Origin of the sequence: Parvibaculum sp., from assembly GCF_030694575.1 — a bacterium.
Lineage (GTDB): Bacteria > Pseudomonadota > Alphaproteobacteria > Parvibaculales > Parvibaculaceae > Parvibaculum.
The window spans coordinates 1-112,104 of the sequence record NZ_JAUYUS010000094.1 but is presented as its reverse complement, the minus strand read 5'-3'; the positions used below and the strand labels follow the sequence as shown (position 1 = coordinate 112,104).

The 112,104-nt window shown below is 64.2% G+C and carries 112 protein-coding genes (1 of these 112 only partly in view); 57 read left to right on the top strand and 55 right to left on the bottom strand.

The annotated features are described in order from the left end of the window. Positions 1-625 carry the 5' portion of a HesA/MoeB/ThiF family protein gene (locus tag Q8S60_RS13330; protein WP_305275488.1) on the bottom strand. It extends 179 nt beyond the left edge of the window, so only the first 625 of its 804 coding nucleotides appear in the window; the start codon lies at positions 623-625; the stop codon falls past the left edge of the window. 192 nt (positions 626-817) lie between these two features. On the opposite strand from Q8S60_RS13330, the gene Q8S60_RS13325 reads away from it, so the two are divergent. Next, entirely contained in the window at positions 818-1,135 is a 318-nt protein-coding gene (locus tag Q8S60_RS13325; protein ID WP_305275489.1) for a phasin family protein, read from the top strand. Positions 1,136-1,151: 16 nt separating this feature from the next. Here the strand turns inward: Q8S60_RS13325 and Q8S60_RS13320 are convergent, their stop codons facing one another. The 3 genes from Q8S60_RS13320 to Q8S60_RS13310 form a co-directional block, all read right to left on the bottom strand. Then, positions 1,152-1,949: a thioesterase family protein gene (locus Q8S60_RS13320; RefSeq protein WP_305275490.1), complete on the bottom strand. Its 798-nt coding sequence runs from the start codon at positions 1,947-1,949 to the stop codon at positions 1,152-1,154. 217 nt (positions 1,950-2,166) lie between these two features. Further along, a complete protein-coding gene (locus Q8S60_RS13315; RefSeq protein WP_305275491.1) occupies positions 2,167-2,769 on the bottom strand; it encodes a 2-hydroxychromene-2-carboxylate isomerase in 603 nt (200 codons plus the stop codon). A gap of 19 nt (positions 2,770-2,788) precedes the next feature. Further along, on the bottom strand, positions 2,789-3,517 hold the full coding sequence (locus Q8S60_RS13310; protein ID WP_305275492.1) for an SDR family oxidoreductase: 729 nt from the start codon (positions 3,515-3,517) through the stop codon (positions 2,789-2,791). Between the two features lie 175 nt (positions 3,518-3,692). Between Q8S60_RS13310 and Q8S60_RS13305 the strand changes: the two genes are divergently transcribed. Beyond that, positions 3,693-4,196, top strand: coding sequence for a winged helix-turn-helix transcriptional regulator (locus Q8S60_RS13305; RefSeq protein ID WP_305275493.1), 504 nt, complete (start codon positions 3,693-3,695; stop codon positions 4,194-4,196). Here Q8S60_RS13305 and cysK read toward each other — a convergent pair whose 3' ends face one another. The 6 genes from cysK to ubiE all read right to left on the bottom strand — a co-directional run bounded on the left by cysK (position 4,197) and on the right by ubiE (position 9,892). After that, positions 4,197-5,153, bottom strand: a complete 957-nt coding sequence (cysK, locus tag Q8S60_RS13300; RefSeq protein ID WP_305275494.1) for a cysteine synthase A — start codon at positions 5,151-5,153, stop codon at positions 4,197-4,199. Between the two features lie 66 nt (positions 5,154-5,219). Then, positions 5,220-5,669 carry an Rrf2 family transcriptional regulator gene (locus Q8S60_RS13295; RefSeq protein WP_305275495.1) on the bottom strand — a complete coding sequence of 150 codons (450 nt, stop codon included), beginning with the start codon at positions 5,667-5,669 and terminating at the stop codon, positions 5,220-5,222. Between the two features lie 7 nt (positions 5,670-5,676). Then, entirely contained in the window at positions 5,677-6,141 is a 465-nt protein-coding gene (dut, locus tag Q8S60_RS13290; protein WP_305275496.1) for a dUTP diphosphatase, read from the bottom strand. Beyond that, a complete protein-coding gene (gene coaBC, locus Q8S60_RS13285; RefSeq protein WP_305275497.1) occupies positions 6,138-7,382 on the bottom strand; it encodes a bifunctional phosphopantothenoylcysteine decarboxylase/phosphopantothenate--cysteine ligase CoaBC in 1,245 nt (414 codons plus the stop codon). The genes dut and coaBC overlap by 4 nt, the downstream gene beginning before the upstream one ends. A gap of 118 nt (positions 7,383-7,500) precedes the next feature. Next, the gene (gene ubiB, locus Q8S60_RS13280; protein ID WP_305275498.1) at positions 7,501-9,105 is read right to left on the bottom strand and encodes a 2-polyprenylphenol 6-hydroxylase; all 1,605 of its coding nucleotides are present in this window, start codon (positions 9,103-9,105) and stop codon (positions 7,501-7,503) included. Between the two features lies 1 nt (position 9,106). Further along, a complete protein-coding gene (gene ubiE / locus Q8S60_RS13275; RefSeq protein WP_305275499.1) occupies positions 9,107-9,892 on the bottom strand; it encodes a bifunctional demethylmenaquinone methyltransferase/2-methoxy-6-polyprenyl-1,4-benzoquinol methylase UbiE in 786 nt (261 codons plus the stop codon). 67 nt (positions 9,893-9,959) lie between these two features. Between ubiE and mutM the strand changes: the two genes are divergently transcribed. From mutM to gyrB, 10 genes are all read left to right on the top strand, one after another. After that, positions 9,960-10,844, top strand: coding sequence for a bifunctional DNA-formamidopyrimidine glycosylase/DNA-(apurinic or apyrimidinic site) lyase (gene mutM / locus Q8S60_RS13270; protein WP_305275500.1), 885 nt, complete (start codon positions 9,960-9,962; stop codon positions 10,842-10,844). Positions 10,845-10,864: 20 nt separating this feature from the next. Beyond that, a complete protein-coding gene (locus Q8S60_RS13265) occupies positions 10,865-11,254 on the top strand; it encodes a hypothetical protein (protein WP_305275501.1) in 390 nt (129 codons plus the stop codon). 76 nt (positions 11,255-11,330) lie between these two features. Further along, complete coding sequence (locus Q8S60_RS13260) at positions 11,331-12,107, top strand: enoyl-CoA hydratase (protein ID WP_305275502.1); 777 nt, start codon at positions 11,331-11,333, stop codon at positions 12,105-12,107. 212 nt (positions 12,108-12,319) lie between these two features. Next, positions 12,320-12,583 (top strand): 30S ribosomal protein S20, encoded by a 264-nt coding sequence (rpsT, locus tag Q8S60_RS13255; protein ID WP_305275503.1) that lies wholly within the window; start codon positions 12,320-12,322, stop codon positions 12,581-12,583. 557 nt (positions 12,584-13,140) lie between these two features. Next, positions 13,141-13,617, top strand: a complete 477-nt coding sequence (locus tag Q8S60_RS13250) for a rhodanese-like domain-containing protein (RefSeq protein ID WP_305275504.1) — start codon at positions 13,141-13,143, stop codon at positions 13,615-13,617. A 226-nt stretch (positions 13,618-13,843) separates the two neighbouring features. Further along, positions 13,844-15,277, top strand: a complete 1,434-nt coding sequence (gene dnaA, locus Q8S60_RS13245; RefSeq protein ID WP_305276401.1) for a chromosomal replication initiator protein DnaA — start codon at positions 13,844-13,846, stop codon at positions 15,275-15,277. 412 nt (positions 15,278-15,689) lie between these two features. Then, positions 15,690-16,808 (top strand): DNA polymerase III subunit beta, encoded by a 1,119-nt coding sequence (gene dnaN, locus Q8S60_RS13240; protein WP_305275505.1) that lies wholly within the window; start codon positions 15,690-15,692, stop codon positions 16,806-16,808. A gap of 106 nt (positions 16,809-16,914) precedes the next feature. Beyond that, positions 16,915-18,063, top strand: coding sequence for a DNA replication/repair protein RecF (gene recF, locus Q8S60_RS13235; RefSeq protein WP_305275506.1), 1,149 nt, complete (start codon positions 16,915-16,917; stop codon positions 18,061-18,063). Between the two features lie 35 nt (positions 18,064-18,098). Then, complete coding sequence (locus tag Q8S60_RS13230; RefSeq protein WP_305275507.1) at positions 18,099-18,698, top strand: ATP-dependent Clp protease proteolytic subunit; 600 nt, start codon at positions 18,099-18,101, stop codon at positions 18,696-18,698. Between the two features lie 21 nt (positions 18,699-18,719). Next, a complete protein-coding gene (gyrB, locus tag Q8S60_RS13225; RefSeq protein WP_305668619.1) occupies positions 18,720-21,164 on the top strand; it encodes a DNA topoisomerase (ATP-hydrolyzing) subunit B in 2,445 nt (814 codons plus the stop codon). 5 nt (positions 21,165-21,169) lie between these two features. On the opposite strand, the gene Q8S60_RS13220 is transcribed toward gyrB, so the two are convergent. Then, positions 21,170-21,769 carry a TetR/AcrR family transcriptional regulator gene (locus tag Q8S60_RS13220; RefSeq protein ID WP_305275509.1) on the bottom strand — a complete coding sequence of 200 codons (600 nt, stop codon included), beginning with the start codon at positions 21,767-21,769 and terminating at the stop codon, positions 21,170-21,172. Positions 21,770-21,918: 149 nt separating this feature from the next. On the opposite strand from Q8S60_RS13220, the gene Q8S60_RS13215 reads away from it, so the two are divergent. After that, on the top strand, positions 21,919-22,620 hold the full coding sequence (locus Q8S60_RS13215; protein ID WP_305275510.1) for an EF-hand domain-containing protein: 702 nt from the start codon (positions 21,919-21,921) through the stop codon (positions 22,618-22,620). 180 nt (positions 22,621-22,800) lie between these two features. After that, positions 22,801-25,149, top strand: a complete 2,349-nt coding sequence (locus Q8S60_RS13210; protein ID WP_305275511.1) for a transglycosylase domain-containing protein — start codon at positions 22,801-22,803, stop codon at positions 25,147-25,149. Positions 25,150-25,269: 120 nt separating this feature from the next. On the opposite strand, the gene Q8S60_RS13205 is transcribed toward Q8S60_RS13210, so the two are convergent. Further along, complete coding sequence (locus tag Q8S60_RS13205; protein ID WP_305275512.1) at positions 25,270-26,454, bottom strand: multidrug effflux MFS transporter; 1,185 nt, start codon at positions 26,452-26,454, stop codon at positions 25,270-25,272. Beyond that, complete coding sequence (locus tag Q8S60_RS13200) at positions 26,451-27,263, bottom strand: M48 family metallopeptidase (protein ID WP_305668618.1); 813 nt, start codon at positions 27,261-27,263, stop codon at positions 26,451-26,453. The genes Q8S60_RS13205 and Q8S60_RS13200 overlap by 4 nt, the downstream gene beginning before the upstream one ends. A gap of 99 nt (positions 27,264-27,362) precedes the next feature. Here Q8S60_RS13200 and Q8S60_RS13195 point away from each other — a divergent pair, with 99 nt between their 5' ends. Continuing rightward, positions 27,363-27,806, top strand: a complete 444-nt coding sequence (locus Q8S60_RS13195) for a VOC family protein (RefSeq protein WP_305275514.1) — start codon at positions 27,363-27,365, stop codon at positions 27,804-27,806. Position 27,807: 1 nt separating this feature from the next. On the opposite strand, the gene Q8S60_RS13190 is transcribed toward Q8S60_RS13195, so the two are convergent. Then, positions 27,808-29,046 (bottom strand): polyhydroxyalkanoate depolymerase, encoded by a 1,239-nt coding sequence (locus tag Q8S60_RS13190; RefSeq protein WP_305275515.1) that lies wholly within the window; start codon positions 29,044-29,046, stop codon positions 27,808-27,810. A 226-nt stretch (positions 29,047-29,272) separates the two neighbouring features. Further along, a complete protein-coding gene (gene leuA, locus Q8S60_RS13185) occupies positions 29,273-30,964 on the bottom strand; it encodes a 2-isopropylmalate synthase (RefSeq protein ID WP_305275516.1) in 1,692 nt (563 codons plus the stop codon). Between leuA and Q8S60_RS13180 the strand changes: the two genes are divergently transcribed. Further along, positions 30,963-31,211 (top strand): hypothetical protein, encoded by a 249-nt coding sequence (locus tag Q8S60_RS13180; RefSeq protein WP_305275517.1) that lies wholly within the window; start codon positions 30,963-30,965, stop codon positions 31,209-31,211. The two genes, leuA and Q8S60_RS13180, sit on opposite strands and share 2 nt — an antisense overlap. A 34-nt stretch (positions 31,212-31,245) precedes the next feature. On the opposite strand, the gene Q8S60_RS13175 is transcribed toward Q8S60_RS13180, so the two are convergent. Then, positions 31,246-31,860 (bottom strand): SCO family protein, encoded by a 615-nt coding sequence (locus Q8S60_RS13175; RefSeq protein ID WP_305275518.1) that lies wholly within the window; start codon positions 31,858-31,860, stop codon positions 31,246-31,248. Between the two features lie 169 nt (positions 31,861-32,029). Between Q8S60_RS13175 and Q8S60_RS13170 the strand changes: the two genes are divergently transcribed. The 5 genes from Q8S60_RS13170 to Q8S60_RS13150 all read left to right on the top strand — a co-directional run bounded on the left by Q8S60_RS13170 (position 32,030) and on the right by Q8S60_RS13150 (position 36,522). Further along, positions 32,030-32,608 (top strand): ankyrin repeat domain-containing protein, encoded by a 579-nt coding sequence (locus tag Q8S60_RS13170; RefSeq protein ID WP_305275519.1) that lies wholly within the window; start codon positions 32,030-32,032, stop codon positions 32,606-32,608. A 111-nt stretch (positions 32,609-32,719) separates the two neighbouring features. Continuing rightward, entirely contained in the window at positions 32,720-33,790 is a 1,071-nt protein-coding gene (locus Q8S60_RS13165) for an MBL fold metallo-hydrolase (RefSeq protein WP_305275520.1), read from the top strand. Positions 33,791-33,884: 94 nt separating this feature from the next. Then, positions 33,885-35,291 carry an ActS/PrrB/RegB family redox-sensitive histidine kinase gene (locus Q8S60_RS13160; RefSeq protein WP_305275521.1) on the top strand — a complete coding sequence of 469 codons (1,407 nt, stop codon included), beginning with the start codon at positions 33,885-33,887 and terminating at the stop codon, positions 35,289-35,291. Positions 35,292-35,370: 79 nt separating this feature from the next. Then, entirely contained in the window at positions 35,371-35,943 is a 573-nt protein-coding gene (locus Q8S60_RS13155; protein ID WP_305275522.1) for an ActR/PrrA/RegA family redox response regulator transcription factor, read from the top strand. 9 nt (positions 35,944-35,952) lie between these two features. Then, positions 35,953-36,522, top strand: coding sequence for a hypothetical protein (locus tag Q8S60_RS13150; protein WP_305275523.1), 570 nt, complete (start codon positions 35,953-35,955; stop codon positions 36,520-36,522). Between the two features lie 21 nt (positions 36,523-36,543). Here the strand turns inward: Q8S60_RS13150 and Q8S60_RS13145 are convergent, their stop codons facing one another. From Q8S60_RS13145 to Q8S60_RS13135, 3 genes are all read right to left on the bottom strand, one after another. Then, on the bottom strand, positions 36,544-37,032 hold the full coding sequence (locus Q8S60_RS13145) for an MmcB family DNA repair protein (RefSeq protein ID WP_305275524.1): 489 nt from the start codon (positions 37,030-37,032) through the stop codon (positions 36,544-36,546). Between the two features lie 49 nt (positions 37,033-37,081). Further along, positions 37,082-37,966, bottom strand: a complete 885-nt coding sequence (locus Q8S60_RS13140) for a phosphotransferase family protein (RefSeq protein ID WP_305275525.1) — start codon at positions 37,964-37,966, stop codon at positions 37,082-37,084. 145 nt (positions 37,967-38,111) lie between these two features. Then, positions 38,112-39,233: a ferritin-like domain-containing protein gene (locus Q8S60_RS13135; protein WP_305275526.1), complete on the bottom strand. Its 1,122-nt coding sequence runs from the start codon at positions 39,231-39,233 to the stop codon at positions 38,112-38,114. A gap of 261 nt (positions 39,234-39,494) precedes the next feature. Between Q8S60_RS13135 and Q8S60_RS13130 the strand changes: the two genes are divergently transcribed. Then, positions 39,495-40,817: an Hsp70 family protein gene (locus tag Q8S60_RS13130; protein WP_305275527.1), complete on the top strand. Its 1,323-nt coding sequence runs from the start codon at positions 39,495-39,497 to the stop codon at positions 40,815-40,817. Positions 40,818-41,008: 191 nt separating this feature from the next. Beyond that, complete coding sequence (locus tag Q8S60_RS13125) at positions 41,009-42,283, top strand: cytochrome P450 (RefSeq protein ID WP_305275528.1); 1,275 nt, start codon at positions 41,009-41,011, stop codon at positions 42,281-42,283. A 232-nt stretch (positions 42,284-42,515) separates the two neighbouring features. On the opposite strand, the gene Q8S60_RS13120 is transcribed toward Q8S60_RS13125, so the two are convergent. Continuing rightward, positions 42,516-43,649, bottom strand: a complete 1,134-nt coding sequence (locus Q8S60_RS13120; protein ID WP_305275529.1) for a diiron oxygenase — start codon at positions 43,647-43,649, stop codon at positions 42,516-42,518. 587 nt (positions 43,650-44,236) lie between these two features. On the opposite strand from Q8S60_RS13120, the gene Q8S60_RS13115 reads away from it, so the two are divergent. Beyond that, positions 44,237-46,591, top strand: coding sequence for an RND family transporter (locus tag Q8S60_RS13115; RefSeq protein WP_305275530.1), 2,355 nt, complete (start codon positions 44,237-44,239; stop codon positions 46,589-46,591). A 108-nt stretch (positions 46,592-46,699) separates the two neighbouring features. Beyond that, positions 46,700-47,548, top strand: a complete 849-nt coding sequence (locus Q8S60_RS13110) for a sterol desaturase family protein (protein WP_305275531.1) — start codon at positions 46,700-46,702, stop codon at positions 47,546-47,548. Between the two features lie 3 nt (positions 47,549-47,551). Here Q8S60_RS13110 and Q8S60_RS13105 read toward each other — a convergent pair whose 3' ends face one another. From Q8S60_RS13105 to Q8S60_RS13085, 5 genes are all read right to left on the bottom strand, one after another. Beyond that, positions 47,552-48,805 (bottom strand): cytochrome P450, encoded by a 1,254-nt coding sequence (locus tag Q8S60_RS13105; RefSeq protein ID WP_305275532.1) that lies wholly within the window; start codon positions 48,803-48,805, stop codon positions 47,552-47,554. Positions 48,806-48,873: 68 nt separating this feature from the next. Further along, complete coding sequence (locus Q8S60_RS13100; RefSeq protein WP_305275533.1) at positions 48,874-49,515, bottom strand: HAD-IA family hydrolase; 642 nt, start codon at positions 49,513-49,515, stop codon at positions 48,874-48,876. Between the two features lie 97 nt (positions 49,516-49,612). Then, the gene (locus tag Q8S60_RS13095; protein WP_305275534.1) at positions 49,613-50,398 is read right to left on the bottom strand and encodes an SPOR domain-containing protein; all 786 of its coding nucleotides are present in this window, start codon (positions 50,396-50,398) and stop codon (positions 49,613-49,615) included. 188 nt (positions 50,399-50,586) lie between these two features. Next, positions 50,587-51,291: a ParA family protein gene (locus tag Q8S60_RS13090; protein ID WP_305275535.1), complete on the bottom strand. Its 705-nt coding sequence runs from the start codon at positions 51,289-51,291 to the stop codon at positions 50,587-50,589. Positions 51,292-51,554: 263 nt separating this feature from the next. After that, complete coding sequence (locus Q8S60_RS13085; protein ID WP_305275536.1) at positions 51,555-52,856, bottom strand: adenosylmethionine--8-amino-7-oxononanoate transaminase; 1,302 nt, start codon at positions 52,854-52,856, stop codon at positions 51,555-51,557. Between the two features lie 255 nt (positions 52,857-53,111). Between Q8S60_RS13085 and Q8S60_RS13080 the strand changes: the two genes are divergently transcribed. Together Q8S60_RS13080 and Q8S60_RS13075 are read left to right on the top strand one after the other, a co-directional pair. Further along, positions 53,112-53,720, top strand: a complete 609-nt coding sequence (locus Q8S60_RS13080; protein ID WP_305275537.1) for a hypothetical protein — start codon at positions 53,112-53,114, stop codon at positions 53,718-53,720. 1 nt (position 53,721) lies between these two features. Continuing rightward, positions 53,722-54,066 carry a GIY-YIG nuclease family protein gene (locus tag Q8S60_RS13075; RefSeq protein ID WP_305275538.1) on the top strand — a complete coding sequence of 115 codons (345 nt, stop codon included), beginning with the start codon at positions 53,722-53,724 and terminating at the stop codon, positions 54,064-54,066. Positions 54,067-54,073: 7 nt separating this feature from the next. Here Q8S60_RS13075 and bioB read toward each other — a convergent pair whose 3' ends face one another. Beyond that, a complete protein-coding gene (bioB, locus tag Q8S60_RS13070) occupies positions 54,074-55,108 on the bottom strand; it encodes a biotin synthase BioB (protein WP_305275539.1) in 1,035 nt (344 codons plus the stop codon). 87 nt (positions 55,109-55,195) lie between these two features. Continuing rightward, complete coding sequence (locus Q8S60_RS13065; RefSeq protein WP_305275540.1) at positions 55,196-55,855, bottom strand: Fe2+-dependent dioxygenase; 660 nt, start codon at positions 55,853-55,855, stop codon at positions 55,196-55,198. Between the two features lie 97 nt (positions 55,856-55,952). Between Q8S60_RS13065 and Q8S60_RS13060 the strand changes: the two genes are divergently transcribed. The 3 genes from Q8S60_RS13060 (at position 55,953) to bioD (ending at position 58,738) form a co-directional block, all read left to right on the top strand. Next, on the top strand, positions 55,953-56,831 hold the full coding sequence (locus tag Q8S60_RS13060) for a hypothetical protein (RefSeq protein ID WP_305275541.1): 879 nt from the start codon (positions 55,953-55,955) through the stop codon (positions 56,829-56,831). A gap of 71 nt (positions 56,832-56,902) precedes the next feature. Next, entirely contained in the window at positions 56,903-58,090 is a 1,188-nt protein-coding gene (bioF, locus tag Q8S60_RS13055; protein ID WP_305275542.1) for an 8-amino-7-oxononanoate synthase, read from the top strand. Beyond that, positions 58,091-58,738: a dethiobiotin synthase gene (gene bioD / locus Q8S60_RS13050; RefSeq protein ID WP_305668617.1), complete on the top strand. Its 648-nt coding sequence runs from the start codon at positions 58,091-58,093 to the stop codon at positions 58,736-58,738. A gap of 16 nt (positions 58,739-58,754) precedes the next feature. Here the strand turns inward: bioD and Q8S60_RS13045 are convergent, their stop codons facing one another. The 4 genes from Q8S60_RS13045 to Q8S60_RS13030 all read right to left on the bottom strand — a co-directional run bounded on the left by Q8S60_RS13045 (position 58,755) and on the right by Q8S60_RS13030 (position 61,430). Then, positions 58,755-59,045 carry a DUF4282 domain-containing protein gene (locus Q8S60_RS13045; protein ID WP_305275544.1) on the bottom strand — a complete coding sequence of 97 codons (291 nt, stop codon included), beginning with the start codon at positions 59,043-59,045 and terminating at the stop codon, positions 58,755-58,757. Positions 59,046-59,120: 75 nt separating this feature from the next. Further along, positions 59,121-59,300 carry a PLD nuclease N-terminal domain-containing protein gene (locus Q8S60_RS13040; RefSeq protein ID WP_305275545.1) on the bottom strand — a complete coding sequence of 60 codons (180 nt, stop codon included), beginning with the start codon at positions 59,298-59,300 and terminating at the stop codon, positions 59,121-59,123. Positions 59,301-59,426: 126 nt separating this feature from the next. After that, positions 59,427-59,942, bottom strand: a complete 516-nt coding sequence (locus Q8S60_RS13035; RefSeq protein WP_305275546.1) for a methylated-DNA--[protein]-cysteine S-methyltransferase — start codon at positions 59,940-59,942, stop codon at positions 59,427-59,429. 12 nt (positions 59,943-59,954) lie between these two features. Then, on the bottom strand, positions 59,955-61,430 hold the full coding sequence (locus Q8S60_RS13030) for a DNA-3-methyladenine glycosylase 2 (RefSeq protein WP_305275547.1): 1,476 nt from the start codon (positions 61,428-61,430) through the stop codon (positions 59,955-59,957). 247 nt (positions 61,431-61,677) lie between these two features. Here Q8S60_RS13030 and Q8S60_RS13025 point away from each other — a divergent pair, with 247 nt between their 5' ends. From Q8S60_RS13025 to Q8S60_RS13015, 3 genes are all read left to right on the top strand, one after another. Beyond that, positions 61,678-63,012, top strand: coding sequence for an MFS transporter (locus Q8S60_RS13025; RefSeq protein WP_305275548.1), 1,335 nt, complete (start codon positions 61,678-61,680; stop codon positions 63,010-63,012). A gap of 353 nt (positions 63,013-63,365) precedes the next feature. Next, entirely contained in the window at positions 63,366-64,352 is a 987-nt protein-coding gene (locus tag Q8S60_RS13020; RefSeq protein WP_370867262.1) for a zinc-dependent alcohol dehydrogenase family protein, read from the top strand. A 61-nt stretch (positions 64,353-64,413) separates the two neighbouring features. Beyond that, positions 64,414-65,235: a PstS family phosphate ABC transporter substrate-binding protein gene (locus Q8S60_RS13015; protein WP_305275550.1), complete on the top strand. Its 822-nt coding sequence runs from the start codon at positions 64,414-64,416 to the stop codon at positions 65,233-65,235. A gap of 268 nt (positions 65,236-65,503) precedes the next feature. Here Q8S60_RS13015 and Q8S60_RS13010 read toward each other — a convergent pair whose 3' ends face one another. From Q8S60_RS13010 to Q8S60_RS13000, 3 genes are all read right to left on the bottom strand, one after another. Continuing rightward, the gene (locus Q8S60_RS13010) at positions 65,504-66,883 is read right to left on the bottom strand and encodes a porin (protein ID WP_305275551.1); all 1,380 of its coding nucleotides are present in this window, start codon (positions 66,881-66,883) and stop codon (positions 65,504-65,506) included. Positions 66,884-67,251: 368 nt separating this feature from the next. After that, positions 67,252-69,522: a TonB-dependent receptor domain-containing protein gene (locus Q8S60_RS13005; protein ID WP_305275552.1), complete on the bottom strand. Its 2,271-nt coding sequence runs from the start codon at positions 69,520-69,522 to the stop codon at positions 67,252-67,254. 143 nt (positions 69,523-69,665) lie between these two features. Further along, on the bottom strand, positions 69,666-70,892 hold the full coding sequence (locus Q8S60_RS13000; protein WP_305275553.1) for a bifunctional alpha/beta hydrolase/OsmC family protein: 1,227 nt from the start codon (positions 70,890-70,892) through the stop codon (positions 69,666-69,668). A gap of 229 nt (positions 70,893-71,121) precedes the next feature. On the opposite strand from Q8S60_RS13000, the gene Q8S60_RS12995 reads away from it, so the two are divergent. Continuing rightward, entirely contained in the window at positions 71,122-71,961 is an 840-nt protein-coding gene (locus tag Q8S60_RS12995) for a PRC-barrel domain-containing protein (protein WP_305275554.1), read from the top strand. Between the two features lie 311 nt (positions 71,962-72,272). Here the strand turns inward: Q8S60_RS12995 and Q8S60_RS12990 are convergent, their stop codons facing one another. Beyond that, entirely contained in the window at positions 72,273-74,018 is a 1,746-nt protein-coding gene (locus Q8S60_RS12990) for a sensor histidine kinase (protein ID WP_305275555.1), read from the bottom strand. 48 nt (positions 74,019-74,066) lie between these two features. Then, a complete protein-coding gene (locus Q8S60_RS12985) occupies positions 74,067-74,276 on the bottom strand; it encodes a NepR family anti-sigma factor (protein ID WP_305275556.1) in 210 nt (69 codons plus the stop codon). Between the two features lie 206 nt (positions 74,277-74,482). Here Q8S60_RS12985 and Q8S60_RS12980 point away from each other — a divergent pair, with 206 nt between their 5' ends. After that, positions 74,483-75,277: a response regulator gene (locus Q8S60_RS12980; RefSeq protein ID WP_305275557.1), complete on the top strand. Its 795-nt coding sequence runs from the start codon at positions 74,483-74,485 to the stop codon at positions 75,275-75,277. Positions 75,278-75,341: 64 nt separating this feature from the next. Here the strand turns inward: Q8S60_RS12980 and Q8S60_RS12975 are convergent, their stop codons facing one another. The 7 genes from Q8S60_RS12975 to Q8S60_RS12945 all read right to left on the bottom strand — a co-directional run bounded on the left by Q8S60_RS12975 (position 75,342) and on the right by Q8S60_RS12945 (position 78,125). After that, positions 75,342-75,944 (bottom strand): sigma-70 family RNA polymerase sigma factor, encoded by a 603-nt coding sequence (locus tag Q8S60_RS12975; protein WP_305275558.1) that lies wholly within the window; start codon positions 75,942-75,944, stop codon positions 75,342-75,344. Between the two features lie 4 nt (positions 75,945-75,948). Further along, on the bottom strand, positions 75,949-76,254 hold the full coding sequence (locus Q8S60_RS12970; RefSeq protein WP_305275559.1) for a NepR family anti-sigma factor: 306 nt from the start codon (positions 76,252-76,254) through the stop codon (positions 75,949-75,951). A 190-nt stretch (positions 76,255-76,444) separates the two neighbouring features. Next, positions 76,445-76,642: a CsbD family protein gene (locus Q8S60_RS12965; RefSeq protein ID WP_305275560.1), complete on the bottom strand. Its 198-nt coding sequence runs from the start codon at positions 76,640-76,642 to the stop codon at positions 76,445-76,447. Between the two features lie 187 nt (positions 76,643-76,829). After that, positions 76,830-76,997: a DUF1328 domain-containing protein gene (locus tag Q8S60_RS12960; protein WP_305275561.1), complete on the bottom strand. Its 168-nt coding sequence runs from the start codon at positions 76,995-76,997 to the stop codon at positions 76,830-76,832. 59 nt (positions 76,998-77,056) lie between these two features. Next, positions 77,057-77,194: an entericidin A/B family lipoprotein gene (locus tag Q8S60_RS12955; protein WP_305275562.1), complete on the bottom strand. Its 138-nt coding sequence runs from the start codon at positions 77,192-77,194 to the stop codon at positions 77,057-77,059. Between the two features lie 106 nt (positions 77,195-77,300). Further along, the gene (locus Q8S60_RS12950) at positions 77,301-77,801 is read right to left on the bottom strand and encodes an MgtC/SapB family protein (protein ID WP_305275563.1); all 501 of its coding nucleotides are present in this window, start codon (positions 77,799-77,801) and stop codon (positions 77,301-77,303) included. Between the two features lie 48 nt (positions 77,802-77,849). Then, entirely contained in the window at positions 77,850-78,125 is a 276-nt protein-coding gene (locus tag Q8S60_RS12945; RefSeq protein ID WP_305275564.1) for a hypothetical protein, read from the bottom strand. Between the two features lie 244 nt (positions 78,126-78,369). Between Q8S60_RS12945 and Q8S60_RS12940 the strand changes: the two genes are divergently transcribed. Further along, positions 78,370-78,522 (top strand): DUF3309 family protein, encoded by a 153-nt coding sequence (locus tag Q8S60_RS12940; protein ID WP_041535765.1) that lies wholly within the window; start codon positions 78,370-78,372, stop codon positions 78,520-78,522. A 17-nt stretch (positions 78,523-78,539) separates the two neighbouring features. Here the strand turns inward: Q8S60_RS12940 and Q8S60_RS12935 are convergent, their stop codons facing one another. Further along, positions 78,540-79,079 carry an MOSC domain-containing protein gene (locus Q8S60_RS12935; protein ID WP_305275565.1) on the bottom strand — a complete coding sequence of 180 codons (540 nt, stop codon included), beginning with the start codon at positions 79,077-79,079 and terminating at the stop codon, positions 78,540-78,542. A 416-nt stretch (positions 79,080-79,495) separates the two neighbouring features. Here Q8S60_RS12935 and Q8S60_RS12930 point away from each other — a divergent pair, with 416 nt between their 5' ends. Beyond that, positions 79,496-79,996, top strand: a complete 501-nt coding sequence (locus Q8S60_RS12930; RefSeq protein ID WP_305275566.1) for a transposase — start codon at positions 79,496-79,498, stop codon at positions 79,994-79,996. A 15-nt stretch (positions 79,997-80,011) separates the two neighbouring features. On the opposite strand, the gene Q8S60_RS12925 is transcribed toward Q8S60_RS12930, so the two are convergent. The 4 genes from Q8S60_RS12925 to Q8S60_RS12910 all read right to left on the bottom strand — a co-directional run bounded on the left by Q8S60_RS12925 (position 80,012) and on the right by Q8S60_RS12910 (position 83,191). Further along, on the bottom strand, positions 80,012-80,464 hold the full coding sequence (locus Q8S60_RS12925; protein ID WP_305275567.1) for a DUF5330 domain-containing protein: 453 nt from the start codon (positions 80,462-80,464) through the stop codon (positions 80,012-80,014). A gap of 87 nt (positions 80,465-80,551) precedes the next feature. After that, positions 80,552-80,926, bottom strand: a complete 375-nt coding sequence (locus Q8S60_RS12920) for a response regulator (RefSeq protein WP_305275568.1) — start codon at positions 80,924-80,926, stop codon at positions 80,552-80,554. 148 nt (positions 80,927-81,074) lie between these two features. Further along, the gene (locus tag Q8S60_RS12915; RefSeq protein WP_305275569.1) at positions 81,075-81,452 is read right to left on the bottom strand and encodes a PleD family two-component system response regulator; all 378 of its coding nucleotides are present in this window, start codon (positions 81,450-81,452) and stop codon (positions 81,075-81,077) included. A gap of 92 nt (positions 81,453-81,544) precedes the next feature. After that, entirely contained in the window at positions 81,545-83,191 is a 1,647-nt protein-coding gene (locus Q8S60_RS12910; RefSeq protein ID WP_305275570.1) for a TadG family pilus assembly protein, read from the bottom strand. A 238-nt stretch (positions 83,192-83,429) separates the two neighbouring features. On the opposite strand from Q8S60_RS12910, the gene Q8S60_RS12905 reads away from it, so the two are divergent. Continuing rightward, entirely contained in the window at positions 83,430-84,470 is a 1,041-nt protein-coding gene (locus Q8S60_RS12905) for a hypothetical protein (protein WP_305275571.1), read from the top strand. 96 nt (positions 84,471-84,566) lie between these two features. Here the strand turns inward: Q8S60_RS12905 and Q8S60_RS12900 are convergent, their stop codons facing one another. Further along, entirely contained in the window at positions 84,567-86,243 is a 1,677-nt protein-coding gene (locus Q8S60_RS12900) for a ShlB/FhaC/HecB family hemolysin secretion/activation protein (RefSeq protein WP_305275572.1), read from the bottom strand. 585 nt (positions 86,244-86,828) lie between these two features. Between Q8S60_RS12900 and cpaB the strand changes: the two genes are divergently transcribed. The 11 genes from cpaB (at position 86,829) to Q8S60_RS12845 (ending at position 97,516) form a co-directional block, all read left to right on the top strand. Further along, a complete protein-coding gene (gene cpaB, locus Q8S60_RS12895; protein ID WP_305275573.1) occupies positions 86,829-87,731 on the top strand; it encodes a Flp pilus assembly protein CpaB in 903 nt (300 codons plus the stop codon). Between the two features lie 43 nt (positions 87,732-87,774). After that, entirely contained in the window at positions 87,775-89,139 is a 1,365-nt protein-coding gene (locus Q8S60_RS12890) for a type II and III secretion system protein family protein (RefSeq protein WP_305275574.1), read from the top strand. Between the two features lie 6 nt (positions 89,140-89,145). Next, positions 89,146-90,342, top strand: a complete 1,197-nt coding sequence (locus Q8S60_RS12885) for a response regulator (protein WP_305275575.1) — start codon at positions 89,146-89,148, stop codon at positions 90,340-90,342. Next, positions 90,339-91,565, top strand: coding sequence for a CpaF family protein (locus tag Q8S60_RS12880; protein ID WP_305275576.1), 1,227 nt, complete (start codon positions 90,339-90,341; stop codon positions 91,563-91,565). The genes Q8S60_RS12885 and Q8S60_RS12880 overlap by 4 nt, the downstream gene beginning before the upstream one ends. A 13-nt stretch (positions 91,566-91,578) precedes the next feature. Beyond that, entirely contained in the window at positions 91,579-92,502 is a 924-nt protein-coding gene (locus tag Q8S60_RS12875; RefSeq protein WP_305668616.1) for a type II secretion system F family protein, read from the top strand. A gap of 16 nt (positions 92,503-92,518) precedes the next feature. Beyond that, on the top strand, positions 92,519-93,460 hold the full coding sequence (locus tag Q8S60_RS12870; protein WP_305668615.1) for a type II secretion system F family protein: 942 nt from the start codon (positions 92,519-92,521) through the stop codon (positions 93,458-93,460). Continuing rightward, a complete protein-coding gene (locus Q8S60_RS12865) occupies positions 93,457-94,167 on the top strand; it encodes a tetratricopeptide repeat protein (protein WP_305668614.1) in 711 nt (236 codons plus the stop codon). Before Q8S60_RS12870 ends, Q8S60_RS12865 begins: the two co-directional genes overlap by 4 nt. Further along, on the top strand, positions 94,167-94,412 hold the full coding sequence (locus Q8S60_RS12860) for a hypothetical protein (RefSeq protein WP_305668613.1): 246 nt from the start codon (positions 94,167-94,169) through the stop codon (positions 94,410-94,412). The genes Q8S60_RS12865 and Q8S60_RS12860 overlap by 1 nt, the downstream gene beginning before the upstream one ends. 237 nt (positions 94,413-94,649) lie before the next feature. Further along, positions 94,650-94,865 (top strand): Flp family type IVb pilin, encoded by a 216-nt coding sequence (locus Q8S60_RS12855; protein WP_305668612.1) that lies wholly within the window; start codon positions 94,650-94,652, stop codon positions 94,863-94,865. A 120-nt stretch (positions 94,866-94,985) separates the two neighbouring features. Beyond that, a complete protein-coding gene (locus Q8S60_RS12850; protein WP_305668611.1) occupies positions 94,986-95,375 on the top strand; it encodes a TadE/TadG family type IV pilus assembly protein in 390 nt (129 codons plus the stop codon). A gap of 8 nt (positions 95,376-95,383) precedes the next feature. Continuing rightward, complete coding sequence (locus Q8S60_RS12845) at positions 95,384-97,516, top strand: ATP-binding protein (RefSeq protein ID WP_305668610.1); 2,133 nt, start codon at positions 95,384-95,386, stop codon at positions 97,514-97,516. A gap of 9 nt (positions 97,517-97,525) precedes the next feature. Here the strand turns inward: Q8S60_RS12845 and Q8S60_RS12840 are convergent, their stop codons facing one another. Further along, positions 97,526-98,299 carry a response regulator transcription factor gene (locus Q8S60_RS12840; protein ID WP_305668609.1) on the bottom strand — a complete coding sequence of 258 codons (774 nt, stop codon included), beginning with the start codon at positions 98,297-98,299 and terminating at the stop codon, positions 97,526-97,528. Between the two features lie 403 nt (positions 98,300-98,702). Between Q8S60_RS12840 and Q8S60_RS12835 the strand changes: the two genes are divergently transcribed. Continuing rightward, positions 98,703-98,876, top strand: coding sequence for a hypothetical protein (locus Q8S60_RS12835; RefSeq protein ID WP_305275585.1), 174 nt, complete (start codon positions 98,703-98,705; stop codon positions 98,874-98,876). 44 nt (positions 98,877-98,920) lie between these two features. Here Q8S60_RS12835 and Q8S60_RS12830 read toward each other — a convergent pair whose 3' ends face one another. The 3 genes from Q8S60_RS12830 to Q8S60_RS12820 form a co-directional block, all read right to left on the bottom strand. Then, positions 98,921-99,328 carry a Rap1a/Tai family immunity protein gene (locus Q8S60_RS12830; protein ID WP_305275586.1) on the bottom strand — a complete coding sequence of 136 codons (408 nt, stop codon included), beginning with the start codon at positions 99,326-99,328 and terminating at the stop codon, positions 98,921-98,923. 129 nt (positions 99,329-99,457) lie between these two features. After that, entirely contained in the window at positions 99,458-100,873 is a 1,416-nt protein-coding gene (locus tag Q8S60_RS12825; RefSeq protein WP_305275587.1) for a cytochrome P450, read from the bottom strand. A 30-nt stretch (positions 100,874-100,903) separates the two neighbouring features. Then, on the bottom strand, positions 100,904-101,752 hold the full coding sequence (locus tag Q8S60_RS12820; protein ID WP_305275588.1) for a metal-dependent hydrolase: 849 nt from the start codon (positions 101,750-101,752) through the stop codon (positions 100,904-100,906). Between the two features lie 122 nt (positions 101,753-101,874). Between Q8S60_RS12820 and Q8S60_RS12815 the strand changes: the two genes are divergently transcribed. Then, entirely contained in the window at positions 101,875-102,939 is a 1,065-nt protein-coding gene (locus Q8S60_RS12815; protein ID WP_305275589.1) for an AraC family transcriptional regulator, read from the top strand. Positions 102,940-102,983: 44 nt separating this feature from the next. Beyond that, complete coding sequence (locus tag Q8S60_RS12810) at positions 102,984-103,946, top strand: hypothetical protein (protein ID WP_305275590.1); 963 nt, start codon at positions 102,984-102,986, stop codon at positions 103,944-103,946. Positions 103,947-104,040: 94 nt separating this feature from the next. Here Q8S60_RS12810 and Q8S60_RS12805 read toward each other — a convergent pair whose 3' ends face one another. Further along, on the bottom strand, positions 104,041-104,682 hold the full coding sequence (locus Q8S60_RS12805; RefSeq protein ID WP_305275591.1) for a hypothetical protein: 642 nt from the start codon (positions 104,680-104,682) through the stop codon (positions 104,041-104,043). 486 nt (positions 104,683-105,168) lie between these two features. On the opposite strand from Q8S60_RS12805, the gene Q8S60_RS12800 reads away from it, so the two are divergent. Then, positions 105,169-106,032 carry a hypothetical protein gene (locus tag Q8S60_RS12800; RefSeq protein WP_305275592.1) on the top strand — a complete coding sequence of 288 codons (864 nt, stop codon included), beginning with the start codon at positions 105,169-105,171 and terminating at the stop codon, positions 106,030-106,032. Positions 106,033-106,086: 54 nt separating this feature from the next. Beyond that, positions 106,087-108,084: a DUF1302 domain-containing protein gene (locus Q8S60_RS12795; protein WP_305275593.1), complete on the top strand. Its 1,998-nt coding sequence runs from the start codon at positions 106,087-106,089 to the stop codon at positions 108,082-108,084. A gap of 106 nt (positions 108,085-108,190) precedes the next feature. Here Q8S60_RS12795 and Q8S60_RS12790 read toward each other — a convergent pair whose 3' ends face one another. Continuing rightward, the gene (locus Q8S60_RS12790; RefSeq protein ID WP_305275594.1) at positions 108,191-108,850 is read right to left on the bottom strand and encodes a TetR family transcriptional regulator; all 660 of its coding nucleotides are present in this window, start codon (positions 108,848-108,850) and stop codon (positions 108,191-108,193) included. A gap of 105 nt (positions 108,851-108,955) precedes the next feature. Between Q8S60_RS12790 and Q8S60_RS12785 the strand changes: the two genes are divergently transcribed. The 3 genes from Q8S60_RS12785 to Q8S60_RS12775 all read left to right on the top strand — a co-directional run. Next, positions 108,956-110,200, top strand: coding sequence for an acetyl-CoA C-acetyltransferase (locus Q8S60_RS12785; protein ID WP_305275595.1), 1,245 nt, complete (start codon positions 108,956-108,958; stop codon positions 110,198-110,200). A 71-nt stretch (positions 110,201-110,271) separates the two neighbouring features. Further along, positions 110,272-110,685 (top strand): MerR family DNA-binding transcriptional regulator, encoded by a 414-nt coding sequence (locus Q8S60_RS12780; RefSeq protein ID WP_305275596.1) that lies wholly within the window; start codon positions 110,272-110,274, stop codon positions 110,683-110,685. Between the two features lie 67 nt (positions 110,686-110,752). Continuing rightward, a partial coding sequence (locus Q8S60_RS12775) for an aldehyde dehydrogenase family protein (RefSeq protein ID WP_305668608.1) occupies positions 110,753-112,104 on the top strand: 1,352 nt, incomplete at its 3' end.

Genomic DNA, 112,104 nt, shown 5'->3' with positions numbered 1-112,104 from the left:
ATCCGACGACGCCCGTCAGCGCGCCGAGCACGCCCGCCTCCTCGCAGGTCGGCACCGAGCCCGGCGGCGGCGTCGCGCCCACGAAGTCGCGGTAATTCGGTTTCGGCCTGCCCTCCGCATCGCGCTCGAAGGCGCGGAAGGTCGCCACCTGCCCCTCGAACTGGCCGACGGCGGCCGAGACGAGCGGCACCTTCGCGAAATAGCACGCATCGTTCACCAGAAACCGTGTCGCGAAATTGTCGCAACCGTCGGCCACCAGGTCATATTGCGAAATGATCTCGATGGCGTTCGCCGCCGTCAGCCGCTCCCGGTGCTGCACCACCTTCACATCCGGGTTGATCCGCGCCGCCGCTTCCGCCGCGCTCTCCGTCTTCGCCCGGCCCACATCGCCCGTTCCATGCGCGATCTGCCGCTGCAGGTTGGAAAGCGAAACCGTGTCGTTGTCGATGATCCCGATCGTGCCGACGCCCGCCGCCGCCAGATACATCAGGCAGGGGCTCCCGAGCCCCCCCGCGCCGATAATGAGCACGCGCGCCGCCAGCAGCTTCTGCTGCCCCGGCCCGCCGATCTCCTTCAGCACGATATGCCGCGCATAACGTGTCAGTTGGTCGTCGCTGAGTTTCATGGCCGCAGTCTTACCACGTCCCCGCCCGCCTAAAAAATATGCGGGCCATCCGGCCGCCTGTCATATTGCTGCCCGCTTCATCGGGCATGATCCTTCCTGTCGCGCGGGGCCATGCCCCGCCGTCTCCGGAACCCGGAGGGCCGCCCGCAACAGCACCCTCCGTTTCATGCCCTTCATGAGTGAGGTGACGAGATGACCGACTACCCCCGCACCGTAATGGACGCCTTCGCCGCCTCGGCCGCTGCAGCTGCCGAGAAGGCCGCCATCATCAACAAGGAAATTCTGGACTTCGGCCAGCAGCGCTTCGAGGCCGATGCCGGCACCGCCGAGGCCATGCTCGCGGCCGAGAGCCTTTCCGACATGCTGGCCCTCCAGCGCGATTTCATGATGTCCACCTTCGAAAGCTACGCGAAGGAAACCGCCAGGCTTCGCGAACTGGCGATGGAGATGACCGACGAAATGGTCGGCCGCCTCTCGAAACCGATCGCCACGAAAGCGTCCGCCGCCTGAGCTGCAGCCGGCGCGCTCAAACCGGCAGCAGCACCACGCTCTGGCATGACCGCCCGATGCGGCCATAAACGTCGAAAATCTCGGACTCGGTCATGCCGCGCCCGTCGCCATGCCACGAGCCCCGCTGCGCCACGCCGATCCATTCGCCGAGCGGCACGCGCGACAGGTGAAGCGAGAGGTCGGCATTGGGCCAGCCGGCGGCGTTGGGCCGCTCGCCCGCATCCGTCACCGTGAAAAGCGTCGACACATCGGCCACCGCCATCGCATTCGAAAAGGGTGTCGGCACGTCGTGGAACGGATGCTTGAGCCGGAACCATTTCGCTCGCGTCCCGTCCGCATGTGTCGTGTCGCGAATATCGACGAGATCGAGAAAGCCGTGATCCTTGCCCGAATTGTTGAAACCCGGCGGCCGTTCCCACCGGGAAAAATTCTCCGGCTCGAACAGCACTTCGGTTGGCGCCCCCGGCAACCCGTCGATGCTTGCGGGCTTCTGGAAGCATGCGCTCGCCTTCGCCTGCAACTTCCCGCCCGCCCATAATTCATTCTCGAACACGGCGATCCGTCCGCCCTCGCGCACCGCGCTCACCTTGCTCGAAATCCCCTCGCGCGGCAGCGGCCTCAGCAGATAGAGATTGGCCGAGACAAGCGCGCCGAGTTCGCGTGTCCCCGCCATCGCTTCCATCTCGCCGACGGCAAGCGCCGCCACCGCGCCGCCATGCATGCCGCCAAACGGCCCCTGCGATTCCGGCCGCGCAGCCCACACCCCGCCATCGCGGCGGAAAACGGGATTCAACTCTGTCGTCGGTGCATTCATGGGCTTCGCAATACTCCATCTTCTCTTCCACCCTCCCCCTGCGGGAGGGTCAAACCGCCAAAGGCGGTTTGGGGAGGGGTCACTGAATCAACCTCGGATAAATCCGCAACTCATTCTCCATCGCCGTCATTGCGAGCGCAGCGAAGCAATCCAGGACCACGGGTGAAGGACTGGATTGCTTCCCCTGCATTCTCGCAATGACGATGGAATAAATCCTTCACCCCGCAATCGCTTCTTCCACGTCCCGCAACCGGTCCTTGCCGAAATAGATTTCGCCATCTACGAAGAAAGTCGGAATCCCGAAGGCGCCGCGATTGACCGCGTCCTCCGTATTGGCCACCAGCTTCGCCTTCACATCCGGCTCCTGAATGCGCGCGAGAATATGCGCGCCGTCGATGCCGCCCGCGTCGAGAACGGCCTTGATGACATCCGCATCGTCCATCTTCTTCGAGTCTTCCCACATCGCCGCCGCGACCACATCGAAATATTTCGGCAGCACGCCATCCATCTCGGCCGCCACCGCGCCGCGCATGATCTGCAGCGTGTTCACCGGGAAATGCGAGTTGAATTTGAATTTCGTCAGCCCGTGCTTCTTGATGAAGCGCTGGATTTCCAGCATCCCGTATTCGGGCTTGTTCTTGATGCCGGCTTCCGCGATCACCGGCGACACGTTCCCCGTCGCCTTGAAGATGCCGCCCAGCAGCACCGGCACATACTGAAACCGCGCGCCCGTGCGTTGCTCGATCGCCGGCAGCGCCTTGCTGGCGAGATAGGCATTCGGACTGCCGAAGTCGAAAAGGAATTCCACCTTCTTCGTCATGTTCGTTCCCTCTTTGTGTTCAGAAAGTTTCCATCCAGGGCCTGAGGTCGAGTTCATGCGTCCAGGCGTCGCGCGGCTGCATGTGGAGCTGCCAGTACATCTCGGCGATATGGTCGGGATTCAAGATCCCGTCCTCATCCTTCAACGTGTAGCGCGCGGGAAAATTGTCGCGGATGAAAGCCGTGTCGATGGCGCCGTCGATGATCGGATGCGCGACATGGATACCCTTCGGCCCCAGCTCCCGCGCCATGCTCTGGGCGAGCGCGCGCAACGCGAATTTCGCACCCGCAAAGGCGCTGAAGCCCGCGCCGCCGCGAAGGCTCGCCGTCGCACCGGTAAAGATGATCGTGCCCTTGCCCCTCGGCACCATCACGCGCGCCGCCTCGCGTCCGGTGAGGAAGCCGGAATAGGCCCCCATCTCCCAGACCTTGCGGTAGACGCGCTCGGTCATCTCGAGGATCGGGAAATTCACATTGGCGCCGATATTGAAGACCATCAACTCGACGGGCCCCACCTCGCGCTCCACCGTCGCGAAGAGTTCGACGACCTCCTCCTCCTTCCGCGCGTCCGATCCGAAGCCGCGCGCCTCGCCGCCGTCGGATCTGATCTGATCGAGGAGGGGGATAAGTTTTTCTTCCGAGCGCCTGGTCACGCAGGCGACATATCCCCCCTTCGCGAATCGTCTCGCGATGGCCCCGCCGGTCGCGTCGCCGGCTCCGATCACGATTGCCGCTTTCCGCTCGCCCATCCGCAGTCCTCCGCTCGGGGGTCCGGAACCGCTTTGACGCCATCCATGACATTTTCATGACAGTTCGATGACAGTCGGTATAGTTCCGTTTTTGAACTTATAGTGATAGAATGGGTTCCGAAACGGAACCTGTCAAGCTATGATGGGATGTTTTTGGGCCGGAAAAGGAGATTTCATGCGGTGGGAAGAGCTCGACCGGGAGCCATGTTCGCTCGCCCGAACGCTCTCCGTCGTTGGCGACAGATGGACGCTTCTCGTGCTGCGCGAATGTTTCCTGCGCGTCCGCCGCTTCGAGGAATTCGAGCAGCGCCTCGGCATCGCGCGCCATGTGCTGGCGGATCGCTTGAAGAAACTGAGCGATGCTGGCGTACTCGAAAAAGTTCCGTATCAGGAGCGTCCGCGCCGCGAGGAATACCGCCTCACCGAAAAAGGCCTCGCGCTTTACCCCGTCCTGCAGGCGTTGCTCGATTGGGGCGACGCTTACATGTCGGGCTCCGAAGGTCCGCCCATCATCCGCCGCCACAAATCTTGCGGCCATGCCATGCACGCGGTTCAGACCTGTTCGGAATGCGGCGAGCCCTTCGGCGCCCGCGACATCGTGGCCGAACTCGGCCCGGGCGCGCAGGGCGAAATGCTGCCCTCCGGCATTGCATCGCCGAAAGGCAGCACCGCGAAATAATCAAAGACCGTCGAACAGCGCCGTCGAGAGATAGCGTTCGGCAAAGGAAGGGATGATCGCGACGATCGTCTTGCCCTTCATCTCCGGCCGCGCGCCGACTTCCAGCGCAACGGCAATCGCCGCGCCCGAGGAGATGCCGCCGGCAATGCCTTCCATCCGCGCCGCCTTGCGCGAATATTCGAACGCCGTCTCGTTGCCGACGGTGATGATCTCGTCGATCAGCGACTTGTCGAGGTTGCCCGGCACGAAGCCGGCGCCGATCCCCTGGATCATGTGCGGCCCCGGCTGTCCGCCGGAAAGAATGGGGCTGTCTTCCGGTTCGATGGCAATCATCTTCAAGCTCGGCTTCTTCGCCTTCAGCACGGAGCCGACGCCGGTAAAGGTGCCCGCCGTGCCGATGCCGGAAATCACGACATCCACCTTGCCGTCCGTGTCGTTCCAGATTTCCTCCGCCGTCGTCTTGCGGTGAATTTCCGGATTCGCCGGATTGTCGAACTGTTGCGGCATCACCGAATTCGGATGCTGCGTCAGCAGCTCTTCCGCGCGCGCGATGGCGCCTTTCATGCCTTTTTCCCTCGGCGTCAGCTCAAGCTCCGCGCCGAGCAGCGCCAGCATCTTCCGCCGTTCGATCGACATGCTCTCCGGCATGCAGAGAATGAGACGATAGCCCTTCGCCGCGCACACGAAGGCAAGCGCGATCCCCGTGTTGCCGGATGTCGGCTCGATGATGACGGTGTTGTCGGTGATCTTGCCCTGCTTCTCCAGCGCCTCGATCATCGCGACGCCGATGCGGTCCTTCACGCTTGAAAGCGGATTGAAGAATTCGAGCTTCAGCAGGATGTCTGCGACGACGCCCGCTTCCTTCGCCATGCGGTTGAGCCGCACCAGCGGGGTGTCGCCGATCGTTTCCGTGATGCTGTTATAGATGCGTCCGCGTCCTGGCTTCTTCTCGGTCATGCTGGCCTCCCGGGCCTCTGGTGACGCTTCGCTTCCGAAGCGAAGCCTGTCCAAGTCAGATCCAAATCAGATAATGAAGTCCGCCGTCGGTTTCGAGGCGCCGACGCCCGCTTCTTCCGCTTTTCGGCACAGATCTTCGATGGTGATGTTGTCGAGCTTCTCCATCAATTCGCGCTGCACATCCTGCCACAGGGGCGCGATCACGCGCTCGCCCAGTTCCGAAGGTGCCGACGCCGTGGGCTCATCCGACGCTTCCATCGCGCCGACCACGCGCACCACTTCGCCGACAGGAATGCGCCTGCGCTCGCGTGCCAGCGTATAGCCGCCGCGCGGTCCGCGCACGCCTTTCAGAATGCCCGCATGCACGAGCTGCTGCATCACCTGTTCGAGATAGCGCTGCGGAATACCCTGCCGCTTGGTGATCTCTTTCGATTGCACGGGGTCCGGCCGCGCATTGATCGCCACATCGACCACCGCTTCCAGCGCCAGCCAGGTTTTTTTCGAAAGCCTCAGCATGCCCCCATTATCCCTTCGTTCCCGTCGACCCGAAGCCGCCGGCGCCGCGCGCTGTCTCGTCCAGCGTACCGACTTCCTCGAAACGCGCCTGCGTCACCGGCGCCACCACCATCTGCGCGATCCGCGTGCCGCGTTCGATGGTGAAGGCATCGGCCCCGTGATTGATGAGGATCACCTTCACCTCGCCGCGATAGTCGCAATCGATGGTGCCCGGCGAATTGAGAACGGTAACGCCGTTCTTTGCCGCGAGGCCGGAGCGCGGCCGCACCTGCGCCTCGAAGCCCTGCGGCAGCGCGACCGCAAGTCCCGTCGGCACCATCGCGCGCGCGCCGGGCGCCAGCACCATCGGCTCGCCGTCGGGCAGCGCCGCGATCAGATCCATGCCCGCCGCGCCGGATGTTTCATAGCGCGGCAACGGCAACCCGTCGGAATGCGGCAGTCGTTGTACGCGAACGTCGATAAGAGGGTTCATTTGGCGGCCTTTGCGGGAGAGAAATGATCGGCGATGCAGCGCACCAGACGTTCGGCCACGGCCTGTTTCGGCAGCAGCGGCCAGTCTTCCTTGCCGTTCGCGGTGATGAGATGCACGGTGTTGAGATCGCCGCCCATCACGCCGGTCGCGGGCGAGACGTCGTTCGCGACGATCCAGTCGCAGCCCTTGCGCTGCCGCTTCGTCGTCGCGTGCTCGATCACCTTTTCCGTTTCGGCGGCAAAGCCGATGACGAGGGCAGGGCGGTTCTTCTGCAAATGGGAAAGCGTCGCGAGAATGTCGGGGTTCTCGACCAGCATGATCGCGGGCGCCTGTTCGCCGGGCTGCTTCTTCAGCTTCTGTTCCGCGTCGCTCGCCACCCGCCAGTCGGCCACGGCCGCCGCGCAGATCGCGATGTCGGCGGGGAGCGATCCCTCGCAGGCGCTCAGCATTTCGCGCGCCGTCTCCACGCGCTTCATGGTCACGCCGGGCGGTGCGGGCAGGTTTGTCGGACCGGAAACAAGTATCACTTCCGCGCCGAGCCGCGCCGCCGCCTGCGCAATCGCATAGCCCTGCTTGCCGGAAGAGCGATTGGCGAGATAGCGCACCGGATCGATAGGCTCATGCGTCGGCCCGGATGTAACGAGAATGCGCTTGCCTTTCAGCGGCCCGCCGCTCGGAAAGGCAAGCTCCGCGAAATGCGCTTCGATGGCCGCAAGAATTTCCGCCGGCTCCGCCATGCGTCCGGGCCCGTATTCGCCGCAGGCCATGTCGCCCTCGTTCGGTCCGACGAAATCGACGCCGTCCGCCAGCAGCGTTTCGAAATTTCTTTGCGTCGCGCGGTGCGTCCACATCCGCACATTCATCGCGGGCGCGATCAGCACCTTCTTGTCGGTGGCGAGAAGCGCGGTGCTGGCAAGATCGTTGGCGATCCCGTTCGCCATCTTCGCCATCAGGTCGGCGGTTGCGGGCGCGACCACCAGCAGGTCCGCGTCGCGCGACAATTCGATGTGCCCCATCTCCGCTTCGTCGGTCAGGCTGAAGAGATCGGTATAGACCTTGTCGCCCGTGAGGCTCGACACCGAAAGCGGCGTCACGAATTCCTGCGCCGCCTGCGTCAGCACACCCCGCACGCTCGCGCCGCGCTCCTTGAGCCTGCGGATCAGCTCCAGGCATTTATAGGCCGCGATGCCGCCGCCGATAATCAGCAGCACGCGCTTGCCGCTCAGGATGCTCTCGCTCAAACCGCTCTCCCGAAGTTTTGCCGCTTGTCATGTGAATATATAAATATTCACGACGACGATTTGTAGATCAAATCGTTCGACGTATAAAGTCAGGAAATAAAATGAAAAAGCTCTTTATTCAGAAGAGCTTGGCAAGGAGCAGCGCACCCACGGCGCCGATAGCGGCCCAGAGCAGCGGCCGCGAATAGCCTTGCCGCTCCCGCGCGCGGGCAATGGCGTCGGCGGAGGAGGGATGAATCCGCACCCCCTCCTCGTCGACATTCTCGGCCAGCAGCCGCGCCGTCCGTTCGGCCCGGTCCAGCACGTCGGGCAGGTTGCTCATCATGCGGCCGAGCTGCATCGCGCCGGCCGCAGCTTCCTCGATCCGCGTTTCCGGCGCCATCCGCTCGATCATCCACGACTTCAGAACGGGTTCCGCGCTCTCCCAGATGTTGTGATCGGGATCGAAATGCCGCGCGACGCCTTCCACCACCACCATGGTCTTCTGCAGCAGCAGAAGTTCCGGCCGCGTCTTCATGTCGAATTGTTCGGTCACCTGGAAAAGCTGCGCCAGCAGTTTCCCCATCGACACGTCCCGCGCGGGCCGCCCGAAGATCGGCTCCGCGACCGCGCGCAGCGCCTGTGCGAAGGCATGGATGCTCTTCGTGCTGGGCACATAGCCCGCCTCGAAATGAATCTCGGCGACGCGCGTATAGTCGCGCGTGACGATGCCGTAGAGAATTTCGGCGAGAAAGCGCCGCTCGCTCGGACCGATCCGGCCCATGATGCCGAAATCGACCGCGACGAGCCGGCCATCCGCATCGACGAACAGGTTTCCCTGATGCATGTCCGCGTGGAAGAACCCGTCGCGCATGGCATGCATGAGGAACGACTGGATCACCAGCGTGCCGAGCCGGCCCATGTCGTGCCCGGCCGCCACCAGCGCCTCGCGATCCGACGCGGCGATGCCGTCGATCCATTCCATCGTCAGGACGCGCCGCGACGTCCGCTCCCAGTCGATCACCGGCACGCGAAAGCCGGGATCCTTCGCGGTGTTTTCCGCCATCTCCGACATCGCCGCCGCTTCGAGCCGGAGATCCATCTCCAGCTTCACGCTGTCGGCGAGCGTCTGCACGACCTCGATGGGCCGGAGCCGGCGCGCCGGCGCGTAGTTCCGCTCGATCCGCTCCGCCACCCAGAAGAAGCTTTCGAGGTCTTCCGCGAAACGAAGCTCCACATCCGGCCGCAACACTTTCACGGCGACGTCGCGCCCGTCCGGCCAGGCCGCTTCCGGTTGCGTGCGCGCGCGATGCACCTGCGCGATCGATGCCGCCGCGATGGGCTCGCTCAACGCGCTGAACAGCTCGTCGACGGGTTTGCCGAGCCCGTCCTCGATGATCCGCCGCGCTTCCGCCATCGGAAAGGGCGGCAGCTTGTCCTGCAGCGAACTGAGATCGGCGGCGAGCCGCGGCCCGATCAGGTCAGGCCGCGTCGCCAGAAATTGCCCGAGCTTGATATAGGCGGGACCGAGCGCCGCCAGCGCCGTCGCAAGCCGCTCCCCCGCATCCTCGCTCTTTTCCTCCAGCGCGGGCTCCCACGGCAGCCGGATTTTCGCCAGCGGCATCAGCGCCAGCAATATGCCCGGCATTTCCGCCCGCAGTTCCAGCGGCACCAGCGCGTCGTGCTTGCCGAGCACGCGCGCCGCCCGCGTCAGCCGCACAAGGGAACGAAAGGAGCGCAGCATGTTACAAACGCCAGCCGGAATGGAGCGCGGCCACGCCGCCGGTCAGGTTGCGGTAGCTCACATTGCCGAAACCCGCTTCTCCGATCATGCGCTTGAATGTTTCCTGGTCGGGAAAGCGGCGAATGCTTTCCACCAGATATTGATAAGGCGCGTCGTCGCCCGTCACCCATTTGCCCATGCGCGGGATGGCGGCGAATGAATAGGCCTCATAGATGTCGTCGATGCCCGGCACGGCGACGCGGCTGAATTCGAGGCAGAGAATGCGCCCGCCCGGTTTCAGTACCCGGTAAGCCTCGCGCAGCGCCTGGTCCACATGCGTCACGTTGCGAATGCCGAAAGCGATCGTATAGGCGTCGAAGGATTTGTCGGGGAAGGGCAGGCGCTCTGCGTCGCCGCAGGCGAACTCGACGCGCCCCTCGAATGCCTTCGCTTCCGCGCGTCCCTGTCCAACGCCCAGCATGTGTTCGTTGATGTCGCAGACCGTCACCTGCGAGGCCGCGCCCGCGCGCTCGAGAAACCGGAAGGCGATGTCGCCTGTCCCGCCCGCCACGTCGATCAGGTGGAAGGGGCGGGCGCCGCGCGGCGGGTTCAGCCAGTCGATCATCGACTGCTTCCACGCCCGGTGCAGTCCGCCCGACATGAGATCGTTCATCAGGTCGTAGCGGCTCGCCACCTGCTCGAACACAGAGTGAACGAGCTTCGCCTTCTCCTCCTCGCGGACGGTACGGAACCCGAAATGGGTCTCGCCGCCCGCGCCGGGCTCCTGTTTTTTCGCATCTGCGCTCATGCGCGGGACCATAGCGCGCCGCCGCTGGGGGCGCTACTTTCATCCCCCGTTCCGAAGCGAAAGCGCCATGCCCGAATTACCGGAAGTCGAAACCGTCCGCCGCGGCCTCGCCCCCGCGCTTGAAGGCCGCCGCATCGCGCATGTGACGCAGCGCCGCCCGGACCTGCGCTTCCCGCTGCCGGAACGTTTCGCCGAACGCCTCACCGGCCGCCGCGTCATCCGCCTGGAGCGGCGCGCGAAATACATCCTCGTCCACATGGAACCCGCCGCGCCCGGCGGCGAGGAGGAGGTGCTCATCATGCATCTCGGCATGTCGGGCCGCTTCACGGTCCACGGGCCCGATGGCAGTTCGGCCCCCGGCCTCTTCCATCTCGGCATGCCGGGCGGCGAGACGCACGACCACATCGTCTTCGACATGGAGGATGGAACCCGCATCGTCTATGCCGATCACCGCCGCTTCGGCTTCATGGATCTCGTGGGCTCGGACGCCCTTGCCGCCAGCCGCCACCTCGCCGCGCTGGGGCCCGAGCCTCTCGGCAATGAATTCTCCGCCGCCGCCCTCTCCGAACGGCTGAAAGGCCGCCGCACGCCCATCAAATCGGCATTGCTCGACCAGCGCACGGTGGCGGGCCTCGGCAATATCTATGTCTGCGAGGCGCTCTTCCGCGCCGGCCTCTCGCCCAACCGCCAGGCCGCATCCGTTGCGGGGGCGGTACGATCGGAGCGTCTCGCCGCCGCGATCCGCTCCGTCCTCACCGATGCGATCGCCGCCGGCGGCTCCACCCTGCGCGACTACGCGCATACGGATGGCGAACTCGGCTACTTCCAGCACACATTCGCCGTCTACGACCGCGAAGGCCAACCCTGTTCAAATCGGGACTGCGGCGGTACCGTGAAGCGCATCGTGCAGTCCGCGCGGTCCACGTTCTATTGTCCAGCCTGTCAGCGATAGGCATCGGGAGGAAAATCGGCATGGCAAGTCTCGCCCGCCTCGGCGCAGCAGCGCTGGTCGTCGCGCTGTCATTCGCGCCGCTGCACGCATCCTTCGCGTCGGGCTTCCTCGATGCGGTCGAGGACATGCCGCTGATGGACGGCCTTGCCGAGACGGGTGACGGTGGCATCGTTTTCGACAAGCCGACGGGCCGCATCGTGCGCAGCGTCGCGGAAGGCGATGTCCCGCCCTCCGCCGTGCGCGCCTTTTATGCCGAGACGCTGCCGCAACTCGGCTGGACGCGTGCCGAGGAAGCGGAACTCATCGGCGACCTTCTGTTGTTCAGGCGCGAAGGCGAGCGCCTGGAACTCCAGATCGTGCCGGTTTCGCAAACGCATACCGAGGTGCGCTTCTCGATCGAACCTGAATAATCGCGGCGCCTCAACGCTTTCTCGCGCGCAAGGGGCGCGCATCGCACAATCGCATACCCGCAAAAAGGAGACAGTCATGGCCTACCAGAACATTCTGGTCGAAAAGAAAGGCGCCGTCGGCATCGTCACGCTGAACCGCCCGGACGCGCTCAACGCGCTCAACAAGGCCCTGATGGACGAACTGACGCTCGCGCTCGACGAATACGAGGCGGATGACGATGTTCACTGCATCGTCATCACCGGCTCGCAGAAGGCTTTCGCCGCCGGCGCGGACATCAAGGAGATGCAGCCGAAATCCTACATGGACGTCTACAAGGAAGACTTCATCACCGCGAACTGGGAACGCGCCACGCGCTGCCGCAAGCCGGTCATCGCGGCGGTCGCGGGTTACGCGCTGGGCGGTGGCTGCGAGCTCGCCATGATGTGCGATTTCATCATCGCCGGCGACAATGCGAAATTCGGCCAGCCCGAGATCAAGCTCGGCGTCATGCCGGGCGCGGGCGGCACGCAGCGCCTCACCCGCTTCGTCGGCAAGTCGAAGGCGATGGAAATGTGCCTCACCGGCCGCATGATGGACGCGGAGGAGGCGGAGCGCTCCGGGCTCGTCAGCCGCGTGGTGCCTGCGGGCGAACTCATGGACGAAGTGCTGAAGGTCGCGCAGACGGTGGCGGGCATGTCGCTCCCCATCGCCATGATGACCAAGGAGAGCGTCAACCGCGCCTACGAAACCACCCTTTCGGAAGGGGTCCGCTTCGAGCGCCGCCTGTTCCATTCCATGTTCGCGACCGACGACCAGACGGAAGGCATGGCCGCCTTTGTGGAGAAGCGCAGTCCCCAGTTCCGCAACCGCTGATCGGGAGTACCGGAAAAGGGCGCCGGACGGCCCTTTTTGGCCCGGTTTTTCAGGCTTTTTCGCCGGTTGACGAAAGGGGGAGGGGCGCGTATAACGCCCGCTTTCGAGGGGTCGGCTCGCGTTTTCGCGCGGGCCGCCTTTTCTTACAACAGATTTCCGCCGGCACCTCTGGACTTGCTCCATGCGCCGCGCTGACAAAGGTCCGAAGATCGATGGCGAACACGAAGTCCGCAAAGAAGGCAATCCGCGTGATTGCAAAGAAGACGGCAGTCAACAAGGACCGCCGCAGCCGCATGCGCACTTTCTGCCGCAATGTCGAGGAAGCGATCGCGAGCGGCGACAAGTCCGCGGCGGAGACGGCGCTTCGTGCCGCCCAGCCGGAGATCATGCGTGCCGCGCAGAAGGGTGTGATCCACAAGAACACAGCCTCGCGCAAGGTGTCGCGTTTCACGCAGCGCGTTAAGTCGCTTGCGTAACAGGCACTTCTCGGCCGCTGCATGATTTTGTGCAGGCGCCGTTCCTGAATCGGCAAAACCGAAACCCGCGAACGCACTTCGCGGGTTTTTTCTTTTTCCATGTATGTTTCAACGCGAGACTGGTTGCGCCGCACGCATCCGCGCGCATCGCGGAAACGGAAAAGAGTCCGTTTGTGACGGCACTTGGCAGCAGCGATGTATATGTGCGTTGCGGTCACCACATCATGTTGCGCACCGGCGCACGCACGTCACACACGGCAAAATTTTTGTGACGAAAGCGATTCTTCCGCTTGCTTAGGCATGCCCCAGCCGGTATGTTTAACAACCTCGGAGGGGCCAATGAATACTGTGTTTTTTGAGTAAATATTTACTGAATACAGTATTGATTATCGCCTCCAAGGCAAAAACAAGTATCCAGACAGAATGCGAGTGACGAGCCGGGGTAATTCGATTATTACCCCTGTGGGCGAGGTATGCCCGAGAGCCTGCAGGGGTGCGGGCGACGATCGGAAGCGATCGGTCTGGGGTAAGGGTGATCGGGAGCGGCGGGGGCATTCATGTCGGACAAGGCGGAGGGTGACGCTGTGCCGGAAGTGATCGGGGCTCGTCCGGACAATTACGCGGGCGACGTGGCGCCTGAAGAGGCCTGGCGCGTTCTCCAGAGCAATCCCGAGGCGGCGCTGGTCGATGTGCGTACCCGCGCCGAATGGTCCTTTGTCGGGCTGCCGGATCTTTCCGGCGCGGGCAAGGAGCCGGTGTTGATGGAGTGGCAGCAGTTTCCGGCGATGGCGCTCAATCCCGGCTTCGCGGCGGACCTGGCGGGCGCGCTGGGCGCGGCGCGCAAGCAGGCGCCTGTTTTCTTTCTGTGCCGCTCGGGCGCGCGAAGCCGCGCCGCGGCCATCGCCATGACGGCGGCGGGTTTCGGTCAGTGTTTCAACATTGTTGGCGGATTTGAGGGCGACCTGGACGGCGGCCGGCATCGTGGCGGCCGCAACGGATGGAAAGCGGCGGCGCTTCCCTGGGTTCAGTCGTAGGGGCGGGCAAGCGCCCGGATACAAGACGGCGATACGGGCGGCGGCGCCCGCAGCGCATGGGCTGCCCGCGGTGCCTTTTCAGGGCCCGGGCAAATTGAGGCATGAAGTTTTGGACGAGGAAGACATGGCGCCATCTCCGGCTGAAAGGCGGTCGCAGGATATCGCGGAAGCTTCGCGGCTCTCGGACGAAGCCCATCTCGCAGGCGACCGGCGGCGGGGTACAGCGATGAGCCTTGCGGATCAGTGGCGTCGCGTGCGCGCGCGCCTTCAGGCGGAACTCGGAGAGGCCACGTTCAACAGCTGGTTCAAGCAGGTCGAGCTGAACGGCGTTGCCGATGGCCGCGTCATGCTCGCCGTGCCGACGCGCTTCATCCGCAACTGGATCGTGTCGCATTATGCCGATCGTCTTGCGAAGCTCTGGGCCGACGAAGACGCGGACTTCTGCCGCGTCGACGTTCTGGTGAGCGCTGAAGTCAGGCCGGAAGAAAATGCGGCCCCCGCGGCCGACAGCGCACCGGCGGAGGAAGCCGCGCCCGCGCCGTCTCCGGCTGCCGCCCGTCCCGATACGCTGGCCAATGCCGTGCCGCACGGTTTCGAGGATGCGGGCGTCGGCGCGCCTCTCGATCCGCGTTTCACCTTCGAGGCTTTCGTCGTCGGCAAATCGAACGAACTCGCCCATGCCGCCGCAAGGCGCGTGGCGGAAGCGACCGACGTCACTTTCAATCCGCTTTTCCTTTATGGCGGCGTCGGCCTCGGCAAGACGCATCTGATGCACGCCATCGCCTGGGAAATCCGCAAGCGCCATCCCGAGCGCAAGGTGCTCTATCTTTCCGCCGAAAAATTCATGTACCAGTTCGTGCGGGCCCTGCGCTTCAAGGACACGATGGCCTTCAAGCAGCAGTTCCGCTCCGTCGACGTGCTGATGATCGACGACGTGCAGTTCATCTCCGGCAAGGATTCGACGCAGGAAGAATTCTTCCACACCTTCAACGCGTTGATCGACCATAACCGTCAGGTCATCATCTCCGCCGACCGCTCGCCTTCCGATCTCGAAGGCATCGAGGAGCGCATCCGTTCGCGTCTCGGCTGGGGCCTCGCCGCCGACATCCACCCGACCGATTACGAATTGCGTCTCGGCATTCTTCAGGCGAAGGCCGAGGAAATGATGCTGAGGAACGGCCCCGTCGCCATTCCGCCGGGCGTGCTCGAATTTCTCGCCCACCGCATCGTCTCCAATGTGCGCGAGCTTGAGGGCGCCCTGAAGCGCGTCGTCGCCTATGCCTCGCTCGTCGGCCGTCCGATCACGCCGGAGATGACGCAGGAAGTGCTGCGCGACCTGCTGCGCTCCAACGACCGCAAGATCACGATCGAGGAAATCCAGCGCCGCGTCGCGGAGTACTACAACGTCCGCCTGGCGGACATGTTGTCCGCCCGCCGCGCCCGCGCCGTCGCGCGTCCGCGCCAGGTCGCCATGTATCTGTCGAAGCAGCTCACCACCCGCTCGCTGCCCGAGATCGGCCGCAAGTTCGGTGGCCGCGACCACACCACGGTCATCCATGCCGTCCGCAAGATCGACGAACTCCGGCAGGCCGATTCCGGCATCGAGGAGGACGTCGATCTGCTCCGGCGCATGCTGGAAGGCGGCCACGGGCCCAACTGAGCGGCCCGCCGGGCAGCGTTCGGAAAAGCCCTTGCGAATCATGGGGTTGATCGGCCGTGGACCGCGGCCGGATTCGGCCCGGATTCCTTGGAAAAACGTGCATCGTGCAAACGATCTGATATACTCCGGTCGCGAATTTCCGCGGAATTCCGGCATCTGCCGGAACGTGCCCGGCAAGGGGTTTGGACCGGACGGTTCAAGCGCCCGGTCGTGCAGCGATCCGATCCCCATTCGCAGTGGTATCAGAGGAAAACGGCGCGTCTGCCAAGGCCGCGCCACACCCCGGATACGCTGCATCGAAGCGTCTCGGGAAGGGGTCGGCACCGTTCGAAATCGCAGGAAAACCAAGGCGCGGTGCTGAACGTCCGCGCCATCGGAAGCCACGCCCAAACCGGGGGACTGAAGAGAGACCATGAAGATCACGATCGAAAGGGGCGCGCTGCTCAAGTCTCTCAACCATGTGCAGTCGGTCGTCGAGCGCCGGAACACCATTCCCATTCTCTCCAACGTCCTCATCAAGGCCGAGGACGGTCAGTTGAGCCTGACGGCAACCGATCTCGACATTGAGGTCGTGGAGGCGATCGACGCGGATGTGGCCCAGCCCGGCGCGACGACGGCATCCGCCCACACGCTCTACGACATCGTGCGCAAATTGCCCGAAGGCGCGCAGGTCGAGCTCTCCACCGGCGCCGATGAAGGCCGCCTGCAACTGACGGCGGGCCGCTCGCGCTTCGCGCTCCAGTCGCTGCCGCAGGAAGATTTTCCGGTCATGGCGGCGGGGTCGCTGCCGCATCGCTTCGAGCTGCCGGCGGAAGCCATGCGCCGCCTCATCGACAAGACCCGCTTCGCGATCTCCATGGAGGAGACGCGCTACTACCTGAACGGCATCTATTTCCACGCGGTGGAAGGCGGCAAGCAGAAATCCCTGCGCGCCGTCGCCACCGACGGTCACCGCCTCGCCCAGGTCGATCACGACCTGCCCGAAGGCGCGAGCGGAATGCCGGGCGTCATCGTGCCGCGCAAGACCGTGCTCGAATTGCAGAAGCTTCTCGAAGGCAACAGCGGCACGCTCTCGGTCGGTGTATCGGAAACGAAGATCCGTTTCGAATTCGGCGGCATCGTGCTCACCTCGAAGCTGATCGACGGCACCTTCCCCGATTACGGCCGCGTCATTCCCGTCGGCAACGACAAGACGCTGCAGGTGGACGGCAAGCGTTTCGCCGAGGCTGTGGATCGCGTCTCCACCATCTCCACCGAGAAATCGCGCGCGGTGAAGCTCAATATCGAGGAAGGCAAGCTCACGCTTTCCGTAACCAATCCGGATTCGGGCAGCGCCACGGAAGAGCTTTCGGTTTCCTATTCGAACTCTCCGATCGAAATCGGCTTCAATGCGCGCTACCTGCTCGATATCACCGGCCAGCTCGACGGCGCCGAGGCGACCTTCGCCTTCGCCGATTCCGGTTCGCCCACGCTCGTCCGCGACAGCGAGGACGGCCTGGCGATCTACGTGCTGATGCCGATGCGGGTGTAGGGCTCAAGGCCCTGTAACAGAAGACAGAGGATAGGGAGTGCCTCGAACGAGTGAGTTGCTCGCGCTCGAACGGTCTGCGGTTGAGCCGGATCTGTCCGGTGCCGTCATGACTGCGCCTCTTGCGCCGCCGCGCGCAAGCCTGAGCCGCCTTGTCGTCACCGATTTCCGGTCCTATGCCCGCGCCGAACTGGCGCTGGACGGGCGGCCGGTCGTCCTCACCGGCGAGAACGGTGCGGGCAAGACCAATCTGCTCGAGGCCGTGTCCTTGCTCTCGCCCGGTCGCGGCCTTCGCGGCGCGGCCTATGCGGAGATCGCGCGGGACAATGGCGAAGGCGGCTGGGCCGTCGCCGCCACGCTCGATGCGGAGCATGGCCCCGTGCGGATCGGAACCGGCGTCGAACCGGGCCTCGCTCTCTCGTCGCGCAGCCGCTCCGTCCGTATCGACGGCGAGCCGGCGGGCCCTTCCGCACTCGCGGAGCATATGCGGATCGTCTGGCTGACGCCGGCCATGGACCGCCTCTTCGTCGAAGGCGCGAGCGAACGCCGCCGCTTTCTCGACCGGCTGGTGATGGGGTTCGATCCGGCCCACGGCACGCGCGCCGCCGCTTACGACCGCGCCTTGCGCGAACGCGGCAAGCTGCTTGCCGACGATGTGTTCGACGATGCCTGGCTGTCGGGCCTCGAAAGCCAGATGGCCGAACATGGGGTGGCGCTCGCCGCCGCCCGCCTCGAAATCGTGGCGCGGCTTCGCGGTGCGCTCGAAGTGGCGCCCGACGGGCCTTTCCCCCGCGCGCTCGTCGCGCTGGAAGGCTCGCTCGAAAAGGCGCTCGCGGAAGCGGCCGCGGTCGATGTCGAGGACGGTTTCCGTGCGCGCCTCGCTGAAATGCGCGGCCGCGACGCGGCGGCGGGCCGTGCGCTCGACGGGCCGCACAGAAGCGATCTCCTCGTGCGCCACACCGCGAAGGACCGCGAGGCGCGGCAATGTTCGACGGGCGAGCAGAAGGCGCTGCTGATCGGCATCGTGCTGGCGAATGCGCGGCTTCTCGCCGCGATGGGCCGCCCGCCGCTGCTGCTGCTCGACGAGATCGCGGCGCATCTCGACGGCGACCGCCGCGCCGCGCTGTTCGATGAAATTGTGAGCCTCGATCTGCAGGCTTTCATGACGGGCACCGACCCGTCGCTGTTTGAAACGCTGGGCGAGCGGGCTCAAGGCCTGCGTGTCGAAAACGGCACCGTAAAAAGCGCCGCCTGGTAAGCCGAAAAAAATCAGACGCAAAGAGGAAGTGTGCGATGAGAAACGACGAAAAGCCGGAAGCGCCCGATATCGACGCCCTCAAGGGCCAGTTCATGCCGCTGGTCGAGCATGGGCTCTTCAAGTCGCGCACGGTGCTGATCACCGGCGAGATCAACGATCGCCAGGCGCGCACCGTCTCCGAGCGCCTGCTGGCGATGGCCGGCGAAAGCGACGACCCGATCACGGTCATCGTTTCCTCGCCTGGCGGCCATGTCGAATCCGGCGACATGATCCACGACATGATCAAATACATCAAACCGCGCGTGCGCGTGCTCGGCACCGGCTGGGTCGCATCGGCCGGCGCGCTCATCTATGTCGCCGCCGACCGCGAGGATCGCTACTGCCTGCCCAACACGCGCTTCCTGCTGCATGAACCGCGCGGCGGCATCGGCGGTTCCGCCACCGAAATCGACATCCAGGCCCGCGAGGTGCTGAAGATGCGCGAACGCCTCAACAAGATCTTCGCCGAGGCGACCGGCCAGCCGGTCGAAAAGATCGTCAAGGACACCAACCGCGATCATTGGATGAACGCGGAAGAAGCGAAGGAATACGGCGTCGTCGGAAAGATCATCCACTCCGCCGCCGAGATCGCCTGAGTCACTTAAGGAAGAAACAAGATGACCACCCCCGCCGACGAAATGCCCGAGGAATATGGTGCGGAATCGATCAAGGTCCTGAAGGGCCTCGACGCCGTGCGCAAACGGCCGGGCATGTATATCGGCGACACGGATGACGGCTCCGGCCTTCATCACATGGTCTACGAAGTCGTCGATAATTCGATCGACGAGGCGCTGGCCGGCTATTGCGACGCGGTGAACGTGCGTCTCAATGCCGACGGCTCCGTCACCGTCATGGACAATGGCCGCGGCATCCCGGTCGAAATCCACAAGGGCGAAGGCGTTTCCGCCGCCGAAGTCATCATGACGCAGCTCCATGCCGGCGGTAAGTTCGACCAGAATTCCTACAAGGTCTCGGGCGGCCTCCACGGCGTCGGCGTGTCGGTGGTGAACGCCTTGTCCGACTGGCTCGAAATGCGCATCTGGCGCGCCGGCAAGGAACATCGCATCCGTTTCCAGCACGGCGTGCCCGACGCGCCGCTCGAAGCCACCGGGCCCGCCCCCATCGGCGCCGACAGCAAGCCCGTCACCGGCACCGAGATCACCTTCCATCCGTCGAGCGGAACCTTCACGCAGACGGAATTCGATTTTGCGACGCTTGAACACCGCCTGCGCGAACTCGCCTTCCTGAATTCCGGCGTGAAGATCAATCTCACCGACCATCGCGGCGTCGAGCCGAAAGAGGTCAAGCTCATGTATGAGGGCGGCCTCGAAGCCTTCGTGCGCTTCCTCGACCGCACCAAGGCGCCGCTGATCCAGAAGCCCATCGCGATTTCCGCCGAGCGCGAAGGCATCACCGTCGAAGTCGCCATGTGGTGGAACGACAGCTATCACGAGAACGTGCTCTGCTTCACCAACAACATCCCGCAGCGCGACGGCGGCACCCATCTCGCGGGTTTCCGCGGCGCGCTCACCCGCGTCATCAACGCTTATGCGAATGAAAGCGGCATCGCGAAGAAGGAGAAGGTAAGCCTCACCGGCGACGACGCCCGCGAAGGCCTCACCTGCGTCCTCTCGGTGAAAGTGCCGGACCCGAAATTCTCCTCGCAGACGAAGGACAAGCTCGTCTCGTCGGAAGTGCGTCCCGTGGTCGAAGGCCTCGTCAACGATGCGCTCTCGACCTGGCTGGAGGAACATCCCGCCGAAGCGCGCCAGATCGTGAGCAAGGTGGTGGAAGCCGCCGCCGCCCGCGAAGCCGCCCGCAAGGCGCGCGAGCTGACGCGCCGCAAGGGCGCGCTCGACGTCTCGAGCCTGCCCGGCAAGCTCGCCGATTGTCAGGAGCGCGACCCCGCCAAATCCGAACTCTTCATCGTCGAGGGTGACTCGGCCGGCGGCTCCGCGAAACAGGCGCGCGACCGCTCCAACCAGGCCGTGCTGCCCCTTCGCGGCAAGATCCTCAATGTCGAGCGTGCGCGCTTCGACAAGATGCTGTCGTCCAATGAAATCGGCACGCTCATCACCGCGCTCGGCGCCGGCATCGGCCGCGACGATTTCAACATCGACAAGCTCCGCTACCACAAGATCATCATCATGACCGACGCCGACGTGGACGGCGCCCATATCCGCACGCTTCTTCTCACCTTCTTCTATCGCCAGATGCCTGAGGTGATCGAGCGCGGCCACCTCTACATTGCGCAGCCGCCGCTCTACAAGGTGCGCCGCGGCACCTCGGAAACCTATCTGAAGAACGAAAAGGCGCTCGGCGATTATCTGATCTCGACCGGTCTCGAGGACATGGTGCTGACGCTGCACGACGGTTCGCAGCGCGCCGGTCCCGACCTCGCCGAAATCGTCGTCAAGGCGCGCTCGGTCCGTTCCGTGCTGGAGGGCCTCCCAACCAAATATCCGCATTTCGTGGTCGAGCAGGCGGCGATCGCCGGCGCGCTCAATCCCAAGGCGCTGGCCGAGCCCGAGCACGCGAAGGAAGCCGCCGCCTATATCGCACGGCGCCTCGATCTTCTCTCCGAGGAAACCGAACGCGGCTGGATCGGCGAGACGACGCCGGATGGCGGGCTGCGTTTCGCCCGCGAAGTGCGCGGCGTGCGCGAGGAAGTGTCGATCGACGGCCCCCTCATCGCCAGCGCCGATGCCCGCCGTCTCGACAGCTATACGGAGCATCTGCAGGAGGTCTACGTCAAGGCCGCCACGCTCCGCCGCAAGGAAGACACGCACGTCATCCGTTCGCCCTCCCAGCTTCTCGACGCGGTCATGGCCGCCGGCACCAAGGGCAACACGGTGCAGCGCTACAAGGGCCTCGGCGAAATGAACCCCGGCCAGCTCTGGGAAACGACGCTCGACCGCGACGCCCGCTCGCTGCTCCAGGTCAAGATCCGCGAGCTCGACGACGCCGACGACCTCTTCGTGAAGCTGATGGGCGACGTGGTGGAGCCTCGCCGCGACTTCATCCGCGAAAACGCGCTGAACGTCGCCAATCTCGACATCTGACGCGCTCAACCCGGCGCGTTCGCGAGGCCTTTCAGGAAAAGGTCGCAAATGAGGTCCGGCAGGGCCGCGTCTTCCCCTTGCGTGGCGGGCCGCATCCTCTCGGGCAAGCCGCGAAAGATGAGGCATTGCCCGATAAGCGCCAGCGCCGCCGTGGCGAGCCTTGCCTCCGATGCGTCGCCGGCCAGGAGCGGCCGCACGATTTCCTTCGTCCTGTCGAGATAGCGCCGCGCCTCGATTTCCTCGATATGGTCGAGCGCGCTTGTCGGCGACAGCATCTCCCAGGCGAGCAGTCTCAGATGTTCGGAGAAGCCGTCCTCGTTTCCGCGCCCCGCGACGAGATGACGGATGAAGACGCGCAGTCTTTCCTCGTCCGCGGTCTCTTCGCTGCCCGCGATATCCGCGGTCTCCGGGTTCACGACGTCGCGGAACGAGCGGGAGAGCATCTCGCGGTAGAGTTCGTCCTTGCTGCGAAAATAATAATTGATCGAGGCGAGGTTCGTGCGTGCCTGCGCCGCGATCTCGCGCACCGTGGTGTTGTGATATCCGCGCTCCGCGAAAAGCGTGCGCGCCGCGCGCAGAACACGCTCTCTCGCATTCAGCCCCAAGCCGCCGCCCCCTCGAACACTTGTTTGAAACGCCTCTTTGAAACGGCCCTGTGCGCGGTTTGCACCGCGTACTCCGGATAAACGGCCGCGCGCCGTCAATCCGTCGCTCGCAGAGCGGCTTTTCTCCAACACGCGAAAAGGAAAAAGCGATGCAAATCTCCGGAGTATCAAGCAGTTACTACCTGCAGCAGATGCAGCAGTCGATGTTCAGCAAGGCCGATGCCGACGCCAGCGGGTCGATCACGGCCGAAGAGTTTGCGGCCGCCGGACCGGCCAAATCTTCCGGCGGGGCAAAATCTGCCGCGAAGGCCGAGGAACTTTTCTCCGCTCTCGACAAGAGCGGCGACGGCGAAATCAGCGCCGATGAGTTCAACGCGCTGTTCAGCCGTCTCGATGCCGGCACGGCCTCGTCCATGATGCAGTTCCAGCAGTCGAACCCCTTGGAGAAACTCTTCTCCACCGCCGACGAGGATGGTGATGGCAGCCTCACCCTCGAAGAGCTGACAGCCGCCGCGCCGGAAGGCATGTCGGACGATGAAGCCGCCGAGGTCGCCGCCCGCATGTTCGGGGAAATGGACACGGATGGCGATGGCTCGCTGACGCAGTCGGAAATGCAGGCCTTCGAGGGGGCCCGCCGCCCCGAGGGCGGTCGCATGCCGCCCCCGCCCATGACGTCGGGCACGGAAGAGGAATCCGGGACCTCCACGCTTGCGGACATTCTCGCCTCCGCTCTCGATGAGGAAGACGAAACCTCCGAAGACAGCGTCGTCAGCCAGCTTCAGGCCTATCTGAAGCAGATGCGGTCCGGCTCGGAAGAGGAAACCAGCCTCGCCGAGCGGATTTTTGCGTAAACGGCTGAAAACGGCCGGGCGGGGGCGCGTTCCGCCCCCGCCGGCACCTTCTTTCTCCAGGGCCCCCTATCGCCCTCCTTCGATAATCGTTAACAAGGCGTTAACTATCGCTGTCTAGCTTCGGAACGGCATTCCGTGCGCCTCGGGCGCGCAAGGGCAGAGCGTGAGGCTTCGGGTTCGATGTCATCCCGGAAGGGCAAATCCGGCCCTGACAAACGAGGCGGCGCGGAAGATGGCGCGGAAGAGGAAGACTGGACCATCGTCCGGATGGCCGGTCTGCGTCCGGTGCGCCTTGGCGTGAATGCCAATGCGGGCGTGGCGATCGACGGGGAAGGCGACGGCGACGATATGGGCTGGGACGACGACTGGGAAGGCCCCGGCATGCGCCGTACCGAACCGACTTTCACGCGCGGCAAGTCCCGCAAGCCCGCCGCCAAGCCGGCGAAGAAAACCAATGCCAAGAAACCGGCGAACAGGAAGCCGCCGGTGCTGCGCGCGCCCACGGCCGACGAACGGCCGGGCTCCCGCACGCCGCCGCGCAAATCCGCGCGCCGCGCCTCCTCGCGAAGCGCGCCCCGCAAGGGCGCGCCCACGCTTCTCGGCCGCCTCGCCTATGGCGGCGCCGTCTTCATGCTGTGGGGCGCCATCGCCTTTGGCGGCCTCCTCTTCTGGTACGGGTTGAACCTCCCCGACACCTCCGGTCTCTACAACGTCAAGCACACGCCGTCCGTCTCCATCGTCGCCGCCAATGGCGAGGTGCTGAGCCATCGCGGCGACCTGATGGGCGGCTATGCGTCGCTGCGCGACCTGCCGTCCTATGTGCCGGCCGCCGTCCTTGCGACGGAAGACCGGCGCTTCTACTGGCATTTCGGCGTCGATCCGGTCGGCCTCTCCCGCGCCATGATCACCAACATCCGCGCCGGCGCCTATGTGCAGGGCGGCTCCACGGTCACCCAGCAGCTCGCTAAGAACGTCTTCCTGCAGCCCGACCGCACCATCTCCCGCAAGATCGAGGAAATGGTGCTGGCCGTCTGGCTGGAACTCCGCTTCACCAAGGAAGAAATCCTCACGCTCTATCTGAACCGCGTCTATTTCGGCGGCGGCGCCTACGGGCTCGAGGCCGCATCGGAACGCTATTTCCGCAAGCCCGCCCGCGCGCTGACGCTGCCCGAAGCCGCCATGCTCGCGGGCCTGCTCAAGGCGCCGTCGCGCTATTCGCCGACCAACGACATCGATCTCGCGCGTGGCCGCGCCGCCATCGTGCTGCAGAACATGGTCGAGGCCGGCTACATCGCGCAGGAAGAAGCGCATGCCGCCAACGTGAACCCGGCTTCGCTCGAAGGCTATGCCGCGCGCGGCTCGATCAATTACTTCGTCGACTGGGTCGCCGAGGCGCTGCCCGATTATGCCGGCCGTCCCGACACCGACGTCAACGTCATCACCACCATCGACCCCGCGCTTCAGCGCGAGGCGGAAAATGTTGTCGCGGCGATGCTGGCGGGCGAGGGCGCGAAGGTGAATGCGGGCCAGGCCGCGCTTGTCGCCATGACGCCGGATGGGGCCGTCCGCGCCATGGTCGGCGGCCGCTCCTACGCGCAGAGCCAGTTCAACCGCGCCGTGCAGGCAAAGCGCCAGCCCGGCTCCGCCTTCAAGCCGATCGTCTATCTGACCGCGCTGGAGCGCGGCCTGACGCCCGACACGCTCCGCGTCGACCGCCCCGTCAATTACGGCGGCTGGGCGCCCTCGAATTATTCCGGCCGTTTCGAGGGCGAGATGACGCTCCGCACGGCGCTCGCGAAATCGGTCAACACGGTCGCCGTCCAGGTCGCCCGCGAGGTCGGCATCCGCAACGTGGTCGCCGCCGCGCGCCGCCTCGGCCTTCAGGAAGAGTTGCCGTCCAACCTCTCCCTCGCGCTCGGCTCCGGCAGCGTCAACCTGCTCGAACTCACCGCCGCCTACGCGACATTTGCCAATGGCGGTTACGGCGTCATTCCCCACGGCATCGAGCAAGTCCGCGCCGAAACGGGCGACGAGCTTTACCGCCGTCAGGGCTCCGGCATCGGCCGCGTCGTCGATGCGCATGTGGTCGGCCAGATGAACAACATGCTCAAGGCCGTCATGGCCTATGGCACCGGCCGCAACTCCGCACTGGGCGAGCGGCCGAGCGGCGGCAAGACGGGCACCAGCCAGGATTTCCGCGACGCCTGGTTCGTCGGCTACACCGCCGATCTCGTGGTCGGCGTCTGGGTCGGCAACGACAATGGCGCGCCGATGGAAAAGGTCACCGGCGGCACGCTGCCCGCGCATATCTGGCACGATTTCATGATGCGGACGCAGGCCGGCGTGCCGATCGCGCAATTGCCGGAAGAATTGCCGGTCGCGACGGCCTCCATCGGCATGGTCGCGCCCGCCGCGCATGCGGAAGTGCCGCCGGCCGAATATGAATGGGAGCAGCCGGGCTTCTTCGAGCGCCTCTTCGGCATCGGCGGCAACGAGAACTCCACGCTCCGCGCGGGCGGCCGCCGCTAGAGTTTCCTGCTGTCGCCACTTCTTCCCACCCTCCCCCTGCGGGAGGGTCAAAATTCGCACCGCGAATTTTGGGGAGGGGTACTCCGCCATCGGCAATCGACGCGCCCGCCTCTCGCCCCTTCAAGCCGTCTTCCGTCTCCCGCTCATCGCGATGACGAAACTCAGCACCCCGCCTGCCGCGATGATGCCCACCATCGGCAGCGCGCTCGCCTCCACGCCATGGCCGACATAGAGCCCGGCAAGCGCGCCCGCGAAGGATTGCAGAAAGCCGAGCAAAGACGATGCCGTTCCCGCGATGTCGGGAAAGGGCGTCAGCGCGCCCGCCATTGCCTGCGGCATGGTCGCGCCCATCGAGAAGCCGTAGAGGACGACCGGCAGCACGATGGCCATGGCCGAAGGCGTCAACAGCAATCCGCTCAGCATCAGCAGCCCGCCCAGCGCCGCGCAGAAGCCGCCGAAGCGCAGCGTGCCGTCGATGCCGATCCGCCGCACAAGCCGTCCGCCCGCCAGCGACCCGGCGACGAAGCCGCCGGCCATCGCACCGAAGCAGAGCCCGTAGGCGATGGGCGAATAGCCATAGAGGCCCTGCAGCACGAAGGAAGAACCGGAAACGAAAGCGAACAGCCCGCAAAAGGCGACGGTCGCGATGGCGAGATATTTGAGAAAGCGCCGGTCGGCGAGAAGCCGCCGGTAGGAGCGCAGGATCGCCAGCGGCGCCGCGCTCTGCCGCCGCGCATGTGGCAGCGTCTCGTCGAGGCTCATTGCCACCATCAGCGCCAGCACCCCGCCGAACGCACCCATCGCGATGAAGTTCGCCTTCCAGCCGTAGAGATCCTGCACCACGCCGCCGAGCATCGGCGCGAGCGCGGGCACAAGGCCCATGATCGCCGCCATCTTCGCGAGCATCTGGCCCGCCTCCGCGCCCTGGAAGAGATCGCGCACGATCGCGCGCGCCAGCACCACGGAGGCGCCGCCGCCCACCGCCTGCAGGATGCGGGCGAGGATCAGCTGGTCGATGCTGGTCACGAAGAGCGAGGCGAAGCAGCCCGCCATGAAAAGCAGGAAGCCGACAAGCAGCACCGGGCGCCGCCCATAGCGGTCGGAGAGGGGGCCGTAGAAGAGCTGCGACCCGGCAAAGGCGATCAGATGCGTGCTGAGCGTCAGTTGCACGGTGCCGGCATCGGCGCCGAAGTCCTGCCCGATGGCGGGCAGCGATGGCAGGTACATGTCCGTCGACAGGGGACCGACAGCCGTCAGCGCCGCAAGGAACACGGTGAAAGCCGCCGTGCCCGGCGAAAGCCTCATCTGCCCGATGGATTTCCGCGGTAGCCGCCCGCGAAAAGTCCTACCGGGTCCGCGCCGAAGCGATGCAGGCCCGGGCCGTTGATTTCGAGCCAGCGCTTGGCGGGCTCGAAATTGGGAATGGCGTCCGCCACCAGCCCCCAGAAGCGGGGCCCGTGGTTCATGTGCCTTATATGCGCCACTTCATGCGCGGCCACATAGTCGAGCACATAGGTCGGCGCGAGGATCAGCCGCCACGAAAACGACAGCGCCCGCGAGGGCGAGCACGAGCCCCACCGCGTCGTCGTGTCCCTGACCGTGATGCGCGAAGGCCGCACGTCGAAGAGGTCGGCATAGAAAAGCGCCCGTTCGTTCAGCTCTTCCCGTGCCTTCGCCCGCAGGTAATCCGTCACCCGGCGCTGCACGAAATCGGGGTGCCCCGTCACGCGGATTTCCGGCAGTCCGTCCGTATCGGCGGCGCGCACCCGCCACACCGGCCCCCGCGTCAGCGCATCCTCGCGCCTCGCGCCGACATAGCGGATGACATGTTCCTTGCCGCGATAGGGAATATGCGCCCCGTTCCTGAAGGGAACCGGCGGCGGCACCTGTTGCAGCCGCTCGGCAATCCATTCACGCTGCTCGCGCGCGAACAGCAGGGCCTTGTCGACGCCCCGGCGCGACGGCGCGGTCACCTGCACCGAGCCGGCGGCGAGGTCCACGCGCACGATCATCCGCTTGGCGCGCGGATTGTGCCTGACCGTGACGGGAACGGTTCGTCCCTCTATTTGCAGGTAGTCGAGATGAAGAGAAGCAGGCTTCACGGGTTTGTTCATAATGCGGTCGAGCCCAATGCTCCCCAACGGCAAGGCTGGCGGAGCGATGACGACGGTCGGGTTATTCCTGTCCGAAGGCAAAAGAGATAGGGTCGAATCATGTCAAGGATGCCACGATTTCATTTGGCTTTCGCGGTCGATGATCTGTCGGCCGCAAGAGAATTTTACGGCAGCGTGCTCGGCTGTCCCGAAGGCCGTTCCGCCGATAGCTGGATAGACTTCGATCTCTGCGGTCATCAGATTGTCGCGCATCTCGATGTCCGGCGCGAGCGCGGCGATGCCGCACGGCAGGAGGTGACGAACCCGGTCGATGGCGACGAAGTTCCGGTTCCCCATTTCGGCCTGATCCTCGGCTGGGACGAGTGGCATGTTCTGGCGAAAAGACTTCAGGCGGCGGGCATCCGGTTCGTGATCGAACCGCATATCCGTTTCCGGGGCGAACCCGGCGAGCAGGCGACGATGTTCTTCCGGGACCCCTCGGGCAACGCGCTCGAATTCAAGGCGTTCCAGGACGAGCGCCGCATCTTCGCCCGCGAGTTCTGATCTACCTCTTGGCGTGCGCGGCCATGAACTCCCGCACCCTGGGTGCGATCTCGCTCTTCCACCGCGTACCGTTGAAGACGCCGTAATGGCCGACGCCCGGCTGTTCCCAATGCGTCTTCATGCTGTCCGGCAGGTTCTTGCAGAGCTTGTGCGCCGCCTTGGTCTGGCCGACGCCGGAAATGTCGTCCTTCTCGCCCTCGACCGTCATCAGCGCCGTCCGCGTGATGGCGTCCGGCCGCACGGTCTTGCCGCGATGGCTGAACTCGCCCTTGGGCAGCGAGTGCTTCACGAACACCTCGTCGACGGTCTGGAGGTAGAACTCCGATGTCATGTCCATGACGGAGAGATACTCGTCGTAGAACTCGCGATGCTTCTCGGCCGAGTCGCCGTCGCCATCGACCATGTGGTCGAAATAGCTCCAATGCGCATCCATGTGGCGGTCGAGGTTCATCGCCATGAAACCCGAAAGCTGCACGAATCCCGGATAGACGCGGCGCAGGACGCCGGCATGCGGCCAGGGCACCGTGGTGATGACGTTGCGCTCGTACCATTCGGTGCCGCGCTCGGTGGCGAGCTTGTTCACTTCCGTCGGGCTCTCGCGCGTATCGATGGGTCCGCCCATCAGCGTCATGGAGAGCGGCACGAAGGGATCGTCATTGTCGTGCATCACGGCAACCGCCGCGAAGACCGGCACCGAGGGCTGGCAGACGGCGAGGAGATGCACGTCCGGCCCGAGCGCGTGGCACATGTCGATGATGTAGTCGATATAGTCGTCGAGATCGAAAGAGCCTTCTGCGAGCGGCACTTTCCGCGCGTCTTCCCAATCGGTGATGTAGACCTCGTTATAGGGAAGCATCGCTTCCACCGTGCCGCGCAACAGCGTCGCGTAGTGGCCGGACAGCGGTGCCACGATCAAAAGCTTCTGCTGCGGCGCCACCTTCTTCATCGCGGACGGCTCGCGCTCGAAATGGATGACCTTGCAGAACGGCTGTTCCCACACAATGCGTTCCGTGATCGGAACCGGGTTGCCGTCGATGACGGTTTCATGAAGTCCGAATTCCGGTTTCCCGTAGCGGCGCGTCGTCGACTCGAAAACGTCGAACGCGGCGGCGAGCGTCTTGCCGGCCACGGTCTCGGCGAACGGGTTGAGCGGATGCCGCAGCGCCCAGATGCTCATTTCCGCATAGGCGCGCAAAGGCGCCACCGCCGCATGGTTCAATTCGTAGATGTGATAGAGCACGCTACACCTCGCATCAGCCGTCTTGTCCCCCGCGCCTTATGTTGCGCCGCAACAATTAATGTAGGCTTCGAGTGCGGCCTGTCCAAGCGTATTTTTTTGGCATTACGGTGAATGGAATGGTCGCTGTCACACGACTGTCACAAAAACGTCATGGAGCGATTTTTCTCTCCATGACATTTTCATGACAGTTCAATGACAGAAGCCCGAAAAGCGGGGATAAATCCCCCTATCCGGCGCCGCCGCAGAGCCGCGCCCACTCGGTTTTAGGCCGTCGCGATGCCGCCCGGTTGGCGGCACTCACCATCGCCTTGAACGAGGCAGTGATGATGTTGGCATCGATGCCGACACCGAAAAGATCGCCCGGATGTTCGGGATCGGCGACTTCCATGAAGGCGACCGCCTTCGCGTCGGTGCCGGACCCGATCGAATGCTCTTCGTAATGACGAAGCTCGACGCCGAGCTTCAGCGCATCCATCGCCGCGTCGATCGGTCCGTTGCCGAAGCCGCTCAGTTCCTCGTCCCGGCCGAAGCGCCGTACACGGATTTTGACGCCCTGCCTGCCGCCCTCGTCGAACAGCGTGTGCGACACATATTCGAGGGGCTCCGCGCGCGTGAGATACTCGCGCTCGAAGATTTGCCAGATGTCGGCGGCACGGACTTCCTTGCCGGTGTCGTCCGTCACGCGCTGGACGGCGGAACTGAATTCGACCTGCAGCCTGCGCGGCAGTCGAAGGTCGTATTCCGCTTCCAGCAGATAGGAGACGCCCCCCTTGCCGGACTGGCTGTTGACGCGAATGATCGATTCATAGGTCCGCCCCAGATCCTTCGGATCGAGCGGCAGATAGGGCACCTGCCAGATGTCGCCCGCCTTGTAGGCGGCAAGCCCCTTCTTGATCGCATCCTGATGCGAGCCGGAAAAAGCCGTGAACACCAGATCGCCGACATAGGGGTGGCGCGGATGGATCGGCAACTGCGTGCAATATTCCGCCGTGCGCGCGATCTCGTTGATCTGCGAGAAATCCAGTCCCGGATCGATGCCCTGGCTGTAGAGATTGAGCGCGAGCGTGACGAGATCGACATTGCCCGTGCGCTCGCCATTGCCGAAGAGACAGCCTTCGACGCGGTCCGCGCCCGCCATCACCGCCAGCTCCGCTGCCGCCACCGCCGTGCCGCGATCGTTATGCGGGTGCACGGACAATATGATGCCGTCGCGCCGTTCGAGATTGCGGTGCATCCATTCGATCTGGTCGGCATAGATGTTCGGCGTCGCCATTTCCACCGTCGCCGGCAGGTTGATGACGACTTTCCGTTCCGGACCCGCTTCCCAGATCGCCGTCACGGCATCGACGACTTCCTTCGCGAAGTCGAGTTCGGTACCGGAAAAGACTTCCGGGCTGTACTGGAAGGTCCAGTTCGTTTCGGGCTGCGACGCCGCGATTTCCTTTATCTGATAGGCACTTTCCGTCGCAATGGCCTTCACGCCCTGCTTGCCCTGATTGAACACGACCTCGCGGAAATTCGGCGCGGTCGCGTTATAGACATGGACGATCGCGTTCTTCGCGCCGCGCAGGCTTTCCATCGTGCGCGCGATGAGTTCCGGCCGTGCCTGCGTCAGCACTTCCACATGCACGTCGTCCGGCACGCGGCCTTCTTCCACGAGCTTGCGGATGAAGCCGAAATCCGTGTCGGAGGCGGACGGGAAACCCGCCTCGATTTCCTTGAAGCCGATCTTCACCAGCATCTCGAACATGCGGAGCTTCCGTTCCGCGTTCATCGGCTCGAAAAGCGCCTGGTTGCCGTCGCGAAGATCGGTGCTCATCCAGATCGGCGGCTTGGTGATCGTCTTCGACGGCCATTGCCGGTCGGTGAGCGGCACCGGCGCGAAGGCGCGGTATTTGACGGAAGGGTTCTTCAACATGACGGTTCTCGCACATCAACGGAAAGGCGCGCGGCATGGGCTTGCGTTGCACTCACGCGGCGCAGGAGAATTCGGAAAATGTCTGAAGGTAAATGTTTTTCTGCGCTCAGGCGCAGAGGAGCGCGCCCCGGAGAAGGGCGAGTTCAAGGCCGAGCGTCTGGCCGAGGGCGATATGCCGGTTGCGTTCCATGAGCCGGACCATAAGGCGATCCCGGAAAACCGTCAAGACACTGACGAACGCCTGTGACGAAACTGCCGATTAGGACAGCACTCCTCACCTGCTACTCGATATAGGACGCGATCTCTTTGGCCATCTTGTCGGGAGACGTGGCCGGCGGGAAGAGCTTCAGATATTCGCCCTTCGGCCCCATCAGGAAGACGATGGAGGAATGATCCATCGTGTAGTCCTCCGGCGAGCTTTCGTCCTCCGCCTTGCGGTAGAAGACGTGATAGGCGTTGGCCACCTCGGCGATCCGTTCGGGCGAACCGGTGAGGCCGACGAGCCGCGGATGGAACAGCGGCACATAGCGCGCCATGATTTCCGGCTTATCGCGCTCCGGATCGATGGTGATGAAGACCGGCTGGACCTTCTCGCCGTCCTTGCCGAGCATTTCGATGGCGGTCGCCATGATGCTGAGTTCGGTCGGGCAGACATCGGGGCAGAAGGTGAATCCGAAATAGACCAGCATGTAGCGGCCCCGGAAATCCTCGTCCGTGACCGTCTTGCCGTTCTGATCGACCAGGGTGAAGGGGCCGCCCACACGGGCCTCGCCGGTCGACACCACCGGCTTGTCGCCCTCGTCCGCCATCTCGACGGCGATCTCCGAAAGCCACCATCCCGCGACGATGGCGACGAGTACGCCCGCTACGAGTGCAATCAGGCCGTTGCGCGACATCGCCGTTCTCCTTGTTGCGCGGTTCCGCGATTGCGGACGCGCGCCGTTCGTTGGTCTATACTCGCAAGCCTTGAGGGCGCGGCATGGCACCGGCCCTACTCGCCTGTCTACCGTCAAATGAGCCGTGAGAGAAATGTTTCGACATCGCAATGCCGCCGCTGGCGACAAAATGACACGCAGTATGGGCCTGCCCTTCGCCGCCCTTGTGGCGCTCGCCCTTTGGAGCGTGCCGGCGGCCGAGGCGATGCAGCCGGGCGGGCCGACCAATTACATCATCGACAACGAGACCGTCCAGGCCGCGCGCACCGGCGACGACAAGGCGCTCAAGGCCGCGCTCGTCAAGGGCGTGTCGCCGAACGAAAGCGGCGCCGACCGTATCCCGATGCTGGTCCTCGCGGTCGGCAACGGCCACCTCTCGACGGTACAGCTGCTGCTCGACAACGGCGCCGATCCCGACCGCCGCGCGCCCGACGGCACCACCCCGCTGTCGCTAGCCGCGCTTGCGGGCCGCGCCGCGATCGCCGAGGCGCTGCTCGCCGCCGGTGCCAACCCGGACCGGCCGGGTGCAAACCGCGAGGTGCCGCTCCTCATCGCGACGCGCGCCCGCCACGCCGCCGTGGTGGAACTGCTGATCCGCTACGACGTCGATGTCTACGCCACCGACGTCACCGGCCGTTCGGCGCTCGATCTCGCCGAAGAAAGCCATTTCAGCGAGATCGCCAACCTGTTGCGGAATGCCGGCGCCTGACGGCGGCAGCGGCCTCGCGCCGCAGGCTCCCTTCCCGCGCCGCAGGCTCCCTTGTTGAGCGGCTCCGGCGCCCTATCTCTATAGGATCGAAAAAACCGGCATCAGGTACGAATGAAAGAGCGAGGCGCATCATCGAAAGCCGCGAAAGCGGAGGCTGCGGCCGCGGTCGCCGAAGCGGAGCCGCGCCCGTGGCACCACATGCCGGACGGCACGTTCCGCAATCCGCCCGGTTGCGCCAGCCGCGGACAGGGCCGGATGCGTCATGCGGGGCCGTTCTTTCTTGAAATGCTGAAGATGGGCGCCCGCAAGGTCGAGGTGCCGGAAGGCCATGTCGTGCCGCGCCATGAAGCCGTGCGCGACCTGCAGGCCCACACGAAGACCGATGCCGATTTCCTGACCTGGCTCGGCCACGCCTCGTTCCTGATCCGCGTTGGCGGCCTCACCGTGCTGACCGATCCTTACCTCACGACTTTCGCCGGACCGGCCGGGCTCGGCCCGCGCCGCTATGTGAAATCGGGCGTGCCCATTTCGGCGCTGCCGCCCATCGATCTTCTCATCGTCAGCCACAATCATTACGACCATCTCGACGAGCGCGCGCTGGCGCGGTTGCCGCACAAGCATCGCATGACGGTGATCGTTCCGCTTCGTCTCGCGAAGTTTTTCCGCGACCGCGGTTTCCCGAATGTCGTCGAACTCGATTGGCACGAGCGTTACGAGACGCGCGGCGTGACCGTGACGGCGCTGCCGGTGGTCCACTGGTCGCGGCGCTCGGGCTTCGACACCAATCGCACGCTCTGGGCGGGCTTCGCGCTGAAGAGCGAGGCGCATCACATCTTCTTCGGCGGCGACAGCGGCTACGGCCCGATCTTCAGCGACATCGGCGATGCCTATGGCCCCTTCGACACGGCGCTGCTCGGCATTGGCGCCTACGAGCCGCGGGTGATGATGAAGGCCTCCCACGCGACGCCCGAAGAAGCGGTGCAGATGGGCCGCGACCTGAAGGCACGCCGTATCGTCGGCATGCATTGGGGCACGGTGCTTCTCACGGTGGAGCCGCCCTTCGAGCCGCCGGAGCGCTTCCTCAAGGCGGCGGACGAGCAGGGCTACGAACCCGAAAACGCATGGATCATGCGGATCGGCGAGACGCGGCCGCTCGCCGGCACCTGGCCCTCCAACATCTGAGCCCGGACGTTTCCCCCTGCGACCCCCTGCCCGCTATGACGGAGCGGGCGGGAAGTTCTAGACTGCGCGCGGGAAACGCTGGCGGAGAGATTCCATGACCATGATCGAGGACCGCGGCAGCATGCGCTGGCTGCGCCGGAACTTTCTGGCGGGCCGTATTGCGCCGGGCGATCCGAGCGGGCAGGTGCGGCTGCAGACGCTTGTCATCCTGCGCTGGCTTGCCATCGCCGGTCAGCTTGGTGCCGTGCTGGTCGTCCATTTCGGCATGGGCTTCCCGTTGCCGCTCGGCCTCTGTCTCGCGGTCATTGCGGCATCCGCCTGGCTCAACGTGTTCCTCACGCTCCGCTACCGCTCGGCGACGCGCCTGCCGGACTGGCAGGCGGCGGTCTATCTCGCCATCGATCTCGCGCAGCTCGCCGTGCTGCTGTTCCTGACCGGCGGCCTGCAAAATCCCTTCGCGCTTCTCTTCATGGCGCCGGTGACGATTTCGGCAACGACGCTGTCGCTCCGCAGCACGGGCTTCCTGCTCGCGCAGGCCTTTACCTATGTGACGCTGCTTGCCTGGTTCCACATGCCGCTGCCGTGGCGGCCGGACGAGGAGCCGCACCTGCCCTCGCTCTATGTCACCGGCCATTGGCTGGCGTTGCTGCTCGGCCTCGGTTTCATGGCGGCCTATGCCTGGCGCATCTCGCAGGAATCGCGGCGCATGTCGGCCGCGCTCTCCGCGACGCAGCTTGTGCTCGCCCGCGCGCAGCGCCTCTCCGCGCTGGACGGCCTCGCAGCCGCCGCCGCGCATGAACTCGGCACGCCGCTCGGCACCATCTCGCTCGTCTCGAAGGAGCTGATGCGTGGCGGTGTGAGCGAGAGTGACATGAAGGAGGATCTCGCGCTCCTTCACAGCCAGGCCGAACGCTGCAAGGACATTCTCTCGCGCTTGTCGCGCCAGCCGGACGGCACCGACGTCATCTATTCGCGCCTGCCGCTGCACGCGCTGCTCGACGAGGTGGTGGCGCCCCATCGCGATATGGACGTGACCTTCCGCATCGATGTCGTCGCGGACGAAGAGGGCGCGAGCGAACCGGAAATCTGGCGCCGCCCGGAAATGCTCTATGGCCTCGGCAACTTCATCGAAAATGCCGCCGATTTCGCACGCGAGGAAGTGGCCGTCACCGCCTATTACGGCAAGGGACATATCTCGATCGTCATCACCGACGACGGCCCGGGCTTCGCGCCCGACGTGCTGGAAAAGCTCGGCGAACCCTATGTCACGACGCGGCCCCGCAAGCGCAACGCCGCCGCCGATCCCGACAGCGGCCATGAGGGCATGGGGCTCGGCTTCTTCATCGGCAAGACGCTGCTGGAGCGCACGGGCGCGACCGTCGAGATCGCCAACCGCACCGACGGCAAGGGAGGTGCCCGTCTTGCCATGCGTTGGCCGCGCCGCGCCATCGAGGCGGAGCCCGCCTTTCCGGTGGCCGGGAGCGTGAGAGAGACCATCTGAGCGGAAGCTTTCCCGGACTGGCTAAAATGTGCCATCCGGCCTAGAATCACGCCAATTCCGACAGAGATTGGACGACCACGTGACAAAACCTGCCGACGCGCCTGAAAACGAAACACCCGCCATCCCTGAAGACCGGACCCTGCTGCTGGTCGACGACGACGTCCCCTTCCTGACGCGGCTTGCCCGCGCGATGGAAGGCCGCGGCTTCGAGGTGACCACCGCCAGCACCGTGAAGGAGGGCAAGGAACTCGCCCGCTCGAAAAAGCCGGGCTTCGCGGTGGTCGACATGCGGCTCGAGGACGGCAACGGGCTCGACGTGGTGGCGACGCTGGAAGAGGTGCGGCCCGACGCCCGCATCGTGGTGCTGACCGGTTACGGCAATATCGCGACGGCGGTGACGGCGGTGAAGCTCGGTGCGGTCGACTATCTCGCCAAGCCGTCGGATGCCGACCAGATCGAAGCCGCGCTGCTCGCGACCGGCGACGAAAAGGCCGGCCCGCCCGAGAACCCGATGTCGGCGGACCGCGTGCGCTGGGAACACATCCAGCGTGTCTACGAGCTCTGCGACCGCAACGTCTCGGAAACCGCCCGCCGCCTCAACATGCACCGCCGCACATTGCAGCGGATACTGGCGAAGCGCGCGCCGAAGTAGGGTGGCCGCATGACGGACACGCGGACACTGCAGCGACGGGACACGCTGCTTCAGATGGCCGTTTGGCAGGAAGGCCTTCTCCAGTCCTACCGCTCGATCAATGTGACCTTTCAATCTCTTTTGTTGATCGCATTGGGCGTTCTGCTCGAGTTTCCGCGCGACTCCGGCGACCATCTCGCCTTGTTCACCTCGCTGGCGATTGCCGCCGTTGTTTTTCTCGTGGCGCTTTTCTCCAATGACAATCTTCAAAAGGTCATAAAGGCGCGCGGTCGCGACGTGACGCACGTGCACCAGGAAATCTGTTCGGTCGAACGGGGGTTGCCGCCGGAGGACCGGGTTTTCACGAGCTTCAAGGTCGAGCAGGGCGGGCACAGGAAATCCGGTATCGTGGATATGAGAGCGAAGTTTCTCTCCGAACAACTCGCGTCGCGCGAGGACATTGAAGAGTTGATCTCCGGCAGGCTCGGCTTTGCGAGGCGGGTGATCGATCAGAATCTCTTTCTCGGTATGCAGATTGCGGCGGTGGTGCTCTTCGGGACCAAGCTCGCCCTGGTATCGCGGGTGATGTTTACCTCTTGATATCCGGCTTTGGTTGGCGCCTCACTCCGGATCGAGAAACCGGTGGACGCGCCGGGCCGACACGCGCGCTGCGTGGAGTGTGAGCTTCTTGCGGCGCGCGGGCGGCAGCGGCGCGTGCGGGCCTTCCCGCAGGATTTCCGCGCCGAAGCGGTCGGCGATGACGAGGCCGACTTCTCCGGGAATGACTTCGCGCGGAAATTCCGGCGGCACCGCGAAATAGAAGCGGTCGCAGAAATCGAGATACTCCTCCCACTTCGCATCCGTCCGGTAGTCGACCAGGCTCGACTTGATTTCGAGCACGATGATTTCGCCTTTCGGTCCGAGTGCCATGATGTCGACGCGCCGTCCCGTCGCGAGCGAGAGCTCCGTCACCGCCGCATAGCCCATCTGCGCCAACAGCCGGCAGCAGCCGCGCTGCACGCCTGCCGCGATCGCGGATTGACGACCGTCGAACAGACGGAACTCGTCCGTCATCATGTCGGGCAGGTCTGGAAGATCGTCTTTCGCCATGCGCATCAAACTAGGCGCGGTGCGCCGGTGAGGCAATCGCACAAGGCGGTCAGGAGAGCCCTGCCGCCTCCAGGCAGTGTTCGAGCTGGCCGCGCCGGCGCATCGCCTCGCGCGGATGTCCGGAGCCGCCTTCGATGGCGATGGTGCAGAGCGCGTTGGCGGCGGAGGCGAGATGAACGCGGCGCATGTCGGGCGCATGGCCGCTGCGTGCCGCATAGCCGCGAAAGACCGCGTCGCGCAACGGGCCCCAGCCGTCCATATGGCGGAAATCGGCTTCGGCGAGGCTGAAGCCCGCTTCCGCGAAATCGACGAGGCCGGGCGCCGCGCGCGGCCCCGGGTCCATGACGTTGGAGAGGTTGACGTCGCCATGGACGAAGACGAGCGGGCCGGCTTCGCATTCCCCCGCCCAGGCCGCGAGCACGGTATCGGCCGCGCGGTGATCGTCCGGCTGGCCGAAGCGGTCGCGGGCGAGCGTGATGCTGCGGGCGATACTGTCGCCGAGCTTCGAGTTCGCGGCTTGCGCGTGCGCGGTGGCGGCGATGTGGAATTCGGCAATGGCGGCGCCGAGCCTTTCGCCAAAAGCATCGCGCGTTTCGGGCGGAGCGTAGAGGATGCGTCCGGCATCGGGCGCCGTGCCGGGCAGATGGGACATGCGGAGCCAGCCGGCATGCGCGCCGCTGTCGAATGCGCCTTCGCCGATGAGCGCGGGCACGCGGAAGAAATCGTTTTCCTCGCCGCCGAGTAATGTTAGCGCCAGCACTTCGCGGCGGTGAAGCGCGACGCCGGAACCGAGGCCGCCCGTTCCGCCCGCGTGACGGCGCACGAGCTTCAGCACCGTGCCGTCGCCGAGATCGTGGATGGAGCTCCAGAGACCTTCGCCGATGAGCGGCCAGGGCCCGGACGGAAGATCGGGGATGTCGGGAAGATCGTTCATCGCGGCAGCCTAGCAGGGTGACATGAAAAAAGGGCGGTTCTTGCGAACCGCCCGGAACTACAAGAAAAAAGGGCGGTTCTTCCGAACCGCCCTGAGTTTTTCCCCGACCACGCGTTCTGTGGTTGAGAGGACCCTTCGGGGAATTCTATTCGGCAGCGACGCTCGACAGCGGGTTCTTCTTGGCGAAGTTCACCGTCTTCAGGAAGTCGATGCCCTGCTCCGCGATGTCGTCGCCGACCATGCGGTCGTCTTCGTTCTTCAGTTCTTCCATGTCGACATAGATCGCATAGAAGGCGCGTGTGCGGTCCGTGATGATGCCGGCCTTGAGCAGCGTCTTGACCAGCACGCGGAAGACGTTCGCCGCGTCCTTCATGCCCTCGCGCCGGTCTTCGTCCGTAACGGCTTCGAGCATCTCGGCCTGAACCTCGCGCCAGTCGAGACCGAAATCGGCATAGATCAGTTTCTTCTGTTCCGGGTTCACGAGGTTGAACAGGAGCGTCTGGAAGACGGTCGCCGCCCAGTCCTCGATGATGTCCCGCTCTTCCTGGGAGAGTTTGGGGATCGTGCGGTCGGCCCAGATCTTGCCGAACTTGTGGTGGAAGGCCTCGTCCGTCATGGCGAGCTGGCAGAGCTTCACGAGCAGCGGATCGCGCGCCGTGTTGAAGAAGGTCGCGAAGGTGCCCATCGCGAGGCCTTCGACGAGAAGCTGCATGCCGACGATCTTCTTGTAGACCTCTTTCGCATTGACCATTTCGGAGAGGAGGTTGGCCAGCGTCTCGCCGCAGGGAAGCGGCTTGCCGAAACGCGCCTGCACATATTTCGCGAAGGCGGTCACGTGACGCGCTTCCTCGCGCGCCTGGTTGGCGGCGTATTCCTGGGCGCCCGGATCGAGCAGGATGTGGCAGAGCGAGGCGGAAAGATTGAGCGCGCCCTGCTCGCCATGCAGGATCGCGGACATCATCCAGCGCGCCGTCTCGTTGACGAAGCGGACTTTTTCCTTCTCGGACAGCTTCTCGAACGAGGCGAGCTTCAGTTCCGGCACGAGTTCCGGATCGATCAGCATCTCGTTTTCGCTGTCGAAGGGTTCGGTGTAGTCGATGTAGCGCTTGTCCATCGGATCCCAGAAATGATCGTGGGTCGCCGAGATGATCTTGTCGAAGGCGGAGGAACGCCGGTTGTAGCGCTCGGTATTCATCATCGCCTGGAAGTCGTCCGGCGAGACGGCGTCATAGGCGTTGTCCTTGGTGATCTGGCGGATATCGGTCATCTGTCTCTCCACGCTCCGTTGCGGTGCCGGCTTCGGGGCCGGTCAATTAGCCACAGCCTGAGTGTGGGTATTGGTGCGCCGCACAACAATACAAAAATGACGCCTGCGTCATTTTGCGCAGAGGGCTGAAAATCGGGCGCCCGCTGGACAAACAGGGCCGGTTTCTGTATCTCTCGCGCCCCTTTTCGCTCCGGCCGGACCAGGCCCCACCCCTCAGATGTATCGCCGTGGCGATCCGCCAAACGGATACGAGGTGCTCTCATGTCCTTCGATTTCATCGGTCTCGATTTCGGGACGACCAACAGCGCGCTGGCGGTCGCCTCGCCCGAGGGCGCCGCGCGGCTCGTGCCCGTGCGCCACCGGAACGAGCTTCTGAACACCTTCCGCTCGATCCTCTATTTCGACGACGAGGAACGCGACCCGAACGGCCGGCCGCATGCCTTCGCGGGGCCGGAGGCGATGGACGTCTATCTGGACCGGGGCGCGGACGGGCGGCTCATCCAGTCGGTGAAATCCTATCTCGCCAATCCGAACTTCACCTCGACGAGCATATTCAACAGCCGTTTCACGCTGGAAAATCTCGTCGGCTTCATCGTCGCGCGGCTGGTCGACGCGACGGTGGAGGCGGACGCCTTGTCGGAGGCGATGCTGAAGGGTCCGGTCGTCGTGGGCCGTCCAGCCCGCTTCGTGCGCAACAGCCTCGGCATGGCGGACGGCGCGCATGACGAACTCGCGGTGGCGCGGCTGCGCGAGGCGCTGCACGGCGTGCGCATTCCCGACGTGCATTTCGAATTCGAGCCGGTGGCCGCGGCCTATAGCTACGAGGCATCTCTCGCCCGCGACGAGCTTGTGCTGATCGGCGATTTCGGCGGCGGCACCAGCGACTTTTGCCTGCTGCATGTCGGTCCGGCAACGCGCGCGCTGAAGGCACGCGGCGAAACCATCGTCGGTGTGTCGGGTGTCGGCCTCGCGGGCGATGCGTTCGACGCGCGCCTCATCGAGCACTGCGTCGCGCCGCGCCTCGGCAAGGGCACGAATTACAAAAGCGGCACGAAGGTGCTGCCCGTGCCGTCATGGCCCTACGACACCATGAAACGGTGGCACGAATTGAGCCTCATCAACACGCGCAAGACGCGGCGCATGCTGGAGGAGATCGGCCAGACGGCGGAAGCCGCCGATGAAGTGGCGGCGCTGTCGCGGCTCATCTCGGAGGACCGCGGCTTCACGCTCTACCAGGCGGTGGAGGCCGCGAAGATCGCCTTGTCCGGGGCGGCGGAGGCGCGGCTCCGCTTCGATCTCGATCCGGTGACGATCGACGCGCCGGTGAAGCGGGCGGATTTCGAAAGCTGGATCGCGCCCGAGCTTGCCGAAATCTCGATCTGCGTCGACCGGCTGCTGGAGGAAACGGGGACGGCGCCGGAGCGCGTCGACCGCGTCTTCCTGACCGGCGGCTCTTCCTTCATTCCGGCCGTGCGAGGCCTCTTCGCCGCCCGGTTCGGCGCGGAAAAGCTCGCCGGCGGCGGCGAACTCACCTCGGTCGCCACGGGGCTGGCGCTGGCCGCGAGGCGGCGTTTCGGCGACTGACCGGGCAACGAAAAAGAGTCAGATTCTGGTTGAAAATGACGCCTCCGTCATTTTCAAGCCCGATCCGTCATGCTAGGCTTCCGTGTGAAACAACAAGAAAAGTGACACCTGCGTCATTTTGCGTATGACAAGTCCGCACTTGCGGCTTATCCTTGACGCAACGGAACTTCAGAACAAGCCGGAGGAAACCCATGAGCGATGCAGCGGTAAAATACGAAATCGACGAGGCGCGCGAGAAGGCCTACACGACGCCGCTCGATCAGCTCGACCCCGCCGATCCGATGCTCTTCAAGACCAATACGATGTGGCCCTATTTCGAGCGCCTTCGCGCCGAGGCGCCCGTCCACTACAGCACGGTCAATGAAGAAGTCGGGCCCTATTGGTCGGTCACGCGCTACAAGGACATCATGGCGGTGGACACGAACCACCAGGTCTTCTCTTCGGAAGGCAGCATCGTGCTGCGCGACCCGGACGAGGACTTCAAGCTGCCGATGTTCATCGCCATGGACCCGCCCAAGCATGACGAGCAGCGCAAGGTGGTAAGCCCGATCGTGGCGCCCGGCAATCTCGCCAAGCTCGAAGGCACGATCCGCGAGCGCCTTTCGCGCATTCTCGACGAACTGCCGGAGAACGAACCCTTCAACTGGGTGGACCGCGTCTCGATCGAACTCACGACGCAGATGCTCGCCACGCTGTTCGACTTCCCCTTCGCGGAACGCCGCAAGCTGACCCGTTGGTCCGACGTCGCCACCGCGACGCCGATGGAAGGCGGTCTCATCGAAACGGAAGATCAGCGCCGCGCCGAGCTTCTGGAATGCGCCGAATATTTCATCGGCCTGTGGAACGAGCGCGTGAACGCGCGCGAGCCGGGCAACGACCTTATCTCCATGCTCGCGCATGGCGAGTCGACCCGCAACATGGACAAGATGGAGTATCTCGGAAACCTGATCCTCTTGATCGTCGGCGGCAACGATACGACGCGCAACTCGCTCACGGGCGGCCTCTACGCGCTGAACCAGTTCCCGGACCAGTATGCGAAGCTGCAGGCAGACCCCTCCGTCATTCCGAACATGGTGGCGGAGATCATCCGCTGGCAGACGCCGCTCGCCTATATGCGCCGGACCGCGCTTGAGGATGTCGAGCTCGACGGCAAGAAAATCCGGAAAGGCGACAAGGTTGCCATGTGGTACGTCTCGGGCAACCGCGACGAGACCGTGATCGACAACCCGAACAAACTCGTGATCGACCGCGATCGCGCGCGTCAGCATCTCTCCTTCGGCTTCGGCATCCACCGCTGCGTGGGTAACCGTCTTGCCGAGATGCAGCTCCGCATCACCTGGGAAGAGATCATGAAGCGCTGGCCGGATCAGCGCATCGAGGTTCTGCAGGAGCCGGTCCGCGTTCACTCGAGCTTCGTCAAGGGCTACGAGGAACTGATGGTCGTGGTGCCGAAGCGCAAGCACTGACGCCGTATCGCGACAGGAACAGCCGGGCCGGAGAAATCCGTGCCCGGCATTCTTTTTTGCGGCTCTGTTTTTTTTACCCTCCGGCAAGGAGAGGGTGAGAAGGAGAATGACGGCGCGTCCCGTCGCAAATAAAAAGGGCGGTTCCCGAAGGAACCGCCCAGTTTGGGGATCGAGTTGAGGGAACTCGCTACCGTCTCCGTTTGCTTACGCGGTACGCAACAATACGGCGTCGTTACTCGGCGGCCGACAGGCTCACATTCTTCAGCGAGTCGACATTGGCGCCGAAGTTGATCTTCTGCAGATAGCGGATGCCGTCTTCCGCGATGTCGTCGCCGACCATGCGGTCGCCTTCATGGCGCAGCTCTTCCATGTCCACATAAGTGGCGTAGAAGGCCTTGGTGCGGTCGGTGATGATGCCGGCCTTGAGCAGCGTCTTGATGAGCACGCGGAAGATGTTGGTGCCTTCCTTCATGCTCTCGCGGCGGTCTTCATCGCCGAAGGCTTCGAGCATCTCGAGCTGAACCTGCTGCCATTCGAGACCGAACTCACCGTAGATCGCCTGCTTCTGCTCGGGGTTCACGAGGTTGAACAGCAGCGTCTGGAAGCACTCGGCCGCCCAGTCCTCGATGATGTTCTGCTCTTCTTCCGACAGGTTCGGGATCGTGCGGTCGGCCCAGATCTTGCCGAACTTGTGATGGAAGGCTTCGTCCGTCATCACGAGCTGCGTGAGCTTGACGAGGAGCGGATCGTTCGACTTCGCATAAAGCGTCGCGAAGGCGCCCATGGCCAGGCCCTCAACCAGCATCTGCATGCCGACGATCTTCTTGTAGACCTCGGGTGCGTTGACGATGTTGGTCAGCAGGCCGCCCAGCGTCGGGCCGACGGCCAGCGGCTTGCCCCAGCGCGCCTGCACGTATTTCGCGAAGGCCGTCACATGGCGGGCTTCTTCGCGGGTCTGGTTGGCGGCATATTCCTGCGCGCCCGGATCCTTCAGGATGTGGCAGAGCGAGGCGGAAAGCGCCAGCGCGCCGGCTTCGCCGTGCAGGATCGAGGAAAGCATCCAGCGCGCGCTTTCATTCGCGAATTTCACGCGCTGCTTTTCGGTCAGCTTCTCGAAGCAGGGCAGGCGAAGCTCCGGCATCAGTTCCGGCGGCATCACCATCTGGTTCTCGAGATCGAAGGGTTCGGTGAAGTCGATGTACTTCACGTCCAGCGGATCCCAGAAATGGTCATGGGTCGCGGAGATGATCTTGTCGAACGCGGTGGACCGGGCGCCGTAACGCTCCGGCTGCATCATCGCGGGGAAATCGTCCGGCGCAACGGCGTCATAGGCGTCGTCTTTGGTGATCTGACGAATTTCGGTCATCGGTCCTCCAGAAAATATCGCCGGGACGGGGGTCGCCGGGAACGCGGGATGTGCCGGACGTGCGGGACCCGCCGCCGGTCTGTCTCTTTCCCGGGAGAATAAGGTCGGGTGCCTCAGGGTCAAGAGGAAAATGACGGTAGCGTCAACTTTGTATGACCGGGACGGTATCAAGGTAAACTTCGCGGATTCGCACTACGCACCGGTTACAAAACGCCTCCGCATGTGATATTTGGGAAGGAGTGGATGACCTGTCCGTCCTGGCCGCGCGGGGGCTTTGCGTGCCGGGGAGAAGAGATGCGGCATCCTGGGAGGGGGCAGACCCCCGACGGAAAATTATGGGCGATGGCGCCGCCGGCGTTCCGGCATGCGTATCGCTCGCGGAAATCGGGGAGGGGCGGCCCATGTGCCGCTGTTCGCTTGCAAGGCGGACGATCCTCCGGAAGCGACAAGGCCGGCTCTCGGCCGCGGTTGAAAGACGCTCGCCCATGCGTGAGCCGTCGTCTCCGCGCCTCGGGCCGAACTGCGATTTGCAACGGTGCCGCGTGCCCGGCGAGGGACGGCGGCGAGGGGAACGATAGGTACAGTCGATGATTAAATTTCTCGAAAATGTTGTCTTCCGGCTCCGCGCGCTGATCCTGCTGGGCTTGCTGGTCTTCACTCTCTTCGCCGGCTACTACGCTACCGGCCTCCGCATGACGGCGGGTTTCGACAAGCAGCTTCCCGTCGGCCACGAATATATTCAGACCTTCCAGCAGTATCGCGACCAGCTCTTCGGCTCCAATCGCATCATCGTGGTGCTGGCCCCGAATGAGGGAACGGTCTGGACGAGGGAATTCTTCAAGACCTACAAGGAACTCACCGACGACATTTTCTTCCTGCCGGGCGTGTCGCGCCACACCGTGACATCGCTCTGGACGCCTAACACGCGCTACATCGAAATCACCGAGGACGGCATCAGCGCCGACGACGTGATCTCGGGCAAGGTCACCGCCGACTCGATGACGCCCGAGAACCTCCAGAAAATCCAGAGCAACGTCATTCGCGGCGGCTTCGTCGGCCGCCTCGTCGCCGACGATTTCGAATCCGCGATGGTCGTCGCCGAACTGCAGGACTACGACCCCTCGACCGGTCAGCCGCTCGACTATTTCGATCTGGCCGCCAAGCTCGAGAAACAGATCCGCGACAAATACGAGAACGACCAATATACCGTCCGCATCATCGGCTTCGCGAAGCTGATCGGCGACATCGCCGACGGTGCGAGCACGGTCGTGAAGTTCTTCATCGTCGCCTTCATCCTGACGGCGCTCGCGCTTTACCTCTATTCGCGCTCGGTGCTGCTGACCTCGGCGACGCTCTTCGCCTCGCTGACATCGGTGGTCTGGCAATTCGGCCTGCTCAATCTTCTCGGCTACGGGCTCGATCCGCTGGCCGTGCTGGTGCCGTTCCTCGTCTTCGCCATCGGCGTCAGTCACGGCGTGCAGCAGATCAACCTCATCACGGCCGAGATCAGTGGCGGCGCCAATGCGGAACAGGCCGCGCGCGTCGCCTTCTCGCGTCTGCTGGTGCCGGGCTCTATGGCCCTCATCACGACGCTGGTCGGCTTCGGCACGCTCTATCTGATCCCCGTGCCCATGATCCGCGAACTCGCCATCACGGCCTCGATCGGCGTGGTGCTGAAGATCGCCACCAACCTCATCATGCTGCCTCTTCTCGTGAGCTACCTGAAGTTCGGCGAGGATTTCCGCGATCGCGTGACGCGCTCGCGCGAAGTGCGCCTCAAGATCATGCGGGGCCTCGGTTTCGTCGCCACGCCGCGCTGGGCCGTCGTCATCCTGATCGGCGCGACGACGCTCTTCGGCATCGCCGTCTATGAGGGCATGAACCGCCATGTCGGCGCGCTGCATGCAGGTGCGCCGGAGCTTCGGCCCGACGCGCGCTACAATGTGGACTCGACGGAGATCGCCAACAGCTTCGCGCTCGGCCTCAACGTGCTGACGGTGGTGGTCGAAACGCCGCCGGACAGCTGCGTGACCTACTCCTACATGAAATATCTCAACCAGTTCTCATGGGCGATGCAGAACGTCCCCGACGTGACGCTCGTCGTCTCGCTGCCCTTCGCGATCAAGGGCTCGGCGGCCGGCTGGAACGAGGGCAACCTCAAATGGAAGGACATTCCGCGCAATCGTCCGGCGCTGGCGCAGGCGTCGAATACGGTGCCGGGTGCGGGCGCGCTCTACAACCAGACCTGCACGATCCTTCCGCACATGATTTATCTGAAGGACGCGAAGGCGACGACCATCAAGAACGCCGTCAACGCGGTGAAGGAATGGCGTGCCGCCCATCCGATGGAAGGCGTCAACATCCGTCTCGCCTCCGGCAACATGGGCGTCCAGGCGGCGGTGAACGAAGAGATCACCGAAACCGAACTGCCGATGATGATGTGGGTCTATGCCGTCATCATCGCGCTGGTGACGCTGACCTATCGCGACTGGCGCGCCGTCATCGCCTGCTGCCTGCCGCTCACTTTCGGCACCTTTTTCGGCTACTGGTTCATGGAAGTGCTGCAGATCGGCCTGACCGTGGCAACGCTGCCGGTGATGGTGCTCGCGGTCGGCATCGGCGTCGACTACGCCTACTACATCTACAACCGCATCCCCTACTATCTGGGCGAAGGCCTGAACGTGACCGACGCTTTCCGGCAGGCGCTGCTGGAAACCGGCATGGCGACGTTCTTCACGGCGCTTACGCTGGCGGTCGGCGTATCGACCTGGGCTTTCTCCGACCTGAAATTCCAGGCGGATATGGGCCTGCTCCTCTCCTTCATGTTCATGGTCAACATGATTATGGCGATCACCGTGCTGCCTGCGCTGGCAGTGGTGCTGGAGATGCTGTTCCCGCGCAAGCGTCCGGTCGCCCGGGCGAAGAGTGCCCCGGTCCATTAAGGCCGGCATCCGAAACGACGAAAGGCCGCCGGTTGTCCCGGCGGCCTTTTTTTATGCCTCCCCGCCGCGACGCTGCTAAAGTGACGGCAATTGGGGGCATGGACCGGTATGCAGCTTATGGTTTCGCGGTTGCTCTGGCCGCTTCTCGCGGGCACGTCGCTGGCGCTGATCTATCTGGGGATGGAGACGGGGCACGGCATTCTCGCGTTCAATCTCGCCTATCTCGGCCTCGCCGTTACGATCGCGCTGCTGGAACGCGTCATGCCGCATGAGGCACTCTGGCTGGAAAATGACGGGCAGATGGGCCCCGACCTCGCGCATACGCTGCTGAGCAAGGGCATCGCGCAGGTCATCGTCACCGTCATCGTCTTCATGGGGATCGCGGAATGGGTAAAGCCCGCCGACAGCCCCTTCTGGCCGGAGAGCTGGCCGCTCCCGGCGCAGATCGCGCTCGGCCTCGTCCTCGTCGAGGCGGGCCTCTACTGGAAGCACCGGCTCGCGCATGAATGGCCGTGGCTGTGGCGCTTCCACGCCGTCCATCACAGCGTCACGCGGCTCTGGTTCTTCAACACCGGCCGCTTCCACCCCGTCGATACGATGACCGGGCTTCTCGTCGGCATCCCCGTATTGCTGCTGCTCGGCGCGTCGCAGCCGGTGCTGCTGATGGTGAGCGCGGTGACGGCCGTTGTCGGCATCCTCACCCATTGCAATATCGACATGCGCTGCGGCTGGCTCAGCTACGTCTTCAACACGCCGCAGACGCATCGCTGGCATCATTCGAGAAATCTCGACGAGGGCAATCGCAACTACGGCGAGAACCTGATGCTCTTCGACATGATCCTCGGCACCTACATCAATCCGAACCGCCGCCCGCCCGCCGATATCGGCATCGAGAACGAGATGCCGGCGGATTTCATCGGCCAGCTGAAGATACCCTTCACCCGCGCGCCGCTCTGAGCCTCAGCGTTCCGGCGTATAGCTGACGGGCATTTCCTTGATGCCGTAGATGAAGTTCGAGCGCAGCCGCCGGATCGGCCCCGAGACCGCGATGTCCGGGAAGCGGCGCAACAACTCCTCGAAGAGTATCGTGAGCTGCAATTCCGCGAGCCGTGAGCCGAGGCAGAAATGCTGGCCGACGCCGAAGCCGATCTGCGTCGGCACGTTGGGCCTCGTATAGCGCGCGACGTCGAAGCGGTAGGGATCGGCCCACTGATCCTCGTCGCGGTTCGCCGAGGCGTACCACATCACGATTTTGTCGCCCTTGGCGATCTTCTGCCCGCGTATCTCCGTGTCTTCCGTCGCCGTGCGACGCATATGGAGAACCGGGCTCACCCAGCGCACGATTTCCTGCACCGCGCTCGGGATCAGCGACGGATCGTCGAGCAGCTTCTTTCGCTCTTCCGGATTTTCCGAAAGCGCGAGCAGCCCGCCCGAGATCGAATTGCGCGTTGTCTCGTTACCCGCGACGACAAGCAGGATGAAGGTGCCGATATAGGTCGGGAAGTTCATCGCCTCGCCGCCGATCTTCGAATGCGCGAGCATGGAAATGAGATCGTCGCCCGGCTTCTCCAGCCGCTGCTGCCAGAGCCCCGCTGCATAGCCCGCCATTTCGAGAATGCACTGGCGCATGTATTCGTCGGAGACGCGCAGCTCCGGATCGTCCTCGCCCACGGTCGCGTTCGACCATTCGAAAAGCTTCGGCCCGTCGCTCTCCGGCACGCCGAAAAGTTCGGCCAGCACTTCGATCGGGAGCGCGGCGGCGACGGCGGAAATGAATTCGGCCTCGCCCGTCTTCGGCATCGCATCGAGCAGCCGCGTCACGCGCGCACGGATGCGGTCCTCCATGTTGGAAATGCGCTTAGGCACGAAGCCCGGCGTCACCATGCGCCGGTAGCCTGCATGCTCCGGCGGATCCATCGAGATCATGCTGGCGTCGGTATCGTTTCCGTCGATGTCGTTCTCGTTGAAGATGCGATGCCCGCCATTGTGTTTGGCCGACGAGAAGAGCTTCGGGTTCTTGGAGATCGCCTCGATGTCGTCATAGCGCGTCACCGCCCAGAAGCCCGCGCCGTCCGCTTCCGGGTTCCAGTAGACCGGCTCCTCCGCGCGCAAGCGGCGGAACACCTCGTGGTGCTGCTCGTGCAGATAGAGGTCCGGGTCTTTCAGATCGGGCTTGCCGTTGAGATCGATCGCCTTCGCCTGCGGCCTGAGCATGGGTCCCTCCTCATATGTTCTTTTGAGGAAAGCTTAGGCCTCTTGCGCCGCCTATCTCAAGCGGCCTGTCAGGAAAGCGGAAAGCCGACGGCTTCTTCCAGTTCCTTCAGCGCCTGTTCCGGCGTCACCACCTTGATCGTCGTCATGCCGAGCATTTTCGCCGGTTTCAGGTTGATGCCGAGATCGTCGAGATAAACCGATGACGCAGGGGAAACGCCAAGCGCCTCGCAGGCCATCTCGTAGATGCGCGGATCGGGCTTGCGGATGCCGACTTTCGAACTTTCGATCACATGGTCGAACAGCGACATGACCTCGGCAACGGCGGCCGCCTTGTCGCCGGAGCGCGCCATGCCGGCGCCATGCCCCGCCGACACGTTGTTGGTGATGCAGCCGACCTTCGCGCGTTCCTTGCAGCGCTTCAGCGCCGTCACCATTTCGGGGCGGATGTCGCCCGACAGAAGCTCGATGATGTGGCGGCCCGGAATGCGCGTGCCTTTGGCTTCGGATTCCTCCGCAAACAACCGGTCGAAATCGTCCAGCGTGCATTCGCTGCGCTCAAACAGCGCCCAGGCATTGGTGTCGGGATTGACCGCGTTGATGCCGCGGATGAAATCCTTCGGCAGCCCGCGTTCCGCCTCGTAGCGGTTGAACGCCTCGAACGGGCTCGATGTGAGCACGCCGCCGAAATCCCAGATGACCGCCTCGACCATGAAGTCCTCGCCTTGTGAATGTCGTTTGGCGGGAACCTACACGCTCACGCCCGCCCGCGCCAAGCGCGGGCAGGCCAGGCGCGGGCAGGCATGGGGTTCAGCGCGATTTGACGAGGCAGTCCTGACCGGCGGCCTTGAGGCCCGCACAGGTCGATTGCGCGGCGCTCTTCGTCTCGAAACCGGCGGCGCGGACGCGGTAATAGACGCCCTTGTCGCCGAGGTCCGCCCGCTCCACGTCGAGTGCGTGATTGCCGAGAAGCGAGGGATGCTTTTTCTGCAGTGCGGCCCATGCGCTTTTCGCGCCCGCCTCGTCGCGAAGCGCCATGATCTGCACCAGCCATGCGCCGCCGCTTGCGGGAGCGGCAGCAGGAGCCGCCGCCTGCACGGGCGCGGGTTCCGGCGCGGCGGCCGGCGCTTCCGCGCGCGATTGAGGAACATTGGCTTTGGGTGCCGCTTGGGGCGCAGCTGCCGGCGGCACGATGGATTGCGGCGCCGACGCCACCGGCGCCTCGCGCACGTCGATGCCGCCGCTCGCGGGCGCCGCCGCTTCCGGCGTGGCGGGGCGGAGATCGGCGGCGGCGTCGGGGACGGCCGTTTCCGGGGTGCCCGGTACGCGCGCCTCGGAAGGCGCAGGGGCCTGCGCTGTCTGCGGCGCGGCAGGTGCCGTCTGTTCGGGCGCCGCCGTGATGGTGGGCGAGACGGGAGCCACGCCCTTGTCGCCTTCGTTCAGCGACAGCGCGACCAGCACGCCGCCCAGAAGCGCAATGCCGACAAAGGCACCGGCGATCAGCCGGGCCCGGCCGCCGCCATCTTCTTCCTCGGGCGTGTAGATGATCTCGGGTTCGGGCGCGCGGGGCCGCTCCTCCTCATCGATTTCATGCATATCCGGCCTCTCCGTGGCGGGGCTCGCATAGAGTCCCAGGGAAGGGCCTGAATTTACACCGATTCCGCTCAAATGCGGCTGCCGCCCGGGTGAAAGCGTCACGCGCGAAATCGGGTCGACCGAGGAAGGCCCGGCATCACCCTTGCGCGCAAGCAGGTCACTCGTCAATGAGGCAGGCTTCTTGGACATCAGGCGGCTCCGCGCAGGGCACTGTCGGGTTTACCGGCGCCGCTGCCGGGAAGGAACGAACCGGAGGTGAGAGGCGCGGTTTCCCGGCCCGTCAGGCGGTCTTCAAGGAAACTCCAGAGCTCGGCAACCTCTTCCGGCGACTTCGTATGGGAAGCGATTTCCATGACGGTGCGGCCGTCGATCATGCTGGAGGCGAAGTCGATCCGCTGGTGAAGGATCGAGGGGGCCACAGGGCCGTGATGGGAAAGCGCGATCACCGCTTCCGTGGTGATGCGGGCCCTGGGGCTCGCGCCGTTGACCGCGAAGACCAGCGGCTTGCCGATTTCTTCGCAGATGCGAACGGTCGCGCCCGCGGCGCGCAGATCGTGCGGGCTCGGCCTTGTCGGAATGACGACGAGGTCGGAGAGGCTCACGACATGGCCGATCGTGGAGGTGATGGCGGGCGGCGTATCGATGATGACGAGGCGCACGCCGCCGGCGCGAAGCTTGGCGAGGTCGGCTTCCAGGCCCTCGTTCGACGCGCGCGCGAAGAACGGCCGCTCGGCCTCGCGGGCGTTCCACCACTGGGAGAGAGACCCCTGCGGGTCGGTATCGATCAGCGCCACCGGACCTGCGCCGCGGCGCTCGGCTTCGACGGCGATATGGCCTGCAAGCGTGGTCTTGCCGGAGCCACCCTTCTGGGACGCAAACGCAATGACGTGCATGGCTTTCGTATTCCTGATGTCCGGCCACCGGCACAAATCCTTTGCCGGGTTCCGCATAAAATGACGCGCCGTCCTCAATCCGGGAAAGAGCTTTCGCGCTCCCGCGATCCGCCGGCATGTGCGTGATCGAATATCGAAAAGGCCGAATCAGCCCCCGAGCCGAGAGTAATGTGTGACCCAATTTGGCTCAACATGTGGGAGCAAAAAATGCGTCCAACCCTACAAAATGTGTTGAGCGTGTCACTGAATAGATGCCGAAGGGATCAGGCGGCGGTCGTTTCTGCCGTTATTTTCAGCATCGCGGAGGTCAGCCGCGCGAGATCCTCCTCGCCGGTCACGAGCGGCGGCGTCGTATAGACGATATTGCCGAACGGGCGGATCCAGACGCCTTCCTCCACGAAGCGGCGTTTCATCAGGTTGAGGTCGCCCATGCGCTTCAGTTCGATGACGCCGATCGCGCCTTTGACGCGGACATCCTTCACGCCGGGAAGATCGCGGGCGGGTTCGAGTTCACGCGCAAGCTGGGCGGAAATCGCCGCCGCCTGTTCCAGTCGCGGTTCCCGCTCGAAGAGATCGAGCGAGGCATTGGCCGCCGCGCAGGCAAGCGGATTGCCGGTATAGGTCGGCCCGTGCATCAGCGCACGGCCCGGATCGTCGCCGAGGAACGCTTCGAAGACGGGCGCGCGCGCGATGGTGGCCGCGAGCGCCATGGTGCCGCCGGTCAGCGCCTTCGACAGCGTGACGATATCGGGCACGATGCCCGCCTGCTCGCAGGCGAACATCGAGCCGGTGCGGCCGAAGCCTGTGAAGATTTCGTCGAGGATCAGCAGCATGTCGTGCTTGTCGCACAGCGCACGGAGGCTTTTCAGCGTCTCGGGTGAATGAAAGCGCATGCCGCCCGCGCCCTGCACCAGGGGCTCGGTGACGACGGCGGCCACTTCATGCGCATGGGCCGCGAGGAAAGCGTCGAGCGCGGCTTCCTTTTCCGCATCCGTCGGCAGCTCGCAGATGAACTGTTCGGCGATGGCGCCCTTGAAGAGCGTGTGCATCCCCTCGTCGGGATCGCAGACCGACATGGTGGCGAGCGTGTCGCCGTGATAGCCGCCCTTGAAGCTGACGAAGCGCGTGCGTCCCCTTTTGCCGTTGTTGATCCCGTATTGCACGGCAATCTTCATCGCGATCTCGACCGAGACCGAACCCGACTCCGAAAAGAACGCATGGCCGAGATCGCCCGGCAGCTTTTCCGAAAGCCGCGTCGCGAGGCGGCAGGCGGGTTCATGCGCGAGCCCGCCCAGCATCACATGAGGCATCTTCTCAAGCTGCGCCGTCACTGCCGCGCGGATATGCGGATGGTTATAGCCATGCGCCGCCGTCCACCACGACGAAATGCCGTCCACGAGTTCGCGTCCATCCGCCAGCGTAAGCCGCACGCCATCCGTCTTCACGACCGGCAGCGCCATCGGCGTGGTCTGCATCTGCGTATAGGGCAGCCACAAATGCGGCGCGCCCTCCGCAAGCCATTGCGGCGGATGGGGTGTCAGCGGATTGGCGGGAGGAATGGACATGGGTGATGGCCTCGCTTCGGCTTCTTTTCGCTGGCAGATAGTCGCGTTTCGCGAGGCGATGGCAAGAGCCAAAAGACGCGATTGCAAGCGAAATCACCCCGGCATAGGATGCCGCCGGTGCCGCGAAGGGCGCCGCCGTCCGAGAAAGAGGAACTCACCTTCGCCTGACGTGCTGAGACGACGCCTCGCGTTCGCATAGCCTTCATTGTTTGCCGTCGCTTCGGACCGACGACAGTCAAACAACAGGAGGATTCCGTGCGATCGGACCCGTCTTCGTCACCCACGCCCCCATCCGGCCCGATAGATGCTCTCGCCGAATACAAGATTCGTGCGAGCAAGCTTCTGAAAGACTTCGCGAGCGACGACAAGCGCCGTGCTTTCCATGCCGCGCATCGCCTTGCCACGCTATGGCCGGATCTGGACGCAAATGCGCTCCTCGCCGACAAGGCGCGCGTCCGGCGCAAGCATGCGCTCGCCGTCATCGCACACGAGATGGGCTTTCGCGACTGGCGGCACTTGACGGAAGAAGCGCATGTCGAACTGCCGGCCTTCGACACGACGCGTCTCTTCCCTCCGAGCACGAGCTTCTATCTGAATGCGTGGTTTACGACTTACGCGGAGGCGCGCGATGCGCTCGGCACGCGCAAGGACCGCTTCCTCTTTCCCTACCGCCGGCAGTTCGTCGTTTGCGAAGGCGGCTTGCTTGTCAGTCTTGGCATCGACGTGAAGGACCCCGACTGGGAAGCAATCGGCCGGGATTGGGCGAAGCCGCATGACGCAGGGGCGCATTATCGCCTGAACCAGAAGCTCGTGCGCATCGTGCCGCCGCTGCCCGCGCGGCGCGGCCTCAAACGGAGTGAATGAGATGAAACGCGAACGCAGGCGGCAACTCGTCAATGACTACAAGGAGCGCAAGGTGGCGCGCGGCATTTTCGCCGTGCGTTGCCCGGCAAGCGGCGAGGTCTGGCTCGGCATCGGGCGCAGTCTCGACAACATGCGGAACGGCATCTGGTTCGCACTGCGGCTCGGCACGCATCCCTGCAAAAGCCTTCAGGCGGCATGGAATGCGCATGGCGAGGAAAGTTTCGTCTATGAGGTGGTGGAGGAGGTCGGCGGCGACGACATGACGCCATACATGCTGCAATCGCTCCTCAAGGAGCGCTTGCAGCACTGGCAGGCGGAGTGGAACGCAGAAGCGATCCGTACCTGACGGGGGATTATTTCTCCGACGGGCAGCTATGCGCCGGCATCGACTTGATGCCGAGTTTCGCGAACAGCCGCTGGTCCTTGTCGGCTTCCGGGTTCTTCGTGGTGAGAAGCTTCTCGCCGATGAAGATCGAGTTAGCACCGGCAAGGAAGCAGAGCGCCTGCGTCTCTTCCGACATGTGCTCGCGCCCTGCCGAGAGGCGCACGACCGATTGCGGCATGGCGATGCGCGCGACGGCGATCAGGCGCACGAAGTCGATCGGGTCGATCTTCTCGCTGGCGCCGAGCGCCGTGCCTTCGACCGGCATCAGCATGTTGATCGGTACGCTCTGCGGATGCTCTTCCAGATTGGCGAGCGTCATCAGCATGCCGATCCGGTCCGACGGGCTCTCGCCCATGCCCACGATCCCGCCCGAGCAGACATTGATGCCTGCATTGCGCACGCGCTCCAGCGTTTCGAGCCGGTCCTGATAGGTCCGTGTACTGATGACTTTCGGATAATATTCTTCCGACGTGTCGATATTGTGGTTGTAGTAGTCGAGGCCCGATTGCGCGAGGCGGTGCACCTGCTGGCCGGAAAGCATGCCGAGCGTCATGCAGGTTTCCATGCCCATGTCCTTGATGCCCTCGACCATGGCGCAGACCATGTCCATGTCGCGGTCCTTGGGCTCGCGCCAGGCGGCGCCCATGCAGTAGCGCGTGGCGCCCGCTTCCTTCGCCTTGCGCGCTTCCGCCAGCACCTTCTCGACTTCCATCAGCTTCGACGCCTTGAGGCCGGTGTCGAATTTCGAGCTTTGCGCGCAATAGCCGCAATCTTCCGGGCAGCCGCCCGTCTTGATCGAGAGCAGCGTCGACATCTGCACTTCGTCGGCCTTGAACCAGCGGCGATGAACGAGCTGCGCCTCGAAGAGAAGATCGTTGAAGGGCAGGTCGAAAAGCGCCTGCAGCTCTTCCCGCGTCCAGTCATGCCGCAGCGCGCCGGGGTCGGTGCGCGCGGTCACGATGTCCCGGGTTTTCGTCTCTTCGATGCGGGTCTGGATGGTCATGGGCAAGCATCACTCTGTGGCCGGTCGGAACGTTCGGGGCAGCATAGGCGGCTCGCCCCGCAATGCAAGATTGGGGCGCTATACCCTCTAATCTTCCCCCCACCGCCTCAGCAGCGAGCCCTGTATCTTGAGCAGCCGGTCGGTCAGCGCTCGGTCGCCCGCCGCCTCCGCCTGACGCAGCGCCAGCGCCACGTCGAAGAGCGTTTCGCGGTCCTCCGCGCTCCTGACAAGGCTCCGGATCCAGCCCACGGCGGCCCGCCGCTCGCCCTTCGTCACTTCCGCCACCCGGTGCAGCGTCGCCGAGGGGTAGAGCACCAGCGAGCCCGCTTCGAGCTTCACCAGCCGCTCGCCGGACGGCTCCTCCACGATCAACTCGCCCCCCTCGTAAGTCCCGGGCGGAGCGAGGAAAAGCGTGAAAGAAAGGTCGACCCGCTGGCCGTCCATGAAGGCATCGTCGGAATGGAGGCCGTACTGCATGCCCGCCGTATAGCGCGACAGGAGCAGGCGGATGAACGCCTTCGGCCGCGCGGCGGTCCGGAAGACGTCGTTTTTCATCAGCCGCTTTTCGATCAGCGTGGTCAGGTCGGCGGCAAGGCCCGTGGGTTTTGCCTGCTCGTTGTTCTTGACGGTCTTGGCAATCCGGCCCGCCGTCCGTGCGCCGCTCTCGAAAGCGTCCTTCTGGGCGAAGACCGTATTGGCGAGCCGGAGATCGGCCGCCGTCAGCACGTCTGCGATCTGGATAAACAATTCAGGTTTCCATGCAAATGCAAAGCGTTTGCAAAATAAAGGCAGCCGCGCTAAACGTCGATACCGCAAAAGGCCGCACGCTTGACGAGGGACGCCGATGAAATACCGCACAAAACTCTGGACCAGTATCAGCGCCGCCGCCCTGATCGCGGCATCGAGCGCCGTGAGCGGAATGGCGAGCGCCACAGCATCGCATGACGGCGCCGAAGGCGCCAAGCTCGGCAAGGATGCCCCTGGCACCTTCCTGATGGCCCAGGCCGGCGAGGGAGAGGGCGGTGAAGGCGGCGAGGGTGGCGAAGGCGGAGAAGGCGGCGAGGGCGGCATCGACCCGGCCGCGGCGGCGAAGAACCCGGCGCTCTTTATTTCCGCGCTCGACATCATCCGCGCCCATTACCTCGCGGGCGCCGCCATGCTCGATGTCGAAGGCGGCCGCTCCGCCGCGGGCGAAATGTTCGCCCACCCGATTTCGGAAGTGTATGTCGACCTCGAACCCGTCTTTGAAAAGCAGCGCGTCAGGCCCTTCATGGACGACATGACGAACGCCGTCGATCTGGCCCTTGGCGACGCGCCGAAGGAAGAAGTGATGGCGGCGGTGGAGAAGGTTTATGCCGCTCTCGACGCGGCGGCGAAAAAGGCCCCCAAGGGCAAGTTCGATCCCCTCTCCATCGATGCGGCGCTGATGGCTGACATGTTCGACCGCGCGGCGAAGCAGTATGACGCCGCCGTCTCGCCGGCCGGCACCGACGAAGCCTGGATCGACGGCTACGGCTTCTGGAAGGTCGCCGAGCGCCGTGCCAAGGAGCTCCTGCCGAAGCTCGGCTCCAAGCACGAGGACATGGCGGCGGAAATCGCGGCCGCCGAAGAGCTCTTCGCCAATGCCTACCGGAGCGTCGAAAAGCCCGCCTCGCCCGGCGTGGAGCCCGGCGCCCTGTTCGCGGCCAGCTCCCGCATCCTCTTGAAAACAAGCAGCTTTTAGCCGCATCCAGAAAGGGCTTGCGCGGTGCCTCCCGCGCGGCCCATACCTCCTCTCGAACGAGGAGTGAGGCAATGGCCCCGAAATCGCCGGTGGAAACGCTCGACAGCTTCGCGCGCGAAAAGCTCGACGCGCTGGAGGCGCAGGCGCTTCGCCGTCATCTGGTCGAGACGGACCGCCGCGAAGGCGCCGTCGCCTGGCGGGATGGCCGCCGCCTCATTTCATTCTGCTGCAACGACTACCTCAATCTCTCGCAGCACCCGGACGTGAAGCGCGCCGCCATCGCCGCGACCGAGCTTTACGGCGCCGGCTCCGGCGCGTCGCGCCTCGTCAGCGGTAACCACCCGCTCTTCGCCGAACTGGAGGCGAGCCTCGCCGATTTCAAGCAGACTGAAGACTGCGTCGTCTTCGGCTCCGGCTACATGGCGAACATGGGCATCGTTCCCGCGCTCGTCCGCGAGGGCGATCTCATCCTCGCCGACGAACTCTCCCATGCCTGCCTGCTCTCGGGCTCGAAACTCTCCGGCGCCCGCGTTGCGATCTTCCGTCACAACGACCTCGCGCATCTGGAAGAGCTCCTCGCCACGCATCGCGGCGCGGCGAAACATTGCCTCATCCTCACCGACGGCATTTTCAGCATGGACGGCGACGCCGCGCCGGTCAGGGAGCTCGGCCTCCTCGCCGCGCGCCACGACGCCTGGCTTATGACGGACGACGCGCATGGCATCGGCGTCGTCGGCCGCGACAATCGCGGCTCCAGCTTCATGGGCGACGCCAAGGCGGCGGTGCCGCTGCAGATGGGCACCCTGTCGAAAGCGATCGGCGCCTATGGCGGCTATCTCTGCGCGTCGAAGCCGGTGGTCGACCTCATCCGCACCCGCGCCCGCACGCTCATCTATTCGACCGGCCTGCCGCCCGGAACGGTCGCCGCCGCGCTCGCTGCGCTCGAATTCATCCGCGCGAACCCCGACTACTGCAGGCGCCCCGTCGAGAAGGCGCGAAGCTTCGCCCGCGCGCTCGGCTTGGCCGATCCGGTGAGCCCCATCGTGCCGCTGATCCTCGGCGACGCGGAAGCGACGCTCGCGGCCTCCGCCCTGCTGCAGGCCGAAGGCTACCTCGTCACCGGCATCCGCCCGCCCACCGTGCCCGAAGGCACCGCCCGCCTCCGTTTCACCTTCACGGCGGAACATGACGACGCGGACATTGCGCGCCTCGCGGCAATCGTCCGTGAACGGATACTCCAGCGCCGGGCCGCCGAATAGATGCTCCCTGTCTTCGTCACCTCTTCCGGCACCGAAATCGGCAAGACCTATGTCTCCGCCATGTTGACGCGCGAGTTGAAGGCCCGCGCGCTGAAACCGCTGGTGAGCGGCCTCGACGAGAAGACCTTCCCGGACAGCGATCCCGCGCATCTCCTCGCCGCCATGGGCGAGAAGGTGACTTATGAAAACGCCGGCCTCGTCTCGCGCTGGCGCTTTCGCGAACCGCTGTCGCCCGACATGGCGGCGAAGCGCGAGGGCCGCGAAATCGATTTCGATGAACTCGTGGAAGAATGCGTGGCCGCCGCCGCGAAGCCCGGCCCCCTCGTCATCGAAGGGGTGGGCGGCCTCATGGTGCCGCTCGACGCGGCGCACACCGTCCTCGACTGGATGAAGGCGCTCGACGCGAAAACCGGCATCGCCCCCGTCCTCGTCGTCGGCGCCTATCTCGGCACGATCAGTCACACGCTGACAACGCTCGCCGTGATGCGCGCGGAAAAGCTCCTGCCGCGCGTCATCGTGGTCAGCGAAAGCACCGCGGGCCCCGTGCCGCTCGAGGAAACGGCGGAAACGATCGCGCGTTTTGCGGCCGGCGTTCCCGTGCGTGCCTTGCCGCGCGGAGGCGCCGTGCCGCTCGCTGCCCTGCTTTGAGGGTAAGTGCTCTGGCTCAGGCGCCGGGCAGCTTGTCCCTGATCTGTCCGAGCTTGTCGTTCATCGCGACGAAAATGAGATAGATCTCGCACACCACGCGCCAGAGGATAACGCCGAAGGCGATCCCCACCAGCCCCACGAAGAGCTGCAGCAGCCCGAGCCCGGCATTGTAGCTCATCGTGTTGATCGAGCCGGCGATGGTGCCAAAGCCGAACAGCAGGATGATGACGATCCCGAGCCAGTAGAGAAACCGGACGATGTCGCCGGCGATCATCTTCTCGAAGCTTAGAAAATCCTGAAACCGCATGTTGTCCTCTCATATGAAATGACCGCCCGGCCGCGGCTTTATGCCGTGGGCGGACGGACGAAACCGGCGCTTGCGTTATTTGGGACCGAAAAAGAACCAGAGGATCAGGCCGAGTACCGGCAGGAGGATGACGATGACGATCCAGATCGCCTTCCACATGGGTTCCGCGCCGCTCTGTGCAATGCGCACGATCGCATAAATATCCGCGACCAGGATCAGGATGCCGAGTATGCCGCCATAGCCATTGCCGAACATTCAATTCCTCCACGTCAAGCATGCCCCCGCATCGGGCAAGCCTAGCGCGATTTGCAGCCGGAGGTAAGTTCTCCGCGCACGGCATTTTCAGGCTGTGTCATTCAGGGTCATGCGCGGGCTTCGGCATCAGACAAGACGTGGCGTGCCGATGCCCTCGAATTCGAGCAGCCATTTCTTGGTCGGCAGCCCGCCGCCGAAACCGGTGAGCGAACCGTTGGCGCCGATCACGCGGTGGCACGGCACGATGACGGGAATCGGATTGCGGCCATTGGCGAGGCCCACCGCGCGCATGCCTTTCGGATTGCCGATCTCCCGCGCGACATCGGCATAGCTGCGCGTTTCGCCGAAGGGGATGCGCGCAAGCGCCTTCCACACGCTCATCTGGAAGGGCGTGCCGGCGGGCGCGAGCACGACCTCGTCGAACGTCTTCTGCTTGCCCTCGAAATAGCGATCGAGTGCCTTGATCCCCGCCGCGAGATGCTTGCGCGCGGCGGCGCTTCCCTCGCGCTTCGGAAAGGCCATGTCCTTCTGGTTCGGAAAAACCACCATCGCCAGCCCCCCATCGGTGGCGGCGAGGCGCAGCCGGCCGATCGGTGTGTCGAGCGTCGCGGTGGCGAGTGAAATGTCGTCGGGCAGTTTCATGGGTTCTCTCCTTCAAATCGTCCAGAGCGCCAGCGCCGCATAGCCGCGCCAGGGGCGCCAGCTTTCGGCCATCCGTTCCAGCTCCCGTGTCGAAACCGGCTCGCCCTTGCCCGCCGCCTTGCGCAGCCCGAGGTCGGACGCCGGAAAGGCATCCGGTTCCCCCAGCGCGCGCAACGCCACGTAATGCGCCGTCCATTCGCCGATGCCGGGCAGCGCCGTCAGTTCGGCAAGCTTCGCCTCGAGGCTTTCGCGCGGCGTGAAGTCGAGTGCGCCGGAAGCGACCGCCTGCGCGAGCGACTTCAGTGTCGCGATGCGTCCCCCCGTCAGGCCGAGACCGGAAAGATCGGCGCGGGCGAGGGCGCGCGGCGCGGGAAAGAAATGCGTGATGCCGGGCTCCTCCGTCGACACCTTCTCGCCGAGCCGGTTGACGATGCGCCCCGCGATGGTGGTCGCGCCCTTCACCGAAATCTGCTGGCCGAGCACGGCGCGCACCGCGAGTTCGAAGCCGTCGAAGGCGCCGGGCACGCGCAGTCCGGGTGCCCGCGCGAGGCGGGGGCCGATCAGCGGGTCGTCCGCGAAGGCGGCGGCGATGGCGCCGGGTTCCGCGTCGAGGTCGAACAGGCGCCGCAGCCGCGCCGCGATGGCGCGAACGGGAACGCGCCCCGCCTTCGTGTCGAGCGTCACGATGCGCGCGTCGAGCGCGCGGCCCGTGGCGGCGGGCGCCACGGTGATGAGGCCCTTGACGCCGCCGAGGTTGAAACTGCGCGCATAGCGCCCCGCCGTCACGCTCTCGACGCCGGGCAGCGCGCGCGACGAGAGATAGCCGAGCACGCTGTCGAAATCGAAAGGCGGGCGATAGCCGAGCCGAATGCGGATGGAGCCGCCGGCCTGCTTCTCGGAGGCGCGGCGGATTTCGCCCGGCGCCACGCCATAGGCGTTCAGGATCGCGTCGTTGAACCGTCGCAGGCTCTGGTAGCCGGCCGCGAAGGCGACTTCCGCGAGCGGCATCGCCGTGTCGCTGATGAGCTGTTTTGCGGTCAGCAGGCGGCGGTTCGCGGCGACAGCCTGCGGCCCCGCGCCGACATGCGCGAGAAAGAGCCGGCGAAGCTGGCGCTCGCCGAGGCCGAGCCGCGCGGCAAGGTCTTCGAGCCGTCCTTCGTCCAGCGCGCCTTCCTCGATCAGCCGCAGCGCGCGCGAAACGGTTGCCGCCGTGCCGCTCCAGGCGGGCGTGCCCGGTGCCGTTTCCGGGCGGCAGCGCAGGCACGAGCGAAAGCCCGCCGCTTCTGCGGCGGCGGCGCTCGGCACGAAGGTGCAGTGCTGCCGCTTCGGCACGCGCGCCGGACAGACCGGACGGCAATAGATGCCCGTCGTCGAGACGCAGACGAAAAACCGCCCGTCGAAGCGTGCATCCTTCGCCATGATGGCGCGGTAGCAGGCGTCCTGGTCGAGCGGATAGGGGACGGGGTCCATGTCGAGTGCGTGTTTCATGAGAGGCAGTCTAGGACGGCGGGAACATCTTCGCTCGCCAAAATCGGACATGACCCTTTCGCGCCGAATCCCAACGGTGACGCAGCCGTCACGAATGGCGTTCTCCCTCACATGATTATGATCGGCTTACCCGTTTGCGCGGTTTGAGTTCCCCGCCGCCGCTGCTAGGCTTCGCCGCAACGGGAAACAAGAAACATTTATCGGGAATTATCCGGCGGGATGCGTCCGGCCGGGAGGGGAGGAAAGTATGACCGACCGTGCGGGCGCCGTCAGCGGTGCCGCCACCGGCCTCGCGCCGTCCACGGGCTTCACGCCCGCCTACCGCAATTATGCTCTCTTTGTACTGATGGTCGCCTATACGGCGAACTACGTGGACCGGCAGATCCTCGCGATCCTGCTCGAGCCGATAAAGCACGATCTCGGGCTCAACGACACGCAACTCGGCTTTCTCTCCGGCATCACCTTCGCGATTTTCTACGCGACGCTCGGCGTGCCGATCGCCATGTGGGCGGATCGGTCCAACCGGCGCAACATCGTCGCCTTGGCGCTCACCATCTTTTCCAGCATGACGGTCGTCTGCGGCTTCGTCACCAACTTCGCGCAGCTCGCGCTTGCGCGCATCGGCGTCGGCATCGGCGAGGCCGGGTCGAGCCCGCCCTCCCATTCCATGATCTCCGACATGTTCCCGCCGGAGAAGCGCGCCTCCGCCATGGGCATCTATTCGCTCGGCATCAATATCGGCATCCTGATCGGCTTCCTCGTCGGCGGCTGGGTCAGCCAGTGGTATGGCTGGCGCGCGGCTTTCTTCATCGTCGGCGCGCCCGGCCTCCTCATCGCGCTCCTCGTCCGCTTTACCTTGAAGGAGCCGCAGCGCGGCCATGCGGACGGTACCACCGCGCAGGCCGCGGGCGACGCACCGAAAGTGATGGAGGTCTTCCGCCTTCTCTGGTCGCAGCGTTCCTTCCGTCATATCTCGTTCGGCTGTGCGCTTGCGGCCTTCGGCGGCTATGCGGGCGTCACCTGGATACCGGCCTTCCTCATCCGCTCCTTCCAGATGTCGCCCGGCGAAATCGGCACCTGGCTCGCCCTCATCATCGGCTTCGTCGGCGGTGCGGGCACCTATCTCACAAGCTGGCTCGCCGACCGTTACGGCAAGCGCGATGTGCGCTGGAACATGTGGGTGGTGGCGATCGTCATGGCGGTCTGCTTCCCCTTTGCCGTTGCCATGTATCTGTCCTTCGACAAGTACTGGGCGCTGTTCTTCTTCCTGGTCCCCGCTTTCGCGGGCGCCGCCTATATCGGGCCGAGCCTCGCCATGACGCAGGGGCTCGTGGTGCTGCGCATGCGCGCGGTCGCTTCCGCCGTCCTCTTTCTCATCCTCAACCTGATCGGCATGGGCCTCGGCCCGCAGGCCGTGGGGCTCGTGAGCGATCTCTACGCACCGTCCTTCGGCGGTGAATCGCTCCGCTACGCGCTCCTCACCGTCATGGTGGTCTGGCCCTGGGCGGCGGTGCATTTCCTGCTCGGCGCGAAGACGTTGAAAGAAGACATCGAACGCGCCCGCATGCACGGCCTGAAATAGCCCGCGCCGATCTCCCGGCGGCTGATCTCCACCCGCCGCCGGGACCGCACGGCTTTGACTTTCCACCCTCCCCCTGTGGGGTGAGAGGCGGTTCGCGTCAGCGAACGAAAAAGTCCGGCGGACTTTTTCGAGCATCGAACGCCCTGAGCCATGCGAAGGGCTTGTCAGAGAGCAAGCTCGTTCGGGGAGGGGTAAGCGAGGAAAAGGAGGGAGAACTAAAGGACTTCACCTCCGCCCTCCGCGTGAAAAACCTGCCTGACCGCGACACCGTCATCGCCCTCGAACACCCGCTCCCTTTGTGAAAACATGAGCCGCAAAGGAGCCCGCCCATGTCCTCGTCCCTCCCGCAAACCATGCGCGCCATGCTGCTCGATGCGCCGGGAAAGCCGCTGCGTCTCGCGGAGCTTCCCGTGCCGCATCCCGGTCCCGGCGAGGTCGTGGTCAAGGTCGAGGCTTGCGGCGTCTGCCGCACCGACCTTCACGTCGTAGACGGCGAACTCCCCGAACCGAAACTCCCCCTCGTGCCGGGCCACGAGATCGTCGGCCGCGTCGCCGCGCTGGGCGAAGGCGTCGCCGCCCTCGCCCTCGGCGCGCGCGTCGGCATTCCCTGGCTCGGATGGACTTGTGGCGAGTGCCGCTACTGCAAGGCGGGCAAGGAGAACCTCTGCGAAAACGCGCTCTTCACCGGCTACACGCGCGACGGCGGCTATGCCGAATATACGCTGGCCGATGCGCGCTTCTGCTTCCCCGTCGCCGAAAGCTACGGCGCGGCGGAAGCGGCACCTCTTCTCTGCGCCGGCCTCATCGGCTATCGCTCGCTCCGCATGGCGGGCGAGGGCAGGCTGCTCGGCATTTACGGCTTCGGCGCCGCCGCGCATATCGTCGCCCAGGTGGCGCGCCACGAAGGCTGGCGCCTCTTCGCTTTCGTGAAGCCGGGCGACGAGGCCGCGAAATCCTTCGCCCTCTCGCTCGGCGCGGAATGGGCAGGCGGCTCGGATGAAGCGCCGCCGGAACTTCTCGACGCCGCCATCATCTATGCGCCTGCGGGGCCCCTCGTCCCCGCCGCGCTCCGGGCCGTCGCGCCGGGCGGCCGCGTCGTCTGCGCCGGCATTCACATGTCGGACATCCCTTCCTTTCCCTACGATATTCTCTGGCGCGAGCGCTCGGTCCATTCCGTCGCCAACCTCACCCGCGCCGATGGCGAGGAATTTCTGGCGCTCGCGCCCAAAGTGCCCGTCGTGACGACGGTGGAGACGCTGCCACTCGAAGAGGCGAACGAAGCGCTGGCGCGACTCCGCGATGGCCGGCTCACCGGCGCCGCCGTGCTGGTGATGGACTGACACGACACCGTCGCAATTTTCCGGCATGGCTGGGGATCGTTTGTCGCTTCCGGACGGATACATGAAAACCTCCAGAATATTCCTCGTCCTTCTCTCCTTCTCCGCTCTCTCTCCCGCGCATGCGCTGGACGAGCGCTACGCGCCTTATGAACCGCATACGGAACTTTCCGGCACGATGGAGATCGCGGCCGCGCCGGCGCCGCGCAGCCTGATGTTGCTCTGGACCGAGAGCTTCCGCATGCTCCAGCCGGACGTGGCGGTTGTGGAGGTGCCGCCGGGCATGGGCCCGGGCATGGGAAAAGTGAAAATCCGCGCCGCCGTGGAGACGCTCGCCATCCTGGTCCACAAGGACAACCCGCTCGACTGCCTGCCTCTGTCGAAGCTGAAGGCGATCTATACGAGCGAGAACCCGGTATGGGGCGATGCCGGCGCGACCGGCGAATGGGCCGCGAAGCCGGTGACGCGCTTCATCCGCGAACCGGGGGCGAGCGACAATGACTTCTTCGCCGCGAAGGTGCTGGCTGGCGCGGGCTTTCCCGGAAACGCCGAAACGATCGCGCGCGCGACGGCCCTGCTCCGCAGGCTTCAGGCCACCCCCACCGGCATCGGCTACGCGCCTGCCGGCTATCGCGGCGAAAACGTCCGCCCGCTGAAACTCTCCGACGGCGGCGACTGCGCCGCGCCCTCCGTTTCAAGCGCGCAGCGCGCAACCTATCCGCTCGCGCGCATCGTCCATGTCGAAGGTTCGGAGGGCGAGCCCGCTCGCGCCTTCTTCGATTACGTCCTTTCGAGCCAGGGTCAGCACGACGTGACCATCGCGGGGCACTATCCGCTGCCTTACGTCTTCGCCGCCGAGGAGAGGAAGAAGCTCCACCTCGATTGAAGGCCGCGCGGACTTGTCCCCGCTGTCACCCATCCGCATCGCGGGGGTGTGCTTTTGCCGTTTTGGCTGTTGCCGCTGTGCCGTTGCCGTCTTGCACCGGCCCTCGCCGCGCCGCCACACCGGGGGACAAGTCGCGCCCTCCCGGCACTCGATGACAGATCGGTGACAGTTCGATGACAGCCGGCGCTTTTTCCAAAGAAAATCCCCCGGCGATTGCTCGCCGGGGGATCCCGTCTGACGATCTGCGAGGACCGGTTCGGACGTATTCTCAGAACGCGAACTGGGTACGCAGCGCGAGGGCCTGATGACCGAAGTTCGGGTTGGCCACGTTAGCCCGGTCTTCCACGTCAACGTCGAGGTAGTTGAGCATGAAGCGAACGTTGCTGTTGGCGTACCAGTTCAGGCCCACCGTGATGATGTCCTGCTCGCCGCCGCGACGGTTGTTTGCGGTGACGGTGTCGGTGAGGTCCGCCTGGCTGTAACGCACGGCGACTTCCCATGCACCGAAGCCGCCCGTGACCGAGGTGAACGGATTGGCGGGCTTCACGCCGGAATAGGCGCCCTTCTTGATGTCGTACTTGTAGGATTCGCCCGAGATGATCCAGGAGGCCTGCAGATACCAGGCGCTGAAGTCCGGGTCGACGGCGGTGCCGCGCTGGTCGATTTCATAGCGGTAATATTCGCCCTGAGCGCGGAAGGGGCCGTAGTTGAAGGCGATTTCCGGACCGTAAGCCGTAATCGAATCCACAGCCGTGAAGTCGCCGGTGTCGATCATGCGGGTCGCGTCGACGCGCAGTTCCGGACGGTCGCGGAAGCGGAACGTATCGTTGGGCAGATTGAATGCCTGAGTGCCGGAAACGCCGATGTGGACGTTCAGACCTTCCGCTGGCGAGGTCGCATAAGCAACACGCCCGAGGGCGCTCGACGTGTCGTCGTCGGCCGTGCCGGTGACCGAACCCATCGTGTAATAAGCGGCGGCGAAGATGTTGTCGTTGTTGAACGTACCGCCGACCGCCATGCGGCCGTCGCCGCCGCCGATCGAGGTCATCAGGTTCGCGGCCGTGGCGCGTTCCATGAATGTGATGTCGTTCGACGAGGTCGAATCGTCGAGCGTGAGCTTCGGCTGGATCGCGCCGATGCTGAGCGTCACGCCGTCGATACCCTTGTAGTGCAGCGCGGCTTCGTAGAGTTCACCGGACTTTTCGTTGCCGGAGTCGCCGAAGTTGAAGTGCAGGTCGTAGGCGAAATCCTTCGCGAGCGTACCCGTCACGCCGAGGATGGCACGGCGGAAGTTGATGTTGTTACGGAGACCGCCGAAATTCGCGCTGCTGGCGTCGTCCTGGTCGTAGCCGCCCCAATCGAGGTGGGCACGGCCCGTGATCGCGAGGGAGTATGCGCCCGAAGCCGACTTGAACTCCGGACGGCCATTCTTCAGAGTGACTTCGACATCGCTCTTGCGCTCTTCGAGCGTCTTGATCGCGTTGCCGTGATGGATTTCGACGTCGTCGATCTTCCGCTGGAGCGCTTCGATCTGCGCTTTCAGGGCATCGAGCTCGGCCTGGGTATTGCTGGCGGCGAAAGCGGGAGCCGTCATGAAGACGGCGGCGCCCAATGCGGTGCCGGCCAGCAGAATGTTTCTCAACGTCATTTGACGTTCTCCGTGTTCAAAGGATGAGCTTCTGTTGCAGGATTGGCAGCCGCGACGGACGCCGCGAACACCCCCCATGTCGACGCTCGTAACAGAGCGATATGACGGTTAGGTTCCACTTTTGTGACAGTGGGGTGACGGTCCCGACCGATGGCCGCACACCTCCGGATGCCCCACCGGGGAAGACCCCGCAGGCACCGGCTATTGTCGGACACTATCGTTTTGGATCAATGAGTTAGGAGGCGAAGGGTGGGGCCTGCGTCTTTGTTGCCACGCCTCGGCCCTAAAGCGCTGCGCCCCCACGAAAAAGGCGCGACCTATGACTTTCGCCCTCGGTCGCGCCTCAACTTTGGATGAAGGCCGGCCCCTCAGAATGTGAAGCGAACGCCGCCCAGAATGGTGCGGGGCTTGCCCGGCCGGGCACCGGCCGGATCGAACGAGACATTGTAGACCTCGTCCGTCAGGTTCTCGACGATCCCGAGCAGCGTCACGCCCGGCACGATGTCGTATTCCGCCGACAGGTCGAAGATGATGCGCTCGTCGATCAGCTGGTTGTACGGGATCGCGCCCGTACCGGCGACCGAACGGGTCTCGTCGACATAGGAGGCGAGCAGATGGGTCCGCCAGTTTTCGCCTTCGAGGCCCGCCGTCAGTGTCAGCTGGTGCTTCGGCAGATAGGGCAACTCGTCGCCCGCCGTCACCGTGCCCCACGGGCCGAAGCCGCTGGAGAAGCTCGTCTTGAACTCTGACGTTGTGTAGGTATAGACCACGCCGAGCGGCACGTTGAGGCCGATCCCGAGCAGGCGGCCCGCATCGTAGCCGGCCGTCACCTCAAGCCCCTTTACATCCACCTCGCCACCGTCGAACTGCGCGCCGATCGTGCAGCCGCCGCCTGTCGAGGCCGTGCAGGTGCCAAGCAGGTTCGAATAGTCGTTGAAAAAGCCGATCGCCTCGAAGGTGAATTCGCCGGCACCGTAGCGGAAGCCGCCCTCGTAGTTGACGGATGTTTCCTCGCTGGACGTGGAGCCCGGCCCTGGCGCGGCGAACCCGCGATGCACGCCGCCGACGATTTGCCACTCATCGGTCAGGTAATAGGTCGCGCCGACACCCGGAATGAATACATCGATCGAGTTCTCGAGAACGGCAATCGGCGCAGTGCGGGCAGGGTTGTTGAGCGCATAGTCGGTGCGGCGCAGCTTGATCGTCTCGTAGCGCAGGCCGGGAACGAGGGTGAGATTTCCCCAGTCGATCGTGTCGCGCACGAAGAAAGCCCATGCCTTGGCGTCGCCGACGCGGTTTTCCTGGCTGCCCGGCGCGCCCGCCGTGATCAGCGTCAGTTGGCCGCCGGTCATCGCATATACGTCCTGGTTCTGGAAGCGGTCTTCTTCGTCCTGATGGTAGCGTGCCGAAGCCTCGACGAAATGCGCGATGTCGCCAGTCAGGAATGTTGTACCGAGGACCGACTGGATGCCGGCGGTATAGTATTCGCGGTTATTGTTGCGCACACGGATTTCGCCGTCGGCGATGCCGCGCAGGATGTCGCGCTCGGTGCCGTTGGCAGGGTCGCTGATCGCGCTGGAAATGCTGGTCCATGCGGGCGCACCGGTCTGCCGCACATCGTTGATCTTGTACCAGGCGCGCGCCGTTTCGGTGTAATAGGCCGTCGTCGTCAGATTGGTGTCGTTGTCGAAGTCGACGCGGTGCGTGCCTTGAAATATCTTGTGATCGACATTCATCTCGTCGAGACGGCTCGCCGCGTAGCGCCGGTAGGGATTGGTAGCGAAATCGGCGGGGGTGAGGCCAAGATAGGTCTCATCGGAATTTTCGTCCGAAACCTGCACCTTGAATTCGAATGCCTGGCGCAGACCGGAGCCGGCCTTGCTGCGGAAGGCGAGCTTGCCGACATAATCCTGAATGTAGTAGCCGGTATCTCCGCCGCCATCGACCGTCTTGAAGCCGTCGGTGCGGTCCTGCAGCGTCTCGAACAGGATGCCGACGTCCCACGCTTGGTTCATCGGCACCCAGCCGCCGGCATAGCCGTGAACGCGAAGTGTGTTGTCCTCGCCGCCCAATACTTTCAGCGAGCCCGACAGGCTGCCGTCTTCATTGTCCGGGATCGAGGTCGAGAATAGATTGATCGCGCCGCCGACGGTTGAGGGACCGTATTTGATTGCGGCCGGACCCTTGGTGATCTCGATCGCTTCCATCCGGCCCGTGAAAGGGAAGTAATAAGCGGCGGGAGCCGCATAGGGCGCCGGCGCCATCAGCACGCCGTCTTCCATAACGACGATCTTGCTGTTGCGATCGTTGCCGGAGCCGCGAATACCGATATTTGGGCGAAGGCCGTAGCCGTCCTCTTCCTGAATCTGGACGCCGGGGACGAGGCGCAAGGTCCGATTGATGTCGGTATAAGAGAACGTCTCGAGCTCTTCCTTGTCGATGAAGGTGACCGAGCCGCCGACCTCGGAAGTCTCCTCGGCCGTGCTGGTGACGACGAGGCCCTTGAGGATATGGACGGTCTCCTCCTTGAGCGCTGACGCTTCCTCCTGCGCGAGAGCGGGGCCTGCGATCAGGGCGGCGGTCAGAGCGAAAGCTCCCCGGCCGCGCAGCAAGGTGGATGTGTGCTTCAACGATTTCATGAGATCCCCCGGGCGTTCTGCTGTTCCAACGGGAGGTTCATATATCTTTTACAATTCTTTGTACATGCGACTGACTCGCATTTTTTTTCGCAAATCTGCCCAAACCGGGAAATCGAGATTTTCGACGAGTGGCTTCGGGAGGCTCAGCTGGAGGCGATCTTGGTGACGACCACGGAGCTTCGCTCAAGCGTTCGATGGACCGGGCATTTGCCGGCTATTTCCTTGATTTTCTCGCCTATCGCGGGATCGAAGCCGCCCTCGATGCGGATGACCCGCTCGAAGCGGTCGATATAACCCTCTCTTCCCCCGGCGCACTCCTCGCAGTCCTTTGCATGAACTTTCTTGTGGTCCACCGTGACGGAGACGCGGCCGAGATCGAGGCCCTTGAGATCGGCATACATGCGCAACGTCATGGAAGTGCAGGCCCCGAGCGCGATCGACAGGAAATCGTAGGGGTTCGGGCCGCTGTCGAGGCCGCCATGGCTTTCGGGTTCGTCGGCCAGCAGACGGTGAGCGCCGCTCGACACGCGCTGCTGGAACTTGCCCACGCCGGTTTCCGAAACGGTGACGCCTTCTCTGCCCGGCTCGTCTCTCTCCTCCTCGCCCGCGCCGATGTAACGTGAGGCCCACGCGCCCAGCACCTCCGCGACATAAAGGGCATCGTTTCGCTTTGCGAGGAGGTGGCTTGCCGTATCGAGCGAGACGAAACTCTTCGGATGCTTTGCCGCGTCGAAAATCCGGGCGGCATTCTCGATGCCGACCGTCTGATCGAGCGGTGCGTGGAAGATCAGCAATGCTTTTCTGAGCGAAGCGACGCGGGCGGCGATGTTCTGTCCGCGTACATCGTCGAGGAACTGCTTGCGGATCGAGAATTTGCGGCCTGCAAGCGTAACTTCCGCTTCTCCGGTTTCCTCGATCCTGGAAAGGTCGGCGTGGAAGTTATGGATGACATGCTCGGCATCCGCCGGCGCGCCGATGGTGGCGACCGCTTTCGCTTCCGGCACGTCGCCAGCGGCCGCAAGTACGGCCGCCCCGCCGAGGCTGTGGCCGATGAGGATGGACGGCGCCTCGTATTGGCGCCGCAGAAAATCCACCGCCTGCAGAAGATCGGCGACATTCGACGAGAAATTCGTATTGGCGAACTCGCCGCCGCTCATGCCGAGCCCTGTGAAGTCGAAGCGCAGCACGCCGATACCGCGCTCCGCGAGCGCAGCCGCAATGCGTTGCGCCGCAAAAATATCCTTCGAGCAGGTGAAGCAATGGGCGAAGACCGCATAGGCCTTCGGTGGTCCCGGCGGCAGATCCAGCAGTGCCGCAAGCACATCGCCCTGCGCGCCGTCGAAAACAACCTTGGTCGAACGAATGGCCATTCGATGTGAGCTTTCTTTCAACCTGGCGCACAAAAGCGCGTTGCCTGTCTTCTTTATCCGACCATGCAGAACAGCCGGAGGGAACCCGGAAAATGGGACAAAAACGCGGCCAATTGTGAGGAATGGAGCGAAAATAAGATTCGGAACCCCTCCTGTACGTACCCGTTGACTAACCATGAGCCGCGCCGGTGCCCACCGGCGCCGCCCAAACGGAAACAGGAGAAACATCATGAAGCGGCTTTTCACGACAACCGCGCTGGCTGCGTCGATGGCCCTTGCTTCGGCTGCCTATGCGGCCTCAGACGACGCGAAGAACGCGCCGCGGGAGATGACGCCGTCTGCCACCGAGATGCAGGGCGACATGAATACCCAGGATAGGGGTATGCAGGGCCATTCCGCCACCGGCACGGCGATCGATGCGCAGAGCGCCACGAACCAGACAAGCGATGCGCTCAACATCAACGGCGACGCTGCGGTGATGTCGGAGACGGCAATTTCAACACGCGATCTGATCGGCGCAACAGTGATCGGCCCGGACGGAGAAAGTGTCGGTTCGGTCAACGATCTGGTGCTCAATGGCGATAATGCGGTCGAGCAGGTCGTCGTAACGGATGGCGGCATTCTCGGTTACGGCGGCAAGGAAGTCGCAATCGACTTCGAAGGCGCCTCGATTACCCGCGATGAAAATGACGAACGCGTCGTGCGTATCGGCATGACGAGCGAGGCACTCGAAGGTGTCGCTGAATTCGACAAGGCGCCTTATGAAGATGCCGGCAACAAGCTCGGCAGCTCTTATCTCGACCGTGAGGTCCAGCTTGCTTCGGCAGACGACAACGCTGGCTCGGTCAGCGACCTCATTCTGGACAGCGAAGGTACCGCGCAGTATGCGGTTGTCGACTTCGGCGGCCTGCTCGAAATGGGCGATACCCGGGTCGCGGTGGAGATTGACGAGCTGACGCCCGCTCCGGCTGATGAACCCCTCAAGCTCGCCATGACGGAAGACCAGCTCCGTCAGGCACCGAGGTTCCATTACGATGCCGAGGACGTCGCCAACGCCGGCGACATGTAAACGATCGTCGATAGTGAACGGGGAGGCCCGGCCGGTGAAACGGCCGGGCCTTCTTGCGTCCGGATCGACCTAACGACGTGCAGCGCGGCCGGGCACACGTCGAGCGGCGCGGATGGGCGCCATATCGCGATCTGGGGAATTTCGGGGAAAGGGACCCCCGGTCCAGTGGGGCTTGGGGGGCGGGGAAATCTGGACCGGGGGCTGCAACGATTACGGGGTCTCGAGAGACGCCTTCATCATAATTGCAATGGAAGAACGCCCTCCGGCAGGAACCGTTCCACGCGACATGAAAAAAGAATTCTTCCGGGAAACTAGACCAGCACGGGCAGGGTGACGGTCACGACGCAGTTGTCCTCTCCCAGCTCCATATGCGCCCGCAGCTGCCGGATGAGGCCCCGGAAAAGATTGATATGGCCTTCGTCCGGGCGATTTTGCATCAGACTGCCGAGCACGGGTTGATCCACTTTCATGGTCAAGGTCGCGCCACCGCCCGGCCGTTCCGACAGGTCGAAATCGACCTGGGTGGCGGGATGCCCTTCCGGCGAGAGGCTCGACGTGGCGGCCGCAATCAACTCGGTCACGAGGAAAGCAAGCGTGAGAGCGGCGTCCGGCAGGGCGAAAATGGTGGTCGGGCTCCGCATCGTCAGCACTGGCCGGCCCCATTCCGTCGAGAGGTGCCGCTCTATCGACTGGCACAGGTCCTTCAGGAGGACCCCCAGGTCCACCGCCCGGAAGTCGTCGCCTTTGTAGAGTGCGCTGTGAACGGTGCCGAGGGCGTTCAGCCGTCTCTGGATATCGAGAAAGATCGCCATCTGCTCAGGCGTCTTGGCGCGCCGGCTCTGCAGGTTGAGGAGACTGTTCATCACCTGAAGGTTGTTCCGCACGCGGTGATTGACCTCCCGCACAAGCGCCTTCTGGTGCTCCAACGCAGCGCGCAGCGCTTCGTCTCGCGCCTGGATGGCACCGGCCATCGTGTTGAACTTGGTTGCCAGCGCCTGGACCTCTTCAGGCGCGTCAGGGTCGTCTTCGACGCGCGCAGTCTCGTCCCCCGCGATGTAGCGGCGAATGGCATGCCGAACCCGGTTCAGCGGATCGATGACGCTGCGCTCTGCCGCCCGTCCGGCGAGGAGGCTCGCCGCAATCCAGATGAGCAGGGGAAAGGCGATCACGAAGTAAAGGAGCGCTCGCGCTATCACCGAAGGTTCGTCAGGCTCCTCCGCATAGACGCCGAAGATATTGCCGGGAAGAGCTGTGATGACGTAGGTGCGGGTAGTCCCGTCCAGGCCTTGCTGAATGAAAGTGCCGGACATGAGATTGGTCTTGGTGTCCGAAAGCGAACCGGGCAGCCACGAGCCCACGGGCGTCCCCCTGGTGCGCTGCGTGAGCACGGTGCGCTTGGCATCCAGAAGGGCGAGCGCGGAGGTCTCCGGCAAATCCACCCCTTGCGTGGTCAATGCCAGCGCCCGGAACGACAGGGCAACGGCGAGCACGCCAGTGGGGTTCTGGTCCATATCGTAGCTGGGCAGAGCTGCGATCAGCGCCGTGTCGCTCGCGCCGTCGTCCCCTGCGGGCTCGCTCGCCGACCAGACCGAGAAGGTCTGCACCTTCACCGCGTCGTCGACCCATGCGGGCTCTGTCGCGGCCCCTTCCGGGGGAGGTGCTGGTCCGCGGCACGTCGTGGTTCCGTCGAGCGCAATAAGGCGGAGGGAAGAGATATCCTTGTGCTGGGCAGCGATCCGGCGAAAGGTGTCGTTGCAGGATTCCCGGTCCGACGGGCGGCTGGCAGGCAGAGCGGAAACTGTCTCGAGCAGGATGCTCATTTCCTGCAATGCACTTCCCTGACTGGCCAGCACGGCTTCGCCGCGCGCGACCAGAGCCTTGTCCCGCAGGGATTGGTGATGGAGTGCAATGGCATACTGGGCAATCTCCGCCCCGAGACAAAGCGGCAGGAGCACGATCGCCAGCCGGATCGCTATCCGTGTCCGGAGCGTCGGCCGGGCGTGGCGTCGACCCTCCAGGCGCCCCAGCCAGTTTCTCAATACGGTCAATGACAGCAAACTCAGCCCCAGTTCTGGCCCGCACAAACCCCGGCTGGCCGTACTTTGCTAATCCGGGCTGCCTTCAGGCTTCGATTTCGACAATTGCTCGAGGAGCCGGGAGAATTCATCGGGGATCGGCTCGCTCAGGACCTTTTGATAGGCACGCCTCAGCCCCGTGCCGAGCGCCTCTCGCCGGGCGCTCTGTTCCACTTTGTCGCGCGTATCCGCAGATTTGCCATCCGATGGCTTTACCTGCTTTTCTGTCTCATCCGTCACGCTTTCACCGCACAATCGGCGTCGACTTCAGGACGTTCGCGGTTGCGGCAAACGCAGAAGGCGAGGAAAAATTTTCTTCGAGAAATGAAACTCTTTTGTTTTCCAAGGGTTCCTTAGGACTACCACTTTTTTGCGAATGATAATTCGCAGGCACTCGCGTCGCAACTCGGTTAGGATTGCCGACCATATACGGAGTTCTAAAAGTAATGTCACTCGCAGACAAAATCGCCCCCCTTCTTCCGCATTTGCGCCGTTATGCACGCGCCCTCACCGGGAATCAGAAACGCGGCGATGCCTATGTACGTTCCCTTCTTGAAGGAATAATCGCGGATGACAGCATCGTTAATCACGCAATGGACCCGCGTGTAGGCCTTTATCGCGCATTCCATGCCATTTGGGCCACCACAAATCCGGATGCGGCGCAGCCGGATGAAGCGACGGGAATGGAAAAGATCGCCGCGGACCGGCTGTCCCAGATAACTCCCATCAATCGTCAGGCACTGCTTCTGACGGCAATGGAGGGTTTCAGCAATCACGAGACGGGTCTGATCCTTGATGTGAACGCGGATGAAGTGGCCTCTCTCATCGATGCCGCCTTGAGGGAAATCGACAGTCAGATTGCGACGACGGTCCTCATTATCGAAGACGAACCCATCATCTCCATGGATCTGGAGCAAATCGTGCGCGATCTCGGCCACGATGTGATGGCGATCGTCGTGACGAGAGAGGAGGCGTTGAGCGCCGTCAACAAGAGCAAGCCCGGTCTCGTGCTTGCCGACATCCAGCTCGCCGACGGGAGCTCCGGCATCGATGCCGTGAAGGACATCTTCGCGCGCTTCCAGGTGCCTGTGATTTTCATCACCGCCTATCCGGAACGGCTGCTCACGGGCGAACGTCCGGAGCCGACCTTTCTCATCACCAAGCCTTTCCTGCCGAGCACCGTCAAGGCGGCGATCGGTCAGGCGCTTTTCTTCAACGACGAAGAAGCGAAAGCGGCCTGACGGGCATCGCCGCCGAACAAAAGGCCGCCTCTGGGCGGCCTTTTTTGTCTTGTGGAGCGGCAACTCAGCGGGTGAGTTTGTCCATTGCGCTCATGATGGCGTCGGTGGTGTCTCCCGCCGACAACATGCTTTCCGAACGTGCCGGCAAGACGCCGGTATCGATCATCTCGTCGAGTGCGACGCGCGCACGCGCCACGCGGCTTTTCACGGTACCGACCGCACAGTCGCAAATCTCCGCCGCCTCCTCATAGGAAAAACCGCCTGCGCCAACGAGAATGAGCGCCTCGCGTTGCGCCGCCGGCAGGCGCATCAGGGCACGCTGCAAATCGGACAATTGCATCTGGTGGTCCTGATGGGCCGGCGTTGCGAGCTTCCGCTCTGCAACGCTGTCGTCCCACTCTCCGGAGAAACGGGAGCGGCGCATCTGCGACAGGAACTGGTTGCGCAGGATCACGAAAGCCCAGGCGCGCATATTGGTGCCCGCCTTGTAACGTTTGCGCGCCGCCCAGGCTTTCAGAAGCGCATCCTGCGCCAGGTCGTCCGCCATATCGGGCTTGCCGCACAGATTGCGCGCAAAGGCGCGTAGATGAGGAATGAGCTGTTCCAGTTCCTTTTTGAACTCGGCATCGCTCAGTGCTTCTGACGTCTGCTCATTCTCTTGCTTCATGGCGTCAGTTCTTTTTCCCGGCATCGAGCTTCTCCAGCAGCCTGGTAAACTCCGCTGGTATGGGTTCATCCGCCACATCGCGATACATTTCGCGCAGCCGACGGCCGAGCACGGCGGTGCGGACGGGGGCATCGCGCCTTCCTTGCCCCACGAAATTCCTGCTCCACTCGTTCAGCCTGTCATTCATCATTCTCGAACTGGTCTGTTCTTCCGGTGCGAATATCGAATTCGCAACTTTGGGTGATACTGCTCTCATATCAACGCCCAAGAGGTCGAAAGGTTCAGATATTTTCCGCAATGTCAACGACATAGCATGCTCCGCGGACGGTCAAACAGGGCTTTTGTGCAGTTGTGTCGTGAGACATCGGGTGCCGGCGCTTTCGCGGATTGGCAAAATTCCGTAGACGGATGGCGTGGGACGGGCTCGCCAGCAAACGCAAATCCGCCGCCGGTTCAACGCAGGAACCTGGCGGCGGACGAAATGAAGGGCATCGCGAGGATCAGTGCCGCGACAGCCACTCGTCGATTTCCTTCTCGGCAGCTTCCTTCTGCTTGCCGTAGCGCTCCTGAAGGAGCCCGGCCAACCGGTCGCGCTTTCCTTCGATCTTCTGCAGATCCGAATCCGTGATGTCGCCCCAGGCCTCCTTGACCCGGCCTTTCATCTGCGTCCAGTTGCCTTCGACTTGATCCCAATTCATTTGCCGATCTCCCACGTTGGTTTATGAGGCTTGCCGGGCTTCGCGCCGCGGCGTTCGACAGACAAACGGACGGCGCTTGGAAAAGGTTCCGCCCGATGGGGTTATGGACGCCTCCGGGCGCGGTCCGAATGCAGGGAGGAGCTCGTGAAGAGATCCTCCCGCACCGCTCGCATCCTGCGAAGGGAAGTTAGCGTGGACGTCGCACCACGCCGAAAATCAAACTGACGACAAAGAGCACCAGGAAAATGAAGAAGAGAATCTGCGCGATGCTTGCCGATGCGGACGCGATGCCGCCGAAGCCGAGCACTGCCGCGATAATGGCCACAATGAAGAAGACTGCTGCCCAATAGAGCATTTCGATCACCTCGATTGTTCGTTTTGATTCCGCCTGATTTCCGTTCTCGCGCGACGCGGCTACTTGGCGTCGTTCGCGGTATCCTCGATCGCAGCGCCGCCGCGCTGGATGTCCTGCCCGGCACCTTCGACAGTATTGCAGGCAGAAAGGCCGATCCCGGCCACGAGAAGAGCAAGCACGGCAAAAATCTTGTTCATGACGGGGAACCCTCTGTTGCAAGCCGGAATGCGGCCCGGATGTACGAGATAACGGAGAGGGAAATGGAAAGTTCCATCGCGGCCGGCGGCGGCACGGCCTGGATGCCTAACTCTCGTCCATGCCGTCCGGGTCTTTTTCCTTGCGCGTGCGGATCAGCCTTGCCTCGAGTGGCCGTAGCGCGACGAGAATAATTGCTCCCAATACAACGGCAACGAGACCGAGCGCATAATTCTCGGTGCCGCAAGCGACGCCGAGTGCTCCGGCGAGCCACATTCCGGCGCCCGTGGTTAGACCTTGCACTTGCCCCCGCATGTGGATGATTGCCCCTGCGGCGAGAAAGGCGACACCCGCCGTTACCGCCTCGATGACGCGGATGGGATCGGCATTGCCGTGCGCGCCGCGCTCGACGAATTCCTCGTGAAGCTCCAGCGTGAGGATCGTGAAGATCGCGGCGGCCATCGCCGTCATCATATGGGTGCGTAATCCCGCCGGGCGATCGCGCGCTTCGCGGTCGATGCCGATAACGCCGCCCATTGCCGCCGCGGCGCCGAGCCGCAACGCATAGTCGAGCACACCATAGGTTTCGAACAGCGATTCAATATCCATGCAGCAACGCCGCCACCCGTCACGGATCGGGAGGCGGCTTCCGTCGCCCTAGCGGAAATTCATCGGCCGCGGGCGGATGTGCAAGTCCCGCTCGGCGCGCTGGGCGAGCGCCAACTGCAACATCAGCCAGGCCACGCCGCTCAAGGTAAGCGCCGAGAACAAGGCCATGATAGCCAGAGGAAATGCCCAACGCATCATGTCGAACGATTCCGTCAGCGGACGGGCAACAAGAATGCCGCCAATGAAAAGCAAACCGCCGCCGACCCAGAAAGAACGCAGACGCCGCTCCCATTTGCGTTGCGTGACCTCCGAAATGAAGCTCATGCCCGTGTCTCCCGTTACCGATGCGGTGAAAAAGTGAAAGACCTGTGGCGAAAACGCGGCGGCGCCGAATCGGTTTCATGTGTTTCGGGAAAAAAGAGCACAGCGGATTCGGCGCAAGTTGTCGGCGCCGTAAGGATTGCCGCTGTTTTAGGCACTAATGGAAAACATTGAAGAGAGTGGTGAGGGAACCCGCTGGACACGGCAACGTTTCCATATCATCGCAATCCGGCCGGGAGCCAAATCGATGAGCACAATTCTTCTCGTTATTCTCATTCTGCTGATTATCGGTGCGGTTCCGTCGTGGCCCTACAGCCGCGGCTGGGGCTACGGCCCGAGCGGTCTGCTGGGCGTGTTGCTGATCGTGCTGATTGTCTTGCTGCTTACAGGCCGGGTCTGACGCCAACCGGCCGCGCGTCACACCGGCATCAAAGCGCGGTGCGGTCCCGTTGGCAGTGCAACGTGAATGATGTCGCCGGGTGATACCGGGCCGCTCTCGATCACGATCGCCATCACTCCCGCCTTGCGGACCAGGTTGCCCTCCGTGTCGCGATCGAGAACGGCCGCCATGAGGCCCGGCCTGAAGCGGTCGAGCTGGATGCAGGGATTGCGCAAGCCGGTGATTTCGATAACGGCATCGCCAATGGAGAGCCGGGTGCCTGTGGGGAGTGCAAGCAGATCGATCCCGCGCGTGGTTATGTTCTCTCCCATGTCGCTTGGCCCGACGTCGAAACCGCGCGCGGCGAGTTCGTCGTGCAGTTCGGCATGGATGAGGTGAACCTGCCGGAGATTGGGTTGCGTGGGATCGCGTGCGATGCGCGAAAGATGCTGCACCGTCGCCCCGCGATGCGCATCGTCCTCGACGCCTTGCCCCGCGAGCAGGCGAATGCGGGGGACCGGGGTTTTGCTGAACTCGTGGCTGGCGCTTCTTGCGACCGCCGTTACCAGTCCGTTCATCGTCGCCCCCTGCTTCGCATGCCGCTCGCTTCCATGGAATAGCGGATGGCCGGGGGCGTGCACAAGGCGGACGCGATTACATAATTCGACCTAATTCCCCATGACTTGGCAGGGTCGGTTGCGACAATTGAAAACGAGCTGAATGGAAGTTGTCGAAAAGGGCGCCGGCCCATCCCCGGTGACATGGAAGAGTAAGGCAGGAACCCTGCGAATTCGCCGGCCTCACGAGCCCCCCACTCTGCACACAAGGTCGCCAGGATTACAGGAATGCCGGTTGCTCTCCCCGTCGCCGTCTCACCGGTGCCCGCCCGAGGCTGGCGTCGCGCATACCGCGAACCCCCCACGCGGCGCGGCCTCGGGAACTTCCGTTCATGCTCGCGGAAAATAACAGGCGAACGAACGCAAGCGAGTGAAGAATGTCGCATGAGCCACAATACGCAGTGCGTGCCTACCACTCCCGGCACAGCGAACCGGATACGCGCGTAGCACGTCCCCGCTCGATTGCGGAAACGCTCGACTCCGAAGAAATCTGCCGTGAGATTCTCGAGAAGGCCCGCTGGCCCGGCGGCCCCGTCTGCATGAACTGCGGCGCTCATGGTGCCGCAAGCCGCCTGACGACGCGCCCGGGGCTGTGGACCTGCAAGGCCTGCCGCCGCTGCCAATACAGCGTCACCTCGGGTACACAACTGCACCGTTCCCGGTTGCCCGTTTCCGCCTGGGTGAAACTTTTCTACGCGACCGAAATCAGAAAGCAAAACCTCACCGCGTCGCAAGTGAGCAGACGCTTCAACGTCGCCTATCTGACGGCGAAGAGCATGTTGCAGCGTGTGGAAGCCTTGAAGCGCGACATGCCGGAGATGGCGCAGAGGCTTGAGGATCAACTCCGGGCGCTTGCAGGCCCCGCCGGCCAGAGCTGATACGGTCGAAGCCGATCAGAAGGCGCTCTGCCGGGCAGGAGGCGCCGCCGGCAGGAGGGGGTAGGCGCCGCGATAGCCCTCAAGCGGCCGATACTCCGCGTCCGGATCGATTTCCGCCGTTCGGGCGCCGTCTTCCTCATCCGCCCAGTTTACGATACCCGTCGCAATATCGCGGATGCCCATCGCCGCGCGAACCAGCAGTTCGCGGCCCGACTGGCAGGCAAGCGGCTGACGCTCGCAAAAGCCTGACGCGTCGCGCGCCGCATGCGAAACGACGATCTGTGCATTGGTGAAGGTGGAAAGCCGGTCGGCGATTTCAGGCTCCGCCGCGCGGGCTTCGGGTCCATCCGAATAAGTCGCGGGCATGAAGCGGGGTTCGGCCGCGACCGGATCGGCGGGCTCCGCAAGTTTGATGGCATGTCCAACCAGAACCAGTACCATCAGGGATTTGATCGCGAACTTGATCATGCCTGTCCTCTGCGAATGAGGTTAGGCAGAACCTATCAGTTTTCAATAGGTTAAGAGCGTCGAACTTGGTGAGTAGTGGTTAATGCCTCAGGCGGCGTCCGCTTGTCCCAAAGCGGAACGCAGGAAATCCGTAATCTTGGCGAGCTGCACGGGTTTACGGAAAACCGCGACCGCGCCGCAATCGGCGAGACTCGCATAATGGTAGGTTTCGCTCTCCCCGGTCATCAGCATGACGATGACCTTGTGATTGAGGTTCCGCGCCGCCTCGGCCACGCGGACGCCGTCCCAGCCGGGCATGTTCACATCGAGCATCAGAATGCGCGGCCGCTCGCTGGCGATCCGTTCGATGGCTTCGTGACCATCGTTCGCCGTAATGACGTCGAGATTGTTCCCGCGCAGGAACTCGGCCATTTCCTGCAACTGCACAGGGTCGTCGTCGGCGACAAGCACGCAAGCACGCATCTCAGGCTCCAGGACAGCGGCGATGGCGGGCAATCCGCCGTTGCCCTATGAAAGGGCAGCGGACTTAACCCCCGGTAAATTCACCTGTCCCAAGGCGGCGCGCTTGTGTCGACTTTTGTAAAAGGGCGGAGTGCCGGGGGTGCCGGAATTACGAACGGCTTCCGGAGAGAAGCCCGTCGAGTTCGGAAAGGCCGAATGGTTTCGACAGCGTGCCGAGCAGGCGTATGCCATGCGCCTCGCAGAGCGCGCTTCCGGCACTGAGGAGATTGTCTCGCGCCCCGGACATCATGATGACCGAGGTCGCGGCCTTGCGGGGGCTCTGCGCGAGAACCTGCAGCGCCTCGAAACCGTTGAACTCCGGCATGTGCACATCGAGCAGGATGAGGTCGGGTTCGAATGCGGCCACCAGCGCGGAAAAATCCGTCCGTCCCTTCCGCGTCGCTGTCGTCTCGAAGCCGCGCCGCGCCAGCGCCTCCGCGCATTCCTGCGCGAGGTCTTCATCGTCGTCATAGATGAGTGCGCGCATGACGCTCTTCCATCCGTTCGTTCCGGGCCGGTCACCCGATTTCTAGACTGCCCCGCCGTAACTGTGTGAGCCGAATTGCAGAGAAGTGTCGCCTAGAGAACAAGCACCGGCGCATTGCAGCGGACGCCGTGAACGATCATGTCCAAGCCTCCGAGCTTGACGCCGAGTGTTCGCAGTAGAGAATTGAGAACAGGGTCGAGGGCGCCCAAAACCTCGCTGACGACCGTGAGGAGCGAGTCCAGTACCCCGTTCAAGATATCAGGCTGGACTTCAAGTGCGTTCGCAAGCCCCGAGATCACGGAGACATCCGACGACATTTCCTTAACTTGCGGTGGAACGCTGTCTATATCGCTCTGCGTGAAACTGAAGTCCGTGGGTCCACCGGATGCAATAGGATATGAACCTCGGGCACTCAATTGAATATCCGGAAGAAGGGGAACATCGATCGTGGCAAGCGGAAATGTCGAGCCGGGTGTTGCGCCATAATGTGCGATACCCGCTTGCGTTGTTGCTGTAAGGACGGTCCGCGTGCCGGCCGGCTCGCAAGGAATATCGGCGACTGTCGCTTGTCCCTGTCCTGCGGCGATACGGATTGGAATCAGAATATTCGAACTGAGCAGACCTGAAATGCCTGTATTGATTGCGATTTGAAGATCGATGGTCACCTGCGATGTGTGGACACTGTCGCCAATCTTGCCGACCGCCATCCGCGCCATCGGTTCGCCGACGACTACGTTTCCCGTCACCGAGGCAAGCGGTGGTAGTGTGAAGGCGATCCCGACCGCTTGTCCTTCGCCCATCGCGGTGGCCGCGCCCGAGACCAGATCGAACAGATTGAACGTCAATCCGTCGCCCAGCCCCGACCCGATGGACCCGATTGTCCGCCCGGCAAAGGGAGCGGCATCGACGATCCGGTCGAGCGGTACCGACACGCCGGCAGCCGGCAATTGTGCGAGGGCTTGCAGCGCATTGGCCCGGTCGCCTTCATAAGTGTCGCTGTTCAACACTTCCACGGCTGCGGCGACGAGATCGCCGAGCGTGACATTCGCGCTCAGCAGGTCGCCATAGGTATCGGACCCCGCCTCCAGTCCGACCTCGGTCGCCAGCGCATCGAGAAATGAAAGCGCATTGATGTTCGCATTCGCGAGCCCGTTATAGTCGATCAGCGACAGGTTCAGCGTGGTCCCCAGAAGTCCGCCGAGCACCTGGTTGGCCAGGCCTTCATTGAGTTCGGCAACGCGCGTCCCCGCCGAAAACGAAACGGTCTTCATGTATGCCGCCGTCGACACGGTGCTGATTTCGGTCAGATTGCCGAAGCCGAACACGCGTGCGAAATAGGTCGGCGCCTGCGAGCTTTTCAATACGCGGATAGCGTTGATTTGCGGCGGCTCCGTGGTGCCGTCCGCCTCCGTAAAGCGATCCTCCGGGGCAAGCGAGGGGTCGGCAACGTAGATGCCGCGCACTGTTGTGATGCCGGCGGTCGAATAGTCGTTCATATCGAAAATGGATGCCGCCGCGGCCTGCGCTGCTTCCGCGCTCTGAAGTTGTCTTACGGCGCCGAGCGCTGCGGCGTCGGTTGCCGCCTGCAGGTCCCGCCGCGCATAAAGCATCGCCCCCGCATCGATGACGATCATCGCGACCGCGAGCGAGAGCACCAGCGCGCCGACGGCCATCACCGAGACGACGCCCCGCTCGTCGCGCCGGTAGCGGCGCAAGAGTTCCATCGATGAGAGCGGCATTCGTTTCCTCCGCATCCCGGCTTCTGTCGGCTCCACTAGAACGCCGGGAAGTTACCTAACGATAAACGAAGAATCCTCCGTATGCGCACCAGGAGCAAGGTCAGTTAAGCAGGGGCACACAAATAGACATAACCCCACACCCTTTCATAAAGCGCCGTTCTACAAAAAAAGGCAGGGAAGAGAAGCGCCTGCGGCCGCCTTTCGGGGCTGGCGCGGGACCGGAACGGGAGGAGCAAACGTGTCGGGAAAAGCTCTGGTCGCCTCCGTGGTCTGTCTGGGTCTTGCCGCTTGCGGAACCGACAAGATCGCCATGTCGTCGGAAGTCGGCGGCGGAAGCGGCAGCCGTGTCGTTGCCGCCGGCGCGAATAATTCGGGCGGCAGCGGCGGTGCGGCTTCAGGGGGCGGCTCCGGCCTCGGCGTAACGGGCGGTGGCGGCATTCTGGACAATGTTGTAGGCACCGACCCGCTCGGCGGCTATCTCGACGATATGTTCGGCCCCGGCAATCCGGTCAGTTCCATTCTGGGCTCGGGCTCCGGCGGGCTGCTCCCCTCGGCCGCGGCGGCGCTTGCGGGCGATCCCGATGCCGAAGTCGTCGGCCTCGGCATCATGGGCGAGGGCGGCGTCATCGCCGATCTCGCCGGCGCGGACATGCTTGGCGGCCTCCTCGACACGGGCGGCGTCGTCGGCGCCAGCATCGCCGGCGGCAATGACGGGCTTCTCGGTGCGCTCCTGAACGACCAGGCGGCGAACCCGCCGCTCGCGCCGGTCGCCGGGCCGCTGGCCTCGGCCCTGCCTGTCTCGGCGCTGACGGACGCACTCGCGGGCCTCCCCGCTCTCGGCGTCACGGGCAGCGGCGGTCTCGTCGCAGATCTCACCGGCACCGACCTCGCGGGCAATCTGCTCGGCCAGAACACGCCCGCCGGCGGTGGCGATGGCGGCCTTCTCGGCAATCTCCTGCCCGCGGGCGAGCCTGCGCTTGGATATATCGGCCAGTCGACGACCGGCATCCTCAATGTGATCGCGGGCAATGAGCCGAGCCCGAGCCAGAGCGTCCTCGCGCCGGCCATCCCCGTCCTCGAAAATATCCTGGGCACGGGCGCGGGCATTGTCGGCGGTGCTGCCGCTCCCGTCACCGGCTCTCTCGGCGGCCTGCCTGTCGTCGGCGGCGCCCTGGGCGGCACGCAGTCGGGCACCGGATCGACCGCACCGGTCACAGGTCCGGTCTCCGGCATCGTCGGCGGCCTGCCCGTCGTCGGTGGTCTTCTGGGCGGGAATTGATCCCCATGTGAACCCCCCGGGGAGTCCTTATCGGGTTCCTCAAACGGAAGGCCCGGCGATTTTCGCCGGGCCTTTTCAGTTCAGGCAGGGCGCGTATCAGAACCGGACTTCAAACGAAACGAACAGCCGGGGGTCCTTGTCGTCCTGCGCGATCGGTGTGCGGTTGATCGGCTTGTCGAGTTCGAGGCCGACCGAGAGCCAGCGCCGGTTGGAGACCGTCACGCCGATACCCGTCGAAAGCAGCCGCGCATTGCCTTGCTGGTCGACCTCGGTATTCCACACCTGCGAATGATCGAGGAAAGTATAAGGCGTCACCGACCAGCCGCCGAACATCTCGACATCGAAGCGGTAGCTCGCCTGTATCGACGCACCGAAGCCGCTGTCGCCGCTGATTTCGGAATTGTTGTAGCCGCGTCCGAAGCGCGCGCCACCGAAGCTGATTTCCTCGGAGCTGAAAAGCGAGTCCGGGCTGTACTGGCCTTCCATGCGAAAACCGAGAAGCAGCCGCTCGGTCGCCGCATAGCCCAGGCTCGCGCCGCTCTGCACCTTGATGAAGTTCGCCGTGGCGCCGAGGCGGGAATGGAGCGTGTTCTCCGGCCCCGCGTCCCAGAGCGAAAAGCCCTGCGTCACGCGCAGATGCGATCCGAGCGAGAGGCGTTCGTCGAGCTTCGCGACGTAGCTGCCGCCGATATGCGCGGCTCTGATCGCGTCCTTGCTGTAGGTGAAGCCGTTGACTTCGTTTTTGCCATCCGTGAAATAGGCACCGAAGAATGTTGTGAGCGTCTCGGTGGTCGCGCGGATCAGCGGATAGCTCAGCAGAAAGTCGACCTGCGTGCTCGTGCTGACGAGTTCGATGCCGGGGGGCATATCCGCCGCTTCGGACTTCGCATAGGCCGCGCCGATCGATGCCCGCAGTCCGTCCGTGCCGATGAAGGTGGAAAAGGCGCCGCGAAAATATTGCTGCGCTTCGATTTCCGGTGTCGCGAGCCCTGTGATCGACAACTCGTCGCCAAACCCGAATATATTGTTGAGCGCGCCCGTGAGATAAGCCTGAAATGGCGCATCGTCGAGATTGGCCCTGTTGTCCAGTGCCGTCGACACGGTCAACGTCTTGCTCTCGACCGTGAGCGCGAGCGTTGCCGCGCCGGAATAGACATCCATCGACTGCAGCTGGCCGCCCAGCGTCACGCCGGGAATGTCGCTGATGAGGAGCAAGTAGCGCTCGAGCGTTGCCGTGCGCAGCGGCTTTTCCGCGACGATCCGGCGGCTGAAATCCTCCACCATGCGGCGCACGGCCGGATCGGCGGCGTTGATCTGGATTTCGCCGACGAAGCCTTCGACGACGCGAACGATGAGGGCGCCGCCTTGCAGCACCTGCACGGGAACATAGGCGCGGCCGAGCGCATAGCCAGCGTCGGTATAGAGCGCGTTCGCTCCATCCAGCGCGGCGCGCAAATCCGCAGCTGTGATCTGACGGTTGAGAAGACCGTCGAACTGTGCTGCGAGCGCGCGCTTGTCGATGACCGTGGCGCCGACCACGCGGACGCTCGAGACGCGGAAGTTGAGAACCTGTTCGGAGCCGTCCGGCAATCCGAGATCTTCCTGCAGCTCCGGCACTTCGCGCCTTTGCAGGTCGGGTGCGGGCGGCGGCGGCGACAGAACGGTACCGGGCGACGGCGCCGTCAAAGGCGGCGCGCTCTGCGCGAGCGCGGGATGGCAGAGCATCGTCATGGCCGATGCGGTGATGAGAAACGTCTTTGTTCTACGGAACACTGATCCCTCCGCCTCGTTTCGAGGTCCCTGAGGGCAAATGGTACAGCGCAAGGAAAAACAATAAAGACGAGTACTGTCTTTAATTTGAGTAACACGGAAACTATCCGTGTGCGGTTTGTCGAGCTACGTGCGAGTTGTTCGACTTGTGTTCAATTAAAATCTCCACGATTCAGTGCGATATCTCCCTCACACTTCCAACTATCTCTTTCTCGTAGTCACATCGCTTGGGCAAAATATCGCCACAATGCGCACCAAGCTTGTGTGAGCTTGTTTGGAAGCGAAGCCCCGCGATTCTATGCGAGAGAAAGATGATGTTCGGCGAAAGACCGTCCGCCGATGAATGCTTTAGGTCAGCGATATTTCCATACTGACGGCATGGACAATCCGATGCAGAGCTCCGCATTGCGCGCAGAATAATGTTGCGGCTTTTCGGCAAAATACGCCAAATGAAAAGTGTAGTATTAGGACTTTATTGGCGAACCTGATTCTTACACTGGAAGGGTACGCGAAGACGACATCCGGGCATCCGGATCATCGAGATGTGGCGCTGGGGGGCGCCGGTTGGACGAGAGGGAGGAAAGCCATATGAATTTCGTGCAGCGGATTCAGCGAAACCCCGTGCTTCTTCTCGGGCTGGGCATTGCGCTCATCGTCGCTGCCGTCGCGCTCATCTGGCTCAACATTTCCGCGAGAGATACACCCTCCCATCGGACGGCCGAACGTCCCGCGGGCGATGGCCTCGATGCCGAAACCGCCGTGAGTGTCCTTGTCGCGACGCGTGACGTGCCGCGCGGTCAGACGATTTCAAGCGGCGATGTCATGCTACGGCGCATGGCGGGGCCTGCACCGGCAGGGAGCTTCGCCGACGCCGCGCCTGCCGTCGGCCGCGTCGCCACCGACGACATTCGTGCCTCGCAGATTGTCTTTCAGCACAGCCTGAGCACCGAGCCCGCCGCGGCGGGCATCGCTGCTTTGGTGCCGGAAGGCCAGCGCGCCTTCGCGATTCGCGTCGTCGAGGAAGATATCGTCGGCGGTTTCCTGCAGGCGGGCGATCGTGTCGATGTCTTTGCCACATTTCCCGGTGCGGTCTATGGGCAGCAGGGCGGCATCGGTCAGCGCGAAGGCGACCGGAGCAAGAGCACGCTTCTGCTTCAGGATATGGAGGTTCTCGCCGTCGGTCCCGCCTTGTCGCATCAGGGCGGCCAGGCGAATGCCGGCGCGCGGACCGTAACGGTCGCCGCACCGCCCGGCGCGCTTGCGCGCCTCGCGCTCGCCGGCCGGCTCGGCCATGTCACGCTTGCCATCCGCAATCCGGCCGACCGGGACGTCGCGCCCGCCGAGCTTGTCGCGCTCGACGATCTCGGGCCCGCCGGCGCGGCCGTGGCGCCCGTCGAAACGGCAACGGAAAATGAAGCGGGCCGCTCCGGCGGGCACCGCATCACGATTTACTCCGGCGCAAATCAAAGCACCGTTACGACACCACGTTGAGAGAAGGATGTCCGGGGAGATGATGAAGAAAGGGCGGGGGAGAGTGAGGCAGACGTTCGACCGATCCGGAGCCGCAATCTCGTTTGCGCTCTTTACTTTCCTCGCAGTTCTTCTGTTTTCCCATGCGGGCGCTCTCGCGGCGGATGCGACCCTCAGCATCGCGACCGGCGGACAGCGCATCCTGAAGCTCGGGCAGACGGTGGACCGCATCGCGATCGCCGACCCCGCCACCATCGACGTGAAGGTGATTTCGTCGCGCGAGTTGCGTGTGCTCGGTCAGAAGGAAGGCACCACCGGCCTCACCATCTGGTTCACCGGCGGTGCCTCGCAGTCCTACCACGTGGTGGTCGGCGCCGATCTTGCCGGCCTTCAGTCCGAACTCGGCCGCGATCCCACGCTCTCCGACGTGAAGGCCGTTGAAACGGGCAAGGGCGTGGTCCTGAAAGGGCAGGTCTACAGCCTCGACGCACAGCAGCGCGCCCGGACGATTGCGCAATCCTATCTCGGCAAGGAAGTGAACGACATGACGACCGTCGCCGACCGCCGCATGGTGGCCGTCGAGGTCCGCTTCGCCGCCGTTTCGACAAGCACGCTGAAGGCGCTCGGCTTCAATTTCCAGAGCCTCGACAACAACTTCCAGTTCGCCGCTCTCGGCCCGAGCTCCGGCACCGGCTTCGACTACACGCCGGGCGTCGGCTTCGACCCCAACACCGACCTGCCGATCGGTCAGGCTTTCAATCTTCTGATGGCATGGCCGGGCAGCAACGTCCTCGGTGTCATCAGCGCATTGAGCAGCGCCAATCTCGCGCAATTGCTCGCCGAACCGACATTGCTCGTGCGCAGCGGCGAGGATGCGGCGTTCCTGGCGGGCGGCGAGATCCCGATCCCCGTTCCGCAATCCGGCGCCGGCAACGGCACCGTGACCATCGAATACAAGAAATTCGGCGTCCAGCTCGACGTCGAGGCGACCGTACTCGATAATGACAGGATCGTCCTCAAGGTCAGCCCGGAGGTGAGCGAGCTCGATTACACGAACGCGCTCGTCGTGCAGGGCTTTCGCATTCCCGCGCTCCGCACCCGCTCGACCCGCACGACCATCGAGCTCGGCGACGGCCAGAGCTTCGTCCTGGCGGGGCTCATGTACAGCACCTCCGGCAACGTCGAAGATCGGCTGCCCGGCATCGGCGAGTTGCCGATTATCGGAACTTTCTTCAAGCGCACGCAGAACGCCCGCGAGCGTCAGGAGTTGATCATCGTGGCGACGCCGCGCCTCGTTTCGCCGATGGAGGCAGGCGAGGTTCCGCCGCTGCCCGGCGAGGGACAGATTTACGATCCGACGGTGGGAGAGAACCTGCTCAACGTGAACACGCTCGACAAACATGTCGTCAAACACGGTCTGATGAGGTAGCGCCAGATGCAACGCGTTCTCCTCGTCTCCGGAGACAGACAACTGATCGCTCAGGTCAAGCAGGCGCTTGAAGCGACGTCGACCGTCATGTCGGCCGACCCCGCGGTCGACAATGTCGAGGATGTTGCGAGCCAGTTCCAGCCGCAAGGCGTACTGGTCGACAGCGATGTCCGCATGGGCGCCCGCACGGCTTTCGAGCGCTTGTCCTCCATCCGCGCCTGGTTTCCCGATCTGCCGATGATCGTGATCGGCAACGAAGCTGGCGCGCAGCTTATCCTCACCGCCATGCGTGCGGGCGCACAGGACTTCCTCGACCGCGATGCGGCCGAAGACGACATGCGCAACGTCGTCGCGCGCCACATCGCCAGCGGCCGCCCGCGCAGCGCCGCCGCCTCCCATATCGTGACGGTGCTGAGCGCGGGTGCCTCCGAGGAGGATGGCGACTTCGCGGTCAATCTCGGCGCCGCCATTGCCGCCGCCCGGCCGCGGGACGGTGTGCTGCTCGTCGATCTCGGGCTGCCCGCCAGCAATGCCGCGATCTCGCTCAATCTCGATCTTTCCTTCCGCGTCAGGGAAGCGGTGAAGGAAATGTCCCGGCTCGACCGCGCGCTGCTCGATTCCGCGCTCGCCCGTTGCCCGCGGTCCGGCCTCTATGTCCTGCCGCTGGCCATCCACGGCGAAGCGGATACCTGGGCGGTCAATGTTCACGATCTCCGCGCGCTGCTCGAAATATGTCAGTCGCTCTACGACGTGGTGATCGTCTCCTGCGGGCCCTTTTCGCAACAGGAAGAACTCCTCGGGCTGCCGGGCGAAGGCGCCCTCTTCTTCCTGCCCTGCAACCAGCGCTTCACCTCCATCAAGGGGGCGGCGGAAATGCTGCGCTTCGTGCGGCAGGTTCGGTCCGGCGAAGGCGAGCCCGTGCTTGTGGTCCATGAATTCGCGCCGGGCATGGCGCCGGATGCGGCCGGTATCAAAAGCGCCGTCGGTGCGGCCCACGCGATCGAGCTTCCGGTGCGTTGGCATCAGCTCGCGGAAAGCGTCAACAGGGGCGAACCGCTCTCGCTCGACGCATCCACGCCTTATGCGCAGCAGCTGTCGCGCCATCTCGAAGACCTCGGCCTTGTGCCTCGCCTCGCGGCGGAGGGCGAGCGCATGCAGCCGATCAAGATGTGGGCGCGCAAGCTTCTCGGAGTCTTGCCATGAAGTCGATGCAGCCCTACACGCTCGAAACCGGCAATCCCGTCAGCGATATCGGCATTTCGGATCGCTACCAGGAGATCAAGTTCCGCGTCTTCGACCTGACGCTTGAATATCTCGACCAGCAGGGCGTGGAAGGGGAAACGATTCCGCTCGCCGCGCTGCAGGATGAGATCGCCCGTGCCATTGCCGTTGTCCTGATGTCGCGCGGCATAGCGCTCAACATGCGCGAGCGGGCGCAGCTCATCGAGGACGTGCAGAACGAGATCGTCGGCTTCGGTCCGCTGGAACCCCTGCTCCGCGACCCGACCGTCGACGACATCATCGTCAACGGCCCCGCGAATATATATGTCGAAAGGCGCGGCGAGCTTGAACTCGTGCAGACCCGCTTCCGCGATACGACGCATCTGATGAACGTCATCCAGCGGATCGTCAGCCCCATAGGCCGCCGCGTGGACGAGGGCACGCCCTATGTCGACGGACGCCTTCCGGATGGCTCGCGCGTCAACGTCATCATTCCGCCCGTGGCGCTCGACGGACCGATCCTTTCGATCCGCAAGTTCAAGCACATCCCGATGACGGGCGATGATCTGGTGCGCAACGACACGATGACGCCGGAGATGCTGAAATACCTTTCCGGTGCCGTGCGCGGCAAGCGGAACATTCTCATTTGCGGCGGCACCGGCTCCGGCAAGACGACGCTGCTCAACGTGCTGAGCTCCTATATCGGCGCGAAGGAACGCCTCGTCACGATCGAGGATGCGGCCGAGTTGCAACTCCAGCAGTCGCATGTGGTGCGCCTCGAAACGAGGCCCTCCTCGCCCGACGGTGCAACCGAGGTCACGGCGCGCGATCTGCTGCGCAACGTCCTCCGCATGCGCCCCGACCGCATCATTCTCGGCGAGGTCCGGTCGAGCGAGGCAATTGAAATGCTGCAGGCGATGGGCACCGGCCATGACGGCTCGATGGCGACGCTTCACGCGAACGGGCCGCGCGATGCGCTGGAGCGACTGGAAATGCTGATCGGCCTCCATGGTTTCTCCGCCGATCTTCAGGCGGTGCGCCGCTTCATCGCGGGCGCCATTCATTCGGTCGTGCATACGGCGCGGCAGTCGGACGGAAAACGAAAAGTGGTCTCGGTGTGCGAGGTGACGGGCATGGAAGGCCCGACCTATTCGCTGCGCCAGATTTTCTCGGAAGAGGAATCCGAGAAGAAGCGGGTTGTGTAGACAGGTGGCTTCGATGATGCAGGCATCGACCGTTCTTCTTGCCTTGCTCTGCCTCGGCGGCGGCGCCTTCGCTTTTCTTTTGCTGTGGCGCGCGCGCCGGGACATGGAAATCAATCTGCGCCTCGGCGAGATTGTCGGAATGCAGGGAAGGGCGAAGTCCGAGCTTCTCTTCGGCGGCTGGCCGGACCCGACCGCGCTCCTGCCCGCGCTTGCGCGCAACCGTCTCTATCAGGCAGGCATCCAGCTGCCGCCCGAGCGGCTGACGGCGATCCTCATCTTCGCGCTTTGCGTCTGGCTCTCGCTGATGATCCTTCTCGGCTTGCTCGTGGCGAGCGTCGTGCTTCTCAGCGCGCTCCTCATCGTCGTCGCCATTGTGGACTATCGCGCGCGCCAGCGAATGAACGCGCTTTCGGAAGCGATGCTGGGTTTCTTCGACCGCGTCAGGCAATTGCTGGTCGTAGGCAACAGCCTCTCCGTCGCGCTCGCCCGCGCCACCCAGTCGTCGCCGCCCATCGTCGTCGAATTCTTCTCACCCACCATTCGCCGGATTGCGAACGGCGCCGGCGTCGCCGAAAGCGTGAACCAGCTCGCGGAAGATCTCGATCTCTATGAGTTGCGCCTCTTCGGCACCGCCATCGAAACCAACCTCCGCTTCGGCGGCTCGTTGACCGCGATCCTGTCGAACCTGATCGACAATATCCGCCGCCGCGCCGCCGTGCTGCGCGAGGTCCGCGTCAGCACCTCGCAGATTCGTGCGAGCGCCTGGGTGCTCGGTCTGCTCCCCATGGTCGTCGCCTCCGTAGTCATGGTGCAGAGCCCGGACTATGTCCGATGGTTCATCGACGAGCCTGTGGGCCGCCAGCTTCTCGTCTATTGCGCGCTGTCTCAGATACTCGGTGCCTTCATGATGCGCAGCGTCGTGCGCACAAGCTTCTAGAAAGGAAACGGGAACGGTGCTGGACGGACTGACATGGATGGTAGCGGCGCTCGCATTGATGGCGGGCACGCTGGTCTTTGTCGCCTCCTTCTCGCTGCTTCTCCGCCGTCACGAGGTCGCCACGCGCCTCTCGCTTCTCTTCATGCCCGACCGAGAGCACGGCACGCTGGTTGAAATGACGCTTGCCTTTCTCGAGCGCCTCGGCCGCCGCATCGAGGGTGCGCGGGTAAACAGGGAACTTCGCGCGCTCGTCCTCCGCGCGGGCTTCTTCCAGCCCTCGGCCGTCTACATCTTCGTTGCCCTGCGGTACTGCATCGCGCTCGCCGTCGGGCTCGGCATCCTCGTCGCTCGCGCCGGCATGGCGGGGCCCTCCGCCGTCGATTTTCTTCTCGGCCTCTTCTTCGGCTATCTCTTCTATCGCTATGTCGTGATCGCCCTCGGCGTCTATGCCGACCGCCGCGCCGCCACCATTCGCCGCGAGCTTCCGCCTGTGCTCGACATCATGCTGATGGCGCTGGATGCGGGCGTCAGCATCGATCAATGCATGCGCTATGTCGCGAGTGTGGTTCCGGGCACGGCGCCGGTCACGGGCGAGGTGCTGCGCCGGCACATCGCCGACATAGATGCCGGCATGCCCTACGATGCGGCGCTCGACCGTCTCGGCCAGCGGCTCGGCCTCGACGAAGGTCAGGACCTCGCCGCCACCATCAAGCAGGCCCTCTTCCAGGGCGGCGAACTCGGCACGACCTTGCGCCGCTTCTCCGCCGATCTGTCGGACAAGCGCATGGCGACGGCGCGCGAGCAGGTCGGCCGCAAGGCGCCGCAGCTCACGCTTGTGATGATCGTGTTCTTCATGCCGGTGCTGCTGATCGTGTTGGCCGGTCCGGCCGTGGTTACGCTCACAGGCGCACTGAAATCCGCCGGCGAGCAGATGACGAAGAGAGGTACGGCGCCATGAAACGTTTCTTCGCGCTATCCATTTGCCTTTCGCTCGGCGCCTGCGCCGATTATGGCTTCGATCCGGTTTCCGTCGTCTCGCCCCGCGCGAGCGAGGTGCAATCGCTCGACGGCGCTTCCACGTCGAAACTCTACCTGAGCGTCGTGAACGGCCTTCTCAGCCAGGGCCGGTATCGCGCCGCGCTGGCCTATCTCGATCAATATGCGGTCAAGGAAAAGAAGACGCCCTATTTCCACCAGCTCTACGGCGAGGCGCTGCTCGGCACCGAACAATATGAGGAGGCTGCCGCGGCTTTTGCGAAGCTCGGAAATACCGAACTCGCGGCCGATGGCTTCAGCGGTCTCGGCCGGGCAAGGGCGGCGCAAGGCGATTGGGTCGGCGCGGAGGAAGAATTCCGCAAGGCCGTTGCCGCGCGGCCTTCGAGCGCCGAATTCCTGAACAATCTGGGTTATGCGCAGCTCACCATCGGCGGCGACCGGCTCAAGGCGGCGGAGTTCAATCTGCGTCAGGCGCAGGAGCTCGATCCTTCGTCTGGCTCGATCCGCAACAATCTCCTGATCGCCTTCATGATGACGGGCAAGAACGAGGAGGCCCGGCGTCTGCTGGCCGGCATTCCGGCCTCGCGCGAACGGGCGGAAGTTCAGGATTTTGCCGCCGCCTGGGTGAGAGAACGCCAACCCGCCGGTCCGGCCAAGGAGGATATGTGATGAAGATGCTTTTCAGGTCGCCCTGGATGGCCTTGGGAGGGCTTCTCGTCCTCTCGCTGGCCGCCTGTGCTGAGCCGCGCACGCCGCCCCAAGGGGCCTCGCGGGCGGAGGCCGTTCTCGACGCCCAATATGCGGCGCAGGGAAAGGCGAAGCCCATGCGGGCGAGCGAGGCAAATCGGATTTACGAAGAATATCTGGAGAGTATTGGAAAGCCGATTAATATGGAACCAAATGCCCGCCCGTGAGTTACGGAAGCGGTTCTGTGTGAATAGAAAGTAAAATATCTGTTTTCTTAAGGGGAATGAAGTAAAGGCAAGTCGAGTATTGCAGAATTCAGGAACCATTAAGGAAACTGGAAGCAGCATTAACCGGGCTCGGGTTGAATGACTGTGATGGATCGGAATGTAACTGGCAGAGTGGGAGTCCGGGGCGGGGGCCCCGGAGAAGTCGGTGCCGGAAACGGCAACATCAAGGAGGGTTCAATGTCTGAAGGTAAAAAGACGGCGTTTCTGCGCCGCTTCGTGGAAGACGAGAGCGGCATCTCCGCTGTCGAATACGGCTTGCTCGCCGCGGGCATCGCGGTCGGATTGTGGGCGTTCATGGGCGATATCAGAACCAATTTGGGGACGATATTCGGGCAGATCGACTCCGATCTCTCCAGCGCTGCGAGTGGTGGCGGCGGTGGCGGCGGCGGTTAGCCGCTGCGCAATTATCTGATGTACCCGTATTTGCGTGACAGGTTTCGCGTTTCGCGTGGCGCTCCCTCTCGCGGGGGGGCGCCCGCCTCGCCGCGCCTTGTCCGTGACGAGCGCGGCTCGGTGGCGATCGAATTCGCCTTCATCGCCGCTCTCTTCCTCGCCATCCTGTTCGGGATTATTTCCTACGGCTTCCAGTTCGCGACCCGCATCGCGCTTTCCTATGCGGTTGCGGAAGGCGGCCGCGCCGCCGTGGCGGGTCTCGACGACGGCGAACGCGAGCAGCGCGCCACGGATGCAATCTACGAAGTCCTCAACGCCTATTCGCCGCTGATCGACGTGGCCAGCGCGGCGCCGCCGAGCTTCGTCTGGCAGGATACCAGCGTCGGCAGGGCGGTCGAAATCAACCTCGTCTACACGGACACGCGTTTTTCCCTTCTGCCGTTCATTCCGACGCCGGATGAAACGGTGCGGGTCAGGACGACCTATGTCGTCTCCGATCCATCGGGTTAGGACGCGGCATGACGATCGAGGGAAAGCCCGCCAACGACGATGGGGAATTCCCCGTCGCGGATTTGCTCTCCACCTTCGCGGAAGCCGCGCTCTCGCTTTCCCGCGCCGCGACGGATGATGAGCTCCATGCTGCGCTCGATGGGGCGGCGCATCGTCTGGCGGCGCTCTCCTCCGGCCTCGTCTCGATCTGCGAGCTCGGCCTGTCGCCGAATGGCCGCGCGCTCGTTCTCTGGCAGTCTTCGCGCGGCGGTCTTTCGCTCGATGAGGACAATATATTTTCCGACTGGTACAGCCGCGCCGCCCGCTCCGGCGGCGAACTGACGCCCGCGCGCGGCGGCGTCTGGCACGGCCTCCTCTCCGCCGACGGCCTGGGCGACGAAACGGGCATCCGGGTCGCCATCGCGCTGAAGCTCGACCGGATGAACGAAGCCATGGCGGCACATGCCTATGGCCTCGCGGATATCGCGGCAACCGCCGTCATCCGCATTCGTAAACAAAAGGTCGCCGCGATGGAGAGGCGCCGTTTCGACACCATGTACGAGGCCACGCGCGCCTGGCTCGAACTCGGTGCCGACATCGTCTGGGAAGCCTCCGCCGAAGGCATTCTCCGCTGCCGCCGCATCCTCAATCGCCGCGGCGACATCGGCCGCATCGTCGATGGCATGGACCTGAAATCCCTGCGTATCGGCGGCGGCGGCCAGAGCCTGTTCGATTTTCTGGAACAGCAAGGCAGCGTCCGCCACATGCGGGCGCATCTGCCGGGAGATGCGCTCAGCCGTCTTCCCTCCGGCGAAACGCTCTACGTGTCGGGCATGGCGCGCGCGGGCGACGACGAAGCGCCCTACATAGGCACCTTCACGGTGATTGGGCGCGATGCCCCCTCGCACCACACGCGTGAGACGGCCGCCATGCTCGTGCAGATGCGCGGCGCGCGCCTGCGCGAGGAACAGCACCGGCGCGAGGCGGAGGCCATGCTTCAGGGATTGCGTCTCCTGCTTGGTCAGGATTCGTCGCGCGAGAAGATGTCGCGCCTCGTCGGCCTCATCGGCGACTGCATCGGCGGCAGCGATGCCTGCGTCGTCGAACGCGGGCTCGATGGCAAGGCGCGTATCCTCGTGCCGCAGCAGCGGACCCTCGGCCCCGGCGCCGGCGCCGCGCTTGATCTCATCGCGGGCAATGCGCCGGGCGGTACCGTGAGCGTCTACGACACGGACGCAACGGAAGGCCGCGGCATCGCGAATGCCTTCGGCCTGGACGGACGCCAGATCGCCGTTCTCTCTCTTCCGCTGCGCGGCGATGCCGCTTTCCTTCTCTGCACCACGCGCCGCATCGAAGGCTTCGCCGCCGCCGATCTCGATTTCGCGGACAGGTTCACCTTGCTGCTCCGTCAGGCATTGCTTCTGCGCGAGGAGCAATCGCAACTCGCCCAGACGGCCAAGATGGCGGCGCTCGGGCAGATGTCGGCAAGCATCGCGCATGAGCTTCGCCAGCCCCTCAACACGATTTCCCTCGCCGTGCAGAACCTCGAATATCTTCTCGAGGCGCCGGAATTCGACGGCGAAGCGGCCGCTCAAAAGACAAAGCGCGTTCTCGCCCAGGTCGAACGCGCCAGCGATGTCATCGACCGCATGCGCCGCTTCGGCCGCAAGAGCGTCGGCGAGAATGCCTCCCTTGTCCTGCGCAATGTCGTGGAAAATGTGGAGGCCATCATGCACCACGTTCTGCTGCGCGCTGGTACCCGTCTGGAACTCGACGTGCCGCCGGAGATGACGGTCTATGCGGATCAACTGCAGCTTGAGCAGGTCATCGGCAATCTGCTGCAGAACGCGGTCGATGCCATCTCGGGCATCGGCGCCAGACATGAGCGCGCCGAAGGGCTGATACGGATCGCCGCCGCGCCGTCGCCCGACGAGAAGGGAATGGTCGTGCTCCGCGTCGAGGATAGCGGGCCGGGCTTCCGTCCCGAAATCGCCGCGCGCGTGCTGGAGCCCTTCTTCACCACCAAATCGCCGGAGCATGGCACCGGCCTTGGTCTCGCCATCTGCGATGCGATCGTGCGCGAGAGCGGCGGCCGCATCGAAGTCGGCAACCACGAGCGCGGCGGCTATGTCGCGGTCGTGCTGCCGCGCGATGCCGCTTGACGTCTCGGGTCAGTCGCCGCTCGGAAAGCCCGTGAACAGGTAGCCCTTGCCGCGAATGGTCTTTATCACCATCGGATGATCGGGATTGGGTTCGAGCTTCCGCCGCAGCTTCACCACGATGCTGTCGAGGCTGCGGTCATAGGGCTGCCATTGCCGGTTGAACACGCGGCGGCAAAGTTCCTCGCGCGTTTGCGGATTGCCTTCATGCGCCACGAGTTCGATCAGCAGATCGCATTCCGCTGTCGTCAGCGGCACCAGCGCGCCGTCCGGCGCGGAAAGCCGGCGGCGATGCGGATCGAACTTCCACTGCGCGCCCGCTTCCTCACCCTCCCTCGCGGAAACGCCCGTGCGCGCGCCCGAACCGCCGGAGCCGCCCGACCGGCGCAGCAGCGCCCGGATGCGCGCAAGCAACTCGCGCAGGTTGACCGGCTTCACCACGTAATCGTCGGCGCCAAGCTCGAGACCTACAACCTTGTCGGTTGCCTCGCCTTGTCCCGTCACCATGATGCAGGGAGTGCCGTGCGTCTGGCGGATCGCCCGCAGCACGTCGAAGCCGTTATCGGCGCCCAGAAGCAGGTCGAGTATGACGAGATCGAACTTGTTCTCGGAAAAAACCTGGAGCGCGGATGCCGCGTCGCCCGCCTCCATGACGATCATCCCGTTCGCGCTGAGATAGGATCTCATCTCCTCGCGCATGTCCGGGTCGTCGTCCACCAATAATAGCGAGGCCGCATGTGTGCCCGATGCGCCCGCAGATCCGTTCTGCTCCGCCGTCATTGCCATTGTCTCCCTCCCGCCGGACTAACAATTCAACGAACTCAACTCAACAAACTCGAACGCAACTAATTCGACGATCTCGAACTTCCCTGGCATTGTCTCTGGCGAATTCAGGGACGGAACGTCCCGGCACACCATTGTTGTATATTGCCAAGTCTAGACCGTCGCAGTTTCCGAATCCTATAGAAAATGCGGCGACTGTGCGGCATCGGTCTGGATTGCCGAAGGTTCCATTTTTCATATTTACGCACACGCTCGCCGCGATTTCTTGCGGGCGCGCATTTTTGCCGAGCCCATCCTTTACCAATCCATACAGTTTTCTACACCTTGCGGGCTGTTTTTCCCTGCAAGGTCGAACACATGTTAAGCGACCGACGGCTTGAGAAGTGTCATATCGAGGACCAGGCCCATGAACCAGGAATGCGAACTCAAGGACGGCAGCCAGAGCCCGATCGACGATCGGACGACGGACCTGGCTGGTGCCGTCGAAAGCTTGAGCGACGACGAACTTCGGGATCTGCTGGTTGCCCTTCTCTCGGAGTGGCGCAAGCGCTGCGACGTGGGCGAGGCTTTCCCGAACTGACCGGCTCCCGCGCGGCATTTGCGATTTGCCGCGCGGTCCCTCGTTCACTTCGCGGCTTTCTTGTCGCAGGAATATCCCCAAGCCAGGCTTGTGGTGAGATCGAGATTGGCGGGCAGGTCCCTTATTTGCGGCCGCTGCTCGAGAAGCGCCAGAAAGAGCTGGCGCACATTCTCCGCGCTCACGCCTTCCGCCGGCAGGCAAAAGGTAGGCTTGTCGATGCCGCGCCGCGCCACCGCGTAATGACCGAGAAATCCCTGGATGTAGGCGCCGCAGACGCTCAGCCGTGCGCTTTCCTCTTCCGTCACGGTGCCGGACGCCGCCGGATTGGCGCAGACCGCCGCGAGATCGGCGCCCGTCTGCAGCGCATAGCGTTGCGCCGCGTCCGCGGGGCTCGCCATGAAGATCGCCGTCAGCGTAGCCGTCGCGGCGAAAAGGTGCTTGGCCTTGCTCATTTCTCTTCTCCCGTCGCTATGCCGGCGCGGCCGGCGTCGTCGTTTCCGGGAAGAAATCTAGCAAGCTGAGTCAAACAACTTGATCTTATGTTGTCGGCTTTTGTCGATGAGTGTGCGGGACGAAAAGCGTCACCCATAGATTTTGCGCGGCGTGACCACGGCTCGCAGCGGTACGTTCGGCCGCAGCACGATGCGGGCCTGCGGCATCACCTGGTCGGCATTGACGACCTTGATGCGCGCGCGCTGCGCGAACGTGCCCAGAATGAGCACCGCTTCGAGCAGCGCGAAACTCGCCCCGATGCAGATGCGGGGGCCCGCGCCGAACGGCATATAGCTGTGGCGCTGACGCCCCGCTGCTTCCTCGCCGAGAAAGCGCGTCGGGTCGAAGCGGTCGGGCTCGCGCCACAGCCGGCGGTGCCGGTGCAGCAGCCACGGCGAAATGAGTATCGACTGGCCGCGCTCGACGGTGATGTCCGGCGTGAGTTCGATGGTCTTGTTCGCCCGGCGCATCAGGTTTGCGACCGGCGGATAAAGCCGCAGCGCCTCGTCGATCACGGCGCGCGTCAGAACGAGCGACGGTACGTCGTCGATCGTCAGCCGCCGTCCGCCCGTCACCTCGTGGACTTCTTCGTAAAGCCGCTCCTGCCATTCGGGATGCACCGTCAGCAGATACCAGACCCACGCCATGGTGGTCGCGGTCGTCTCGTGCCCGGCGAGAAGGAAAGTCGCCACCTCGTCGCGCACCTGGTCGAGCGTCATCTCGTGTCCGGCTTCGCTTTGCGATGCCGTCATCAGCCGGCGCAGCAGCGTGGTCTCGTCGCCGTCCTTGCGCGCTTCCTCGATGATCCGCCCCGCGAATATGTCGAGCTTGCGCCGGCCCCGCCGTACCACGGCCTCGATTGCCCGGTTGCGCAGCGCGCCCGGCAGGAAGGCGGAGGCGAGAAACATCGCCGGAAACTTGTCCAGTATCGACGTCACCGTATGGGAAATGCCGTCGACATCCTCATCGAGATTGGCGCTCAGCACCGCCTCGCCGATGATCTCGAGCGTCAGCGTCGTCATCTCGCGGTCGATGGGAAAGAAGCCCTGCTGCGCCATCGCCCGGCGTGCGGAGCGTTCCGCCGCGCGCACGAAGAGCGGCGCGAAGTCCCGCACGCTGGAATGCTGGAAGATCGGCGCTGCAAGCTTCCGGTTGCGCCGCCACGTCGTGCCTTCCGCCGTCAAGAGACCGTTGCCCAGCAGCGGTTTCAGGATCGCAAGCTGGTTGTCGTCCTTGGGAAAATGCTCGACGTCGCTGACGAGGATACGGCGGATCGCTTCGGGATCGTTCACCATCGTGCCGCGTCCGCCGCGCGCGATGCCGACGCGGAAATCGCAGGATTTCGCGCTGTACCAGAAATCGGGATAGGAGGCGATCAGGTTGGCGAGGAGATGCGGCCTCAGGAGGGCCGCGCTGATGCCCGGCGGCTCCGTCGGCGGTATCGGACGGGCCGGAATAAAGCCCTCCGGCTCGTCGCTGGTCTCGATCTCCGCACGCATCGCCATCCGCCATTCCTCCCTGTTCGCTGCTGCCGGTCAGATCGGATTGACCGTCGCGCCGCCGAATTCGCTCATCACCGAAGACACCAGTTCGCGGTTGTCGTGGTCCCAGGGATGGAAGTCCTTCTTGTAGAAATCGAGATAGGGGCGCATCAGCCCGCGCATCGCGCCGCGCTTGCCGAACAGGAATTTCAAACCGCCGCCCCAGAGCTTCAGGCGCGATCCTTCGTAGTCGCGGAGCAGCAGACGCATGTTGCGGATGACATGCGTGGTGAATTCGACGGTGACGAGTGCCATCGAAAGCCGCCGCCGCCATGTCTTGCCGCCGACGGCGATGAAGACATCGAAAGCAACGGACTTGTGTTCAGTTTCCTCCAGCGCATGCCAGTGCCAGAGCGCCTTCATCTCGGGATGCGCGCCTTCAAGCCCTTCGGGATTGCGGAACGTCGCATCCGCGAGGATCGCCGTCAGATGTTCGAAGGCGACCGTGCCGCTCAGTTGCTGCATCGGCGTCAGCACGCGCCGGGCGAATGCCTGGCGGCGGTTCACCGTCCGCTCCATCAGCTCGAGCGACACGCCGCGTGCCCGGCACAGTGCCTCGTTGTAGCGCTGGTGCTCGCGGCGATGGACGGATTCCTGCGCCGTGAAGCCGCGGATCCGCCGCTGGAGTTCCGGATCGTCGATCCGGTCGCGAAAGGCCTTCACGCTGTCGATGAAGAATTGCTCGCCGAGCGGAAAGAGGATCGACATCGCATCGAAGAAAGCGGTGCGGAAGGGATCGTTGCTGTGCCAGTTGGTGGCCAGCGTCTCGTCGATATTGAATTGCCGGTTACGCGGCACAATTTCGACATTTTCCGGCGTGCGGGAAAGGCTGGAGCCGTGCATTTTGAACCTGCTGCGTTGAGTGGTTGCGCGGTCTGGCGCGCTGTTGGCTCTTAAATAGGGATTTCCGGGAACCGCAGGAGGTCATGTTCGGCCAAGCAGGGGGTCATTAACGGACAAGAGACATGCGTATCGAACCTGGCTATGTCGAAATCGTCGCAACGGTCCTGAAGGAACTGGGGCTCGACCCCGCCGCCTTCCCGCTGCCCCGCACCGGCCCTGTCTCGGAAGACGAGTTCCGCCGCATGTCGGAAAACCTCGTCGCGATGTCCGGCGACAGGGCCGTCGCGCTTCGCCTCGGTTCCAGCATGCATCTGGGAACGCACGGCCTGCTCGGACACGCGGTCCTCAGCAGCCGCAGTCTGCGGCAGGCCGCCGGTTTGCTGATCCAGTACAGTCCCCTTCAGGGCACGCAGGGCCGCATCCATCTCGCCTTCACGCCGGATCACGCAATTCTGACCTTCGAGCCGCCCTTCGCTGTCGAAGGCGCGCCGAATTTTCTGGTCGAACTCTTTTTCGCCGGCGTGCTCACGGCCTTGCGGCAGCTCATCGGTCCGCTGCCGGACGAATGTCGTCTCGAGCTGGGTTATGGCCCTGAAATGCCGGAAGAAACCTACCGCCGCTTCCTCGGTGTCGACGTCTCCTTCGGCCACGCGGCAAACCGTTTCATTGGCCCCAGCGGCCGCATCGATCAGCCCCTCTCCGCCGCCAGCATTCCCGTCGCCGAAATGTATCGCCTGCAATGTGAGCGCCTGCTGCGCGAGATGGATGCGGCGGACGGCCTGAGCGGCGATGTGCGCCGCATGATCCTCGGCGCGCGCGGCCGTTTTCCGGGCATGGACGAAGCCGCGCGCCGCCTGAACATGAGTGAGCGCACGCTGCGCCGCCGCCTGGCCGAGGAAAACATGTCCTATCGCGGGATTGTCGACGACGTGCGCAGCCATCTCGCGCGCGGCTATCTGCGTGAGACGCCTCTCTGCGTCGCCGACGTCGCTTCCCTTCTCGGCTTCGACGACGTCGCGAACTTCAGGCGCGCCTTCAAAAAATGGAACGGTTGCGCGCCGCAGGATTTTCGTCTGCGGCGCGAGGCCCGAAATGATACACGCCCTCCGTCCACCGAACGTCCGGTTGCAGAGAAACAAACGCACACTCAATTGCACATGCCTCCACACCATAAAACACTGGTGTGACCTAAGCTCCCCGGCAGTTCAATGACGCGAGGAGGATAGGGCTGATGTTTGTGAACTCCGCAAAGGCGGCTGTGGCGATAGGCGCGATGCTTCTCGTCGCGGCATGTAATTCAGATGGTTCGGCATTCGGTGGCGGCCCGGGCGGCGGCGGTGGCGGAGGCACGAGTTCCATCACCTCCCTCGGTGTCACGGGCGAAGGCGGCATGACGGAGAAGCTCGGCCTCGCCGCGCTCACGGACCCGCTTCTCGGCACCGAAGGTGTGCTCGGCGGCGGTGGCGACGGCGCGGTGGGCGGCCAGTTGCCGCCGGAACTGACGGATGCTCTTGCGCCGCTCACGGACGGCCTTGCGCCGGTCGTCGATACCCTCGCCGAAAACCTGCCGCTCGGCATGATCACGGATCAGATCCCCGCCCTCGGCGTGGCCGGAGAAGACGGCCTCGTCTACGACATCGCGGGCCAGGACCCGGTCGGCATGCTGCTCGGCAGCAACGGCACGGTCCCCATGCTCGTCGGCGGCGGCAATGACGGCGCACTCGGCGACATCGTTCCCGAAGGTGCGATCCCGGGCCTGCCGGGCGGCGGTGACGGCGGCGATCCGCTCGCCCCGATTACCGATCTCCTTGGCGGCGGCCTGCCGGGTCTCCCCGGCGGCGGCGACGGCGGCGATCCGCTTGCGCCGATCACCGGTCTCCTTGGCGGCGGCCTGCCGGGTCTCCCGGGCGGCGGCGATGGCGGCGATCCGCTCGCCCCGGTCACCGATCTGCTCGGCGGTGCCGGCGGACTGGGCCTGACCGGCGACCAGGGTCTCGTCGCGGATATTCTCGGTGAAGATCCCGTCGGTCCGCAGCTCGGCCCGCTCGCTCCGGTTGCCGATCTGCTCGGCGGCGGCAATGACGGTGCGCTCGGAGATGTCGTCCCCTCCGGCGGCGGTTCGGATCCGCTCGCCCCGATCACCGATCTTCTTGGCGGGCTCCCCGGCGGTCTGCCGGCCATCCCGGGCACCTGATAAACGCGCATTCCCGGGAGCGGTATGCTCCCGGCACGGCAAGGAGGCGGGACCCCGGTCCCGCCTCTTTCGCGTTAGGGGAAAATTGTTCGCTCTAGCTGTTGCGGCCCGGCAGAAACGGTTCGAGCCAGCTCTCGGAGCTGCCCCCGTCATGGGCCTCCGCCGCGTACTCGCGGCGTTCGTCGCGCGTCATCCGCCATGTGCCGTCGTCACGGCGCAGCGTAACGGCCCGCGCGGTCTGCCCGTGGGCGTCGCGCCACACGACGTGAAACTCTTCCCCCCGCTCGACAGACGCTTCCCACGGAATATGCGCATCGAACCGCAGCGACGGATCCTTGATCATGTGCAGCCGGTTGCCGGTTGCGAGTGCGGCAAGGAACGGCGGGATCAGCGACAGGGGCATCAGATAGGCACGGTCGCCTCGCAGATGCGCCCGCCAGGAAGGAATGCGCTGCGGAAAGACGAGCGGCCGCGGCGCCTCTTCCGCCTCGGCATGCTCCTGCGCCACCCGCTGCGCCACCCGCATCGGTTCCGCCTTGCTCAGCACGAACACCCATTGCCTGTACCGGTGGTCGGCCGCCGTCGCCGTCGCCGGAATGCTTGACTGCAGAAATTTCATCAGCGCGCCCGAACCGCCGAAAAGCGCGGTCGCGATCAGCGACATCGAGCCCGTCAGCACGATGGCGTCGCGCCTGATATCGCTCAGTGAAGCAGAGACGAGGGGTTTTGCTTTCAACGATGTCGTTCCCCTGCATTTGAATGGCACAAAATTGTTCGCCGCCGGAGCGGCGGCTTGCGGATTTGTCTGAGATGCGCGGGGCGAAAATGTGGCGCCCGCGTCCTTGCCGGGCGCGGGCGCCGTCTTCCGTCACAAGGATGCGGACAACCGTCGCCGGATTCCCGGGGTGAGGGATGCTGCATCGGGATCGAGGAGAACCTGATCGGAATGACAGCTGGGAAACCGGTCCTGGCGCAGCGTTCTTGCGGCGGAAGTGCAATTTTCCGTGAGGGTGCGGCGGCGTCCGCCGCAAGTCCAATTGAATTACAAAGAATTACACTCACACAAGGCCTCTGCGCCGGCTTCCGCGCCTTGCCCGCCTCCTGGACATTCGTATACGGACAAAAGTCGTCTCCGTCCGCAGCTCCGAACATATCGCCACATTTCTCTACATCGTCAGGCCCGGCGAATTTGCTACGCAGGTTCACACGGGAGGACGACACCATGAGATCATCTATCATTGCGCTTTGCACAGCGGGCTTTCTGGCCGGATGCGGTTCGGGAGGCGACTCGCCCATCGCCACGAGCCCACGTTCCTCGTCCACTGCCATGGCGCTAGGCGGCATGCAGATGGGCGTCTCCGGCGAGGACGGTGCGTCGGAGGAGCTGCTGGGCGTCGACGTCGTCTCGCCGCTTCTCGGCGGCGGCGGCCTCGTCGGCACCACGCTCGGTGGCGGTTCGGGCGGCATGCTTGCCGGTAACGCGCCCGAGGGCGGCATCGTCCCGGAAGGCGCTCTCGCGCCGCTGACGGATGGTCTCGCACAGATCGAATCGCAGGTGCCCCCGCTCGGTGTCTCCGGTGACGGCGGCCTGGGCGAGGATCTCTTCGGTCATGACATCACGGGCTTGCTCGTCGGCACCGAGGGCGGTCTCGTTCCCAATCTTCTCACCGGCGGCGGCGAAGGCCAGCTTGGCGACATCGCGCCGTCCGACAGCGCGCCGCTTGCCCCCGTCGGCGATCTCGTCGCGACCCTCATCGACGGCGCGCAAGCGACATCGAATGAGGATCAATTGGGCGATCTTTCGCCGGTGCTGAGCCCGGTGGTTCTCGGCCTGCTCGGCGTTGGCGGCGAAGGGGGAGGTCCCGTGCCGGTCGAATTGCCGTCGCTTCCGCTTGCAGAGCTTGAGCCGGTCATCGTGCCGGTAACGGAGCTCGCCGTTCCGCTGCTCGCCACGCCGCTGCTGCCGAACGGCACCACGGCATACGACGTCGTCTTCCCGGTGGTGTTCGGCCCGGTCGCCGGTATTGCCGGCAACACGCTTCCGCTGGAAACGGTCAGCGACACGCTTGTCGGAGTGCTGCCGTAGTTACCGCGTTGAGGGGCGCGGGCGGTGCAAAGGATTTGAGGGAGGATTGAAAGTATGAAGTTCCGGATTGTGCAGCCGTTTGTCTCGCTGGCACTGTTTTTCGCCATGTCGGCTGCGGCCCATGCGGCGCAGATAAAAGCCGGCCCGGTCGATATCGATATCGGGACGACCGTGTCGGCTTCCGCCAGCATGCGTGTGTCGAAACAGGGTTGCGAGTTCATCTCCGTTTACAACGGCGGCTGCACGGCGCCGGGGGGCACGGATTACGACGTGAATTCCGACGACGGCAACGTCAATGTCGAGCAATGGGACCTCATCTCGGCGCCCGTCAAGATCATCTCCGAGGCCGACGCCAAATGGGATCGGTTCGGCTTCTTCGTGCGCGCCAAGGCTTTCTACGATTATGTCGGCGACAAGGTGCTTGGCCGCGGCGACGGCAAATACGGACCGGGCGCCGCGCCTTATGGCCAGCGCCGCGAACTCGATGATGAATTTCGCGGCAACAGCGCGCATGACCTCCAGGCGCGTTCGTTCGATCTTCTCGACGCTTTCGCTTACGGCAACTTCCTTGTCGCCGACATGCCCCTCACGGTGCGTCTCGGCCGGCAGGCGGTGAACTGGGGCGAAAGTCTCTTCATCCCCGGCGGCGTCTCGGCCTATCTCCCGCTCGACGTGTCGGCGCTGGTGCGTCCCGGCGTTGAGCTGAAGGAAATCTTCCTGCCGCAGAATTCGCTTTTCGCCAGCATCGGACTGCCCGCCAACCTCACCTTCGAAGCGCAATATGTCTTCGAGTGGGAAAGGTCCATCCTTCCGGCTTGCGGCAGCTTCTTCTCGCCCAGCGATGCGGCGGCGGGCGGTTGCCGCTACGCGGTGTCCGGCGGCGAAGTCTACAATTTCGGCAACGGCACCAGCTATTCTCCCACGGCCTTTGTGCCCCGTGGGCGCGATCAGGAAGCACGCGATCAGGGCCAGTTCGGCTTTGCCCTGCGCTACTATGCCGAATGGCTCAATCACGGCACGGAGCTGTCCGCCTACTATGTCAACTTCCACAGCAAGCTGCCTTTCGGCACGACCACGGCATCGACGCCGACCGTGACGACGGCCGCGTTGCAGCTGATCTGTAATCCTGCCGTTCCCGGTTCGCTTTCGGGCTCGGGGTGCACCGATGCGGCGCCGGCTCTTCAGGACGACTATGGCCGTCCCGTCTCCTACGGCCAGGGCATATTCGCGGAAGCCGCGGGCGCCAACAAGAACCTGATTATCCAGTTCCCCGAAGACATCGACATGTTCGGCACGAGCTTCAATACGACCATCCCCGTCCTCGGCGATGCGACGGCGCTCTCCGGCGAACTTGCCTATTTCCCGGACATGCCGTTCCAGCTCGACTCGAACGAAATCCAGGGCGCGGACATCCAGAATTTCGGCTACACGCCGGGACCGGGCGAGGCGTCCTATTACGATGGAGAGCCCGTGCCGTTCGGCGGCGTCATCCCGGGCTATCGCTACACGGAAGCCCTGCACGGCCAGCTCTACACCCTGAGCACGCTGACGCCGTCGGACCCGATCGTGAGCCGGCTGGGCGGCGACCTGCTGATCCTCGTCGGCAATGTCGGCTTCCAGTATCTGCCGAATGCGAGCGGCAATCGCTTCGCCATTCCGCGTTCGGGCGAAACGCATCCCAACTTCGGCAGCGCCGCCACCTTCGGCGACAATTGCAACAAGGCCGGCACCTGCAGCATCGCGCCGCTTTATGCGAGCAGCTTCTCCTGGGGCTACCGCATGCTGGCGATGATGGACTACCACACGGCCTTCGGCACGCCCGTCACGCTCAGCCCGATGGTGGTCTGGAGCCATGACGTCAGCGGCTATTCGGCCGGTCCCATCGGCCCCGGCTTCGTCGAAGGCAAGAAGGCGGTCACCCTCGGCGTCACCGCCAGCTATCTCGACACCTACCGGCTGTCGGTCGACTACACCAACAACTTCGGTGCCAAATACCGGAACGGTTCCTACGACAAGGATTTCGTCGGCATGACGGCGTCCTACACGTTCTAGAAGTATTTAGAGAGAGGCCACTCTCAACCCGAGGCCATAGTCCGGCCTCGCGTCGCGGCCCGTCTCCGGGAAACCGGGGGCGGGTCGTCGCGTTTGCGGGGAGGTGTCAGGAAGAAGCGCGATCCTTCGGCACGAGATAGCCATGCATCAGCGTGTCGAGCACGACATCCGTGTAGCGCCGCCTGAGCGCGTCGTCGAGATGCTCGATGCCATGCGCATGCTTGAGGATGGCCGGGTTGGCGAAGATATGTTCGCAGGCCCCGAGCGCGACGAGATAGAACAGCGTCGGGTCGAGCGGGCGGATCGTGCCGTCCTTCGCGCCTTCCTCCATCAGCTCCTTCGCCGTCAGCGTCAGCGGCACGACGAAGAATTCGGCGATCTCGCGCGCCGCGTCGGTCGTCGCGTCGCGCATCAGGGCGCCCAGCAGCCGGTAGAGATAGGGATAGCGGAAGAAAGTGCGGATGACGCCGGCGAGATGCCGCCGCAGCTTTTCGGCCGGCGGCAGGTCGAGGCCCATCAGCCGGTCGAGTTCGCCCAGCGCCGTTGCCGCGTCGCGCTTCGCCAGCGCCAGCAGCAGGCCCTCCTTGCCGCCGAAATAATAGCTCACCAGCGCCACGTTCAGGTCCGCCCGCGCCGCGATGTCGGCCAGCGGAACGTCCACCGTCTCCCGCTCGCTCATGACCTCGCTTGCCGCTTGCAGCAGCAGGTCGCGCGCCGCGGGTCTGGCCGGGGCCGCCCTTGCCTTGTTCTTTTCGTGGGCGTCCACAACGCCTCCTTGCGTTCCCGCTCTTTTCGTTTTAAATCTACATTTAAAAATTTAAACGCGCCATTAAAAACGCCCCGCGGCGCCGGGCCCCAGGGAGACTGATAAATGAGCGAAGCATGGATCATCGACGCGGTACGCACCCCGCGCGGCATCGGCAAGGTAGGCAAGGGCGCGCTCGCCCATCTTCATCCGCAGCACCTCGCCCGCACGGTTCTGGCCGCGCTCGCGAGCCGCAACGACATCAACACCGCCGAAGTTGACGACATCATCTGGGGCACCTCCTCCCAGCGTGGCGCGCAGGGCGGCGACATGGGCCGCATGGCCGCGCTCGATGCGGGCTACGACATCCGCGCTTCCGGCGTCACCCTCGACCGCTTCTGCGGCTCGGGCATCACCACCGTCAATCTCGCCGCCGCGCAGATCATGTCCGGCATGGAAGATCTCGTCGTCGCCGGCGGCACCGAGATGATGAGCTACACCTCCGCCACCGCCGACCCGAAGACGCCGCCGATGATGGATGCGGGCAATCTGCATCTCCGCAAGCAGCATCCGCAGTCGCAGCAAGGCGTCTGCGCCGATGCCGTCGCGACGCTCGAAGGCATCGACCGCAAGGCCGTGGACGAGCTTGCCTATGTCTCGCAGCAGCGCGCCGCCAAGGCGATCGAGGAAGGCCGTTTCTCGAAGTCGCTCGTCACGGTTTACAATGACGACGGCTCGGTCGCGCTCGACCGTGAGGAATTCCCGCGTCCGCAGACGACGCTCGAAGGTCTGGGCAATCTGAAGGCGACCTTCGAAGCCTGGGCCGGCATTCCGGTCGACGCCGAGGGCACGACCTATGGCGATCTCATCCGCCAGAAATATCCGCACCTCAAGCAGTTCAACCACGTCCACCACGCCGGCAACTCGTCGGGCGTCGTCGACGGCGCGGCGGCGATCCTTCTCGCCTCGCCCGGATACGCGAAGAAGAACGGCTTGAAGCCGCGCGCCCGCATCGTCGCCACCGCCAACATGGGCGACTGCCCGACGCTGATGCTCAACGCGCCCGTTCCCGCCGCGCGCAAGGTGCTCGAAAAGGCCGGCCTCAAGGTCGAGGACATCGATCTCTTCGAGATCAACGAAGCCTTCGCCGTCGTCGCCGAAAAATTCATCCGCGACCTCCGGCTCGACCGCGACAAGGTGAACGTGAATGGCGGCGCCTGCGCGCTCGGTCATCCGATCGGTGCCACCGGCTCCATCCTCATCGGCACCATCGTCGACGAGCTGGAACGCCAGGACAAGCGCTACGGCCTCGTCACCATGTGCGCCGCCGGCGGCATGGCGCCTGCCATCATCGTCGAGCGCATGCAGTAATTGTGGTTCAGCGGGCGGATGCTTCCGGAACACCGGAGCATCCGCCTTGTCTGTCGGAGGGTTTATTCGAAATGACCTGGACAATCACCGACCTCGCAGCCGAATTCGGCATCACCCACCGCGCCCTCCGCTTCTATGAGGAAAAGGGTCTCATCGAGCCCGAGCGCCAGGGCCAGGCGAGGCTCTACTCGAAGCGCGACCGCGCCCGCCTGCAACTCATCCTGCGCGGCCGCGACGTCGGCCTGACGCTTTATGAAATCCGCCAGATCCTCGATCTCTACAGGAACGGCGAAGGCCGCGACGAGCAATACCGTCTCGCCGTCTCGCTGTTCAGAAAGCGCATCGCGGCGGCAACCGAAATGCGCGACCGGGTCGACGCCCAGCTCGCCGAACTCGAAAGCGCCTGCGAGCGGCTCGAGGAAAAAAAGATCGTGGCCTCGCGCCCGCGCCACAAGGAAGCGCCGCTGCGCACCGGCACGCGCTGACCCTCGCCCAACGGACCGAACGACAACAATGACGCCCGAACAGAGGCGCATCCAGGGAGAAGCACAAATGAGCGATTACAGGCTCCTGATAAACGGCAAGCTCGTTGCCGGCGCGAAATCGATGGACGTCATCAATCCGGCCACGGAAGAAGTGGTGGCCTCCTGCTCGCGCGCTTCCGAGGCGCAGTTGAACGAAGCCGTCGCCGCCGCCAAGTCGGCCTTCCCCGCCTGGAGCGCAACGCCCATCGCAGACCGCAAGAAGGTGCTGAACGCGATTGCCGACGCGATCGAGGCCAACGCCCCCGATCTCGCGCGGCTCCTCACGCAGGAACAGGGCAAGCCGATCGGCGACGCGACGGGCGAGGTCTACGGCACCGCCGCCTTCTTCCGCTATTTCACCATGCTCGACCTGCCGGTGAAGGTGATCGAGGACAGCGAGGGCAAGCGCGTCGAGGCGCATCGCCGTCCCTTGGGCGTCATCGGCGCCATCGTGCCGTGGAACTTCCCGCTGATCCTCATGGCCTTCAAGCTGCCGCCGGCCCTTCTCGCCGGCAACACGGTGGTGCTGAAGCCCGCGCCGACGACGCCGCTCACCTCGCTCAAGCTCGGCGAGCTCATCGCGGACATCGTCCCCGCCGGCGTGGTGAACATCATCGCCGACGCGAACGACCTCGGCGCCGCCCTCACCGCGCACCCGGACGTCCGCAAGATTTCCTTCACCGGCTCGACGGCGACAGGCGCCAAGGTCATGGCGGGCGCCGCCGGACTTCTCAAGCGCATCACCCTCGAACTCGGCGGCAACGACGCCGGCATCGTGCTGGATGATGTGAACCCCAAGGAAGCCGCGCCGAAGCTCTTCCAGAGCGCCTTCCAGAATTCCGGCCAGGTCTGCATCGCCATGAAGCGGCTCTATGTGCATGAGTCGATCTATGACGAGATGTGCGACGAGCTCGCCGCCATCGCCAACAACACCATCGTCGGCGACGGGTTGAAGCAGGGTACGCAGCTCGGGCCGCTGCAAAACAAGATGCAGTTCGACAAGGTGAAGGAGCTGATCGAGGATTCGAAAAAGCACGGCACGGTGATCGCCGGCGGCGACGTGGCCGAAGAGAAGGGCTATTTCATCCGCCCCACCATCGTCCGCGACATAACGGATGGCGCCCGCCTCGTCGACGAGGAACAGTTCGGCCCCGTCCTCCCCGTCATCAAATATTCCGACGCCGACGACGCCGTCGCCCGCGCCAACGCCTCGCCCTATGGCCTCGGCGGCTCCATCTGGTCGTCCGACCCCGCCCGCGCCTATGCGCTCGCCGAGAAGCTCGACAGCGGCACCGTCTGGATCAACAAACACGCCGACCTCGCCCCCAACATCCCCTTCGGCGGCGCCCGCATGTCCGGCCTCGGCACCGAACTCGGCGA

Bases quoted from the DNA above. Each gene is read 5' to 3' on its own strand.
- Q8S60_RS13325 (WP_305275489.1), top strand. From the start codon at position 818: ATGACCGACTACCCCCGCACCGTAATGGACGCCTTCGCCGCCTCGGCC.
- Q8S60_RS13320 (WP_305275490.1), bottom strand. From the start codon at position 1,949: ATGAATGCACCGACGACAGAGTTGAATCCCGTTTTCCGCCGCGATGGC.
- Q8S60_RS13315 (WP_305275491.1), bottom strand. From the start codon at position 2,769: ATGACGAAGAAGGTGGAATTCCTTTTCGACTTCGGCAGTCCGAATGCC.
- Q8S60_RS13310 (WP_305275492.1), bottom strand. From the start codon at position 3,517: ATGGGCGAGCGGAAAGCGGCAATCGTGATCGGAGCCGGCGACGCGACC.
- Q8S60_RS13305 (WP_305275493.1), top strand. From the start codon at position 3,693: ATGCGGTGGGAAGAGCTCGACCGGGAGCCATGTTCGCTCGCCCGAACG.
- cysK (WP_305275494.1), bottom strand. From the start codon at position 5,153: ATGACCGAGAAGAAGCCAGGACGCGGACGCATCTATAACAGCATCACG.
- Q8S60_RS13295 (WP_305275495.1), bottom strand. From the start codon at position 5,669: ATGCTGAGGCTTTCGAAAAAAACCTGGCTGGCGCTGGAAGCGGTGGTC.
- dut (WP_305275496.1), bottom strand. From the start codon at position 6,141: ATGAACCCTCTTATCGACGTTCGCGTACAACGACTGCCGCATTCCGAC.
- ubiB (WP_305275498.1), bottom strand. From the start codon at position 9,105: ATGCTGCGCTCCTTTCGTTCCCTTGTGCGGCTGACGCGGGCGGCGCGC.
- ubiE (WP_305275499.1), bottom strand. From the start codon at position 9,892: ATGAGCGCAGATGCGAAAAAACAGGAGCCCGGCGCGGGCGGCGAGACC.
- mutM (WP_305275500.1), top strand. From the start codon at position 9,960: ATGCCCGAATTACCGGAAGTCGAAACCGTCCGCCGCGGCCTCGCCCCC.
- Q8S60_RS13265 (WP_305275501.1), top strand. From the start codon at position 10,865: ATGGCAAGTCTCGCCCGCCTCGGCGCAGCAGCGCTGGTCGTCGCGCTG.
- Q8S60_RS13260 (WP_305275502.1), top strand. From the start codon at position 11,331: ATGGCCTACCAGAACATTCTGGTCGAAAAGAAAGGCGCCGTCGGCATC.
- rpsT (WP_305275503.1), top strand. From the start codon at position 12,320: ATGGCGAACACGAAGTCCGCAAAGAAGGCAATCCGCGTGATTGCAAAG.
- Q8S60_RS13250 (WP_305275504.1), top strand. From the start codon at position 13,141: ATGTCGGACAAGGCGGAGGGTGACGCTGTGCCGGAAGTGATCGGGGCT.
- dnaA (WP_305276401.1), top strand. From the start codon at position 13,844: ATGAGCCTTGCGGATCAGTGGCGTCGCGTGCGCGCGCGCCTTCAGGCG.
- dnaN (WP_305275505.1), top strand. From the start codon at position 15,690: ATGAAGATCACGATCGAAAGGGGCGCGCTGCTCAAGTCTCTCAACCAT.
- recF (WP_305275506.1), top strand. From the start codon at position 16,915: ATGACTGCGCCTCTTGCGCCGCCGCGCGCAAGCCTGAGCCGCCTTGTC.
- Q8S60_RS13230 (WP_305275507.1), top strand. From the start codon at position 18,099: ATGAGAAACGACGAAAAGCCGGAAGCGCCCGATATCGACGCCCTCAAG.
- gyrB (WP_305668619.1), top strand. From the start codon at position 18,720: ATGACCACCCCCGCCGACGAAATGCCCGAGGAATATGGTGCGGAATCG.
- Q8S60_RS13215 (WP_305275510.1), top strand. From the start codon at position 21,919: ATGCAAATCTCCGGAGTATCAAGCAGTTACTACCTGCAGCAGATGCAG.
- Q8S60_RS13210 (WP_305275511.1), top strand. From the start codon at position 22,801: ATGTCATCCCGGAAGGGCAAATCCGGCCCTGACAAACGAGGCGGCGCG.
- Q8S60_RS13205 (WP_305275512.1), bottom strand. From the start codon at position 26,454: ATGAGGCTTTCGCCGGGCACGGCGGCTTTCACCGTGTTCCTTGCGGCG.
- Q8S60_RS13200 (WP_305668618.1), bottom strand. From the start codon at position 27,263: ATGAACAAACCCGTGAAGCCTGCTTCTCTTCATCTCGACTACCTGCAA.
- Q8S60_RS13195 (WP_305275514.1), top strand. From the start codon at position 27,363: ATGTCAAGGATGCCACGATTTCATTTGGCTTTCGCGGTCGATGATCTG.
- Q8S60_RS13180 (WP_305275517.1), top strand. From the start codon at position 30,963: ATGACGGTTCTCGCACATCAACGGAAAGGCGCGCGGCATGGGCTTGCG.
- leuA (WP_305275516.1), bottom strand. From the start codon at position 30,964: ATGTTGAAGAACCCTTCCGTCAAATACCGCGCCTTCGCGCCGGTGCCG.
- Q8S60_RS13175 (WP_305275518.1), bottom strand. From the start codon at position 31,860: ATGTCGCGCAACGGCCTGATTGCACTCGTAGCGGGCGTACTCGTCGCC.
- Q8S60_RS13170 (WP_305275519.1), top strand. From the start codon at position 32,030: ATGACACGCAGTATGGGCCTGCCCTTCGCCGCCCTTGTGGCGCTCGCC.
- Q8S60_RS13165 (WP_305275520.1), top strand. From the start codon at position 32,720: ATGAAAGAGCGAGGCGCATCATCGAAAGCCGCGAAAGCGGAGGCTGCG.
- Q8S60_RS13160 (WP_305275521.1), top strand. From the start codon at position 33,885: ATGACCATGATCGAGGACCGCGGCAGCATGCGCTGGCTGCGCCGGAAC.
- Q8S60_RS13150 (WP_305275523.1), top strand. From the start codon at position 35,953: ATGACGGACACGCGGACACTGCAGCGACGGGACACGCTGCTTCAGATG.
- Q8S60_RS13145 (WP_305275524.1), bottom strand. From the start codon at position 37,032: ATGGCGAAAGACGATCTTCCAGACCTGCCCGACATGATGACGGACGAG.
- Q8S60_RS13140 (WP_305275525.1), bottom strand. From the start codon at position 37,966: ATGAACGATCTTCCCGACATCCCCGATCTTCCGTCCGGGCCCTGGCCG.
- Q8S60_RS13135 (WP_305275526.1), bottom strand. From the start codon at position 39,233: ATGACCGATATCCGCCAGATCACCAAGGACAACGCCTATGACGCCGTC.
- Q8S60_RS13130 (WP_305275527.1), top strand. From the start codon at position 39,495: ATGTCCTTCGATTTCATCGGTCTCGATTTCGGGACGACCAACAGCGCG.
- Q8S60_RS13125 (WP_305275528.1), top strand. From the start codon at position 41,009: ATGAGCGATGCAGCGGTAAAATACGAAATCGACGAGGCGCGCGAGAAG.
- Q8S60_RS13120 (WP_305275529.1), bottom strand. From the start codon at position 43,649: ATGACCGAAATTCGTCAGATCACCAAAGACGACGCCTATGACGCCGTT.
- Q8S60_RS13115 (WP_305275530.1), top strand. From the start codon at position 44,237: ATGATTAAATTTCTCGAAAATGTTGTCTTCCGGCTCCGCGCGCTGATC.
- Q8S60_RS13110 (WP_305275531.1), top strand. From the start codon at position 46,700: ATGCAGCTTATGGTTTCGCGGTTGCTCTGGCCGCTTCTCGCGGGCACG.
- Q8S60_RS13105 (WP_305275532.1), bottom strand. From the start codon at position 48,805: ATGCTCAGGCCGCAGGCGAAGGCGATCGATCTCAACGGCAAGCCCGAT.
- Q8S60_RS13100 (WP_305275533.1), bottom strand. From the start codon at position 49,515: ATGGTCGAGGCGGTCATCTGGGATTTCGGCGGCGTGCTCACATCGAGC.
- Q8S60_RS13095 (WP_305275534.1), bottom strand. From the start codon at position 50,398: ATGCATGAAATCGATGAGGAGGAGCGGCCCCGCGCGCCCGAACCCGAG.
- Q8S60_RS13090 (WP_305275535.1), bottom strand. From the start codon at position 51,291: ATGCACGTCATTGCGTTTGCGTCCCAGAAGGGTGGCTCCGGCAAGACC.
- Q8S60_RS13085 (WP_305275536.1), bottom strand. From the start codon at position 52,856: ATGTCCATTCCTCCCGCCAATCCGCTGACACCCCATCCGCCGCAATGG.
- Q8S60_RS13075 (WP_305275538.1), top strand. From the start codon at position 53,722: ATGAAACGCGAACGCAGGCGGCAACTCGTCAATGACTACAAGGAGCGC.
- bioB (WP_305275539.1), bottom strand. From the start codon at position 55,108: ATGACCATCCAGACCCGCATCGAAGAGACGAAAACCCGGGACATCGTG.
- Q8S60_RS13060 (WP_305275541.1), top strand. From the start codon at position 55,953: ATGAAATACCGCACAAAACTCTGGACCAGTATCAGCGCCGCCGCCCTG.
- bioF (WP_305275542.1), top strand. From the start codon at position 56,903: ATGGCCCCGAAATCGCCGGTGGAAACGCTCGACAGCTTCGCGCGCGAA.
- bioD (WP_305668617.1), top strand. From the start codon at position 58,091: ATGCTCCCTGTCTTCGTCACCTCTTCCGGCACCGAAATCGGCAAGACC.
- Q8S60_RS13045 (WP_305275544.1), bottom strand. From the start codon at position 59,045: ATGCGGTTTCAGGATTTTCTAAGCTTCGAGAAGATGATCGCCGGCGAC.
- Q8S60_RS13040 (WP_305275545.1), bottom strand. From the start codon at position 59,300: ATGTTCGGCAATGGCTATGGCGGCATACTCGGCATCCTGATCCTGGTC.
- Q8S60_RS13035 (WP_305275546.1), bottom strand. From the start codon at position 59,942: ATGAAACTGCCCGACGACATTTCACTCGCCACCGCGACGCTCGACACA.
- Q8S60_RS13030 (WP_305275547.1), bottom strand. From the start codon at position 61,430: ATGAAACACGCACTCGACATGGACCCCGTCCCCTATCCGCTCGACCAG.
- Q8S60_RS13025 (WP_305275548.1), top strand. From the start codon at position 61,678: ATGACCGACCGTGCGGGCGCCGTCAGCGGTGCCGCCACCGGCCTCGCG.
- Q8S60_RS13020 (WP_370867262.1), top strand. From the start codon at position 63,366: ATGCGCGCCATGCTGCTCGATGCGCCGGGAAAGCCGCTGCGTCTCGCG.
- Q8S60_RS13015 (WP_305275550.1), top strand. From the start codon at position 64,414: ATGAAAACCTCCAGAATATTCCTCGTCCTTCTCTCCTTCTCCGCTCTC.
- Q8S60_RS13010 (WP_305275551.1), bottom strand. From the start codon at position 66,883: ATGACGTTGAGAAACATTCTGCTGGCCGGCACCGCATTGGGCGCCGCC.
- Q8S60_RS13005 (WP_305275552.1), bottom strand. From the start codon at position 69,522: ATGAAATCGTTGAAGCACACATCCACCTTGCTGCGCGGCCGGGGAGCT.
- Q8S60_RS13000 (WP_305275553.1), bottom strand. From the start codon at position 70,892: ATGGCCATTCGTTCGACCAAGGTTGTTTTCGACGGCGCGCAGGGCGAT.
- Q8S60_RS12995 (WP_305275554.1), top strand. From the start codon at position 71,122: ATGAAGCGGCTTTTCACGACAACCGCGCTGGCTGCGTCGATGGCCCTT.
- Q8S60_RS12980 (WP_305275557.1), top strand. From the start codon at position 74,483: ATGTCACTCGCAGACAAAATCGCCCCCCTTCTTCCGCATTTGCGCCGT.
- Q8S60_RS12975 (WP_305275558.1), bottom strand. From the start codon at position 75,944: ATGAAGCAAGAGAATGAGCAGACGTCAGAAGCACTGAGCGATGCCGAG.
- Q8S60_RS12970 (WP_305275559.1), bottom strand. From the start codon at position 76,254: ATGTCGTTGACATTGCGGAAAATATCTGAACCTTTCGACCTCTTGGGC.
- Q8S60_RS12965 (WP_305275560.1), bottom strand. From the start codon at position 76,642: ATGAATTGGGATCAAGTCGAAGGCAACTGGACGCAGATGAAAGGCCGG.
- Q8S60_RS12960 (WP_305275561.1), bottom strand. From the start codon at position 76,997: ATGCTCTATTGGGCAGCAGTCTTCTTCATTGTGGCCATTATCGCGGCA.
- Q8S60_RS12955 (WP_305275562.1), bottom strand. From the start codon at position 77,194: ATGAACAAGATTTTTGCCGTGCTTGCTCTTCTCGTGGCCGGGATCGGC.
- Q8S60_RS12950 (WP_305275563.1), bottom strand. From the start codon at position 77,801: ATGGATATTGAATCGCTGTTCGAAACCTATGGTGTGCTCGACTATGCG.
- Q8S60_RS12945 (WP_305275564.1), bottom strand. From the start codon at position 78,125: ATGAGCTTCATTTCGGAGGTCACGCAACGCAAATGGGAGCGGCGTCTG.
- Q8S60_RS12940 (WP_041535765.1), top strand. From the start codon at position 78,370: ATGAGCACAATTCTTCTCGTTATTCTCATTCTGCTGATTATCGGTGCG.
- Q8S60_RS12935 (WP_305275565.1), bottom strand. From the start codon at position 79,079: ATGAACGGACTGGTAACGGCGGTCGCAAGAAGCGCCAGCCACGAGTTC.
- Q8S60_RS12930 (WP_305275566.1), top strand. From the start codon at position 79,496: ATGTCGCATGAGCCACAATACGCAGTGCGTGCCTACCACTCCCGGCAC.
- Q8S60_RS12925 (WP_305275567.1), bottom strand. From the start codon at position 80,464: ATGATCAAGTTCGCGATCAAATCCCTGATGGTACTGGTTCTGGTTGGA.
- Q8S60_RS12920 (WP_305275568.1), bottom strand. From the start codon at position 80,926: ATGCGTGCTTGCGTGCTTGTCGCCGACGACGACCCTGTGCAGTTGCAG.
- Q8S60_RS12915 (WP_305275569.1), bottom strand. From the start codon at position 81,452: ATGCGCGCACTCATCTATGACGACGATGAAGACCTCGCGCAGGAATGC.
- Q8S60_RS12910 (WP_305275570.1), bottom strand. From the start codon at position 83,191: ATGCCGCTCTCATCGATGGAACTCTTGCGCCGCTACCGGCGCGACGAG.
- cpaB (WP_305275573.1), top strand. From the start codon at position 86,829: ATGAATTTCGTGCAGCGGATTCAGCGAAACCCCGTGCTTCTTCTCGGG.
- Q8S60_RS12885 (WP_305275575.1), top strand. From the start codon at position 89,146: ATGCAACGCGTTCTCCTCGTCTCCGGAGACAGACAACTGATCGCTCAG.
- Q8S60_RS12880 (WP_305275576.1), top strand. From the start codon at position 90,339: ATGAAGTCGATGCAGCCCTACACGCTCGAAACCGGCAATCCCGTCAGC.
- Q8S60_RS12875 (WP_305668616.1), top strand. From the start codon at position 91,579: ATGATGCAGGCATCGACCGTTCTTCTTGCCTTGCTCTGCCTCGGCGGC.
- Q8S60_RS12865 (WP_305668614.1), top strand. From the start codon at position 93,457: ATGAAACGTTTCTTCGCGCTATCCATTTGCCTTTCGCTCGGCGCCTGC.
- Q8S60_RS12860 (WP_305668613.1), top strand. From the start codon at position 94,167: ATGAAGATGCTTTTCAGGTCGCCCTGGATGGCCTTGGGAGGGCTTCTC.
- Q8S60_RS12855 (WP_305668612.1), top strand. From the start codon at position 94,650: ATGTCTGAAGGTAAAAAGACGGCGTTTCTGCGCCGCTTCGTGGAAGAC.
- Q8S60_RS12845 (WP_305668610.1), top strand. From the start codon at position 95,384: ATGACGATCGAGGGAAAGCCCGCCAACGACGATGGGGAATTCCCCGTC.
- Q8S60_RS12840 (WP_305668609.1), bottom strand. From the start codon at position 98,299: ATGGCAATGACGGCGGAGCAGAACGGATCTGCGGGCGCATCGGGCACA.
- Q8S60_RS12835 (WP_305275585.1), top strand. From the start codon at position 98,703: ATGAACCAGGAATGCGAACTCAAGGACGGCAGCCAGAGCCCGATCGAC.
- Q8S60_RS12830 (WP_305275586.1), bottom strand. From the start codon at position 99,328: ATGAGCAAGGCCAAGCACCTTTTCGCCGCGACGGCTACGCTGACGGCG.
- Q8S60_RS12825 (WP_305275587.1), bottom strand. From the start codon at position 100,873: ATGGCGATGCGTGCGGAGATCGAGACCAGCGACGAGCCGGAGGGCTTT.
- Q8S60_RS12820 (WP_305275588.1), bottom strand. From the start codon at position 101,752: ATGCACGGCTCCAGCCTTTCCCGCACGCCGGAAAATGTCGAAATTGTG.
- Q8S60_RS12815 (WP_305275589.1), top strand. From the start codon at position 101,875: ATGCGTATCGAACCTGGCTATGTCGAAATCGTCGCAACGGTCCTGAAG.
- Q8S60_RS12810 (WP_305275590.1), top strand. From the start codon at position 102,984: ATGTTTGTGAACTCCGCAAAGGCGGCTGTGGCGATAGGCGCGATGCTT.
- Q8S60_RS12800 (WP_305275592.1), top strand. From the start codon at position 105,169: ATGAGATCATCTATCATTGCGCTTTGCACAGCGGGCTTTCTGGCCGGA.
- Q8S60_RS12795 (WP_305275593.1), top strand. From the start codon at position 106,087: ATGAAGTTCCGGATTGTGCAGCCGTTTGTCTCGCTGGCACTGTTTTTC.
- Q8S60_RS12785 (WP_305275595.1), top strand. From the start codon at position 108,956: ATGAGCGAAGCATGGATCATCGACGCGGTACGCACCCCGCGCGGCATC.
- Q8S60_RS12780 (WP_305275596.1), top strand. From the start codon at position 110,272: ATGACCTGGACAATCACCGACCTCGCAGCCGAATTCGGCATCACCCAC.